The following is a 115,343-nucleotide window of genomic DNA, read 5'->3' as shown; positions in this document are numbered from 1 at the left end:
TGGGTGGATATAGCCGCCAGCCTCGCGTACAAGACAGAAGCCTGCCATGCAATCCCAGGCGTGCATATATGGTTCGTAATAGCCGACCAGCCTGCCAGCCGCGACATAGGCAATCATCAGCGCACCGGAACCGTTGCGGATGAACGTGCCGCCTGCTTCCAGCAGATTTTCAACTATCTTTGCCACTAGCTGCGGCGTTACATAATTATTTGCGCCGATGCCTGTCACCGCATTACGAATATTGCGTGACGGATCGAGCGCTAGCTTCCTGCCATTCAATGTCGCGCCTTGCCCTTTGGCAGCAGCATAAAGCTCATCGAAACACGGTGCCCGAATGACGCCCACCACCGGTTCACCGTCTTTCAAAACAGCGATGGAAACGCACCAGTTGGGCATACCATTGACGAAGGGACTGGTGCCGTCGATCGGATCGACCACCCATGTATAACCGGATGAACCGGCGTTCAGCCCATATTCCTCGCCCAGACACCCATCCTGCGGAAAGCTTTCAGATACGTGCGCGCGGATGAGTTGTTCCACATCGCGGTCGGCTATCGACACCACATCCTGCGGGCCGCGCTTGGTTTCGATGACCAGCGTTTCACGACGGTTGAAATAGTCGAATGCCTTCGCACCCGCCTCGCGCGCGATCTTTTTGGCAAAAGCCAACCGTATTTCAAGGTCCTGTTGGAAATGGGCAGTCATGATGATTTCCGGTGTGCTTATTGGTTGATGATGGCAAGGCCGCGTGTCTTGAACTGGATAGAAACATCTGTCTGCGGCGGCAAGGCCTGTTCGACCGCCGGATCGACGATGAACAGCTTGCCGTGTTCGGTCTCGATTTCATATTCGATATGATCGCCGAGATAGGCCGAATGCGCCACGCGGCCGGAAAACCCACCGCCCGTCCTAGGTTGCAGGGTAACGCCGTTGGGCCTGATCGCAAGTTGCGCCGGTCCGGGTCGGGCATTGCGTGTCGGTACGCGATGGGTAAGACCGGCGACGCGAATGACGGCCTCGCCGTCTTCAGAGCTCACCACTTCGCAGGGCACGACATTGGCTTCTCCCATGAAATCGGCAATGAACGCAGAAGCCGGAGCTTCGTAAAGGTCACGCGGGCTGCCCTTCTGGGCAATTTCCCCCTCCTTCATAACGATGATTGTGTCCGATACGGCCAGTGCCTCGTCCTGGTCGTGCGTCACATAGACGGCTGTGAAGCCAAGGCGTTGCTGCAACTCACGGATTTCCGTACGCACACGGCGGCGAAGGCGCGCATCGAGATTGGAAAGCGGTTCATCCAGAAGCAAAACCTGCGGCTCCAGCACGAGCGCGCGGGCCACCGCCACACGCTGCTGCTGTCCGCCAGATAGTTCCGCCGGAAGGCGGTGGCCCATCCCGCCAAGGCCTACGAGCTTCAGCCCTTCTTCGGCGCGCTCGCGCGCTTCGTTCTTCTTGAAGCCGGAGGATTCCAGCCCATAAGCCACATTGTCCAGCGATGTCATATGCGGAAAGAGCGCATAGGACTGAAAGACCATCGAGACGTCGCGCTCGTTGGCGGGCAGATTGGTCACATCCTTGCCGCCGATGAGAATGCGACCTGATGTCGGATGCTCCAGACCGGCCAGAAGCCGCAGCGTCGTGGTTTTGCCGCAACCGGAAGGCCCCAGCAGCGTAACCAGCGTACCGGGTTCCACCGTCAGGGACAAATCGGTCAGGGCCGTGAAATTGCCGAATTTCTTGGTTATGTTTTCGAAGGTTACGGAACCGGGACGGATAGCGGTCATGCGATTTTCTCCTGACGGGCTGGCGTAACGGACGCGACGCGATTTTCGCGCCGCAGCCTGCGTTCGCCTACGAGAAGCTGGAAACTGGTTATGACGACGACCATCACCACGATCAGCATGGAGGAATAGGCAATCGCCACGCCGAATTCGCCGTTCTCCACCAGCCCGACGATATAGGCGGTCGCCATATTGTATTGGGCTGAAACGAGAAAGATCACGGCGCTGATGGAAGTGATCGCACGCACAAAGGAATAGACAAGCGCGGCTGTGATGGCCGGTCGCAACAAAGGAAGGATAACCTTGCGAATAGTGCGGAAACTGCCCGCGCGCAGCGTGAGCGAGGCTTCGTCCAAACTACGGTCGAGCTGGCTCATCGCCGCAATGCCGCCGCGCACACCAACAGGCATGTTGCGGAATACAAAGCAGGCAATGAGGATCAGCGCCGTGCCGGTCATTTCCAGCGGAGGCAGATTGAAAGCCATGATGTAGCTGACGCCGATGACCGTGCCAGGAATGGCAAAACTCAGCATCAGCGCGAATTCAAACACGTTGCGCCCGACAAAACGCTGTCGCACGATCAGATAGGCCGTGAGCAAGCCGACAGCGGCGGTGAGCGGCGCGGACACGAGCGAAATTTCCATCGTCGTCCAGAACGAATTCCACGCAACGCCGGTCCATGCCAACCCGTCGTCCGTCGATACGACGGAGAAAGCGCGCGCGTAATGCTCCAACGTCAGCGTATTGTCGAGGCCCCACTGACGTACGAAACCTCCGACGAGGATCATCGCATAGACGACCACGGTGAAGATCATCCACGGAATAACAAGCATATAGGCGCCGATCCTCAACCCACGCGGCAGGCCCGCATGTATGCCGGAATCGCCCTTGCCAGTGACCGTGGCGAAATTCTTGCCCGACAGCCAGAACCGCTGGACGAGAAAGGCCGAGAGCGTGAAAAAGAGAAGCACGATTGCCAGAACCGCTGCGCGCGACGGGTCGTTCTGTGCGCCGACGACGGCGAAGAAAATCTCCGTTGAGAGAACGCCATGACTTCCGCCCAGCACCATCGGGTTACCGAAATCGGCCATGCTTTCAATAAAAGAGAGCAAAAAGGCATTGGCGAGGCCAGGAGCCATCAGTGGCAGAGAAACGCGCCTGAAGGTGCGCCAGCGGTCAGCTCGAAGTGTCTGCGAGGCTTCTTCCATCGAGGGGGAAACACCTTCGACAACGCCGATCAGAACGAGAAACGAGATCGGCGTGAAGGACAGAACCTGCGCGATCCAGATGCCGGTCAGGCCGTAGAGCCAGCGGCCCGGCTCAACACCGAGGATGTGGGAAATCTGCTCCGTCACCACGCCCGCGCGCCCAAATAAAAGTGTAAGCGCGAGACCTATCACGAAGGGCGGCGTGATGATGGGAAGAATGGTGAGAAGCCGCAAGCCTTTCTTGAAGGGAAAGCCGGTTCGGGTGGAGACAAGAGCGAAAGCAAGGCCCAGAACCGTGGACCCGATCGCCGTCATCAGCGCCAGCCAAAGCGTACGCCATGCAACGCCACAGCGCCCTTCCCCGACCACGCAGGCGAAGCTCCAGATGGAAGAGTCCTGAATGTTGCCGACGAAACCGTCCGGTTTGAACGAGCCGTCAAAGTCCTGTACCGAACCTGCAAACATGCTCAGTACCGGATAGAACACGAAGACACCGACGAGTGCCACCAAAAGCGTGATCGATGAAACGACAAAGGCGTCGCCCTTCATCACACCGCGCTCGGCAAGTGCGAAAGAGAAGATCAGGAGAAAGGATAGGCCCATGAAAACAGCGCCGGCACCAAAAGATGGCTGACCGTCGTCGAGCATCCCGAAAAGCTTTTCGATGATTGCCCAGTTCCAGCCGGAAAAGCCGATTGCCAATCCCTGCAACGCCAGAAAACCGACGCCAATCAGGCTTGCACCGATGAGAACGCCGCTTCGCTTTCCTGCGGGCAAGGCAAAGGGTGCAAAAGCGCAAATAAGCATAAGAACGGCGATTGCGCCAATCCATGGACGCCCGAACAGGAATGTCTGCAGAATGCCGGGCGCGGCAGCACCGTCGCTGAACAGTCTTTCAAGCCAACTGAAATGGAAAAATCCGTCTTCAATGCGGTACCAGGGCAACAAAACAAAGGCGATTAGCGCGATTGCCAGAACGGCATCCAGTCTACGGTTATGCTGTTTCATAAGTGCGTCCGCTTCCCCTATTTACCGGGTATTTCAGGGAAATAGATAGTGCATACCCGACCAAGTCGGGTTTGCACTATTCTGATCATCCCGCCGCCAACGGCGAGCGTTGATGTCACGATCAGTTGGCGGCCGCGCCAATTTCCTTATCCCAGCGTTCAAGCAATTTCTTACGCTTGGCTGGTTCGCCATAGGCCTTGAAATCGTAATCGATCAGCTTGATGTCTTCGAAGCGCGGAGACTCCTTGGGAACCTCGGCAGACTTATTGGAGGGAAGCTGGAAAGACTTGGCATCCTTCATATGCGACTGCACTTCAGCGGTCAGGGCCCAGTCATACCATTTCTTGGCGTTGTCGAGATTCTTGGCGCCCTTGATGATGGACATGGAGCCAATTTCATAGCCGGTTCCCTCACATGGCGCGACCGATTTGATCGGGAAACCTTCCGCCGTCATCGAAACCGCATCGTGCATGAAAACAATTCCAATGCCCGTTTCGCCGCGTGCAGCCGATTTCACCGGCGCGGACCCGGATTTGGTATATTGTGAGACATTGGCATTGAGCTTCTTCAGATATTCAAAGGCCTTGTCTTCCCCCATGATCTGAACAAGCGTCGCGAGCGCCGTATAGGCGGTACCGGACGAATTGGGATTGGCCATCTGGATCTCATCCTTATAGGACGCATCGAGCAGATCCGCCCAGCACTTGGGTTCCTTCAGTTTCTTTTTGGAAAGAATATCGGTGTTGTACCCCCAGCCGAGCGCACCTGCATAAACACCAACAGTACGGAAACCGGAACTTTCGGCCTGGTTTTTGGCCCAATCCTGCAACTGATCAAGCATTGGCGACTTGTATTCAAGCGTCAGCCCTTCGGCTGCGGCCTGAAGATGCGGATCACCTGTGCCCGCCCACCAGATATCGGTCTTCGGATTGCGCGCTTCGGCTCGAACCTTGGCATAGGTTTCGCCTGATGACAGACGCACCATGTTTACCTTGGTACCCGTGTCTTTCTCGAACATGTTCTTCATCTGCTCGCAAATCACCACATCCGCCGAGCAAATCAGATTGAGATTACCTGCAGCCTCGGCAGAAAATGCAAATGAAGACACGCCAGCGGCCAGCGCCGTTACCAGAATTACCGAACGCATTGTTTTCCCTCCCTTTATGCGGCGCCTCCACGCCGACGCCCTTACAGGCGCTTGCATAATGTTCGCCTTTTAGAACGGCGTGTCAATCAAGATGTAAATTTCATTCCGAATCTCAAGAAAATAATTCAATAATTCTGTTTTCTAGTGATGTGTGCGGCACAACAAACAAAGAAAAGGCGGCTTTCACGCCGCCTTTCTGTATTAATATCTGCCGAAGGATCAGCCGATTGCCATCAGGCTGGCATTACCACCTGCTGCGGTGGTGTTGATCGAGGTCGAAACTTCTTCCAGGAGCCAGTTGAGGCAATAGGCATCATCCTGTGCCAGTTCCGTCGAAGAGGCAGCCTGGGTGAGCACCAATGGCCCTGGCAGTGCCGCGATCTTCTGGTTGACCTCCAGTATCCGGGCACTGTCGCCTTCGATCAGCGCGCCTGCAAAAGGCGCATCCGTGGCCCAGTCCTTGCTCCAGTGAATGCGTAAGGCGACGTTGGCCGGCAAATCCTTGAGTCTCTCCTGAAGGGCGCAAGCCGCATCGATTACCGCCATATTGCCGGTGGCAAGAACTGCGGTAAGCTGGCGATAAAGACCGATCTCGGTCTGCGGAACAAGCAGGATGCGGCCCCGCGGATGAAGCGCATAGAGATTGCGCTCGCCGACCGGCCCGGAAAATTCGATCTCAAGGCCAAGCGCCGAAGCGCTGCCGGTTTCGCGCGCCGCCTGCGCCAGATCATTCTCGCCGCGATTGCCGAGCCACTTGGCAAAATCCTTGAGTGCCGCATCGGTATGAACCGAGCTGTGACGCGGCGGGATCGGCGCATTATCCACCAGACGCCCCAGATAAAGCGGGCCACCCGCCTTGGGGCCAGTACCGGACAGGCCGCGACCGCCGAAGGGCTGCACACCAACAACCGCACCGATGACATTGCGGTTGATATAGATGTTACCAACGCGAATACGCCCCGCGACATTGGCAATGGTTTCGTCAAGGCGCGTGTGCAGACCGAAGGTCAGGCCATAGCCGGTTGCATTAATATCGTCGATCAGGTGCTCCATGTCGTCGCGCTTGTAGCGCACTACATGCAGAACCGGACCAAACACCTCGCGCTTCAAATCGCTCAAGGATTCGATCTCGATGATCGTCGGTGCAACGAATGTGCCCTGATCCGTCTCAGCCCCCAGCGGAAGCTGCTCGACCTTGCGGCCAAGGCCGCGCATCGCGTCAATGTGCTTTTCGATAATGCCCTTGGCTTCATCGGTAATGACCGGGCCAATATCGACATTGAGTTTGTCGGTGCGACCGATGGAGAGTTCCTTCAACGCGCCCTTGAGCATGGTCAAAATACGATCGGCAACATCGTCCTGAAGGCAGAGCACACGCAGCGCCGAACAGCGCTGACCGGCGCTATCGAAAGCCGAGGCGATCACGTCGAAGACAACCTGTTCCGCCAAAGCCGACGAATCCACGATCATGGCGTTCTGGCCACCGGTTTCCGCGATGAGCGGGATTGGCTTGCCATTCGGCAACAGGCGCGTGGCAAGCTGCGCCTGAATAAGCCGCGCCACCTCTGTCGAGCCGGTGAACATCACGCCGCAGGTTTCAGGTGCGGCCACCAGCGCTGCGCCGATACGGCCATCACCCGGCAGAAGCTGCAATGCATCGGTGGGGATGCCCGCTTCATGCAGGATACGCACGCCCTGCGCCGCGATCAGCGGCGTTTCTTCGGCAGGCTTGGCCAGAACCGGATTACCCGCGACGAGGGCAGCAGCAATCTGGCCGGTGAAGATAGCCAGCGGGAAATTCCACGGGCTAATACAAACGACAGGCCCAAGCGGTTTATGGCCGACGCCCAGCGTGCGGCGAGTCTGCTCGGCATAATAACGCAGGAAATCAATCGCTTCGCGCACTTCGGCGATGGCGTTCGGCATGGATTTACCGGCTTCGCGCATCACGAGACCCAGCAATTGCGGCATGTCGCGCTGCATGATGTCGGCGGCACGTTCAAGAAAGGCGGCGCGTGTTACCGGCGCAAAGGCCGACCAGCTTGCGGTGGCTTTCTCCGCGATGGCCATCGCCCTGGCAACGTCTGCTGCGTCAATTTCGGTGACCGTACCGACAATATCGTCGCGGTCACCGGGGTTCAGAACAGGGCGGCTTGTGCCCTTGACCTTTTTGCCAGCGATCTGCGGTTCGGCCACCCATTCGCGGCTTGCCGTTTCCGCAAGGGTTTTGCTCAAAGCGTCAAGCGTCACTTCATTGGAAAGATCGAAGCCAGTGGAATTCCGGCGAGCGCCATAGAGACTTTCTGGGAGCGCAATCTGGTCGTGGCGCGCACCAACCACAGCCATGGAACGCACAACCTCGACCGGATCGGCCACCAGTTCATCGACGGAAACGCTTTCGTCTCCGATACGGTTGACGAAAGAGGAATTGGCGCCGTTTTCGAGAAGGCGGCGCACCAGATAGGCCAGCAGCGTTTCATGCGTGCCAACGGGCGCATAGATGCGCGCCGGACGGCCCAGCTTCGACGGACCAACCACTTCGTCATAAAGCGGTTCACCCATGCCGTGCAGGCATTGGAACTCGAACTTGCCGGTTTTGAAATCTTCTCCGGCCAGATGGTAGATGGTGGCAAGCGTCAGCGCATTATGCGTCGCAAATTGCGGGAAGACCGCATCGGTTGCGGCCAGAAGCTTGCGGGCGCATGCGATATAAGAAACATCGGTGTGAACCTTGCGCGTATAGACCGGAAAATCTTCCAGACCGTCCACCTGCGCACGCTTGATTTCGGCGTCCCAGTAAGCCCCCTTGACCAGACGCACCATAACGCGGCGCTTGTTGCGGCGCGCCATATCGATGATGAAATCGAGCACGAAGGGGCAGCGCTTGCCATAGGCCTGCACGACAAAGCCGATGCCTTCCCAATCCGCCAGATCGGGGTCTTCACAAAGGCTCTGCAACAGGTCGAGCGACAGTTCCAGACGGTCAGCTTCCTCAGCATCGATATTGAGGCCGATATTGTAAGACTTGGCGATTGCGGCCAGTGCCTTCACCTTGGGCAACAGCTCGCCCTTGACGCGTTCGCTCTGCGAGCGGACATAGCGCGGATGAAGCGCCGAAAGCTTGATCGAAATACCGGGACCATCATAAATCCCGCGACCGGCGGAAGCGCGACCGATGGCATGAATGGCCGTCTCGTAATCCTCGTAATAACGCTCTGCATCGGCTGCCGTCGTAGCTGCCTCGCCCAGCATATCGTAGGAATAGCGGAAGCCGCGCTCTTCCAGCGCTTTTGCCCGTTTCAGTGCTTCGTCAATGGTTTCGCCGGTGACGAACTGCTCGCCCATCATGCGCATCGCCATATCGACGCCGCGCCGGATGACCGGCTCGCCGCAGCGCGCGATCAGACGCGTCAGCGCCGCCGAAAGACCGTGATCATTGACCGTATTGGTGAGCTTGCCGGTGACGACAAGGCCCCATGTAGCGGCATTGACGAACAGCGAACGTCCGCCGCCCATATGGGATTTCCAGTCGCCGTGTGAAATCTTGTCACGGATCAGCGCGTCACGGGTCGCCATGTCCGGGATGCGCAAAAGGGCCTCGGCAAGGCACATCAGCGCCACGCCTTCCTGACTCGACAGTGAATATTCATGCACCAGACCTTCGACGCCGGTACCCTTGTGCTTGGCGCGTAGCGCCTCGATCAGACGGCGCGCCGTGGTGCGAATGGCCTTGCGCGTTTCTTCCGGCAAAGTCGCCTGCTCGACCAAAGCCGTAACGCACTCGGCTTCCGGGCGGCGATAGGCGGCGGTGATCGCCTGACGCAGCGCGCTCTGCTCGCGAATCGGCGGCGCGAAATTCTGAAAAACGGGAGCTTTGGAAACGGGAATATTGTCGGTCATGGTGCACTGCTCACAAAAAGGAAACGGCTCCAGATGTCACTCAGGATAACCCTTCTTTGATTTGGGTGCACATTATCATTGGTGGAAATTTCATTCTGCCTTCATTTCGGCTACAGAAAGGAAATCCGATCCTATTATTGGAACTATGGAAGGCTAATAGAATGAGAAAAATAGACTCTGTAGACGATCTGGATCAGTTCGATCGCCGCATTCTGGAAGTGATGAGCGAAGACGGGCGCATTCCCGTGACCGAACTGTCAAAAAAAGTCGGGCTTTCCAAAACGCCATGTCAGGCACGACTGAAACGACTTGTCGATGAAGGTTATATTCTGGGCTTTCGCGCGGCAATCGATCCGGAAAAACTGGGCCTCGACCATATTGCATTCACGACCGTCAAACTATCGGACACACGTGAAACGGCACTCAACGCCTTCAATACCGCCGTTCGCAAAATCCGCGAAGTCGAGGAGTGCCATATGATAGCAAGCTCCTTCGACTATCTTTTGAAAGTACGCACACACAACATCCGACGCTATCGCGAAGTGCTGGGCGAAAAGATTTCCAGCCTGCCCAATGTGGCGAGCACATCCACCTTCGTCGTGATGGAATCGGTCAAGGATAACCGGCCGGTGAGGGTCTATCCGGGCGCGCTGTGACTGCTCTTACAACGGTTCATCAGCCAGATAGCGTTCCAGCGCTTTGACTGTGCCTTCCTGCCATATGCGCAGAAGAGCAGACGAAAATGCCGCGACATAAGCGGGATTTGAAGCTAGTGCGCCAAAAATATCGTCCATGGCAAGCCAGGCCGCCGGGTTGTCTTTTGCAAGAGCGGCCTGCTTGGTGAGGCGATCCCATGACGGATCGTTCGGCTCGATCACTGTGCCGCTGTCAGTCGTACCGTAGCAGTAACGGCACCAGAAGGCCGACACCAGTGCAAGACCGGTGACGGATTTACCTTCGGCAACACGATCAACTGCTGTCGGCAGGATGAATTTCGGCTGACGGTTGGAACCGTCCAGACACAGGCGGCGAATGGTGTCGCCGATACGCGGATTGGCAAAACGTTTGTCAATCAGTATCCGATATTCGTCCAGGTTCGTGTCCGGCACCAGAGGCACTTCCGGGATAATCTCTTCCTGGGTAAGCTTTTCCAGATAGCGCCGGATCAACGGATGCTCCATCGCTTCGTGAACGAAGTGAATATCGAGTAATCCGCCCGGATAGGCGATAGCCGCATGACCACCGTTGAGGATGCGGATTTTCATCAATTCGTAAGCGGCCACCTGATCGGTAAAAGTAACGCCAACCTTTTCCAGCGCGGGTCGCCCGGTCGGGAAATTATCCTCCACCACCCATTGCCTGAAACCTTCGCAGAAAACCGGCCAACGATCTTCGACGCCAAAATCCTTCGCGGCGATCTCTCTTTCGCGTGCGCCAGTAGCGGGTGTGATGCGATCCACCATTGAATTCGGAAAGGCGACGTTAGCCGAAATCCAATCGGCAAAAACGGGGTCGCTCAACTTTGCAAGGCCCGTCACCGCGTCTTCCGTAACATGCCCGTTGCCGGGAATGTTGTCGCATGACATGACCGTGAAAGGCGCGACACCTGCCTCCCTGCGCAGTTTTAGTGCCAGGACAATCAAGCCGAAAACGGTTTTCGGTCTGTCGGAATGCGTCGCGTCCGCCACGATATCGGGATGAGCCGGATCGAAGGTCTGGCTTGCGGGATCGATATAATAGCCACCTTCCGTAATCGTCATCGAAACGATACGGGTATCGGGCGACGTGAGATAGGCCATCAAGGCCTCGCGTCCTTCATCCGTGGATATGGTCACATAATCGACCATGGAAGCGGTAATCCGCGCGCCGGCATAGTCGGCCTCCTGCTCGACGACAGTAGTAAGCCAGTCCTGCGCCTTCAACGTTTCACGCATCGCATCGTCGCTGACGCGTACGCCCGCCCCCACCAGCGCCCAGTCATGCCCCTCGCCGGTTGTGAACAATTCATCCAGATAAACGGCCTGATGCGCACGATGGAAATTGCCAACACCGAAATGCACGATACCCGGTCTCAGCCCTGCCGGGTCGTAACCGGGTCTGTGTACCTTGTCGAAGCTCTGGAGCGTTGCGCGCGACAGCTTTGTCATGACACTTTCCTTTAAAATCAATCAGCTACGAACTGAACTTTCATCGTCGCGGAATCACTGCCATGCTTGGTGAAGAATGGCAGCATCTCACTGAGCGGCAACCGGTGTGAAACGAGCCGCGCCATGTCGCCTCTGTCCTTTTTCAGTATTTCCAAAGCCTGTGGAATGTTGCGATTCAAAGAATGTGAACCGGCAATGCGTATCTGGCGGCGAAAAATTTCAAACGGAGCGACGGCAATTCGAGCATCTGGTGCGCAGACGCCGAACACCAGAACCGTGCCGCCATCCGCGGCAAAATCCACCATGCCCTCCACGACCGTCGCGATACCGGTAGCGTCGGCCACGAAGTCGAAACTGCGCCTGCTTTTTTCCAACGCGTCGGAACCGGACATGACAGGCTCCAACCCCAAACTTTCCACAAAGGCAAGGCGATGTTCATTGATATCGGCGACCGACACCTGCGCCACCCCTTGCGCCTTTAGTGACAAGGCCATCAGCAAACCTATGGGGCCAGCCCCGAAAACGAGAGCGTTCTCTGGACATCGCGACCCAGTTCCCAACCCCGCCGTATCCAGTCCATTCAACACACAGGCCAATGGTTCGGCGAGTGCGGCAACATCGAACGACAGATCACCTATCGGATGAACATGCGCCACATGAACGCGACTTTGCTCCGCGAAGCCTCCATTGTGGGTGACGCCATAGGCTTTCAGGTTGGAGCAGAGATTACTCAGGCCTTTCCGGCAAGCGCGGCAATGCCCGCAGGGAATATTGGGATCGACGGCAATTCGGTCTCCCGGTCTCACATTGGCCACGTCTTCCGCGACGGCCAATACGACGCCTGCATATTCATGTCCGGGCACAAGCGGAGAAGCACTGGAACCATAACGACCGTGCAACACGTCGATATCCGTGTGACATAGGCCGGACGCTCTGACATCGATCAGAACGTGACCAGGCTTCAGTTCCGGTTCCGGCAGGTCGGCCAGACTGGCTTTACCGTGACCAGTGAAATATATCGCTTTCATCGCCTTACCCGGGCTTGTTCAAGCCATCCAGTTGCCGCCATCCACGCCGAAAGTCTGGGCGAGGACATAATCGCTATCCGACGAAGCGAGGAACACGGCCATACCGGTGATATCTTCCGGTTTCGCAAAGCGGCCGATAGGCACCGACTTTGCCACCGCAGCTTTTTTCTCGCCCGGCTTCAGGCCTTCCCACTTGGCAAAATTCGCGTCTACCACATCCCAATGTTCGCCATCGACCACTCCGGGGGCGATGGCATTTACATTGATCCCGTGTTTCACCAGCGCAAGTGCCGCGGATTGCGTCGCGGAGATGATCGCCGCCTTGGAGGCGCAATAAAGTGTCACCAGTGCCTCGCCGCGACGGCCCGCCTGACTGGCCATATTGATGATCTTCCCGCCACGTCCGCGCTTAATCATGACATTGGAGACGGCCTTCATCATGAAGAGAGGCCCTTTTAAATTGATGCCCAGCACTCGCTCATAGCTGTCTTCGGTAAGTTCATTGATCGGCGCCATGTCGAAGATCGCGGCATTGTTAACCAGAATATCGATGCCGCCATACTCCGCGTCGATTTCCGCGACCACTTTGTCGATTGCGCCAAGATCGGTCACATCCAGTCGAACGGCGTGGGCCGAATCCCCTATGGCACGTGCGGCTTCCTCGGCCCGCTCGATATTGATATCGGCGATGATGACCTTCGCGCCTTCACGCGCATAGGCTTCGGCGAAGCCAAGCCCGATGCCGCGCGCCGCGCCGGTGATAAGGGCAACCTTGTCTTTCAGTCTCATGGGGAACTCCGGATGTAAGTCTACACTCAAAAGTGCGTTTCTATTCTGCCAGAAGCAATGGATGCCGCTCATAACGTTCCAGAGCTTTACCGTCCGGCATGAACAAATGTGCATCCGCCGGATCGAATCCAAGCTTCGCCGGCTGATGCGCACGGGCAACGCTGTTTCCCCCCGCTTCCGCAACGATCAAGCCGTTCGCGCCGTCGTGCTGCACGTAGAGATAGGTCTCGCCACCCAACCGCTCGACAACCATGATCTCACCGTCAAGAATGCCGTCGGCAGCAGGATGCAGATGTTCAGGGCGTATACCGAGAACCAGAGGCGCGGAGGCACTCACGCCATCGCTTTTCACTGGTACCTTGACAGAACGGCCATTGGCGAGTTCCACCGTCACGCCATCCGCATCCGTTGCACTTACTTTCACATCTATGAAATTCATGGTCGGCGAGCCGATGAAACCGGCAACGAACCGATTAACCGGATGATGATAAAGTTCCAGAGGCGACCCTACCTGCTCTACCCGCCCATCGCGCAGCACGACGATTTTGTGGGCCAGCGTCATCGCCTCCACCTGGTCGTGCGTAACATAGATCATAGTCGCATTCAGCCTGTCATGCAGGCGCGCAAGTTCGATGCGCATCTGCACCCGCAACGCCGCATCGAGGTTCGAAAGCGGTTCGTCGAACAGGAAAATCTTCGGCTCGCGGACCATCGCGCGCCCGATGGCGACACGCTGGCGCTGCCCACCTGAAAGCTGGCGCGGCTTGCGATCGAGAAGCTGGTCAAGTTGCAGCGTTTTCGCCACTTCCCCCACCTTGCGATCGCGTTCGGCCTTTGCCACGCCTGCCAGTTTGAGCGCGAAACCCATATTGTCGCGCACATTCATATGCGGATAAAGCGCATAGGTCTGGAATACCATGGCAAGGCCGCGCTCATCCGGCGGTGTGTCGTTAACACGCTCACCGTCTATGGAAAGATCCCCACTGGTAATTTCCTCAAGCCCCGCAATCATGCGCAGAAGCGTCGATTTTCCAGAACCGGACGGCCCCACGAAAACCACGAATTCGCGGTCCGCTATGTCGAGATCGACCCCTTTTATGACGTCAACAGGGCCGAAGGATTTGGTGGCGTTCTTCAGTGAAAGTGTGGCCATTTTATTTCCTTTATTTCACGGCGCCGAAGGTGAGACCGCGCACCAGTTGGCGCTGCGTGACCCATCCGAAGACGAGGATTGGCGCGATGGCGAGTGTCGAAGCCGCCGACAGCTTTGCCCAGAACAGACCTTCCGGAGAGGAAAAGGACGCAATGAAAGCGGTGAGCGGCCCGGCCTGCGAAGCTGTCAGGTTGAGGCTCCAGAACGCCTCATTCCAGCACAGGATGATGGAGAGAAGCGCGGTGGACGCGATGCCGGGAAGGCTGAGCGGTAAAAGCAGATAGCGTATCTGCTGGCTCACTTTCGCGCCGTCCATGCGGCTTGCCTCCAGAATTTCGCCTGGAACTTCCTTGAAGAAGGAATAGAGCATCCACACTACAATCGGCAGGTTGGACAGGGTGAAGATAATGATGAGGCCGGTGCGCGTATCGAGAAGCCCACTGTCACGCGACAGAAGATAGATCGGCACCAGAACCCCGACGGCCGGTAGCATCTTGGTGGACAGCATCCAAAGAAGCAGATCCTTTGTGCGCTTGCCCGGGAAAAACGCCGCCGCATAGGCCGCAGGCACAGCAACGATGAGCGAAAGTATCGTCGCACCAAGACTTTCCACTACGCTGTTCATCGCATAGCGAAAATAATCCGCGCGCTGGTTTACCACGGCAAAATTTTCAAGCGTCGGCTCGAAAAAGAGCTTCGGCGGCGCAACCGCGTCGATCTCCGTCTTGAAGGATGCAAGCAGCATCCAGAAAATCGGAAAGAACATTGCGAGCGCCACAATCCATCCGATGATGCCGGCGGAGACCGTGGCCCTGTCGATCTTGTGTTTTACAGCCATCGGTCAGCCTCCTAATTGTCCAGATTACGCGCAACGGTCCGGATCAGGAACGCGGCCACGATATTGGCGAGGATAATGGCAATGACGCCGGCAGCCGATGCGCCGCCGATATCCCACTGCAGCAGCGCCTTCAGATAGATGAAATAGGTGAGCGTCGTGGTAGCGATGCCCGGTCCGCCCGAGGTAGTAACGAGAATTTCCGCAAACACCGACAGCAGGAAAATTGTCTCGATCATGATGACGACGGAGATCGGACGCAACAGATGCGGCAGAACGATATAGAAGAACATGACGGGTCCCTTGGCCCCGTCGAGCCGCGCCGCTTCCATCTGCTCCCGGTCAAGCGACTGCATGGCAGTCATGAGAATGAGCGTTGCGAAAGGCACCCACTGCCAGGACACTATGATGATGACCGAAGCCATCGGGAACTGTGCGAACCAGTCAACGACCGGCAAGCCGAAACTTCGGGAAATGAAGGCAAAAAGCCCATTCACCGGATGCATCAGGAGGTTTTTCCAGATCAGCGCCGAAACCGTCGGCATGACGAAGAACGGCGCTATCACCAGCAATCGGGCAATGTTCTTGCCCCAGAAATCCTGATCGAAAATGACGGCGAAGAGAACGCCCACAACGACCGAGATGGCCAATACCGACATGACGAGTATCAGCGTCTTGACAATTGCCGACCACAGCGTCGGATCGGACAGTAAGAAGGAATAGTTCGAGAAACCGGCAAAACCGGTGATGAAAGGATTGATGAGATTATAGTACTGGAACGAGAACCAGATCGTCATCGCCAGCGGAACGATCATCCACAACAGAAGCAGGATGACCGCCGGAGCGAGCAGTGGTCCGGTGCGGACACTGCGCCGTGATCGGGCGGCGAAACGCGATTTCGTGCCTGTGGCCAATGCCTGATTTGCTGGCATAGCGAACCTTTCCTCCCCTTTCATCTGGCTAGCTGCAAGGAAACAAGCCTGCCGCCCTCAATGAAGAGGAAGGCGGCAGGTCTGCATTTGCTGCTATTTGATGTAACCGGCCTGCGTCATGATCTGCTCGACCTGACGCTGCGTGCCATCCAGCGCCGCGTCCACGCTTTGCTGACCGGCAACAGCCGATGAGATCGCCTGCCCAACGAGCGTGCCTATAGCCTGAAACTCTGGAATGGCCACGAACTGGATACCGGTATAGGGAACCGGATCCTTGGTCGGCTTGGTCGGATCTGCGGATTCGATCGCCTTCAGCACCGTGCCCGCGAAGGGGGCGGCCTTCTTGTATTCCTCATTGGCATAGGTTGACTGGCGCGTACCCGGAGGCACGGCAACCCAACCTTCAGACTTGCCGACGAGTTCGACATATTGTTTCGAAGTCGCCCACTTGAGGAACGATTTTGCAGCTTCCACCTTCTTGCTCGAAGCCGGAATCGCAAGATTCCATGACCAAGCCCATGAAGAACCGTTCGGCGTCACCTCCACGGGAGCCTTGGTGAAAGCAACCTTGTCGGCAACCTGGCTTTGCTTCGGGTCGTAAATGCGTCCAGCTGCCGACGTTGCATCAACCCACATCGCGCAATGACCAGTAGAGAACAAAGCCTGATTTTCGTTGAAGCCATTCGAGGTAATTCCGGGGGGGCCAGCTTCCTTCATCAGATCAACGTAAAAATTGATGGCCTTTTTCCATTCCGGCGAATTGATCTGCGGCTTCCAGTTTTCGTCGAACCAGCGCCCGCCGAACGTGTTCACCAGAGTACCGAGATAAGCCATATTTTCGCCCCAACCCGGCTTACCGCGCAGGCAGAGACCATATTGCTCCTTCGATTTGTCGGTGAGTTTGGTGGCAAACTCCTTGATCTCGGCATAGGTCGGCGCATCGGGCATCTTCAGTCCCGCGGCATCGAACAGGTCCTTGCGGTAAAGCGTGAACGAACTCTCGGCATAGAATGGCACTGCATAGAGCTTGCCGTCGACCGTGAGACCGGCGCGCACCGGTTTGATGAGATCGTCGTAACCGTAATCGTCACCAAGATCGTCAACCGGAAGAAGCCATCCGGCTTTGCCCCAGATCGGCGTTTCATAGCCCCCGATAGTCAAGATGTCGAACTGGCCGCTCTTGGTGGCAATGTCGGTGGTGACACGCTGCCGCAACACGTTTTCTTCAAGCACCACCCAGTTGATCTTGTTGCCGGTTTCCTTTTCCCATTCCGGCGACAGTTTTTGCATGATGATCATGTCACCATTATTGACCGTGGCGATGGTGAGCTCCTCGGCCCACGCAACTCCGGTCGTAAACGCGATACTCGCAGCAGAAGCTACCAGCCCCGCAACATACGATTTGGTCCGCATCTCGCCTCCTCCTTTACGAATGCATAGCAAAATTCTTACATATGTAAACTTTATGGCGCGAGCCATCGTGGCTTGTCAAGCGCAGTCTTCAATTTTGCGTTGCGAGGCAGGATAACTGTCTCATGGCTGTATTCCCAGATCAGCGCAGTGCGCCCTGTCTTTTCATCACAACTCGCAACACCGGCCGAACCAAGTCGCGAAATGATGATTCAGCACGTCAGAAATACAGACACCTCCGCCCTGCAATTTCAGTTTTTTGTTGTTTTAACATATTTGACTTTTCACTGCATCATTCCCGATGAACACATTTGTTTGCTTGACGTTCCGTACGGGCTTTGTCAGTTTGACTGCACTTCATCCGGACGGAAATGGATAGATGACGCCGGAGAAAAGCCTTGAAATCATTGACGAAGGGCAGCCATTGACAACCGGCGTCCAAGTCGATCTACGCGTCCCGACATAATTGAAGGCTTCAGCAGAACAGAGGTTGCGGCCATGAAAAGCCTGCGACAGCAGACGGACAGGACATAAAGACGTGCGCAAGACGATACGCACCATGGAGGAGTTTTCGGAACTGGTCGGACTATCCCGTCCTACGGTTTCGAAATATTTCAACGATCCATCATCTGTCCGCCCCCGGACCCGCGAACTCATTGAGGCTGCAGTCAAACAATCAGGGTTTCGCCCCAATCTTTTCGCGGTGAACCTAAATCGTCGGCGCACGACAATTCTTGGCATCATCATTCCAAACCAGCTAGACCATTTCTACATGGCCATGACACGGCGGCTGCAATCGCTCGCCGAGCAACGCGGTTTTCTTGCCGTCGTGCTATCGTCCGACGGCAAACCGGAGCTTGAAAAGCAAGCTATTGAAACCTTGCGCTCCTTCAATGTGGCTGGCGCGATCATCGCGCCCTTGGGCGAGCAGTCTCAGCATTCGATGCTGGCCCATCTCGCCGACGATATACCTATTGTCTACGTGGACTCTCCACTGAACAACACGTCTCCTTTTGTCGGTACCGACAATATCAGGTCCTTTCACCTGATCGTTGATTATCTGTGCCGCTCGGGCAGCGAACCATGTTATTTTTCCATGCCCATGGTCAACAACAACGCAATCAAGCGGCAGGAAGCCTATTGTCAGGCAATGGACAAGCTCGGGTTTGAACCGCGCATCGTGGACCTTGAGCCAAGCAGAAGCTGGGATTTTGAGCAATACGCCTTTGAACAGACGGCGCGAATCCTGCGTGAGAAGGGACGCTTGCCGTCCAGCACCGTTCTATGCTCCAACGACAGAATTGCCTTTGGCGTTACAGCGGCACTCTGGCAAGCGGGATTGAAAATCGGCAGGCTCAAGGATTGTGACGTGCGCGTCGCGGGACACGATAACAATCCGCTTTCCGAATATACCTGTCCGCCGCTTACCACCGTGGCGCAGGATTATAACGAGATCGGTCGGCTGGCGATCGAACTTCTCTTTCGAACGCTCGGCGAAACGACAGATGACCGGCTGGAACTGCCCGAAAACCAACGCATCTTGCTCAATGCGGAAATCAAGCTACGCATGAGCGCGTGACCCGGCGCCCCAAACGGGTCATCTGGAAGCTAAACCCACTTCCAAAGAAAATGGCGGATTGCTCCGCCATCTTTAAATTCCGTCCAGTTTGAGCGGATTGCAGCTCTAATTGAGGCCAAGCGTGCCGCGCAGTGTGGACAAATCTTCCGCCAGTGTCGTCACGGGGCCGGCAAGCGCCTTACGGTCGTCATCCGACAGCTTGTCATAGGATTCGTATCCCTCGCCCTTCTTGTACTTCGCGAGGATATCGTCGACAGTCTTGAAGTTGACTTCAACCTTTTTCACGAGATCGGAATTCTCCTTTTCGAGCAAAGGCTTGAAAAGTTCGACGATTTTCTGGGCACCGTCGACATTGGCCTTGAAATCCCAAAGGTCAGTATGGCTGTAGCGGTCCTCCTCACCGGAAATCTTGGTTGCAGCCACTTCTTCGAGCAGGGCCGCAGCACCACCGACCACTTTTTCGGGCGGGACAGTCAGGTCTTTTACGCGCTTTTGCAGTTCCAGCACATCGGCGTAGAGCCTGTCGGCAACCGAAGCCAGCCCGTCGGTCGTATTCTGGGCGAACAAGCCATACTCGATGCGATGGAAGCCCGTGAAATCTTCCGATTTCTCACCGTTCTCATGATCGTCGGCACGACTGTCGATGGAGGCATCGAGATCGGCAAAAAGTTCGGCAATCGGCTCGATCTTTTCATAGGATACGCGGGTTGACGGATAAAGCTCCCTGGCTTTTTCCAGTTCGCCTGCTTTGACCGCATCGGTGAAGGCCTTGGTATCCTTTACGAGAATATCAAGATTGTCCTGCACATAGATCTTGTAGTCAGCAATCGGCTGAACCAGGTCCAGCGGCGAAACTTCAGCTCTGGCGGCACCTAAGCTGAGCGCGAGAGCAACGGCACATGCCGATGCAAGCAATGGCAGACGATATTTCATGTTTAACCTCTCCACAGAAAGCGCATTCCGAGAAACGCGCACCAAGTCAAAATCCTGACATCACCGTCATCCGCGGGCACTCTGGGGACCACTCGCCACCAGCAATGCACGCGCATAATGATCCTTTTCATCCCGCACACCCGGCAGCGTGAAGAAGTAACCGCCGCCGATCGGCTTGAGATATTCTTCAAGCGGCTCGCCGTTCAGCCGGTTCTGGACAGTAATGAATCCCTTCTCCAGATCGGCCTGATAGGCGATGAAGAGAAGCCCCATGTCGAGTTGCCCCGATTTGCTGACGCCATTGGAATAGTTGAATGGCCGACGCAAAATGAGATGTTCCCTGGCGCTTGCATCGCGCGGATTAGCCAGGCGAATATGCGAATCCAGCGGGGTAACCTTCCCGTCGGCATCTTTCGCGTAATCAGGAACGTCGGTCTCGGTTTTGCCATCAAACGGAGCACCGCTATCCTTGCGCCTGCCGAAAATGGCTTCCTGCTCCTGCAACGGCGTGCGGTCCCAGCGCTCGACGAAATTCCGAATGATGCGCACGGCCATGTAGCTGCCGTTAAGCGCCCATTCCGGCTCTTCATTTGCTTCCGTCACCCAGACGACCTGCTGCATGAGTGCCTCGTCAGTCGAATCCGGATTGGCGGAGCCGTCCCGGAAGCCGAGGAAGTTCCGTGCGCTTTCCTTCGCCTTGGGAGAATGCGGCGGCTGCACCGGCACCGAGCCTTCCTGCTTCCAGCGGACCATCAGGAGGTCGGGCATGTTCTTCATGATGTCGCGCAGTGCGTGAATATTCGTGTCTGGCGTATTCGAACAGAACTGAACAACAAGATCGCCGTGGCAGATGTCCTTCTGCAGCGCGTCGTTCGGAAAGCCAGTCATGCGTTGCAGAAGTTTCGGCTTCATTGGCTTCAGCCCGAAACGATCATCGAATAGTGAGGCGCCGAGAGCCACTGTAATGGTGAGATTGTCGGGCGTGACGACAGGCCCGAGAATACCGGAATCGGATGGTGGGAATTTCGGATCGAGTTGCGGCGGTTCACCGCCCCTCATCAAAAATGCTGCGCGCTCGGTCAAAAGCTTGAACATGCGCTCCAGTTCTGCGCGATCACGCGCCAGGACGTCGAACGAAGCAACCAGACCTGCGGCCGGTCGCGGCGTGACAATGCCCGGCTGATATCTGCCGTAGAACGACCGGCTCTCATGCATTTTGCCGCTTTCAGGGGCGTTGGTCACGCTATCTGACGAGAGCGCCTGAGCCGACTGCGGCGCCAGAACACCCGCGACCGCGCCAGCGACGCCCGTCGCTCCCGCTCCAAGCAGCAAGGCCCTGCGCCCGGCTGAAACGGTCTCTCTGGATGAAGTATCTTTGTTGCTGAAAAATTTTCTGGTCATCATTCCACCCCTAACTGGTCGCGGAGTTTCGAAAACTGTGTGGCGAGCGCGGTCACACCATCTCTGATCTTTGCCTTTTCGTCCGAGGACAGCGTGTCATATGTTCGGTAGTGATTGCCCTCGGCATCGGTAGCGAGAAGCCTAGCGATGGAAGCTGCATCCCTGTCGACATTATCGAACGCCTTGGCGTCAGCTTTGACAACGACGGGACGCAGAACATCGGCGGTCTTTCCGGCACCATCGAGAAGCCCCGACAAAGCCTCCAGATCGGTATGGGCATAGCGGTCTTCGCCATTATCGCCTGCCACAGACGCAAAACGATTCAATGCGGATGCAGTACCGGCCATCATACGATCCGGCGAAATCCGCAAGCTGCGAATACGTTTCTTCAGGGCGCTCGCATCCTGCTCCAGTTTCCGCACTACGGGAGCGAGCCCATCGACCGACTTCTGCTCAAAAAGACCATATTCGATCCGATGCAAGCCGCCGAAAGCCGGATCCTGTTCACGCTTTTCAAAGTAATCAGCCCGCGCATTGATGGCCGTATCAAGATCGGAGAAGGCTTCGGAAACCGGAGCAATGCGTGCATAGGCAGCCCGCGCCGGGCCATATGCAGCCTGTGCGGCAGCGAGATCGCCACCCGCAACAGCCGTCGAGAGATCACCCACGACCTTCTGAAAAGCAACAACCTCCACGCCGAGATAAATCTGGTACTCGGCCAGCGCTCCGATGAATGCAGTCAGCGGCAACTTACCCTTTTCTGCTTCGCTTACGGCGGACGGCGTTACAGTAAGCTTGCCGCGCGGATTGGACAGGAGCCCACAGGTGATCTGGTATTCACCCGGCGCGAGCTTTGCCGTGATCATCTGCCTGAAACCGGGCGCGATATTCTCACGCTCTTCCAGCACCATCACGCCATCGAGAATTTCCCATTCTACCGTGCGGTCGGACTGATTGACGATCTCGAAAACCGAGCGCCCTGCCGGAACAGTGAGCTCATTCGGCTCGCAGTTCCTGGCGTTGATAGCCACCCGTATCTTGCCATCGGCATTTGCATGACGCGCCTTATCCGACACTCTCGATGCATAATAAAATGCAGCACCTGCCGCCAGAAGCAACAATACGGCCAGAGCCAGTCCAACCTGGACCAGATTGCGCGAAAACGGTTCTGCGGACTTCGAGTTGGTCATGAAAATCTCGTTTACTGAATACTTGTCTTGATCCGGGCGGCAGTCGTCGAGTTCCCCCCCGGCATCAAAAACAGGACGAGCGCGGGAATGAGGAACGCCAGATAGGCAACCACTTCGCTAATCGTCGGTGTGGCGATGTAGCCGAAAATTCCAGCCAGAATGGAACCGAGCGCACTATCGAGCGGAAGAACGCTGCTGGCATCGAAGGCGACTGCCTGAAAGCGGTTCCAGAGCCCGGCTTCGTGCAGCGCCATAACGGAATTGGCGAGGATACCGGCCGCGATTATCAGGATGAAAATACCAGTCCAGCGGAAGAAACGGCGAAGATTGAGCCTCAACCCGCCCTTGTATATGCCGTATCCGACTGCCGCTGCCAGCAACACACCAAGAAGCGCCCCGAGTGGCGCTGCCCCGCCTTCGCTCTGCTGAAAAGCGGCAAGCAGAAAGAACACCGACTCCAGCCCTTCCCGCGCCACCGCGAAAAAAACCATAAGGATCAGACCCAACCCCTGATAGGTCGATGTTTCAAAAGCCGCATCGATGGATTGATGCAGTTCCACCTTGATGGATCTTGCCGCCCTACGCATCCAGAACACCATAGAGGTCAGGACGACAACGGCGATCAGACCGATAATAGCTTCGAAGAGCTCCTGCGCTTTTTGCGGAAATTCCGCGCTGAGCAACTGCAAGATAGCGCCGACAGTCAATGACATTGCCAGCGCCAGAAGAATGCCTATCCACACGACGGGCATCCAGGCGCTGCGACCTGTCTGATGCAAATAGCTCGCAATGATGCCAACGATCAGGGCCGCTTCCACACCTTCGCGGAACATGATGAGAAAAGGTACGAGCATACAAACTTGTCCAATAACCGGGGAAACAGACCTGGCTCCTGGTCGTTTCCCTTCAAATTCGGCACAAAGCCTTCATCAATTGGTCATCTTTTATATCCGCGCTGCCTTCACTGCAAGTTAAATGAAGTTGACAATCGCAGGAATGTTTTAGAATTATTCTAATAATTTCATAGCATTAGTGTACCCGCTCATCGCCGCGTCGCACATCCGCCGTTATGAGCGAGCTATCAATTGGAAATGATTTAGTTTCTTTCTTCCTGAATACACCGAACTCTGTCTGGGGTTATACGGCTGAATTGACACATGAAAGGCGCCTCAGTTTTCTCGGCTTATGGATCGCGACGGGAAAATTCAAAATTTTCCGAAATGGTCAAAAATAAATGTGTTTTGGGGGTTGAAGAATAGGGCAAGCTGATCCATATCACAGTTACTTACCGCTGTGCCTCCTCCCATTGCGCGCGGTAAGTGTTCCCCTCTGGAGGTTTGCCCCAAGTGGCACCTTCATAACTTGGCCGGGCTTTTCAGTCCGGCTTTTTTTTGCCTGAAATCAGGTTCCCCTCCAGATCACAACCTCGTTCGCGCAAAGAAAAAGCGCCACGTTTCCGCAGCGCTTTCCATTCACATCATGTAGGCCGCTTATCAGCCATAGGCAGCAACTGGCGGGCAGGTGCAGATAAGGTTTCTGTCGCCACCGACATTGTCCACGCGGCTGACCGGTGGCCAATATTTCGCTGTCGGGTCGAAATCGCCATTGATGGCGCTTGCCGGGAAGACTGCTTCTTCACGCGTGTAAGGATGCGTCCAATCGCTGGCAAGCGTATCAGCAACCGTATGTGGCGCATTGGCCAGCGGATTGTCGTCGGCAGGCCAGACGCCATCGGCAACCTTCTTCGCCTCGCCCGCAATGGCCAGCATTGCATCGCAAAGACGATCGATTTCCGACTTCGGTTCGGACTCGGTCGGCTCGATCATCAAGGTACCGGCAACCGGCCACGACATGGTAGGCGCATGGAAGCCATAGTCGATCAGGCGCTTGGCCACATCGTCCACGGTGATGCCCGCACTGTCTTTCAGAACGCGCGTATCCACGATGCACTCATGCGCCACGCGCTCATGCGCGCCGGTGAACAGGATCGGATAGGCGTCCTTCAGGCGGTGCGCGATATAATTGGCATTGAGGATCGCTGCCTCAGTCGCCTGCTTCAGGCCAGCACCACCCATCATGCGGATATACATCCACGTAATGACCAGAATGGATGCGCTGCCGAACTCCGCTGCCGCAACGGCGTGTTTCGAACCTGCTTCCACATGCCCCGGAAGATAAGGCACCAGATGCTTGGCCACGCCGATCGGACCGACGCCCGGTCCGCCGCCGCCATGTGGAATGCAGAAGGTCTTGTGCAGGTTCATGTGGCAGACATCGGCGCCGATGTCGCACGGACGCGCAAGGCCAACCAGCGCATTGAGGTTCGCACCGTCGAAATAGACCTGACCGCCATTCTCATGCACGATTTCGCAGAAGGTCTTGATGCCTTCCTCGAACACGCCATAGGTGGACGGATAGGTAATCATGAAGGCGGCAAGATTATCGCGATGCTTCTCGGCCTTGGCCTTGAGATCGTCGAGATCGATGTCTCCATCCGGGCGGCAATTGACCACGACCACGCTCATGCCAGCCATCGAGGCGCTGGCCGGATTGGTGCCATGCGCGGAAGACGGGATGAGGCAGATGTTGCGATGTCCCTCGCCGCGTGCCTGATGATAATGGCGGATGGCCAGAAGACCGGCATATTCGCCCTGGCTACCGGCATTTGGCTGCAAAGACACGCCCGCAAAACCGGTGACTTCGCAAAGCCAGCCCGCCAGATCCGAGGTCATCTTCGCATAGCCCTGCACCTGTTCTGAAGGTGCGAAGGGATGCAGATTGGCAACCGTGTTCCAGCTCACCGGCATCATTTCAGCAGCCGCATTCAGCTTCATCGTGCAGGAGCCAAGCGGGATCATCGCGCGATCAAGCGCCAGATCCTTGTCGGCCAGACGACGCAGGAAGCGCATCATCTCGGTTTCGGAACGGTGGCTATGGAAGACTTCCTGCGTCAGAAAACCTTCGCCGCGCCCCTTTCCGGGAACGAGAAGCTTGTCGCCATCCACCGGCTTTGCGCCAAACAGAACGGCCAATGCCGCCAGATCGTCTTCCGTGGAGGTTTCGTCAAAATTGACGCCAACCGTATCCGCATCGATGATGCGGATCAGGCGACCGCCCTTGTCGGCTTCCGCAGCGATTTTCGCGGCCTTGCCTGCAACCTTAATCGTGACCGTATCAAACAGGCTTTCACCTGCAAATTCGATCCCGGCAGCTTTCAGACCAGCGGCAAAACGGGCGGCAAGCGTGGCAATACGCGTGGCAATCGCCTGCAAGCCGGAAGGTCCATGCCAGATCGCGTAAGCCACAGCCATATTGGCCAAAAGCGCCTGCGCGGTGCAGATATTCGAGGTCGCCTTGTCGCGGCGGATATGCTGCTCGCGTGTCTGGAGCGCTAAGCGATAGGCGGCACGGCCATGCGCATCCAGCGACTGACCGATGATGCGGCCCGGAATGATACGGGTTAGCGGTTCGGAAACGGCAAGATAAGCGGCATGCGGGCCACCAAAGCCCATCGGCACGCCATAGCGCTGCATGGAGCCAACGGCCATATCTGCGCCCCATTTCGCAGGCGCTTCCATGACAGTCAACGCCAGCGGATCGGCAACGGCGATCACCAGAGCGCCCTTGGCCTTGGCATCGGCGATGACCTTGGCAAAGTCGCCATAGACGCCGCGCGTATCCGGCCACGGCACAATGATTGCCGCCGTGGCGTCATCGACATCGCTACCGGTTTCAATCTGCCAGCCCTGCGGTTCGGCGCGGGTGTTGATCACATCGACCGTCTGTGGATGCAGATCGCCTGCCAGCAGCACGCGGCTGCGCTTGTCGCGGTGATGGCGAACGGCAACACCGATGGCTTCGGCCACGGCGGTCGCTTCATCAAGCAGCGAAGCGCAGGCAACCGGCAAGCCGGTCAGTTCAGCCACGAGGGTCTGGAAATGGAACAGAAGTTCCAGACGACCCTGACTGATTTCCGACTGATACGGCGTATAGGCCGTGTACCATGCCGGATTTTCAAACATATTGCGCTGGATAACCGGCGGCACATGCGTGCCGTGATAGCCCGCGCCGATGAAGCTCTTCTTCACCACATTGCGGCCCATGATCTCGCCAAGCTCGGCAAGGGCTTCTGCCTCGCCAAGCGGAGCGGGCAGATCAAGCGCGCGGTTGAGCCGGATCGAGGCCGGGACTGCCTGAGTGATAAGAGTTTCCATGGACGGAAGACCGAGCGCGGCCAGCATGGCGCGCTCGTCTTCCAGCCTTGGCCCGATATGACGGGTAACAAAAGGAAGAGCAGTCATTTCTTATCCTACCAGCTTGTCGTAACCAGCCTTGTCGAGAAGACCGGCAAGCTGACCCTCGTCGGAAAGCTTCAGCTTGAACAGCCAGCCAGCGCCTTCGGCGGCCTGATTGACCAGCGACGGATCGGAAGCGGTGGCGTCATTGACTTCAACCACTTCGCCATCAATCGGCGCATAGACGTCGGAAGCGGCCTTGACCGACTCCACAACCACGACGCCCTCGCCCTTGGAAACGGTGCGACCTACTTCTGGCAGCTCGACGAAAACGAGATCGCCCAACTGTTCCTGCGCGTGGATGGTGATGCCGACGGTGGCGACGCCACCTTCGACGCTGATCCATTCATGATCTTCGGTGAACAGGATATTGGCCATGGAAATCATCCTTTGCGATAGCGATGCGGTGTGAAGGGAAGTGCTGAGACGTCAACGGGAACCTTGTTGCCGCGAATCTCTGCGAAAATACGGGTGCCGGGGATAGCGAGGCTTGCCTCGACATAGCCCATGGCGACCGGGAAACCGGCAGATGGACCAAAACCACCCGAAGTGACGGTGCCGACCTGACGGCCGCTTTCATCGAAAAGATCGCCACCGCGCACCGGCTGGCGACCTTCCGGCTTCAGGCCGACGCGCTTTGCAGCCGCACCCTTGGCGAGAGCGTCCAGCACGGCCTTGGCGCCATTGAAGGCTGCCTTTTCGCGCACCGATTTGGTGATTGCCCATGTCAGACCTGCCGAAACCGGATCGGTTTCCGGCGTGATGTCATTACCATGCAGGCAAAGGCCGGCCTCAAGGCGCAGACTATCGCGCGCGGCAAGGCCAATCCATTCGACGCGCTCGTCAGCAAGCAGCTTTGCCGCCAGTTCGCGAGCCTCATCGGCAGGCAGGCCGACTTCAAAACCGTCTTCGCCGGTATAGCCCGAACGGGTCATGAACCAACCGGCTTTCGGCTCAAAGCCGCTCATGAAGGAGAGTTCCGCAGCCGCAGGCAAACCGGCATCCTTGATGACGGCTTCAGCTTCCGGGCCCTGAATGGCCAGAAATACGCGGTCGAGCGGATCGACTTTAACTTTCCTGCCCTCGGCAGCTTCATAAAGATGCTCGACATCGGCATCCGCATTGCCCGCATTGGCGACAACCATGAAACGGTCTTCGCCAAGCCGCGTGACGATCAGGTCGTCAAGAATGCCGCCCTTATCATTGAGGAAGAAGGTATATTTCGACTGTCCCGTTTTGAGAGAAGCGGGATCGAGCGGGCACGTGGTCGCCAGCATGTCGGCTGCTTCTGCGCCCGAAACTTCGATCAGCTTCATGTGGGAAATGTCGAAAAGGCCCACATGGTCACGCGTATGAAGATGTTCCTTCATCACGCCCAGCGGATAGGTGATCGGCATGTTCCAGCCGGCAAAGCCGCCGAAACGCGCGCCAGCCTGTTCATGCATGTCCTGCAAAGGCAGGGTCTTCAAATGTGCGGTATCGCCCATAACAACTCCAGAGTCGCACGTATGCCCCCGCAAAATGCGGTTGCTTCGCGCCCCTCTGTCTCAGGCCTGAGAGACTCGCATAGCCGTTAAGCTATACTTACACCTTCGGCGCAGGGTTTCCCCCGACTTTCCAGAGTCGCCTTATCCATCTGCGGTTCCTTGTACCTGAGAGATTTCGGGCGATTTCCCCTTCGGCGGCCTTAACGGCTCTCTCCCGCAGACAGACAGTGCAAAAACGCTCACGCAACGCGACGCTTCTGCACCCGACGCAACTCCCTTAACTCAATCCGGCCCGAGAGTCATGCGGAATTGTTGCCTCAAACCGACGATTCCGCGGACTTATGCGACAAAATCAAACCCCATAGCGGTCGAACTTATATTCTTCTGTCGATGTGTGTCCTTACATGAACAAAAGACCGCCTTTCGGCGTATCCGTTCCAGGAACGAGCGTACGCTATGTCGTTCTTGCAAAAGAGATTCGCCGGAACACCGATTTTAAAGAGTGCTTAACCGATCAGCCGCTGAAACTGCCTGAATTGAGGCCATTTCCCCACTCGGACAGAGGATTATGATCGCATCATGACCGAGCAGCGAAAAAGGCGTGAAACTGACAGGCTTTAACGCATTGCAGCTATGCAAATCTGTCTCTCCAATTCGAAATGCTTACGACCTATATGCCGTTTGCAACAAAGAGATAAGATTTACTAGGTGAGAGAAATGAACCTGATCCGCTCGTACAACAACTGGCGCCGTTACCGCAACACCGTGAACGAACTGAGCCGCCTGAGCCCACGCGAACTGAACGACCTCGGAATTCTGCCTTCGGAAATCCCGTTCGTCGCACGCAAGGCCGCCGCTCGCTAATAGCGCCTCCGGAAGGCATCGGCCTTCTTCAAGGATCGTGAGCCTCATAAACCGCGCGGTCCCACAGTTTTCGGAATATCACCGAGGTGTTTTCTCCTCCTCCCATTTCCTCGGTGATTCAAGGCCGGATATCCTCCTCCCAGTCCGGTCTTCCCCATAAACACCCGTCGCTTCCTCCCGCGACGGGTGTTTTCGTGTGGGAACTACCGCGCCGCGATCACCTTGATACCCTGGCTATTGGCCGCAAAAGGCACCGCCATGTCCCGCGGTCGCAGACGTTTCATAACAGTTAGCGTCAATCCTCAGTATTTAGGCGCAGTCGCGATCAATTCTTTAAGACGCGGCGCCCCCGCCGCAATATCCTCTTCGCTTGGGCTGATGTTTGCTGCAAGCAGACGTCGGGCGATCATATGGTCCGCCGGACGGTTAATGGAATCGACCGCCACCAGCCTGTCACCCTTGAAATGGAAAACCGAGAAAGCATTGCCGTCCGGATTGCCCGAAAGGATATGTCGGTCCGCATCGAAGGAAATACCGGCAGTCTGAAGCTTCATATCGCCCTGATCGGACCAGAACCAGGCGACCTCCTGATAAGGGGCGCCCCGCCCGACGATGGTGCGCGCCACATGTTTTGCCTGATCGGTAGCGTTCTGCACCGATTCCAGTCGCACGCGACAACCGGCATGAAAGTGATCGTAGCTCACGCAATCGCCAATGGCATAGACGCGATCAGCGGATGTTCTCAAACACTCGTCAACGACGATGCCGTTATCGACCTCAAGCCCGGCTTGCATCGCAAGTTCCACATTCGGCACGGCCCCCGTACCAATCACCACCATATCGGCAGGAAATGCGGTTCCATCCGTCGTCTTCACACTCGCTACGCGACCGTTTTCACCTTCAATGGCGCGCACGCCGAGCCCCGTCAGAAGCGTAATACCGACAGCGCGGCTGCGGCTCTCTACATGGCTGGAAATATGCGTCGCGACCGAGCGGCCCAGAACGCGCGGGGCTGCCTCGATCAGAACCGTCTTCTTGCCAAGCGCGATAGCGCTATGTGCCATTTCAAGACCGATGAAGCCTCCCCCGACAATCACGACATCCTGCACGTCCGGCATCAGGGTGGCGATACGACGCGCATCTTCCATGCGTCTCAGCGTGACGACGCCTTCAAGTCCGATGCCCGGCAGGTCGGGGATACGCGCCCGCGCGCCCGTCGCGAAGATCAAGTCCGACCATCGCAGCACACGACCGTCATCCAGCGTCACCGTGCGGTCGGCAATCGAAACCGCATCCACACGGGTACCAAAAAGCAACTCGATATTGCTGTCGCGATAGCTCGCTTCTGGACGCAGGACCAGGCCGCCCGCTTCCGGCGCCTTGAGATAAGACTTGGAGAGCGGGGGCTTATGATAGGGGATATCCGTCTCATCGTTGATAAGAACGATTTCGCCTGCATAGCCTTCCTGGCGAAGGCTGATCGCGGCCTGCGAACCGGCGTGACCGGCCCCGATGATAATGCATCTGTTGTCCATAGGACCTCCGAAATTTCCGCACATCATAAACGCGTCGCTGCCCGCCGCGTGGCCTATCGGTCACGGATTCACATCTTAATTGCATGCAATTCTGATATTTTTAAATTTAGTTGGACCGATCGGTCAGATTGTCCCTTCTCTTTCAGACACATATCTGGGCTGTCACGCAGCACTATGTCGACTTCGAAGCGCAAGTCCGCAGCATGATGGAACTGAACAAGGACGAACCGTTCGATCTGGATCGGATCGAAAGAAAGTTTCAGCGCTGTTTTTGCCCGCCTGCGGGCTGGAATAATCAGCGCAGCCCTTCAAGCTCCGCGATACGCGCAGCACTATCTTTTTCGAGCATACGCGTCATTTCGCGAATGATCGTTTCCGCGAGCACGAAAAGCGCTGCCGACGAATCCCACGCAGATGGTACAGTGGTACGTCCGGCGAGCACATGACGCGCAACACGGGCAATGGGCGACAGCCACTGATCTGTGACGAGAACCACTTCCACACCCCGCGCCCGCGCTTTCTCTGCCAACATCAAAAGACTGTCCTGATAGCGGCGAATGTCGAAGACGACGAGCACGTCGCGCTTGCCCATGTCCAGAAGACGGTCGCGCCAGGCGCTTTCCTGACCGCCGAGATGAAACACGTGCGGACGAATGACCGTCATATGCGCCGCCATATATTGCGCGATTGAATCGGTAAAACGCCCGCCGATGAGATAAACGTCTCCCTTCGCATTGCCGAGGGCTGCTACGACCTGCTGCAATTGCTTTTCGCCCAGATGACGGAAGCTTTCCCGTATATTTTCCATCGTGTGTTCAACCGCTGGATAGACCGCTTCCGTGCCTGCTCCCGGCTGTTCGTTGCGATTGTGCGGCGACTGAAGCTGCGCCGCCAGTTCGTCCTGCAGACGGGCCTGAAAATCCGGGTAATTCAGGAAGCCGAGGCGATTGACGAAGCGCAGGATCGTAGGCGAACTGACTCCAGCCTGCACTGAAAACTCCGCCACCGTCTTCAGACCCAACATCGGATAATTAACGATCAGCGTCTGTGCCGCCCTTCGCTCACCCGCGGGCATCGTATCGATCCGCTCATTGATCAGTTCTGCAACGCTTGCGTTCACCGATGCTGTTTTTTCCATTCAATGGCTCTTTTTGAATTCAGGCGAATTTGCGTTTGACAAATAATCATAGGGCGTATCAAATAATCCGCAATAGCGCATAAACCGAAAAAACGTAACATAAGTTACAGCGCGGGGAACGAACAGAATGACGAACGAGCGAGCATGTCGCACAGCTTCGTGCGAACCTGTTTCTGTTTTCAATGCGGATGGGATGAGTCCTTATCTGCTCGTTTGCGAGCACGCATCCAATTTTATCCCCGAGCGTTTTAATGCATTGGGCCTCGGTGTCGAAGCATTGAAGGCGCATATCGCCTGGGATCCAGGTGCAATCGACGTCGCACGACACCTTGCATTGTCGCTCGGTGCACCGCTGGTCGAAAGCGGTCTTTCGCGGCTGTTAATCGACTGCAACCGCCCGCTTGATGCACCCGATCTCATTCCCGAGATCAGCGAGACCACTATCGTTCCGGGAAATCATAATCTGACGACAACGGAACGCACGGCGCGGATCGATCTTTCGCATCGTCCTTTTCATACACGCGTCGAAGAGATCATCGCGGCTCGCGCTGCACGCGGTCTGCCCTCATGGGTCGTGACGATCCACTCTTTCACGCCCGTTTATCGCGGCGTAGCCCGCCCCTGGCAAATCGGCATCATCCATGACGAGGATGACCGGATTGCAAATCCTCTGATTGCTGAGCTGCAAAGGGACGCAAATCTCAATGTCGGCCTTAATGAGCCCTATTCGCCGGCAGACCGCGTCTATTACACGCTGGAACGACACGCCCGCCCGCGAAACGCACCATGTGTAATGGTGGAGATCCGTAATGACGAAATCGCCAGTTCCCAGACACAGATCGCTTGGGCGGAAAGGCTTGCAAACATATTGAAGCATGTCGCGCAAACACTCGCGAACACGGAACAGAAAGCCTGAAGGAGCCGGAAAATGCCGAAACCGATCAGACTATTCGTCAAGTATGTTGATGCACTGAATTATTATGTCGGCCGTTTCGCGATGTATCTCTTCTTCGTGCTTGGCGCCGGTCTGCTCTATTCGACGTTTTCGCGCGTGATCCTGGGCGCGCCGGTCAATTGGGTACTGGAAATGTCGCAGTTTCTGCTCTCGGCCTATTATCTGCTGGGTGGGGCCTACGCAATGCAGCAGGGCGCGCATGTGCGCATGGATCTGTTCTTCGACCGTCTCCCTCCGCGCCGGAAGATGATCACCGATATGATCACGATCCTTTTCATCATCTTCTACCTAGGTGTGATGGTTGCTGGCGGCATCTCCTCAACCGGGTATGCCCTCACCTACGGCCAGAAGAATTACACAGCCTGGGCGCCACTCCTCTGGCCAATCAAACTCATAATGACCCTCGGCATTTTTCTCCTGCTGCTGCAATGTGTCTCGAATTTCCTCAAGGACTGGGCATCGTTACGCGGAAAACCGATCGATACGATAGCGGGACCGGCGATTGAGGAGGGACACCACATATGAGTTCGGAACTCATCACCCTCTTCATGTTCGCCACCATGATGGTATTGCTCATGACTGGGCAGCGTGTCTTTGGCGTCATCGGCTTTGTCGGCTCGCTTGCGGCTATTCTTTTGTGGGGCAAAGGCTCTTTCGAGATGCCCTACAATGCCACCTTCGCGGTGCTGAACTGGTATCCGCTCATTACTGTGCCGTTCTTCGTCTTCATGGGCTACATGCTGTCGGAATCCGGCATCGCCAGCAATCTCTACCGCATGTTTCACGTCTGGTTCGGCGGCATTCGCGGGGGGCTGGCGCTTGGGACCATCGGCCTGATGGTGCTCATCTCATGCATGAACGGGCTGAGCGTCGCGGGCATGGCTATCGGCGCCACCGTTGCCCTGCCGGAACTCCTGAAGCGGGGCTACAGCAAGGTCATGGTAACAGGCGTCATTCAGGCGGGCAGTTCGCTCGGCATCCTGATCCCGCCCAGCGTGGTACTGGTTCTCTACGCCATGATCGCCCGCCAGCCGGTATTGCAGCTCTGGCTGGCAGGCATTGGCCCCGGTCTTCTGATGGCCGCACTCTTTGCCATTTATATCTATATTCGCTGCCGTATGCGCCCGGAACTCGGACCCGCGCTGCCGCAGGAGGAACTGGACAGCATTACCTGGCATGACCGCCTTGTCGCGCTACGCGCAGGTATCCTGCCGCTTGTAGTGTTCGGCTTGATGATGGGACTGTTTCTGACCGGTGTCACAAGTCTCGTGGAAAGCTCCGCCGTCGGTGCGCTCCTAGCGACCCTGGCCGCCCTTTTCACAGGAAGGCTATCAAAACAGGTCTGGGAAACATCGACACGCAACAGCCTCACAGTCACCTGCATGTTCCTCTGGATCATTCTGGCTGCGCTGTGCTTTTCGTCCGTCTATGACGGTCTTGGAGCGGTCAAGGCGATCGAAAACATCCTGCTTGGCACGTTCGACCTGTCTCCGTGGTCAATCCTGATATTGATGTTGCTCTCTTTCATCGTGCTTGGAATGTTCCTCGACGATACGGCCATGCTGGTCATAGTCGCACCGCTATATATTCCGCTGGTGAAGAGCCTTGGTTTCAACGCGATCTGGTTCGGCATCCTCTACACCATCACCTGCCAGCTCGCATATATAACGCCGCCCTTCGGCTATAACCTCTTCATGATGCGGGCACTTGCGCCCAAAGACATCACGATGTTCGATATCTATCGCTCCATTATACCTTTCTTCTTTCTCATGGTGCTGACCATCATCATATTGATGATCTTTCCCCAGATCGCGATGTGGCTGCCCAACTGGTACACTGGGCGATGACGGAACTTGCAGTTGACTGCGCATAAACCGGTGACAAGAGCCAGACACGGCCGGGCCGGAACAAATAAAGGGTGAACTCAAACAAGAGTGGGAGAATGAGCATGAGTGAGAATAGCAAGCTTAACAAACGCGATTTTCTCAAGAAAGCCGGACTGACGACAGTTGGCGCGCTTGGCGCCAGCACGCTCGCGACGCCTTATGTCAGAGCACAAAGTCCGATCAAATGGCGTCTACAGACCTATGCTGGTCCGGCACTTGCCGAGCATGTCATCAAGCCATCTATCGACGCTTTCAACAAAGCCGCCAATGGCGACATGGTCATCGAGCTTTATACGTCCGACCAGCTCGTGCCACAGGGCGAACTTTTCCGTGCCGTGCAGGCCGGAACCATCGACGCCGCGCAAAGCGACGACGACTCCATGGCCTCGCCGGTGGACGTGGCTGTCTTCGGAGCCTATTTTCCCTTCGCGTCGCGCTACAGCCTGGACGTGCCGGCGTTGTTCAACTGGTATGGGCTGAACGAAATATGGGAGGAAGCCTATAAGGAAATCCCGGGCGTCACATGGCTCAGCGCCGGATCGTGGGACCCATGTAATTTCGTGACCACGAAACCGATCCGCAGCGTGAAGGATCTACAGGGCCTGCGCGTCTTCACCTTCCCGACCGGCGGTCGCTTCCTGACCAAGTTCGGCGTCGTCCCTGTGACGCTGCCCTGGGAAGACATTGAAGTCGCCATCCAGACCGGCGAGCTTGACGGCGTTGCCTGGTGCGGTGCGACCGAAGCCTATACGGTCGGTTGGGCAGACATCAACAAATACTACCTCACCAACAATATCAACGGTGCCTGGGCCGGTTCCTATTTTGCCAATACGGAGAAATGGGAAGCTGTCCCCGATCATCTGAAAACCCTGTTCAAGCTGGCCATGGATTCCTCGCATTACTATCGCCAGCACTGGTACTGGTGGGGCGAGGCGCATTACCGCACGACTGGCGGCAAGCTGGAACTGACCACCATCCCCGAATCCGAATGGAAGCAGATCGAAGAAGCGGCCGAACAGTTCTGGGACGAAATCGCCACCAAGAGCGAGCGGAACGCCAAAGTGGTCGAAATTCTCAAAAAGTACCAGAAGACCATGCGCGATGCCGGCGCACCTTATCGTTATACCTGACTTGTGCCTGACAATGGAGGTATCGCGCATTCGCGCGGTACCTCTCACTTCATCCCGTGAGGAGCAAAGCATTCAATGGCCGGACAATTAACATTCGATGCATTAAAGAAGGCGGTCGCGGAAGGCGAAATAGACACCGTTCTCGCATGTTTCGTGGACATGCAGGGACGCCTGATCGGCAAACGCTTCTACGGACAGTTTTTCGTGGAGTCCGGTTACGACGAGACCCACGGCTGCAATTATCTTCTCGCCGACGACATCGATATGGAGCCGGTTCCGGGCTATGAAGCGGCGGGCTGGGACAAGGGCTATGGCGATTTTGTCATCAAGCCGGACCTTTCTACCCTGCGTCTCGCCCCGTGGCTGGAAAAGACAGCCCTTGTCCTTTGCGATGTGCTTGGTCATCACGATCATCTCGACCTGACACACTCGCCGCGCGCAATCCTGAAAAAGCAGATCGCGCGCCTGCATGAGCGCGGCTATCGCGCTTATTTCGCCTCCGAACTCGAATTCTACCTCTTTGACGAGACCTACAAGACCGCTCGCGCCAAACGCTGGCAGGACATGGAAACGGCATCGCCCTATGTACAGGATTACGTCATCCATCTGACGACCAAGGAAGAGCCAGTCCTGCGCGCCATGCGCAATCAGCTTGCCGCGGCGGGCATTCCGGTTGAAAACTCCAAGGGCGAATGGGGGCCGGGACAGGAAGAGCTGAACGTACGTTATGCCGAAGCTCTCGAAATGGCCGACCGCCATGTCGTCATGAAGAATGCAATGAAGGAAATTGCCGAAGCGCACGGCAAGTGCATCACCTTCATGGCGAAACATGACTACTGCAAGGCCGGCAGTTCCAGCCATGTGCACAATTCGATCTGGAGCGCGGATGGCAAGGAGCCGCTGTTCTTCGATCCGAAAGCGCCGTACACGATGACGCCGCTGATGCGCTCATGGGTGGCGGGCCAGCTTAAATATGCGGCCGACTACACCTATTTCCTCGCGCCTTACATCAACTCCTACAAACGCTTCCAGGCAGGCACATTCGCGCCCACCAAGATCATGTGGAGCCAGGACAACCGCACGGCAGGCTTCCGCCTTTGCGGTGAAGGCACGAAAGGCATCCGCATCGAATGCCGTATCGGCGGTGCGGATCTCAATCCCTATCTCGCCTTCGCCGCGCTGATCGCGTCCGGACTGAAGGGGATAGACGAGCAGTTGGAACTGGAAGAACCTTTCGTCGGAGATGCCTATAGTGCCGTGAAGCTCAAGGAAATTCCCTACACGCTGCGAGAGGCAGCGCAATCTCTCAGGAATTCCGATTTCCTGAAGGAGGCATTCGGCGAGGCGGTGATCAGTCACTATGTCCATACCGCCCATTGGGAACAGATCGAATATGATCGGCGCGTAACCGATTGGGAGCTGCATCGCGGTTTCGAACGCTACTAACCGCAGCACAATCCGTAAGAAATGACGAAATGACAGGTTTCAGAGGAAATTACCGATGAGCGGCGCGGCCAAGATCATCTCTCCGATAGACGGTTCGGTTTATGCCGAGCGTTCCTTTTTAAACGAGGCAGCAATCGCCTCGACCGTTGCAACCGCACGAGAAGCCCAATCAGACTGGGCGCGGCTGAACATTGCCGAACGCACACGCTATTGCCGTGCGGCGCTTGATGCACTGACAGCAATGCAGGACGAAATCGTGCCTGAAATTGCCTGGCAAATGGGACGTCCGGTTCGCTATGGCGGTGAAAACGGTGGCGTACAGGAACGCGGCCAATATATGATCGACATCGCCGAAGAGGCACTCAAACCTTATGTTCCTGCGCAGAAGGACGGCTTTCGCCGCTATGTGAAACATCTCCCGCTAGGCGTGGTGATGGTGATCGCACCATGGAATTATCCCTATCTCACTGCCGTCAACACGATCATTCCGGCCCTGATGGCGGGCAATAGCGTCATCCTGAAACATGCAACGCAGACGCTTCTGGCAGGCGAACGCTTTGCTAAAGCGTTCGAGAAAGCCGGACTGCCGAAGGGTGTTTTCCAGAATGTCGTTCTGGATCATGCCTCCACGGAAAAACTGCTCGCCTCCGGTACGATAGACCATGTGAACTTCACCGGCTCGGTCGGTGGCGGACGCGCCATCGAAAAGGCCGCTGCCGGAACCTTCATGACGCTGGGGCTGGAACTGGGCGGCAAGGACCCGGCCTATGTCTTGCCTGATGTCAATCTGGATCATGCCGTCGCCAATCTGGTGGACGGCGCCTTCTTCAATTCTGGCCAGTGCTGCTGCGGTATTGAACGCATCTACGTCCACGAAGCCGTTTATGACCGCTTCGTCGACGGTTTCATCGAACTTACAAGGCAATATGTCGTCGGCAATCCGCTGGATAACTCGACCACGCTCGGGCCGATGGCGCAGGCCCGTTTTGCCGATCTGATCCGCGAACAGAAGGCGGAAGCCCTGCGCAAGGGTGCGAAAGCGCATGTAAATATGAAGGTCGATCAAGATATAGCCGGTTCGCCCTACATCGCGCCGGAAGTGCTCACCGATGTCGACCACCAGATGAGCGTCATGCGCGAAGAGAGCTTCGGCCCCATTGTCGGCATCATGAGGGTACGTAACGATGAAGAGGCGCTGGCGCTGATGAATGACAGTATTTACGGCCTTACTGCCTCGCTCTGGACCGCCGATACAGATCATGCCGCCGCACTTGGCGACCGTATCGAAACGGGCACGGTGTTCATGAACCGTTGCGACTATCTCGACCCCGCGCTCGTCTGGACCGGTGTCAAGGAAACCGGTAAGGGCGCGGCCCTTTCCCCTATCGGCTATGGCAACCTCACGCGACCGAAATCCTTCCACCTACGTGAAAAAATCTGATCCGCGCTGCATTTCTGGAAAGCAATAGACATGACTACTTTGACTGCCAAATGGAATTTCCCCACCACGGTCCTGTTCGGACCCGGCCGTATCAAGGAACTGCCTGCTGTTCTCAAAGCCGCAGGCATTCAGAATCCGCTCTTCGTGACTGACCCCGGTCTGGCAAAGCTTCCCGTTGTCGCCTCCACGCTTGCAATCTTGAATGAAGCAGGCGTCAAGTACGCGGTCTTTTCCGATGTGAAGCCCAATCCCGTAGAGAGCAACCTTTATGCCGGCGTCAAGGTATTCAAGGATGGCGGTCATGACGGTGTCATCGCCTTCGGCGGCGGTTCGGCGCTAGACCTCGGCAAGCTGATTGCCTTTCAGGCAGGGCAGACACGTCCCATATGGGATTTCGAGGACATCGGCGACTGGTGGACCCGCGCGGACAGCGCCGCCATTGCACCGATCATCGCCGTTCCAACCACGGCGGGGACCGGCTCGGAAGTCGGTCGCGCAGGGGTTCTGACCAATGAAACGACGCACACCAAGAAGGTCATCTTTCACCCGAAAATGCTGCCTGTCACGGTCATCGCCGATCCAGAACTTTCAACCGGCATGCCGCCTTTCATCACTGCGGGCACGGGCATGGATGCGCTGGCGCATTGTCTCGAAGCCTATTGCGCGCCCGGCTTTCATCCTATGGCCGACGGCATCGCCGTGGAAGGCATCCGTCTCGTCTTCGAAAACCTGCCCAAAGCCTATGCCGATGGACAGAATATCGAAGCGCGCGCCAACATGATGGCTGCGGCAGCGATGGGCGCAACCGCCTTTCAAAAAGGCCTTGGCGCGATCCATTCCCTTTCCCATCCGATCGGCGCTCTTTACGACACCCATCACGGCATGACCAATGCGGTCTTCATGCCTTATGTGCTACACCAGAACCGCGTTGCAATCGAAAGGCGGATCGAGCGGCTTGCCGATTATCTCGGCATAAAGGGTGGGTTCAACGGATTCGTGGAAGCGGTGATGAAACTACGCGCCGAACTCGGTGTTCCCGACACACTGCCTGAGTTCATCAAGGGGCTTGATATGGACGACACCCGCAAGGAACTGATTGCCGAAATGGCAATCATTGATCCAACAGCAGGAGGAAATCCGGTTGAATTGACAAAAGAACGCGCCTTGAAGTTGCTAAACGCTGCAATCGAAGGTAAGGTCTGATATATAACATTCAACCTAGCACAGGTAAGCATCGTACCACCGCTGGCGGGGGCGATGCATCGGGGAACGGGTTCTTGGGGAGGAGCCCGTTCCCTTTCTTTTTTGACATTCCTTTTCACAACACCGCCGAACTTGTTCGACAATCCCAAAAATGCGGGAACAAATCGATATTTCAATCGTTTATCTTGATCGTTTCGGACGGAGGATTGAACGTGAACATCTTCAAGCAAACTTGCGCCGGCGCGCTAGCGGTGATCTTTGGGGCTACGTCCGTAGCGCCGACAATGGCGGCTCCTATGAATCTGGAGCGCCCCATGATCAATCAAAACGTGGAACAGATACGCGACAACCGTCGTCCCCCACGTCATTATCGCGGGCATCGACCAAACCGATCCGGTTACTGGAACGGCCATCGCGGCTACCGGCACTATCGCCGTGGCTATCGTCGCCATAACGACGGCTGGTGGTATCCCCTTGCCGCTTTCGGCGCGGGCGCCATCATTGGTGGCGCTATCAGCCAACCGCGCCCGATCTATCGCGCGCCACGAATGTCGAACGCGCATGTACGCTGGTGCTATAACCGCTACAGATCTTATCGCGCTTCGGATAATACGTTCCAGCCCTATAACGGGCCGCGAAGGCAGTGCTACTCGCCATATTACCGCTAAGAAAAAAGCGCCCTTCCGGGCGCTTTTTAAAATCCAAGCCGTTTATTCGGCCAGCCATTCCTTGATGCGGTCCGGGTGGTCGGCGATATACTTATCGACGGCCTTTTCGTAGGAGGTTTCCTGCGCATCGAACATCGCAGCCTCGAGCTCACTGATAGGAAGGCTCATCTTCGTCAGCAGCGAAGCCACCTTCGGGTTTTCTTCCTTGAAACCCTTCCGCGCAATGGCGTCGATATGCTCGGCACCGCCGAGAGCGCCCTCGGGATCGGCAATATAGCGAAGCTTGTACTTGCCGAACATCCAGTGCGGGCTCCACGAGGTTGCAACAAACCAGCCGTCAGAACGCGTCGCGCGATCAACTGTGGTCAGCATTGCCGCCTCGCTCGAAATGTTGAGCTTGTAATCAAGGCCGTATTTCTTGATAGCTTCCTGTGACAGCCGCGTCAGGCCTGCGCCCGGATCGATGCCCTGAATCTCACCTTTCAGTTTCTCCTGAACTTCCGGCTTTTTCAGGTCTTCGATTGAGCTGATCTCGCTTTCCGGTATGTAAGCCGGGACGATCCAGCCCAGCTTGGCGCCTTCATAAAGCGGTCCGAGGTCATCGACCTTGCCTTCCACGCGCTTGTAGTAATCGGCGTGCGTTGCAGGCAACCAGGCCATCATCATCGCATCGATGTCACCACGGCTCACTCCCTGATAAAGGGGCGCCACATCTGTCTGAACCAGTTCGACCTTCTGGCCAAGATTATCCTCAATCAACTTCTTGGCGAGTTTGGTGACAAATTCAGCATCCGACCATGGAGCCCAGCCGATTTTCACGGGCTTGCTGTCTTGCGCGAAGGCTGCGCCTATAGTCATGGTTCCCGCCACAACTGCCGCCAGACCGAATTTGGTTAGATTGCCTAACATAGCTGCTCCTTTTCGATTGGTTTCAGTTCCCGTTATTGTTTTTCTTCATGCTTCCTGTTTGCGAAAGGATGAGGCGGACTGGTCGTCCGCCGCCTTTCTCATCGATATCAGCCTCTTGAAGAAGCCGGTGCTGCTGCCCGGCGTTTTCTGGCCAAAGCTCTGGGTAATGCGGTCCAGAATGACCGCCAGAATGACGACCGCCAGACCTCCTTCAAAACCGAGACCCACATTGAGGCGCTGAATACCCGTCAGAACCGTATTACCGAGGCCGCCTGCTCCGATCATGGACGCGATGACCACCATCGAAAGCGACAGCATGATCGTCTGGTTGATACCGGCCATGATCGAAGGCATGGCGTTTGGAAGTTGCACTTTGAACAGAAGCTGCCGCGACGTGCAGCCGAAGGCCAATCCCGCCTCAACAAACTCTCCGTCAACCTGCCGGATACCGAGATTGGTGAGACGAACCACCGGCGGCATGGCGAAGATGACAGTAGCTATTGTTCCTGGCACCGCGCCGAGACCGAAGAACATTGCTGCCGGAATGAGATAGACGAATGCAGGCATCGTCTGCATGAGATCGAGCACCGGCCGCACGATCGAGGCGACCGCATCGCTGCGAGCCATGGCGATACCGAGCGGAATACCGATCACAACGGCGATAACCGTCGATGCCAACACCAGAGAAAGGCTTTCCATCGTGCCGTTCCACAAATCCATGTGGATGATGAGAGCCAGCGCCAGCAGCGTGAAAACCGCAAACTTCCAACTCACGCGCCAAAGTGCGAGCAGTGTGAGGATCGCGACCCCCGCAACAGGCGGGACGGCGATGAGCGCGTTCTGGATACCGTCGGTAACAAAGCCGATAGCGGTGGCGATCATATCGAGCGCAGGCGTGAAGTGGTCCAGAATATAATTGACCACAATATCCGCCCATCCGCCGACACTGAAATTCAAACCCATGTTTTACCGTCCATTTCCGTAATGCTTCTGGATTGGACCAATTCTGCCTTGACCGAGCAAAAGTCCGTCGGTGCGCGAGTTCAACCTGCGCGACCGAGCGTTTCGAGCAAGGCCGACTTGCTAATGGCCCCGACATAGCGGTTCTGCCGGTCGGTCACCGGAACCGGCCAAGGACTTTCCGCGACTTGTGTCAGCAAGCCGGACAGAGGCGCCTCCGCTTCGATTGCCGTCACACCGTCGAGTTCGCCCACTCCATTCGCCAACACGTCGCGGCTGATCATGCCGCGATAGGTACGGTCGGCGTCGATAACCACGCCGAAGGTTTTGCCGCTGGCATCGAAGAGTTCCAAAGCCGTTGCCATTTGTTCGGGCTCAAAAATAATCAGTTCGTCTTCCCGGGCCACATCGAGGGCCTTGAAGACACGTGAAACGTCGACATTGCGGAAGAAGGACCGGACATAATCATTCGCGGGAGCCGAGACAATTTCATTCGGTGTCCCCACCTGTACGACCTTGCCGTGCTGCATGATGCAGATGCGGTCGCCGATGCGCATGGCTTCGTCCAGATCGTGACTAACGAAAATGATCGTCCGGCTGTGCTCAGCCTGAAGACGCTTCAACTCATCCTGCATTTCGGTGCGGATCAGAGGATCGAGCGCAGAAAAGGCCTCGTCCATCAGGAGAATGGTGGGCTCGCTCGCCAATGCGCGCGCCAGGCCGACGCGCTGTTTCATGCCTCCGGAAAGCTGATCCGGCATACTGTTGGCATAGGGTTCGAGCCCTACCGCAGCGAGAGCTTTTAGCGCTTTCTGATGTCGCTCGGCCTCCCCCATCCCGGCCACTTCAAGACCGAAGGAGGCATTATTCAGGACCGAGCGATTGGGCAACAGCGCGAAGGACTGGAACACCATGCTCATGTCGCGACGGCGAAGATCGATCAACTCGCGCTGTGTCATTTCAACGATGTCGCGGCCGTCCACTTCAATCGAACCGGCCGTCGGCTCAATCAAACGGTTGAGTAGGCGCAGAAGCGTTGACTTCCCCGAACCGGAGAGACCCATGATAACGAATACTTCGCCTTCATAGATATCGAAGGTCGCGTCATCGACACCGATAGTTGCACCGAATTCACTGTGAATCTGGGATTTTGATTTACCTGCGTGCAATTCCTGCATTGCACGTTCCGGATCATCGCCAAAGACTTTATAAACGCCTTTTAAGCTTATTTTCGTCTCAGCTGGCGACTTCATACTTTCATCCTTGTATAAAATACCATGCATTAAGCTTAACCCCGCTGCTCCGGCGGACTTAATCTCCTTTATTACCTCATTAGAACTTCATTCCAATGAAAATAGCCCGCGCACGATCTTCGATCCGCGAGCGATCCGCATGGAATGTTTGACGATAGATTGCCTGATTCTATATAGGTCATTTCCGGACATGTCCACCCACAGCCGTGAATTCATCTGAGTGCTTCGTCTGGCAACCGTCCCCTTGCGTGATTTTTTTGAAGGGTTGCGCGACGAATTTCGAAGGCTCGTCAACACCGCTCAAAGCATGAAACGAGTGACCGCCCTGAAAGCAATAGTAGTCCTCTTTCACATAATTGCAGGAACGGCGTGCGACAAATATGCCATCACCTGCGACACTGCGAAAAACAGTATAAATCGAGAGAAAATGGGATATAATTGCAGAAAAACAGTATGATTATACTGTCGTTTTAGATCATATAATCTATACATAAAAAACGGCACGGTCAGTCCAGACGTGCCGCCGAACGCTCGCTTCGCCTGTCTTTTTCAACGATAAGCCATATAGCCGACGAAGCCCGTGATTTTCCAACGGGCATCATCACGGCGACAGAAATAAAGCGTCTGCCAGTTAAGTCGATCTTCAGTTCCATCCTTCCGTGCGATGGTGCCGTCGAACTTCTTTCGCGCAAGAGCAACATCGCTGGTAATATCGATCACGCTCAGATTCGTGGCGCGGAGTATGCCATCGGCCAATGGCTCGGCATATTCAATCGCGGCACTTTCCGCCGCCTGCCGCAGCCATTCCTCACGATAACAGGCAAGCGTTGGAAAACCGGCGTCCCAATTGTCGGGATCGCGATCATTATGGGCATGAATGCCAAGAAAGCGGGCTTCATCAAAGTCGCCAGCAACCATGGACCAGTCCTGCGATACAAAAGCCTCTATATCGCGACGGACAAGCATATCCCATATCTGCTCGCGATCCTTGTCGCCAGCGAACGGGTTGACTGCGTTCTTCATGCTCTCCTCCTGATTATCTCAGTTTTCCGCGCGCGGCGACCGGCAGGATATCGATAACATCCTCACCTGAAATGAGATGAACCTCGTCAAAGAGATTGGACACGACGCAGACATGGTCGGGAATGACACGTACGCGATCTCCGACTTTCAGGTCGGCGACGTCGCCGGTCAGCTTTCCGTGTTCCTCGCTCAAGCTGGTGACACGAGCCTCCGGGCACCCCATGAGTTCGCCAAAATCTTTCAGTCCCAGCGTGTCGCTGGAAAGAGACTTGGAACCGGCATCAACGATCGCGCGCGCTGGTGTCGGGTGGCTGGCGACCGTTGAAAGTACTGTGAATGCACAATCATCGACAGTCGCGGCTCCGGTCGAAACCTGGTAACGGTCGAAATAGATATAGGTGCCCGGACGATACTCGGTGACAACACTTTTCGTCGGTTCCCGCCACATATCCGGAGATCCCCCGCTCGAAATGGTCTCGCACTGAAGATCGTTTGCGGCAAGCAGTTCACGTGCCGAATAAAGCCACTGTTCAGCCTCGTCCGCTTTACCGGCCGCGGGATAAGTCATCAGCCCGCCGAAGCGAAGTCCGGCGCTTCGATCGATGATACGTGCCAGTTCCAGTGCCTCATTCGGCGTCTGCACGCCGCAGCGCCCCATGCCCGTGTCACATTCGACAAGCACTTTCAGCGGTCGATTTTCGTCGTTGAACCGTGCCGCCAACCCCGCAAGCGTCGTCGCATTGTCCACCGTCACCGATAGCGTGATGCGCTGATGCAGCGCATACAGGCGGTTGAGTTTTTCCCGCCCCAGAATATTGTAAGGCAGAAAGATATCAGTCAGCCCCGCATCGGCCATCACCTCCGCTTCGCCGAGCTTCTGGCAGGTAATGCCCGTTGCGCCCGCCTCCATCTGCATTCTGGCGAACAATGGCAGCTTGTGCGTCTTGATGTGTGGCGAAGCTTCATGCCCACGGCATCCGCAAGGGCCTGCGCCTTTGCGATATTCGCCTTCACCCGTCGACATCGATGAGAATGGCTGGTGTATCCACATCGTGGATGGTGTTCAGTCTGGTCATGCGGTCAGTCTCCCAGCGGCAGGCGCGGATCGTCTATAGTTAGCGTATTAAGGCTATGCTTGATGCGACGCAGGCTTTCCAGCACCTTCGGTCCCCGCGCCTCGGCAGTAGCCATGGCGATCATGTCGAGAATGGCAAGCAGCGCGAAACGCGACGAAGTCGGCTTGTAGATATTGCCGTCTTCATTAGCCTGATACGGGATGAGTACGTCAGCCGCCTTGGCGAGATCTGAACCGGCAGGCGTAATCGCCACCGTCTCCGCACCATATTGCCGCGCGACCAGCACAGCTTCCACCACCGATCGGGCAAAGCCGGAAACGGAGAAGGCAATCACCGTCGTCTCATGTGTCGTGACCGCCGCGTACATGCGTTGCAACTGGCCGTCCACCTGCGCATTGACGGGAATGCCGAGCCGAAACAAACGGTTCTGCATTTCCGTTGCCAGCAAGGATGATATACCCCCCGAGCCAAGGCAAAGCACCGGCCCGCCTGCCGCAAGGCGCTCTGCGACCTTCATCAACACCGCCATGTCGAGGCCATCGCCAGCGCGCTGGATAGCGGTAATGGCAGCGTCTGCCACCGCCGTCGCGATACGGCCTTCACGAACCTCGCGCCTCGGCACTTCCGCCGTCAGATATTGCCCGCCAATAGCCAGCGCCTGTGCAAGAAAAAACTTGAAATCGCGCACGCCATCGCAACCGAGCGCCCGGCAGAAGCGTGTCACTGTCGGTTCGCTGACCCCGGCCCGCGTCGCTATATCCGAGATCGCCGCCTTCGACGCATAATCGGGATTGGCCAGTACCAGAGCAGCCAGTCGCCGGTCGGATTTCGATCCATCCTGCGCGATGACATGCAACCGTGTAATGATGTCGGCAACCTTGCTCATGGGAAGATCAAAGCGGCAGGCCGCTATCCTTGTCGAAGAGATGAATTTGTTCGCTGTTAGCCGTTACAGGAACTCGCTCGCCCGGCGCAAGACTTATGCGTTCACGAAACACCGCGCGCACGGGCTGCCCCGCTATACGGCCATAAACATGGGTTTCCGGGCCGGTCGGCTCTATCACTTCGACAGTCAACACCACCCCCTCACCCTCCGGCGCGATCATGAAATTTTCGGGCCTTATGCCCGCTTCCGCCTGCCCCGCATCGGCGTTCCCGGTAGCAACGGCAATCTCTCCACCATCATCGGTGCGGAACATTCCACCCGATACGATCCCCGGAATGAAGCTCATCGACGGCGAGCCAATGAAACCCGCCACAAATTTGTTTGCCGGGCGGTCATAAAGGTCGAGCGGCGCACCGATCTGCTGGATCGTGCCCTGATTCATCACCACGATCCGGTCCGCCATGGTCATGGCCTCAATCTGGTCGTGCGTAACGTAAATCACCGTGGTTTTCAGTCGCTGATGCAGCGCCTTGATCTCGGTACGCATCTGGACTCGCAATTGTGCATCGAGATTGGAAAGCGGTTCATCGAACAGGAATACCGATGGTTCGCGTACGATAGCGCGGCCCATCGCGACGCGCTGGCGCTGCCCGCCCGAAAGCTGGCGCGGATAGCGGTCGAGATAGGAATGAAGATTGAGTATGGACGCCGCGCTATCCACTTTGGCTGCGGTATCGACTGCCTTTTCACCACGGATGCGCGGCCCGAAACCGATATTTTCACGCGCCGTCATATGCGGAAACAACGCATAAGACTGAAACACCATTGCGATATTACGCTTTTGCGGCGGCAAATCGTTGGCGCGCTCTCCGCCGATGAGGAGATCGCCGCCGGAAATGGGTTCAAGCCCGGCGACCATACGCAAAAGCGTAGATTTCCCGCAGCCGGAAGGTCCAACCAATACGAGAAATTCCCCACTTCGAATGTCGAGAGCGATCCGGTCGAGTACGGTGAGTTGGCCGAATGTCTTGCTGATACCGCGCAGCGAAACGTCCTTCATCGGCTCAGTTTCCTCCAAGAATATCTTCGATGAACGGGCGGCTGCCAGCCGTCAACCCGGCATCCACCGGCAGGATGGCGCCAGTAATGCCCGAGGCCCGTTCGGACGCCAGAAAGGCCACCGCTTCCGCCACCTCGCCGATATTCACGATACGCCCGAGCGGATAAAACCGTTGCAGACGGTCGAGCACGCTCGCATCCTGTGCAATGCGATGATCCCATGCGGGTGTGCGTATCGAACCGGGGCAGACGACATTGGCGCGAACCCCCTGCCGACCGAATTCCACTGCGATACCACGCGCAAATGCGTCGATGCCTGCCTTGGCGGCTGCATAGGCCGGATTGCCAAAATGCAGGAGGCTATTGACCGAGGAAACGAAGACGAAGACCCCATGGCCGCGCGATGCCATCGCCTGCGCCATGATAGTAGAGAAACCCGCAACAGCGGTAAGATTGAGGTCGATTTCGGTTTCAATCTTGCCCTGGTCGAGTCCCTCGAAAGTCTCGGCACGCGTCCATCCGGCATTGTTGATCACGATGTCCGGCACACCGTCCGAAGCGATGATTTTCTGTGCGGCAGTTTCCAGCGCATCACGATCAAGCAGATCGAAGGCATGGCGGCTATGGAAATCCGACGCGGTCATTTGATCAACCGACATATCGCAGCCGATCACGCGACCGCCACGGGCCGAGAACAACGCCGCGAGCGCACTGCCCACGCCGCCTCCGGCGCCCGTTATCAGAACGGATTTTCCGGCAAACTCACCTGGTTGCTCCACGCTGTTCCCCTCTTGTGCGGCAGCCTTCCGCACTTGTTTATTCGCCTCAGCGTAAAGGTCAAAATGTAAGTTTACAACAAAACTTTTTATTTAAAAGAGACAAAAGAGCCTACAATGTAGGAAAATAACAAAAATAAACTGTCTTTGCGTCGATGCGAGGCAAACAAGGGAACGAAAATATGTCTATCATCAAACGGGAACTGGGTAGAAATTGGACGGCCGGCCTTCTGGCCGGATTAAGCATTCTGGCTCTGTCATCGACGGCGGATGCCGGCGAAGTACGCATGACCGTTGCGGAGTACAGCTCCAAAACCGGCCCTTATTTCGAGGAAGTTAAGAAGGCTTTCGAAGCCGACAATCCCGGGATCACGCTCAACTTCGAGATTGTTCCATGGGACGTACTCTTGCAGAAATTGACGACCGATATTTCGGCTGGCACCAATGCCGACCTGTCGATCATCGGCACACGCTGGCTGATCGACTTCGTCCAGCAGGGCATCGCTGAACCGCTGGATGCCTACATGAACGACGAGTTCAAGGGCCGTTTTATCGAGACATTCCTGTCGCCTTCCGTCCTTGAAGGCAAGACCTATGGCCTGCCGATCGCCGCTTCTGCACGCGCCATGTATTACAACAAGGATCTGCTGGCGAAAGCCGGCGTCGAAAATCCGCCTGCGACCTGGGACGAACTGAAGGCGGCTGCGGCCAAGATCAAGGCGCTTGGCGGCGAGAATTATGGCTTCGGCCTTCAGGGTAAGGAAATCGAGACCGACGTCTATTACTATTATGCCATGTGGTCCTACGGAACCGAAATCCTGAACAAGGACGGCACATCGGGACTGAGCACGCCGGGCGCGCTGGAAGCGACCAAACTCTACAAATCGATGATAGATGAAGGGCTAACCCAGCCCGGCATCACCTCCTACGCCCGCGAAGACGTGCAAAACCTCTTCAAGCAGGGCAAGGTCGGAATGATGATCACTGCGCCCTTTCTGTCGAATCAGATCAAGGAAGAAGCGCCTGACCTCAAATATGGCGTCGCGGCCATTCCTGCCGGCCCCACAGGCGCGCGCGGCACCTATGGCGTGACCGATTCCGTCATCATGTTCCAGAACTCCAGAAACAAAGAGGAGGCCTGGAAGGTACTCGACTTCCTGTTCCAGACCGAATGGCGCGCCAGATTCACGCAAGGCGAGGGCTTCCTGCCGGTCAACAAGGAAGAAGCGAAGATGGATTACTATGTCAATAATACCGATCTCGCTGCCTTTACCGCGCTTCTGCCGGATGCCCGCTTCGCGCCGGTAATCCCCGGATGGGAAGAAATTGCCGACATCACGTCCAACGCCATGCAGAGCATCTATCTTGGCAAGAGTGAGCCTGATGCCGTCCTGAAGGATGCTGCCGCCAAGGCGGATGCGATCCTGAAAAAGTAATTCTCCCCGCCTGCCCGGCAGCGTCCCCCACGCCGCCGGGCCTTTTCCTTCCGAGACTGTAAATCACCGATGCAAAGCCGCACCCTGCCCTATCTTCTGATCCTGCCAAGTCTGCTTCTGGCCACAGTGGTGATCTTTTGGCCCGTGGTGCATCTCGTCGAAATTGCCAGCCATGACGTCAACCGTTTCGGCCAGTTGCGGGATTTCAGCGGTAGCGAAAATTTCGCTGCTCTTTTCGCAACATCCGATTTCCTCAACGCCCTCTTGCGGACGGCCGTATGGACAGTTGCCGTAGTTGGCGGCGCAATGGTCGTCTCAATCCCGGTCGCCATCACCCTCAACATGGACTTTTACGGCCGCTCGGTCGCGCGGGTCATCGTCATGCTGCCTTGGGCCGTCTCGCTCACAATGACAGCCATCGTCTGGCGCTGGGCACTCAACGGCGAAAGCGGAATGCTCAATTCGGCACTGCGCGGTCTCGGCATCATCGACAGCAATATCCAATGGCTGGCGAGTGCGGCAACGGCCTTTCCGATGCAGATACTTGTCGGTATTCTGGTCACGGTGCCTTTCACGACAACAATCTTTCTCGGCGACCTGTCATCCATTCCCGATGATCTTTATGAAGCATCGTCGCTGGAAGGCGCCAGCCTGTGGCAGCAATTTCACGAGATCACATTCCCGCTTCTGAAGCCCTTCGTGAACATCGCCATCGTGCTCAACACGATCTATGTCTTCAATTCCTTTCCCATCATCTGGGTGATGACGCAAGGTGGACCGGCCAATTCCACCGACATTCTGGTGACACATCTCTACAAGCTCGCTTTCAGGCTTGGAAAGCTGGGCGAAGCTTCCGCCGTATCGTTGATCATGCTGGCGATCCTGCTTGTGTTCACTGCAATCTATATCCGCCTTGCCATGCGGGGAGAGCGCACATGACCGGATCGAAAGCCAAACGTACGATCGTCGCATGGGCGGTTCTATCGCCCCTCATCGTACTGACGCTGTTTCCCTTCGCGGTGATGTTTCTCACAGCGGTAAAGCCGGCACAGGAAGTTTTGTCGCCGCACTGGTGGCCGAGCAGCTTCCACTGGCGGAATTTTTCCGAAATGTGGGTGGCGACCAATTTCGGCCAGGCGCTTCTGAATTCAATCTACGTATCAGTGATAGCCTCGGGCGCCATCGTGGTTTCCGTTCCCGCTGCCTACGCCATGTCGCGCTTCCGTTTTGCGGGCTACGGTGCGTTTCGACAATTTCTGCTTGTCTCGCAGATGATATCGCCCATCGTCCTCGTGCTGGGTCTGTTTCGGCTGCTAGCTGCTTATGGACTGATTGAAAGCGTGTCGGCGGTCGGTGCCGTCTACATGGCATTCAACATCGCCTTCACCGTGTGGATGCTACAAAGTTATTTCGACACCATTCCGCGCGACCTTGAAGAAGCATCATGGATGGAAGGCGCAGGCCGGGGCAAGACACTGGTCAAAGTATTCCTGCCGCTCTGCCTGCCTGCGATTGCCGTCACGGCGATCTTCACCTTCATCAATGCATGGAACGAATTCGTCGTGGCGTTAACCATGCTGCGCAGGCAGGAAAGTTACACGCTGCCGATCCAGGTCTTCTCGCTGGTGGCCGGGCGCTACACGGTCGAATGGCACTATGTCATGGCAGCGACACTTGTTGCCACGCTACCGGTCGCAATCCTCTTCATCTGGCTCCAACGCTATCTCATTAAGGGGCTGGCCCTTGGAGCCGTCAAATAACCGGAGAAAATCATGTCCACAAAACAGGTCTTTGGCGCATCTCATGTGCCTCTTTCCCCCGCTGTTCGCGCAGGAGATACCGTTTATATTTCGGGTCAGGTGCCGGTCGGTCCTGACGGCCGCGTCGTCGACGGCGGCATCGAAGCCCAGACGAGACAGGTACTCGAAAACGTCAAGACCGCACTGGCATTGGCCGGAGCCAGTATCGACGACGTCGTCAAGACGACTGTCTGGCTGGAGGATGCGCGTGATTTCGGCCGCATGAATGCCGTCTACGCCACCTATTTTGCCAAGGAGCCGCCAGCGCGTACGACCGTCGAATCCCGACTGATGATCGACATCAAGATCGAAGTCGAAGCCATCGCCTACGCACCGCTGAAATAAACACCCGTTCCCGCAGGCCATTTCCATGCGTATTTTTACCGCGTCGTTCGCGACCGAAACAAATACCTTCTCGCCAGTGCCGACCGACCGGGTTTCTTTCGAGATGGCTTTTTATGCAGCACCGGGCAAACACCCGAAAACGCCGACGCTTTGCTCGTCGCCCATCGTGGCCTTGCGCAAGCGCGCGGCTACGGAAGAATTGACTGTCATCGAAGGAACCGCCACCTGGGCCGAGCCTGGAGGATTGTTGCAGCGGCAGGCCTATGAGGAATTGCGCGACGAAATCCTCGATCAACTGAAGGCAGCGATGCCTGTCAACGCCGTTATACTGGGCCTGCACGGGGCGATGGTCGCGCAAGGTTATGACGATTGCGAGGGCAATCTTCTGGAACGCGTACGGACCATTGTCGGACCGGATGTTCTGATCGCAGGCGAGTTCGACCCGCATAGCCACCTGACACCGAAACGCGTCGAAAATATCGATATTTTCGCTTCTTTCCTCGAATTTCCCCACACGGATTTTTACGAGCGCGGCGAACATATCGTCGATCTGACGCTTGATGCCTTGAAAGGGCGGATAAAGCCGGTCATATCGACCTTCGACTGTAGGATGATCGGCGTCTTCCCGACAAGCAAGGAGCCCATGCGCTCCTTCATCGACCGCATCAAGGCGATGCACGGGCAAGACGGAATTCTTTCGATTTCCGTTATTCATGGCTTCATGGCCGCGGACGTTCCGGAGCTGGGGACCCGAATCCTCGTCGTCACCGATAACGACCCCAAAAGGGGGGCATCTCTTGCGGAAAAGCTCGGGCGCGAATTGATCGATATGCGCGAGCAGACCCTGATGACCATGCTCGATACAGATCAGGGGATAGACCGGGCGCTTGCCGCCCACGCAGCCAATCCGGAAAAACCCGCTGTCATCGCCGATGTCTGGGACAACCCCGGCGGAGGTGTTGCCGGTGATGGCACCTATGTCCTGCGGCGTCTGATCGAACGCGGCATCGACAATGTCGGCGTTGCCACGATCTGGGACCCCATCGCCGTGACTTTCTGTCATGCGGCAGGCGAAGGCGCGGTGATCGATCTTCGCTTCGGCGGAAAGTCCGGCCCGCTTGGCGGAGCTCCCATAGATGCCCGCGTTACGGTCATGCAGACGACCTTGGAAGGTTGGCAGAGTTTCGGTCCGAGCCGCGTGACGCTTGGTCCATCGGCAGTCATCCGCATCGAGGGGACCGACACCGACATAATTCTGAATACCAACCGCACCCAAACCTTCGAGCCGGACATATTCTCGAATGTCGGTATCGATCCGATGAAGAAGGATATATTGTTGGTCAAATCCACCAATCACTTCCATGCGGGCTTTGTGCCCATCGCCGCCGAAATCGTCTATGTCGCGGCGGCGAGTTCCTATCCAAGCAACCCGCGTGTGACCGATTATCGCAAGCTCGTTCGGCCCATCTGGCCGCGCGTCGAGAACCCTTGGAAATAGGGCATTTCCGGCAAGAATGCGAATATGGTGAAAGCAAAAGGGCGCGGAATGGAACCGCGCTCCTTTCATTCATCAATAAGCCAAAAAAGTGGAAACGATCGGCACATAGGTCACGATCAGCAGGAAGGCGAAAAGGGCCATATACATGCTGAACGCCTGTTTGGTGAAATTGCTCACCTGAACCTTGGCGATGTTACAGACCATCAGCATCACGGTGCCGACCGGTGGCGTCAATGTACCGATGGACAAATTGACGATAGTGATGATCCCGAAATGAACCGGGTCAATCCCGAGTACTTTTACCGTGGGCATAAGGAGTGGCACCAGAACAATCATCAATGCAGTGCCTTCGATCAGCATTCCCAGAACTAGCAAAATGACATTGATTGCCAGCAGGAACACATAAGGATTATCCGTGAAGGAGGATACCAACTGCATCAGAGACTGCCCCGCCTGCTCCAGCGAAAATACCCAGGCCAGCGCCGACGACGCCATGATGACCAGCATCACCGAAGCGGTCGATTTTGCCGTTTCGATCAGTGAATCCACGACATGGGAAACCCGCATCTCGCGATAAATGACGAAGCCAATGATCAGAACCAGTGTAACCGCGACCGCACCGGCTTCCGTCGGTGTGAAGACATTGAGCCGGATACCGCCGAGAATAGCGATGATGAGCACCAGCGCAGGCCATGCGGATGAAAGCGTGGAGCGGACTTCGGCCCCTGTCAGCTTGTGATCGCGACTGGCCTTGTATCCGCGCCGCACCGAGGTCGTATAGGCCGCGAACATCAGGATTGCCGCGCCAAGCAGCCCCGGAACGATACCGGCCATGAACATCTTGCCGATGGAGACGTCGGCAATCAGACCATAGATGATGAGCGCGATGCCGGGAGGAATAATCGGAGTGACGAGCGATCCGGCGGCAGTCACCGCACAGGAAAAGGCCCGGTCATAACCGCGTTTTTCCATTTCCGGCACCAGCATACGGGTCAACATGGCACTGTCGGCAAGGTTCGACGCACTGACGCCGCCCATCAGCATCGAAACCATGATATTGGTAAGCGCCATACCTCCGCGCAGACGACCGACAAGCAGATCGGCAACCTTGATCATGCGTTCAGCGATACCGGTATGGGACATGACCGTCCCCAGCATGATGAAGAAGGGAATAGCCAGAAGAGACGTGTTCTGCGCCGGACCGATGAAACGCTGCACCGCAATGGCGATTGGCATCGGGTTGAAGAACACGAAATAGGTGAAGACCGCCACAAGAATACCGACATAGAGGCGCATGTTCAGCGCAATCAATGCCAGCATAATGAGGATAACGATTGTAAGATTCATGCCTTGGCTCCGGCAAAAGCAGCGCGCAAGGTCTTGTAAGCGCCGGCAAACAGGTAGAGAGCGATGATTACGAAGCCGATCGGCACGGCAATGTCGATCCAGAAGTAAGATACACGCAGAACGCTCGTTATCTTTATCTTCGCGGCAATGGCGAGTTTGTATCCCGCATAGGAAACGTAAAGCAGAAAAAGGCCCGACAGGGCCGAAACAAAGGCGTTCACAACTGCGCGCGCCTTTTCCGGCAGAAGGTCGACGAGCATCGGAATGGCAAGGTGCTGATTGCTACGTTCGGCTGCAATACTGCCCAGCATGACGATCCAAACCATCAATAGACCGGCAATCTCCTCGGTCCACTGCAAAGGCTGGTTCAGCCAGTAACGCATGACAACGGCAATATTGAACACGACAAGCAATATGAACAGCGGAGCTGCAGCCAGCCAGTCGGTCAGTTTTTCCAGAAATTTCATCGGAAGCGGCCTAGACAAGTGACCGTGCCTCAAAACGGGTTGCGGCACGGTCATTCATGATGACGATTATCAGTTCAGTTCAGCCTGAATCTTTTCATAAAGGCCCGGCGACCATTCGGGGAACTGGGTGTAGACTTTCTCGGCCAAAGCCTTGAAAGGCGCGCGATCGACTTCGATCACTTCCACGCCAGCTTCCTTCATCTTCGCGATCATTTCATTGTCTTTTTCGATCGTCAGCTTCTGACTGTAAAGGCCGGCATCGTAAGCCGTTTCGTGAATGAGCTTGAGCTGTTCTTCCGGAAGTGTGGAGAAGAAGGCTTCGCCGCCGACGATCAGCGCCACATTGGTCAGATAACCGACTTTGCTCAGATACTTGGCTTCTTCCTGAAACTTCTGGCCATAGAGCACTGAAATCGGATTCTCGACGCCGTCAATCACGCCCTGAGCCAGCGCGGGGAATGTTTCACCCAGCGGCATCGGGGTCGGCGTCGCGCCCATGGCCTCGAACGTCTTGATCTGCATGATGTTGTTCGGCACTCGGATCTTCATACCCTTGAGGTCTTCAGGCGTGCGGATCGGCTTCTTGGAGATGATCTGACGAATGCCGTAAAGATAGTTCGGCATCACGATGTGAATGCCCTTCGCCTTCAGCTCTTCCGACTTCTGCCTGAACCACGGTCCGTCATAGACCTTGAAAAGTTTCGCCGGATCGTCGCTCAGGAACGGGCCATAGAGCACGCCGAGGTCAGGATCGTACTCGGCCAGGAAGCCGACGTCCGAAATAGTGACAACATTGAGGCCCATCATGGCCTGCTCCGTCACGTCCTTCTTGGAACCCAGCTGAGAGCTTGGAAAGAGCTCCAGCGTGATTTCGCCATTCGAACGCTTGGCAAGATCATCTTTCCAGTGATGCATGACCTCATCGAAAGGTTCGCCCGGATTGTTCTCATAGGCAACCTTGATGGATACATTGGCTGCAAGAGTTGCCGCGCTGCCGGCAAGCAACATGCCCGCCGCTATCATACCGGTAACGATTCTTTTCATTTTATTCCTCCCTTTGGGATATTAATGGCCGTGGGCCGGTTTCCTGCGCAGCGCAAACCCGTCCCCGGGGGTACGCCATGCGTCAATTTTAGTTTCTTTCGATGATGATCTTCAGGACGTTGCGGTCGCTGTCCCAATAGGGCAATGCGGCTTCGGCTTCCTCGAAAGGAAACACCCGGGAGATCAGCCCGTCGGCCTCGCTTCCGAGCTTTTCCAGATGCGTGATGACGGCCTCGAAATCGGCAAGCGTCGCATTGCGCGAGCCCATGATGTCGAGTTCCTTCAGGTTGAAGAACTGCGTCTGATAGGTAACCGGGGCCTTGGAATAACCGACATAGACCACGCGTCCGGCAAAACCGGCCAGATCGATCGCCTGCGTGAAGGTAATCGGCAGTCCAACCGCCTCGAAAGCAATGTCCACGCCGTCATCGCCGGTCAGTTTCATCACCTTCGCCACCACGTCGTCACCGCTTGGCAGGGCATGGGCTGCACCGAACTGCATGGCGAGTTCACGCTTTTCCGCGCTTGGATCGATGGCGATCACCTTGGCTCCACGCGCCACCGCGCCGATCAGCACACCCATGCCGATCATGCCGCAGCCAAGCACCGCCACCGTGTCGCCAGCCTCGACGCGACCGCGCGCCACCGCATGGAAGCCGACCGAGAGCGGCTCGACCAACGCCAGATGACGCGGTTCCAGCGTATCGTTGAGGATCAGCTTTTCGGCGGGCAGGACGATCTGGTCGGCCAGACCGCCATTCTGCTGCACGCCAAGCGTCTTGTTATAACGGCATGCATTGAGCCGTCCCTTACGGCAGGACGAGCATTCGCCGCAATTTGTATAGGGCAGCACAATCACCCGCTTGCCCTTGGCAAAGGCGGGATCGACGCCAACCGCTGCCTCCATGATCTCACCGCCAATTTCATGGCCCGGAATACGCGGCAGTTGCACCAGCGGGTTCAACCCCTTGAAGGTGTTCAGGTCACTGCCGCACAGGCCGATATGACGCACCCGCACCCGGACATGGCCTGGCAGCAGGGGAGCCTCATTGATTTCGGCAAAGCGGGTCACGTTTTCGCTCTCGATGCGCAGAGCTTTTACCATCATATATTCCAATCAATACAAACTATTAGAAGGATCAGGTGACAGCGCCGACTTGCCATGGCACGAATTCATTGTCGCCATAGTCGTAGATTTCGCTCAGCGTCTTTTCGCCGGATGCGGCTGCGATAATGTGCTCGAAAATGCGTGTGCCCGCTTGCTCGATTGTCTCGTCGCCGGTGACGATGCCGCCGCAGTTGATGTCCATGTCTTCCTTCATGTGCTCGTACATTTCGGAATTCGTGGCGATCTTGATGCAGGGCGACGGCTTGAAGCCGGAAACGGAACCGCGCCCCGTCGTAAAACAGATGACATTGCAGCCGCCTGCCACCTGTCCGGTCACGGCAACCGGATCGTAACCCGGCGTATCCATGAAGACGAAGCCCGACTCGGTGACGGTTTCGGCAAATTCATAGACCGCCTTGAGTGGCATGGAACCGCCCTTGGCAACCGCACCCAGCGACTTTTCCAGGATGGTGGTCAGGCCGCCAAGCTTGTTGCCATGCGAGGGATTGTTGTTGAGTTCGTCGCCATTGCGCGCCGTATAGTCGCGCCACCAGTCAATGCGCTGCAACAGTTTTTCCGCTACCGCCGGCGTCACGGCGCGCCGCGTCAGAAGGTGCTCCGCGCCATAGATTTCCGGTGTTTCAGCCAGAACCGTCGTACCACCATTGCGCACGATCAGATCGGACGCGTAGCCCAGCGCCGGATTGGCCGAAATGCCGGAATAACCATCCGAGCCGCCGCATTCGAGCGCCACTTTCAGCTTCGACAAGGGCTGTTTCGTGCGCTTGGCCTCATTGATCAGCGGCAGCATTTCCTTGATCTCGGCAATCGCATGATCAATCGTCTTGCGGGTGCCGCCGTGTTGCTGGATCGTCATGGTGCGCAGGCGTGAGCCTTCCTCCATGCGATAATGTTCAAGGATCGGTGCAATCTGGTTGGTTTCGCAGCCAAGGCCGATCAGCAGTATGCCGCCGAAATTCGGATGCTTGGCATAGCCCTGAATGGTGCGGGTCAACAGCCGATAGCCTTCCGACTTGGTGTTGAGCGCGCAACCGCTGCCATGGGTCAGCGCGACAACGCCATCCACATTGTCGAACCCGTCCAGACCACCCATGCGATTGAAATAATCGGCAATATAGCGCGACACCGTGGCCGAACAATTCACCGAGGAAATGACGCCGATATAGTTGCGCGTACCGACACCGCCCGCACCACGATCATAGCCCATGAAATGGCGACGTTCCGCCTCCGGCACCATGCCACGTTCTTCAATATCGATGGAGAACTGGTGCTCATGCTCGGAAGGCAGCATAGCGAGATTTTGCAGATGCACATGCTCGCCCAGCGCAATATCCTTCGTAGCAATGCCGATGACCTGACCGTATTTCAGGACTTCCTTGCCTTCGGGAATATCGCGGATGGCAACCTTGTGGCCACGCCCAATCAGTTCGCGGGCGTTGATATCGTTTAGCCCAATCGGATCGCCAGCACGAACCGAGACGCGCGCCACGGCGACATCATCCGATGGATGCAGCAGGATGACCGGCGCAGCCACAGCGGCAACGGAATCATTCATGGTTCTTACCTTACTCTCAAATCCTTCCTCCGACATCTCAGTCGCGAGGTTCATGATCCATCCAGCGTTGCTTGGACCGCTCCAGATGCGTTCGCATCGCTGCCTGCGCCCGAAGCGGATCCCTCGCTTCCAGCGCCGCATAAACCATTTCGTGCTCGGCCAGCGCCAAGGCCCACGTATCGCCGTCTTCAAAGCGGGTACGAATTTGCGACGTCAGAGGGCTGTGCCGCTCGTCGAACAAATCCCGAATGACCCGCACAAGCACGGAATTGCCCGACTGCTCAGCAACAAGCAGATGAAACTGCCTGTCAAGTTCGATAGCCTTATTACCGGAATCGACAATCTCCCGCATCTGGTCGAGCGTAGCGCGCAGTTCCGTCAATGCCTCTGGCGTCATGCGCGCGCAGGCCATCACGACTACGCTGCCCTCGATCAATTCGCGGGCCTGCATGATCTCCAGCGGGCTTTCACCAAAGGACACGGCCTGCTCCACCGCCCGCCTTTCGGTTTCCGCGCTGACATAGACGCCCGAACCCATGCGAACTTCAACACTGCCGGCTATCTCCAGCGCAATCAGCGCCTCACGTAGCGACGGGCGCGACACGCCCAACTGATGGGCGAGTTCACGCTCGGCCGGAAGTCTGCTTCCGACCGGAAACTCTCCACCCTCGATCAATCCTCTGATCCGGTCAGCAATCTGCTGGTAAAGCCTGCGAGGCTCAGCTGTCGCCGCAAAATCGTTCATCGTCACTCCCAAATTGGCCTTACCATATTGCCAAGATCGATGAATATCAATCGTCAAATCGCTCATCCTCGGCTTAGTTTTGCACATTGGCTTGACCAATTTAACTTCAGTGGATTATCTGACCCGACCATTTGGGAGCACTCCATGCACGAAAAACCAGCGATCCTTCAATTCGGCACCAGCCGTTTTCTACTTGCCCACGCCGATTTCTTCGTTTCGGAAGCGCTCGCCAGAAGTGAAGCCGTCGGCACCATTGCCGTGGTGCAGACGACATCCAACCCGCAAAGTGCGGCACGCATTAAGGCGCTGAATGAGAGCAAAACCTATCCGGTCGTGATCCGCGGCCTGATCGATGGTAAGCCTTCCGAGATCGAGTATCAGTCCGTGAGCGTTTCCGCGGCCTTTTCCGCCCATCACCACTGGGCGGCGATCCTCGATCTCGGCACGTCCGTCAATGTTATCCTCTCCAATACCGGTGACAAGGGCTATGAGCTGGATCCTGACGACAACAGTTCGCTGCTTGCCACTCCGGAAGTACTGCCGAAAAGCTTTCCGGCCAAGCTGATCGTGCTTCTGCATCATCGCTGGCAGACGAACCCGGAAGCACCACTATCCGTCTTCCCCTGCGAACTGATTTCACGAAATGGCGACAGGTTGCGGTCGATCTTGCTTACCATGGCCGATGACTGGAAACTGCCTGACGGCTTTATTCAGTGGCTTGAAACACAATGCGTTTTTGCCAACAGTCTCGTTGATCGCATCGTTTCAGAACCTCTTGAACCAGCAGGAGCTATTGCCGAACCCTATGCCCTATGGGCTATCGAAAAAGCGGACGGTTTGACGCTCCCCTGTACCCATGGCGACATTATCGTGACCGACGATCTTGCACGCTATGAACGGTTGAAACTTTATCTGCTCAATCTTGGTCATAGCTTCATCGCCGAACAATGGCTCAAGAGCAACCGACCGAAAGACGAAATCGTGCTGGAAGCCATGCAGGATGAAACGATTCGCAACGAACTGGAAAAGGTTTGGCGCGAGGAAGTGTTGCCGGTTTTTGCGGCAGAGGGGTTTGGTGCGGAAGCCGAAACCTATCTCGCATCGGTGCGAGACCGTTTTCTCAATCCGTTCCTGAAGCACCGCATCGCGGATATTGCTTCCAACCATGAAGAAAAGAAGCAGCGGCGGTTTGCGCCAGTGATTGCCCGCGCTGAAGAACTCGGACTGCGTCTGGCGCAGCACCGCCTGAAAGCGGCTCTCGCCTGACAAGAAGCCGTAAAAAATAAGGCGGCTTTTCTCTACAGAAAAGCCGCCACCTAAAATATTACATAATCAAGCCCAGAACCCGGATTTGCCACACGCTCCCACCCGGCTGAGACCTCGAGCGGAACGCGCCAATAATGCCTTGCTATTCAAAAACGAACCGCCATTTCCTGACGATTCACACAACCGGACCATGAACGACGGAACAGACCATAAAAAACGATTTCTTCTGTCGTTCTGCGCATCTCCTGCACATATCTAACGACATGCCAAAAGAGATCACGCGCCGAATGCGCAGGGCCACCCTATAAACAAACTGTCAATGCAATGGAAACAGTTTGTCAACAAAATCGGTCACAATACCGTGAAAAACCATACTAAAGTCTATAGTTTATAAAACTTAGCCCATCATTACTTGCGTAGTATATTAGATACTACTTCGCCATACCCTCCTTATCTCCGATGTACGGTTAGGCCGTGCGGGACAGATTGGCCGCAATCTGTCCGGGCACACGATAGCGGATGTGACAGCCGTGAATGCCCTGATGCTCCACATCGACCTCGACGCCGAACACGGTACGAACAAGATCGGGGTTCAGTACATCTCGCGATGGCCCAAGCGCCACCAGATTGCCCTGGTCCATGACAGCGATGCGGTCACAGAACATGGCCGCATGATTCAGGTCATGCAGAGCCGCCACGACTGTCAGTTTCTGACGCCTGACAAGATCAAGAAGCCCGATCTGGTGCCCTATATCGAGGTGGTTGGTCGGTTCATCCAGAAGCAGTATCTGCGGTTCCTGCGCCAGAGCGCGCGCTATATGCAGGCGCTGCCGCTCGCCACCGGAAAGCGTGTGCCATTGGCGGTTGGCCAGATGCGCCATGTCGACATCGGCGAGTGCCCGATCGACAATCGCATCGTCCTTCACCGACCATGGCGACAGCGCCCCAAGATAGGGGGTACGCCCCAGCGCGACGGCTTGCCGCGCGGTGATGCGCTCACCTGTTCCGGCCTGTTGTTCGACCAGCGCCAGTTTCCGGGCTATTTCACGTCGACTGAACCGACCGATAGGCGTTCCACACAGGCTGACCTCGCCGATACGGCAGCGGCGAACACCGGAAAGCAATGACAGGAAACTCGTTTTGCCCGAGCCGTTCGGACCGATAATGCCGAGAAACTCGCCCTCATGCACGTCCAATGAGAGGTTGCGCAGGATTTCGATACTGCCCGCCAACCAGCCGACATTGCGCGCCGACAGGATCATGACGCCGCCCTCCCCTTTCCCAGCAGCAGGGCGAAGGCAGGAGCGCCGAACAATGCCGTAATGACCCCGATTGGCAAAACCTGACCGGGAACGATGATACGCGACAGGATGTCGGCAACTATCATGAAAATCGCACCGATTAGTGCGGCGGCGGGCAACAGCTTGCCATGACGGACCCCGACAACCATCCGCGCGGCATGGGGAATGACGAGGCCGACGAAGCCAACAGAGCCGACAATGGAAACCATCACTGCCGTCATCAGCGCACAGACACCGATCAGCACCGCATGGGCGCGGCGCACGGCAATGCCAAGCGAAGCGGCGGATTCTGTTCCGAAGGTAAAGGCATCGAGCGCGCGAGCATACCAGAGACAGACGGCAAGGCCGATCAGGCAAGCAGGCAAAGCCAGCGCCACATCCGGCCAGCGTACGCCGGAAAGATTGCCGAGAAGCCAGAACATGATCCCGCGTGCCTGCTCCGCATTTGCGGCCTTGGTGACGATGAACGATGTCAGCGCGTTGAAGAGCTGAGAACCTGCGATGCCTGCAAGGATGATCGCGCTGTTGTCGCGGCCGGCCCGCAATGCCAGCAGGGAAACCAGCGCGAAAGCGACTATGGCTCCGATGAATGCGCCGAACGACAGCGAAACCAGGCTTGCCCCTATGCCCAGAACGGCGACAGCCACGGCCCCGGTCGAAGCTCCGGCGGAAATGCCCAGAATGTACGGATCGGCCAGCGAATTTCGCAGCAGCGACTGGAGAATGACGCCAGACAAGGCCAGAGCCGCGCCGCAACAGGCAGCTATGACCGCGCGGCTGAGCCGATAGCTCCATACGATACCTTCATCGATTGGCTCCACCGTATATCCGGCATTCCACAGCCGGTTGGCGACAGTCTTGGCAACCACGTCGAGGGGTATGGCCGTTTCGCCAATGGCTGCGCCAAGCCACAACGCACAGAACAGAAGAAGAAGCGAAAAGAACAGCAGAAGCGTGCCGGAGCGTACATCTCCCCTCTTTCTGGTGCTCGCCAAAAACTTGAGCGCCGTCACTTGCCAAGTTCCGATGCAGCGATATCGGCGGCAAGCGTTTCGACGCCCTCTATCACCCGAAGCGACGTGCTCATCGACTGCGCGTCCATGTCGAATACGTGCCCGTCCTGGACCGCAGGCATAAGCTTGGTCACCGCATCGTTTTCCAGAAACCGATGTTTCACGGCAATGTCGTCAGCCGGGTAGCGGCGGCGATCGAGCTTGGCCGCGATGATCATTGACGGACCGGATTTCGCAATCGTTTCCCAACCCACCATCGGCCATTCCTCTTCGCTGTCGATCACATTCTTGATGCCCAGTGCTGAAAGAATATAGGCTGGAGCGCCAAACCTGCCCGCAACATAGGGATCGGCGTCGACTTGCGTACTGGAGAACCAGACCACGGCCGAAAGCTTGCCGCCGGTGGAAGCGATTTTCCCGCGAGCCGCCGCTTCTCGCGCCTTCAGCTCCGCGACCAGCCTTTCGCCGCGATCCTGCACATTGAAGATTTCAGCAAGTTCGGTGATCTCCCGATAGACAATGTCCATCGTGAAAGCTGCCGTGCGAATACCATCACCGCCGCCGGAATTATCCTTGCCTACACAATCAGATGGCGACGTATAGGCAGGAACGCCCAGTTCCTCAAACTGTTCAGGTCTGGCCACGATTCCCACCGGGCCGACATGCCACTGAAAATCAGCCGTCACGATATCAGGCTTTTGCGCCAGTACGCTCTCAAAACTCGGATCATTGTCCGCAAGCCGTTTCACCTTTGCGTTCACATCCTCGAAGCCCTTGAGGACCGGGCCAAACCAGACCGCCGTCCCCACTACCCTGTCGCCGAGCCCGAGACTGTAGAGTATCTCGGCGCTGCTCTGGCCAACCGCGACCGCACGGTTCGGTGCATGTGTGAATGTAACCTCGCGGCCACAATTTCTGAGCGTTAGTGGATATTGTGTTTCTGCAGCCTGAGCCGCGAAACCGCTTGCAAAAAGAGCAACTGCACAAAAGACGGCACGAAACGGCGTCCTGCCTAAGTTTTTCATCGAAATCCCCGAAAAGAAGAGAGAACACGCTGTCAGATGGCGGATACGATCCGGCTCAGAAAACGGACATGCCAATCCGGGGACAAAGCCAGATTACAGGCCGGATCACTACGGCCACAATCGTGCAATGACGGTATTGGGAAGCGCCTTGCGACGCGGAGATCTGTCATAACCGACTCCTGTTCCGGGCATCCCCGCCCGTGACAATGGACAACACTCGACGGCAGGTCTCCTGGCTCGCGAACATCTGCGATTCATCTGCCTTCCCGCGCTTCTTCGGCGCAGTGGCATGACGCTTGGAGCGTCACGAAGATGAACGGCAATCCGCTTACAGTTGCGGGGGCAGCCACGGTCTTGGCCCCTTGTTGGGTCGTCCTCACCGTGTTCCCTATTAATCCCCTTCACTCTCGGTCGGGGAACCGTCGTTATACTATTACGTCGCCATTTCGCAGCCGTCAAGCGCATCTGGCCGTGCTGTTTTCGCCCTGCTATTTTCAGGCGCGTCGAAAGTAGCGAATCCAAATTCTGACTAAACTGTCCTCGCATACGCTGGCTTATTGAATTTGTTTTCGCTAATCTCCATGTAATACGCTCCCGCTAGAGGAGCGGGATTTGGGGAAATCCGCCGGACGGCGGCATGATTCCATTGGGAGGACACATGCGTAGATTTATTATAGCCCTGACGTCGATAGCGGCGTTGGGTATGGTTGGCACTGCTTCCGCGGAAGACTACAAAGTGTTGGCGCCAGCGGCCCCAGGCGGCGGCTGGGACCAGACGGCACGTACAATGCAGAGCGTGCTTCAGGACGAAAAGATTTCCGGCAGCGTTCAGGTCATCAACGTTCCCGGTGCCGGTGGCACCATCGGCCTTGCACAGTTCGTCAACCAGAACAAGGGCGACCCAAGTCAGCTCATCGTCGGCGGATATGTCATGGTCGGCGCAATCCTGACCAACAAGTCGCCCGTTACTCTGGAGCAGATCACACCGATCGCCCGCCTCACCGGTGAATATGAAGCCATCGTCGTGCCTGCTTCTTCCGATATTCAAAACCTTGGCGATCTCGCGGCCAAGCTGAAGGCCGATCCCGGTTCAGTTTCATGGGGCGGCGGCTCCGCCGGCGGCACGGATCACATCACCGCTGGCCTTTTCGCCAAGGCTTCGGGTGTTGATCCGACCAAGGTCAATTACATCGCCTTCTCCGGCGGAGGCGAAGCGCTCGCCGCCATTCTCGGCAATCAGGTGACTGTCGGCATTTCCGGCTATGGCGAGTTCGAAGCCCAGATCAAGGCCGGCACATTGCGCGTCATTGGGATTTCGAGCGACGAGCCTGTCGAAGGTATCGACGCACCAACCTTCAAGGAAGGCGGCGTGGACGTATCGATCCAGAACTGGCGTATGGTGAGTGCAGCTCCCGGCATCTCGGCCGAGCAGGAAGCTGCCATCAATGCCGATATCGAAAAAATGGTGAAATCGGAATCCTGGCAGAAGGCGCTGAAGGACAAGGGCTGGGCGGATACCTATCTGGCAGGCCCCGCGTTCAAAGAGCAACTCGCCAAGGACATCACCGCGACTGAAGCCATCCTCAAGGAAATCGGCCTCGTCAAATGACAGTTTCAGAACGTCAGGAAGAGCGCCGCCCCGAAAGGGCGGCGCCAGATTTCGCCGCTCTTGTCATCGCTTTCGTTCTTGCCGTCGTAGCCATTGCCATCACCTGGTCGACAACCTACGGCAACGATGTGAGCAGCTACTCGCCCGTTGGCCCCAAAACCGTTCCCTATGTCATAGCCGCCGGATTGTTCGGCCTCGCCATTTGGACCGTTATTGAGGCGCTTCGCGGCGACTTTCCCAAGCGGGAGCATCAGGAAATCGCCCCCATGGCCTGGATCATCGGTGGTCTGGCGATCCAGATGCTGACGATGAAGACTGTCGGCTTTTCGCTGGCAACCGGCCTGCTTTTCGCGGCGACCGCGCGCGGCTTCGGCTACCGCAAATTCTGGATCAGCGTACCCGTGGGCATCGTCTTCGCTTTCGCGATCTGGTTCGTCTTCGCTCGTGGCCTCCAGCTATCACTGCCGTCCGGCTGGCTTGAACAATTCGTTTAAAGACGGAGCGCCTTCATGGATACTGTCGCACTTCTCGCCCACGGACTTCTGGTGGCGCTGGAACCGTCAAACCTTCTTTACGCCCTGATCGGCGTCACGCTCGGCACCGCCGTCGGCGTTCTGCCCGGTATTGGCCCCGCGCTGACCGTGGCGCTTCTCCTGCCCGTTACCTACAAGCTGGATCCATCCGGCTCGCTGATCATGTTCGCAGGCATTTATTATGGCGGCATGTATGGCGGATCGACAACTTCGATCCTGCTCAACACGCCGGGCGAAAGCGCCTCCATCGTCACGGCACTTGAAGGCAACAAGATGGCTCGCGCCGGGCGCGGCGGCCCTGCCCTTGCAACGGCCGCCATCGGTTCCTTCATCGCGGGCCTCATCGCCACGCTGGCGCTTGCCTTCGTGGCGCCATGGGTCGTAAAATTCGCATTGTCCTTCGGACCATCCGAATATTTCGCCCTGATGCTCCTGGCTTTCATGACCGTTTCCGCAGCCTTCGGCGATTCCACGCTTCGCGGTCTGACATCCCTTTTTATTGGTCTGGCGCTCGGCCTGATAGGTATTGATCAGCTCACCGGACAAGCCCGACTGGTCATGGGAACGCCGAACCTGCTCGACGGAATCAATGTGACCACGCTCGCGGTTGCACTCTTCGCGATCGGAGAAACGCTTGCGGTCGTGTCGAAAAAGCTTGGCCCGGAAGACGACGTCATTGCGGTCAAAGGCTCTGTCTGGATGACGAAGAATGACTGGAAACGCTCGTGGATGCCCTGGCTGCGCGGCACCGCGATCGGCTTTCCCATCGGCGCCATGCCTGCGGGCGGCGCTGACGTCTCGAGTTTCCTCTCCTATTCGGCGGAACGGCAGTTCTCGAAGCATCCTGAAGAATTCGGCAATGGCGCTATAGAAGGCGTCGCCGGGCCGGAAGCCGCCAATAACGCGTCGGCAGCCGGTACGCTCGTACCGCTTTTGACGCTCGGACTGCCAACGACTGCAACAGCAGCTATCATGCTGGCGGGTTTTCAGCAGTTTGGCCTGCAGCCCGGCCCCCTTCTCTTCGTGACCAACGCCACGCTGGTTTGGGGTCTTGTGGCGAGCCTTCTTGTCGCCAACATGATGCTTCTGGTCTTGAACCTGCCTCTGATCGGCCTCTGGGTTAAAATGCTCACTATCCCGCGCCACTGGCTCTATGCAGGCATTCTCGTATTTGCGACGCTCGGAACTATCGGCGCAAACGCATCGACGTCGATGCTATTCGGCCTACCGGTTTCGTTCGAACTCGGCCTGCTTCTGGCATTCGGTGTGCTGGGCTATGTGCTTCGGCGTTTCTCTTACCCCATTGCGCCGGTTGTCGTCGGGCTGATCCTTGGCCCGATGGCCGAGAAAAGCCTGCGCCAGGCATTGCAGATCAGTCAGGGCAATCCGACCGCCCTTGTCCACTCCTGGGTATCGATCGTCCTGATCGCCCTGGCAATCGCCGCAGTTGTCGTCCCCATGATCCTGCGTCAGCGCGGGAAAGGCGAACTGCTGAGCCAGATGGCAACAGACGAGGACTAAAACACAAAAGCCCGGAGGAAACTCCGGGCTCCATTACTCAGATACGCTTACGCCTACTTGATCTGCTTATCCCCTGATGCGACGGAACTGTTCAACGTCGATACCAAGCGTCTCGAGGTCCCGAGCGGCAGGCACCCGGTGATTGCGCACGGCAGCCGAAACACGAATGGCACTGCCGAATTGCGCGAATGCACGACCGAAACTGTTATTAAAGCGGGCAAACATTTTCATCTCCATCCGGACACGTCCTCGGTCCGTGCCCTTAAAATGGGAGCAGTCGGCCTTGTTTAGAAGGCCGACATTTGCATGCCAGCCATGCGGATTCCGCATGTTCCGTATTCCTCCCTTGATCGCGATCAATGCCCTTGGTCGGGTGACTTGCGAAGCTTGTGCCAGCTATTGCAACGGCCCTAAAGCGTATCGCATTCAATCATACTCAGGTGACACGCTTTAAGTTTTTGTTTTGACGCATGTCTTTATCCCGAAACCGGTTCCCACTTTCGGGAGACATGCTCTAAGGAAGGAAATACGGAATGTCGAATACACCTCATACCCTCGGAGAAGAATTTCCCGGCCAACTCGATGCAATTCATATATTGAAGGCAGAGGACCCGAAATTTGCCTGCGTTCTTGAGGAATATGATTCCGTCAATGATCGCATTCATCGGGCAGAGACGAAGATCGCGCCAGTCAGCCAGGAAGAAGAAACCAATCTGCGCAGGCAGCGCCTGGCTCTCAAAGACCATATTGCCGAGATGCTCGCAGCGGCCTGATCAGTCACCAGCGTTTTCCAGCAAAAATCCGAGATGCATCAGCGAATATCCTATAAAAAGTGCGTGTTTCAGCGACGGACTGAGCGGTAATTCCTGACGCTGAAACGGGGAGGATTACCTTGGGAACAGCCAATTCGGGATCGCTTCTTCCTGATGTGATCCTGTTCTGGCTACCCAAAGTATACCCTATCGATCGCCACTTTCCTTTATATCCAAAAACAACTTCGCAGCGTCCAGTATCTGTTCCCGAACATCAGACCGAGCGTCGGCATTGAACTTCGATAACTTCAGATGCCCACCTGATTTAACCATTTCCTTCGGCGTTACGCCAAACCGCTCACGAAACATCCGGTTGAGCGCTGTCGGTGACTCAAAACCGCTTTCATGCGCCATCTGCTTTGCTGTGACGCCTCGATACCGGTTCTCCGCCATGACACGAAGAACATAATCCAGACGCTTGTCCTTGATGTATTTTGATATACCATTCTCGGAGTCGAATAGCCGATAAAGATGTGCTCGCGATATATTGAAATGGGATTGAATATAAGAAACGTTCAATTCTCTATTTTGTATATTTTTTTCTATAAAGCTGACGATGGATGACTTGATTCCATTGCTATGAATTACAGTGTCTGAAATGTCGGAAACCTCGGTTCCGTTGACGGCGGATGAAAGCAGAAAGATGAGTGCGTTCTTGGCATAGTCAGCTTCTTCATCTGTCAATTCCGGGCCTACTTCCAGGATTCCCCGCATAAAGCCGGCGATCAGGCGGGAAGATGCAGCCTGCCCCGGCAACACCAGTCCATGAATATTTTTCCAATGTACAGCTTTGTCCAAATCCTGTCTCGGGACCACCACCGTGATCCGATGCCCCGGATTGACGTTGCTCTGCACGACACGCCCCAGATCGATAATAAGGATGTCTCCGGGGGAAGCTTTTGAAACCACCCCGCTAAAATCTCCTGAAATCTCGCCCTCAGTGATAATCTGAATAAGATATGAATCCAGCCCCCCGGAACTGATCAAGAGCCGATCCCGCTGGTAACGTTGGGCGTTGGACCTGATCTCGCCGATCGCCAGATTTGCCAGAGGAAATGTTGTTATATCGCCCTCAAGCGTTATCGGAGTGTCTCGCTCAAAAGACAAAACATGATACACGGGCCCAATGAGAGTCCGCCAGAACTCGGTCCTTTCCGCGGGAAGCACGTGGGATGTGGATAGGTGAGACTTTTTCATTACGATTAAGAAAATAACAGTACGCCAATCAGGCCAATCTAATTAATATAACTATTTTTTGGGACAGTTCAAATATTCATGAAACCTTGCGGTGAACATTCAGGAAAATCCGCTGATTTCAGGAACTTTGACCATTCCGCGAAAATTTGAAACAGAAAAATATTCCACTAAATGAAAATTTCATAAAAATGCTATCCAATAGCGCCCTTTCCTGAAATGAAAATCTGGAACATCGTATGGAAAGTTCCGGCCAGTCGAGTGGCTTTCCAATTGAGGATGCGGCATAGGCTTGACCGGCGTCCAGTCGGCGGAGATTGACAGGGGCGCGAAAACCGGGGAGCCCGGCCACCACAGTTCCGCATCCCGAATTCCGGTGAGGTGGAGCGCTGTCACTTCCGCTCGACTACACGAGATGTATGAAACCCATAGAGTTCCGACATCGGTGCTATCCTGCACGTTGAAGCCCAAAGGCGCGCTCCATATCCGCCCGGCTTACAGTGGCGCCGAATAGCGGTGTGCCGGTCTCGAACGAACGGCTGAAAGCCAGCGGTCCGGCATCGACAGGATCGAAACCGATACGGTCGATAAAGCAAGCCACCTCGCGACGTGCCTCCGCGTCGTTCCCGGCTACAGCCAGCGCACGACGCTCGGGATCACCTGCCGGACGGGCTTCCTCATCGATTTCATGATAGCCCATATGATTAAAGCTTCGCACCAGCCGTGCGCCGGACAAAAAATCCTGCACAACCATGCTGCTTGAGCGCCCACCTTCAAATTCGGCAATCGTTCCGTCGGTCGGAGCCCAGTAATTCATGGCATCGACAACGATCTTGCCAGCCAGCAATTCCGGTGAAAGGCTTCGATACTTGGAAAGCGGCAAAGCAAGCACTATGATGTCAGCAGTAGCGATTACATTGCGTGCGGTGCTGGCCTTCGCGCCCGGAACCATGATTTCCAGCACCAGTGCTATATCTTCCGGCGCTTTGGAGGTCGCCACTCGCACCTCATAGCCCGCCGTTACCGCACGACGGGCTATAGCAGTGCCAACGCGGCCCGCGCCTAATATACCGATGGTCCGAACCTGAGATGTTGGCATATTTGGTTTGCTCCTATCTACTTTCCAGAGCCCAGTTCCGCATCGACCAGAGGTTTTACCCTGGTGCCCAACAGTTCTATCGAGCGCAGGAATGCCTTGTGTGGCATTTGTCCAACGTCCATCTGGAAGAATTGCCGCATATGACCGATGTGGCGGTGCAACTCGATGATACGTTCTGCGATTTCCTCCGGGCTACCCGCAAAAAGCGCTCCCGCACCGCTCGCTTCCCGATCATAATGAGAACGGGGAGGTGGCGCGAAACCGCGTATCCTACCAAGCTGTTCCATGACGGCATGCCAGTGGGTCCAGAAGAATTCTTTGGCTTCAGCGGCATTCTCGTCGACAAAACCCGGCGTGGCGACCGAGACTTTCACCTTCTCCGGTGCTATGTCCGCTTGAGCGGCAGCGCGCCGATAAAGATCGGCCAGTGGCGCAAAGCGTGAAGCCTGACCACCAATGATGGCATAGGAAATCGGTAGGCCGAGCAGGCCGGCACGAACTGACGAGTGCGGATTACCGCCGGTCGCAAGCCAGACTGGCAACGAACCGTTGTCGGGGCGCGGCACAACAAGCGCGTCGTTCAGCGCCGGACGAAACTTACCCTGCCAGATAACTTTTTCGCTATCATTGATTTTCAGAAGCAGATCAAGTTTTTCAGCATAAAGCTCATCATAATTGTTGAGATCATGCCCGAAAAGAGGAAAGGATTCCGTGGAGGAGCCTCTACCCGCCGTAATTTCAGCGCGACCATTCGACAGCGCGTCCACCGTTGCAAACTGTTGAAAAACACGTACCGGATCGTCAGTACTCAACACGGTTACGGCGCTGCCAAGTTTAATGTTCTTCGTGGTCGATGCTGCAGCGCCCAGAACGACGGTCGCGGCCGACGCTGGCATTTCACGCGTATGATGTTCACCGATACCGAAGTAATCGAGTCCAACTTCGTCGGCGAGTTGGATCGCTTCAAGCAAATTGCGCATCGCATCCGCCGTAGAGCCAAGTTCTCCCGTTTCTGCATTTTTCTGCACATCACCGAAACTATATACACCCAGTTCCATACTGCTCTCCTTTGGGCGCTCATCGATGCGTGATGCCCGAAAGTATCCAATCGTAACTGAGTGTAATATTGGTACCGCTTTTAATCGCGCAAGAAGGCACGTTTTTGAAACCCGGTATCTTCGAAGTACCCATGGCGCATGAGCCACCGGGAGGAAAAGATAGCGACATGGAAGGTTTTCAACGCATCGTTATGGCCTTCTCGGGCACCAATCTCAGGGCCGGGTATAACCGTCGTATCGGTAATAATCAGACCTGGATATTGAAAAGCCTTGAGCCATTTGGCATCATGCTCACCGACATTCCAGAAGGCTTCGGCTTTGGTGGCTGACCACTTTTGCCTACTGAAGATTAAAGTGATATCGGGCTGAAACGAAATGCAAGACTGCGCCTGATTCAGGTCCTCAAGGACGGCACCATTTCGGCAAACGAAGCGTCGCAATGGTTGCTCTTTCGTGAAGTTCTGATTCTTCATGTATCTGTTCGTTAGAACGCCGATCTGATTCAGCCAGATCGGTGTTCTGACATCTCTTTGACCCGGTTCGGATAATAGCTTCCCGATTTTTTATCAAATAACGCGTACCGATTAATGCAGTGTATCTTGAATCAACAAAGCCCCTTCCACCAAATTAATAGGTCCTGACCCTAAGCCCTTTATGAGACTGTAAAAACTCGATATACACTATGATTATTCATCTCAAAATTGTCCCGCCTCTACACATCCATCGGACATTCCACCAATGCGGATTGCATTTTACGCACCCCTGAAATCTCCTGATCACCCGGTACCGTCAGGAGATCGGACAATGGGATCATTGCTCATGCGAGCAATAGAGATGTCGGGGAACGAAATTGAGATCATTTCTCATTTCAGATCTTTCCATCGCCAACAAAATGATTTTCTTAGTCTAATAAAAGATGCAAAAATTGAAAAGAAAACAATAATAGAGAAATTTAAGAATGGTTTTCTTCCTGACGCATGGTTCTCATATCACGTATATTATAAATCGCCCGACCTGATAGGACCATCCATTTGCCGTTATCTTAATATACCTTACATAACAGCAGAATCCAGCTATGCTGCTAGCCGAGATCGTTCGGGCTGGGATGCGGAGCAGCGCCGGGTGAAGATTGCGATCCGTATGGCGCAACTCAATATTCACTTCACCCAAAGAGATTTGGCTGGTTTGCGATCGGTCGCACCTGAAGCTCACTATGCGGCATTACCTCCCTTCATAGATGCTGGAATCTATTGGCGTACGCCTGCTTTCAATCCAACGCGCCTCGTGACGACGGCTATGATGAGGAAAGGTGACAAGTTAGCCAGTTATCGGATGCTTGCGGACGCTTTATCTCAGATCAACAATAGAGACTGGACGCTTTCCATAATTGGAGACGGCCCCGAAAGGCCCGGTATCGAGGCGCTATTTTCACACTTTCCGGAAAAAAGGATTGATTGGCTCGGGCAAAAAAACAAAGAGGAAATCGCTGAAATCCTGAGTGAGGGCGGTCTCTATGTCTGGCCGGGAAACGGAGAAGCCTATGGCATGGCTTATCTTGAAGCCCAGGCGGCTGGACTCCCGGTGATTGCTCAAAGGACCGCAGGAGTTCCTGAAGTCGTGATCAACGGCAGGACTGGCCTGCTAACGCCGGAAGGAAACACAATTGCGTATGCCGATGCGATCAAGTACCTGCTGGACAACCCTGGTGAGGCATCCAGGCTTGGTCGGGCGGCTCGCTGTTTTGTGCATAGCGAACGTTCTCTTGAGGAGACAGCGAAGAGAATGCATGGCTTTTTAAGCACGCTGAAAAGACCGCCCCGATGAAGCAAACTATCCTTGCCCCCTTGCTGGCGGAGATGGAGCGTTGGGCGCATAATGGGCGTGTCGCTCGGTTTTGGCTACGCGATGACGATGCGGTGGATCCAACGCCCGCACTCGACCGGCTAATCAACCTTTCTGACCGTTATCGTGTGCCGGTTGCCCTTGCCGTCATACCGGAGTCAACGGGCCAAGAGCTGGCACTACATCTCTCCGGCAAAAATCTTGTCACGGTCGCCGTCCACGGATGGTCGCATGAAAGCCATGCTGCACCAGGTCGAAAGAAGCAGGAGCTTGGGCCGGAAAGGCCGCTTGCGACGGTTCTCCGTCAATTGGAAACAGGGCTTTCCAAACTGGAAACACTCTATGGCCGACAACTTTCGCCAGTTCTGGTTCCGCCCTGGAACCGGATCGATCAGGATATCCGCGTTGAGTTGAGGAAATCAGGCTTCCGCGCGCTTTCGGTTTTCGGCACAGCCAAAACCGAGCCGGGCGAAATCCCGTGCATCAATACCCATGTCGATCTTATGGACTGGCACGGAACACGTGGTTGCCGTCCGCACGGCGATCTGGTGGCCGATATAGTCACCCAGATGAAACAGCGCTTCGACAACGATGACGAGCCGATCGGCATTCTGGCACACCATCTCGTGCATGATGATGCGGCGTGGGCTTTCCTGAACGCATTGTTCGAGATCACCACAACAAAACCGGGAATTGCCTGGAAGAATTTACCCGACCTTCTGTCTTGAGGTTCAGACAATCACAACCTGACGGTCGCGCGCTGCGAAAGCCGCGGAAAACAGTTCCCGTGTTGCTCGCTCGCATTCGTCCAGCGCGTCGTCCGTGCGGGTGGGGGCGTGATGAAACAGCGCAAAACGCTTCACGCCCGCAGCCTTTGCAAGCCGCGCTCCGTGACGCCAGGTCGAATGACCAAAGCCGAAGCAGCGTTTCATTTCGTCGTCGGTATAGGTGCAGTCATAGACCATCAGATCGCAATTTTCGATCAACGCCAGCACATTGGGATCAAGCTGATCCCCGGCGTGTTCCGTATCATAGACGAGTGCCACCGATTTTCCCGCCCACTCGATACGATAGCCGATGCAACCGCCGGGGTGGTTCAGACTGCCCGTGCGGATCGTCACGCCATTGCACGGGGTAAGCTTGTCACCTGTCTGAAAATCCTGAAATTCGACCGCGGCTTTCCAGATAGCCGGTGCGATGGGAAAAAACGGCGGTCGCATGAACTGATTGAGCAGTTCCCGGGTCGTCATCTGGCTATGCAGATGACCGGACCAGAATTTCACCCGCGCCGCAGGATTATAGACCGGCACGAAGTAAGGCAGTCCCATGATATGATCATAGTGGGAATGCGTGAAAAACAGATCGTAGTGCGACACGCCCTCTGCAGCCATCGCCTCCCCAGCTTCCCGAATTCCCGAACCGGCATCGAAGATCAGCCTGTGCTCACCGCATTGCAATTCTATACATGGCGTATTTCCGCCATAGCGCTCAAATTCGGGGCCTGAGACTGGAATACTGCCACGTGTTCCCCAGAACCTGACCCTTATTTCATCATCCGTCATCGCATTTGCCACCCAATACCACCCAAGCATACATTCAATCTGTTGGCAGGCGATAGCAATCTGTTTTTTAAACTTTATGACATCTATTATTCATTGCCGACCGGAACAGGAATCTCCCCTTCATGTCCCTTGCAGATTTACCGACCATTGCCGTCATCGCCGACGCACATTTCCACGACCTTTATGGCGACTACGATTTCAAGGGAATTGAAACCAAAAACGGCGTCATGACTGCGCGGCGGCTTACAGATACGGTTCGCTCGACACGCGTTTTCAATGAAAGCTATCAAGCGCTGCGTGCTGCGCTCGACGACATTGCCCGGCGGCAGATCAGGCATGTTGTCCTTCTGGGCGATTATTCCGACGACGGCCAGATCGCGACACTTGCCGCGCTTCAACGCCTGCTCGATTCCTATCGGCACGCTTACGGGATGGTTTTCACGGCAGTTCCCGGCAATCACGATATTTTCGGCCCTGCCGGACGCCATCATGGCAAGCGCCTGCTGAACGCTGACGGCAGCTACACTTTCGTCGCGAGCAGCGCGGAATTCATCGATCATGAGGCGAATGGATTTGTTCTCACGCCCAAAATGTATTGCAAGGGCTACCCCGAAGGCTTGCAGGCCATAACCGGCCTCGGTTTCTTTCACCGAGATGGCGACCTTTATTGGGAAACGCCTTTCGGAACAGACGATGCACCGGAGCACCGGCTTTATAATGTAACATCACCGGACGGTCGCAATCGCTATAGCCTCATGGATGCTTCCTATCTGGTGGAGCCCGCCCCCGGCCTCTGGCTGCTCATGCTCGACGTCAATGTCTTCGCGCCGCGCAATGGCAACTTCGCAGGGGGCGAAGCGCAGGCTTTCGTGGACAGCACCAATGCCGGATGGAACGCTGTAATCGAGCACAAGCATTTCCTGTTTCAATGGATGCAGGACGTGGCCCGACGCGCATGCGAAGGCGGCAAATGCCTGCTTACCTTTTCGCACTATCCGACCATCGACATGCTGAACGGCACGACTGCGGACGAGTTTTCGCTCATCGGCCCAACCGGGGCCGTAAAAAGGACCCCTGCCCCGGCAACGGCGCAAACCATTGCGAATACTGGAATTGGCGTTCATTTCAGCGGTCATCTGCATATCAACGACACGGCGCAGGCGGTATCCGGTCGGGACTGGCTGATCAATGTCGGTGTGCCGTCGCTCGTGGCCTTTCCGCCCGCCTTCAAGATTGTCAAAACAGATGGCAACAGTATCGAGATCGAAACGGCCATGCTCGATGGGCTTGCCCGGGACGCTCATCTCGACGCACAATACCGGACGGAACTGGCGCTTACCCGCAAGGACGTCGGCACCATTCTCGATACGCCGGACTACGGTTCGTTTTTGTCCGAGCATGTGCAACAGCTTGTCATTCACCGCTATCTGCGCAAGGAATGGCCCAAAGATCTGGCCGCTATCGCCAAAGTTCTGACACTTGCCGACCTGGTGTTTCTGGTCAATCAGCCTTCATCCATGGATATGGACGAGGCGACCGGCATATTCACAATGACGCCAAAAGGTCACTGTTCCGAAGACGAAATCCGAATATTCTGCGCCGAACATACCCTGCACGGCGAAACGCTTCAGGCTGTTTCGTTTCTGGAACTTCTGGGCGACTGGTACCGCCTGCGCAAGGCAAGCGAGTTGGCGTTCGGGTGGATATGTCCGCATCGGTTGCGCATCTACCAGACATTCATCGCGCTTTTTGCGTCGAGAACCGACAAGCTGGGTAGCCTCCACGAAAAAATCGGTATCCTGTTGCGCATGATGGGGGCTTACATGGGCGGGTTGCCTTCACGCAACTTCCGGATCGACCTTGGAGATGGTTCGATCCAGCCGCTCTAACCATTTTTTTAGCGCCGACTGCGCTCTTGCGTCAGTTCCGCCGTTGTATGACTCAGTCTGCTGGCCAGAACCCGCATGATCTCGATTGTTATTTCGGGATAATCGGTCAGGAGTTTTAGAAAATGCTCCTTGCTGATACGCAAAGCCTCAAGTGCTGTGGAAGCCGTGACCGTTGCGGTGCGCGATATATCGCAGAGAATGCCTATCTCTCCGACGATTGAATCATGCTTCGCTTCCGCGACCTTGATCGATCCTTCCGGCGTATCGACAAGAATATCGGCATTGCCCGACAGAATGACATAGGCTGCGTCTGCACTATCACCCTGATGAAACAGCGACTGGTTGGCCTTGTAACTGACACGGTCGGAGGTAAAAGCCAGGAGTTTCAGCTTAGCCGGTGACACACCGGCAAAGAGCGGAATCCGACGCAACATCTCCACTTCGTCTTTCAGAAGCATGGACTCACCTTTTCTTCCCCTGCCTTCCTTCCATCCCGCGAAAAACTGCTGGACAGGCTCATTGTGCTACCAGTTCCCTGAACACGCCACCCTCTTTAAGCAACGTCTCGTAAGTGCCATCCTGAACCAGATGACCGCTCTCGAATACGATAACGCGATCAAAATTGCTGGCGAGAGGAAAATTGCTCAAAGTCCATATTATAGCGGGAGTGTGTCCTTCCTTATGAAGGTTTTGCATAATATTCTCCGCGATCTGAATCTGTATCCGCTGATCCAGCGCTGGCAGCGGGCGATTGAAGATCACATAATCGGCACGCTTGAGCAAAGCGCGCGCGACATTGATCTTCTGGCGCTGAACGCTTGTCAGTCGTTTTCCGCCCGAACCGACATCGAAATCGAGTCCTATCGCAAGGATCGCTTCCGATTGGCCCAAAGCTTCGAAAAGGTCGATGACGATCGCCCGTATACGTTCCAACGCATCTGCCTGACCGTAACTCACTTTACCGAAAAGAAGATTGTCGAGCAGGCTCGCGCTGGAAATGAACTTGTCCGGATGATAGGTCTCGATCACGGCCTGCAACTCGGACGGCAAATCCCGTACAATCTGCTTTCTCGCCCTGACAATCTTGGCCTTCAGGACATCGGTCAGCAAACCGAAACGATGGCGCGGCTCGAGGTAGGCAAAGCTCAAACGGGTAATACTGACCCAATCGTCCGGTGAAACGCCTCCGACCTCGACACCCTGCAATTTCTGGATAAGCAGTTGGTAGTCCGGAATATCCTCCGGACGCATGAAGGTAAGCTGTTGAAAGAAGGGATGGTCTTCCGGCAGATCCCGGAAAAGCTCAATCGCATTCTCTGCGATTTCCAGTCCCATCCGATAAAGATCCGCATAGAGATCGTTTTCGATCAGTATCTTTTTAAAGAATGGGTGCGCGGCCAGTTGCCGGATCGTCATCGATGAACGATCGAGCACACCGAAAAGCAGATTTTCACCGACAGTCGCCTGCAGATTGTATGTATCCGGTTCGAAAGGAACAACAAGATCGGCAAGGCTTTCTTGATCGAGCCTGTCACGCAAGGCCTGCCGGAATTCCACGATATGATCGCCAAGCGCTGGATGCGCAATCGTATCGACCTGCGACCTCAGCGCCATGTCGATGATATCGTGCTTGATCATCACAGCCTCGAGTACGGGACGCACGACCGTGCTGAGCTCCGCCGCGCCCGATATTCCCATCGACGCATAATCGACCCAATCGCTGTTCAGGTCGAAAGCCGGATTCTTTGCTCTCTTTGCTTCCTGAATCTGCCAGCGGCGCTCGACGGCCGCAGCGCCTTCATACCGAACCTCGGTCAGCGGTGCGTGCTTGAGACCATAGAGCAGGTTGTCGCGTAGCGACCCGCTGAAGAAATAGGCATCCGACGACGCATAGGCGATGCGACGGCCGGTGACGGATTCCGGCAAGGAAAGAATATCATGCCCGTCGATGGTAAGTCGTCCGGTATCGGGCCAGACTAGCCGCGCGAGAAGTTCCGCGAAAACTTCGGTGCCGCTGCCCGCCGACCCGATCACGGCAACGGTCTCGGTCGGACGGATTTCTATGTTGAGGGGTTCCAGCAGGCGTCCGCCGCTGTCATCCAGAACCGTTACATTGGCGGCGACGAACGACTGATTGAGCGGCGGAATCCTTTTGTACTCGACCGCATGGATTTTCGGATCGATCAGATTGTCGACGTTGAACTGCTCGACGACCTGCGCATATTTGACCTGCACGTCCTGCCGTGATTGATCCCAATCGATCAGTTCTTTCAAGGGACCGGGAAGGTCCTTGTAGGCATTGATCACGGCCACAAGCTGGCCGATATCGAGGCGGCCATGCAGCGCAAACATCCCGCCGAGCATATAGAAAAGAAACGGCGTGACCTGCGCCAGAAAGTTATTGATGAACTTGACCAGAAATTTCCACTGATAAAGATCATAACGGATAGTGAAGATGCGCCCAAGCCGATCAGCGATATCGGCGCGCTCGAAATTGGACGTATCGTTGCCATGAATGGCGCCGATACCATCGACGATCTCGCCCACGCGGCCTGAGAGCTGGCGGGCCGTGAGCTGGCGCTGGCGTCCCAGTTCGAGCAATCGCTTGCGCATTCTGGGGATGATAATGCCCTGCGCCGCAACGATGACGGCTGCGATCATGCCAAGCCAGAAACTCTGCATCAAGATGAAAATCAGCGCTGTCAGCGCCTGACCACCCAGCAAGGCGGGCTGAACGAATGCATCGCCGGTGAAACCGCCCAACGGTTCCACCTCGTCCTTGATCATCGTCGCGATTTCCGCCGAGCGGACCCGCTTGAAATGAAAGGGCGGAAAACGGAGAACCCGGTCGATCAACTCGAAACGGATGCGCCGCAGCATACGTTCGCCGAGGCGGCCCTTATAGGTATTGATATAGAGCTTGAAGAGGCCGTTGATGATGACCAGCAGAAGGAAAACCAGACTGAGCCCCACCAGCATCTGAATGCGGTTGAGCTGCAAACCGCCAAAAAACACTACCTCTCCGAAATAAGGAAAGTCGTAGGCGATGCGCATGAAGGTCTGCGTCGCGCCCGGCGTCTCGAATCCTCCACCCTGTATGGGCCCGTTGATGATCTGCTTGGGCAGATCGAATGACAGGAAATACGGAATCATCGACAGGGCGACGATCATAAGAATCCATGCCTGCTGGAGACGTGTCGAGGACCAGATATAGCGGGCAAGGCTTTTTTCCATGGGCACCACACTGGCACTTCCAGCAAAAAGGGGAACCGGTTTGCTCAGAAAGTGCTGCAAGAACGAACTAGTGGATTGAATTTGACGTTTGAATCCCGACGGAATGAGATGCTGTTTCAAACGTCAAATTCGAGAAATCCACTAGATACATAAAGTTGCTAATGGTCTTTTCGATTCCCACATTTGCTCGGCGCCTGCATCAGAGGGATGCAAATGTCGGAACTAGACCACTAGAACGGCTACAGGCTTCTGTTTGACAGAAATCCGCTTCTTTTATTCAACAGACTACATTCTTCTTTCGTATATGCGATTAATGAAAAGCACTCTATCTTTTTGTTTGTGCCGATGAAATTGTTCTCTCCGCCCCATCTTCCTCAGAACAAGAATGCATTTTTCTCACTATCTATAGCTGGAAGCATCATGCCAGCCATGCGGCCTGTTCCGCTGACACCACATAGACCCGGAGCGGACCTGATCTTCCGCGAATGGAAATATCCTCCGCTTCCAGCCCCTCGACTTTCGTGTTCGCGCCAACTGCGACCGGTTCCGAAAAGACGATTGCCGCATCCCGCGCTTTGGCGATATTTTCCAGCCGACTGGCAACGTTTACGGTATCGCCGACTGCCGTCAGCCCCTTCACCTTGTCGTAACCCATGGTCCCCACGATGGCGGGGCCGGTATGAATACCGATAGCGACCCGCAACGGTAGTGAAAGTTCATCGGCCATTTCCTCATTGAGGCGCTCTATCTCCCGCACGATCTGGACCGCCGCGGCAAGGGCATTCCGGCAGCTATCCTCACTCGATTCACGCAGTCCGAACAGGGCCATGGCACCGTCGCCGATAAATTTGTCCAGCCTGCCATCGGCCAACTGAACAGCCTGCCCGACAACAGCGAAATAACGGTTCAGGAGAAAAACGACATCGTAAGGCAACTTGGTTTCCGCCAGCTGCGTGAAACTGCGCAGATCGCAAAACAGCACTGTAATGTCCCGCTCTTGTCCGGCAACCGTCAATTGCGCCGCTCCATCAGCAGCAACATCCGGGTCCGGCATAATCAGCGGCACTACGCTGACATCCTTTTCCGGGCGCAACTGGCAACCGAGGCGGACATCGCGGTCGGCACCAATGCGAAACAGCGTTTCTTCTTCAATGGAACCAGGTGCCGGCAATTCGTCACCTCCCTTGATCACTCTGACACGGCAGGTGGAACAACGGCCTTTACCGCCACATATCGAGTAATGTGGAATTCCGGCAGACCGACTGGCTTCAAGAATGCTGAACCCGCGGGGAACAGTTACGATTTCACCGTTTGGGTAGGTTATCCTGATCTGGTTCGCCCACTCCCGCCAGCTGCGCAAGGCGCGAAAGGTCAACAAAAGCGCAATAGCGCCGCCGAATGTGCCATAAAGGGCCAATCTGATCTGAAACTGGCTTACTGGATCGATAGCCCGCGAAAGTCGTGCGTTCTCCCCGCCCGACAGGGAAGCTGCCTCGACGGGAATAGTGGCAAGGGACCGCCCGGAATTTGCAAATCCGAGCAGTGCAAGAACGGGCAGCAGGATGGCGATACTCAGCAGAAGCGGTGCAGCACGCTGAAACCACCTTCTCGGACGAAGCCAGAAATAGATGCCTATGCATCCATGTGTCCACGCAACAACAAGGGCTATGGTCTGCTTTACGCCGTTGAATGGAGAAGCGACCCACAGCGTATAAACAATATTTCGATAGGTATCGTTATAGCCCACCAGTTCATGTCGGAGACGGGTGCCGATCACGTGTTCCATGATCAGGAGCGGGATCAACAGACCGAGCAGAATTTGCATCATTTCGCCAAACGGCAGCTTCAGCGAGCGCCGATTATAGAGCGAACGCAGCACAAGACTCAGGTGTACTAGTATCGCACCATAGAGAAGCGTCGTTCCAATCGGATTACGCCATAGCAGCAGAAAGAGCAGTCGGCCCTTTTCAGCAGCATTCAACGAAATCAGATTCAGCGCATGATTGCTCATGTGCAACACAAGGAACGTTACCATCACAAGCCCGGAAGCCAATCGAGCTTTTCGCAACAGACGTTCGGATGGAACGCGGATTTTGGACGGTGCTGTCATTCAGGCTTTGACCGGTTTCTGGCAAGCTGCATATGTCGGCGGCAATCTTAGGCGGACGCGCGTAAAAGCAAAAGCTTAAAGCGTTCCCTGCATCCGCCCAGGTGCAGCGTGTTCTATGGATCATTGGTCGAGTGGATTACCGGATCGAGCGAAGATAACTGGCGGTTTTACGCGCGCCGTCGAGGTCGAGCGCCGCAGCAGACGGTGACGGACTCTCAAGCATCGCTGCAACCGCATTGCTCAGCACATGAGCATTAAGGCAATCCTCGGAAATGGCCACAGCAAGCCCCATTTCCTCAAGCCGTTGCGCCCTCACCGCCTGTTCCGTTTCTCCGCCTTGCGTGAATGGTACCAGAATTGCTTTGCATCCCGCCTGTAGCAGATCGCAGACCGTGTTGTACCCGGCTTGCGATACCGAAACCTTGGCCCCTCGCAAAAGCGACGGAAAATCCTTGCGAAAACGCACCACCTCCACATTAGATGGGCTATCTTGCAGAAGCTTCTGGAAATCGGCTTCCGGCAGATTGGGACCGGCGATGACGCACCAACTGCGCTCTATATGCTGTCGGGCAGCGCCAATCGCGGCGTTCACCAATGCCGCCCCCACCGCTCCGCCACCTGCGGAGACGACAATATCGAATTTTTCCGGGCTGGCGGGCGCGGGCGGAGCCGCAACCAGACCCGTATGGACGATGCGGTCGGCAATCTCGTCCGCCAGCGGAAAGCTATCGGACAAAGACACGAAATTCTCGTCGCCGTGAACCAGAACATGGTCGAAGTGAGCCTTGACCAGTGCAACCGTTTCCTCATTGCGGCCCGGTTTCGTCCTCTGCTGGACGATATCACGCACGGACGTGATGAGCTTCGGGCGCGGCGTGGAGTTTTCAATGGCCTCGATCAGCGGAATAAGCTCAAACCGCATTTGCCGCCGCCCGAACGGAAAGGCTTCGATAATGACCATATCCGGCTTCAGCCGGTGAAATATCTCCAGAAGCCTGTCCCGACGCTGCGCCAGAAAAGCTTCGTCCGCAGGCCGACCGTCCGCATCGGCAAGGCCGGAGAAACCGGCGTTGTTTGCTACGAGCGGAGGCAGCGCAATTGCCGGAATGCCATCCGCCGGAAACCCCGGAACCGGAAGCCCGCCTGTTACCACGGTCACGTCGAAACCGTCGTCCTTCATCGCCGACGCGATGCGGCTTGCCCGCGCGATGTGCCCTATCCCCAGAAGGTGCTGGACATAAAACAAGACCTTCGGACCCGGTTTTGCAGGGCTGCCGCTCATGTCTTCGTCCATTCCCGCTCGAAAAGTTCCGTTAGCTGGTGAATGCTGGCGTGATGATCGAAATGATGACGAACGCGATGTTCCGCCGCCTCGCCCAACCGATGGCGTAATTGCGGGTCTCCGGCGAGCTTCTCAAGCGCGGCGGCAAGCGCTTCCGGATCTTCGGACGGCACCAGAAACCCGTTTTCGCCGTCGCTCAACAGCTCCGGGACGCCGGAAATATTGGTCGAAACACAAACGAGGTTCTGGCTCGATGCTTCAACAATCACATTCGGCAGCCCATCGCGGTCGCCATCGGCCGTGATCCGGCATGCCAGCGCGAAAATATCCGATTGACGGTAATGCTCCAGCACCTCTTCCTGTGCCAGCGCGCCTTTCCACGCGATCCGGTCGGCCAGACCGAGGGATTCCGCGAGCGGCTTCAGATGGGCAAGCTGGTCGCCGCCGCCGATATGCGTGAAGTGCCAGTGGATATCGGAAGGCAATAGCGCCAGCGCATGCAAAAGCACATCATAGCCCTTCTTGGGCACGGCTCGACCGACGCTGAGGATACGCAGCGGATCGCTGGCGTCGGCGCCATCCCTTGATGAGCGCGGCGCCTCGAAGCGGCCAAAACGGTCGAGATCGAGCCCGTGATAGCTCAGATGCACAGCGTCCTTGCGCGGGGTCAGGCCGCGCATATGCTCATAGCCGGCGCGCGTGCAGGTGACACTCCAGCGCGTGGCTCCAAGTTTTTCCGCCAGTTCCCAGTCCGGCGAAGTCCAGATATCCTTGGCGTGTGCGGAACACGTCCATGGCACGCCGGTCAGAAGGCTTGCATAGGCTGTCACCGAGGCCGGTGTGTGGATGAAATGCGCATGCAGCCATTCGCCCCGGTCCGGCCATTCATGGGCAAGCACCATGGCCTGCCCCAGCCGCCGCACACGGTTGGGCGTAATATCCCGCCGCAGATCCTTCAGGAACTGGCGCATGAGCCGGTGAAAACCGGGTCTGCGCCATGCGGCCCACATTCCGCGCAAAACCCGCAACGGCTCTTCATAAAGATATTCCGGCAGATAGACGACGCGGGCCTTGATCTCGTCATGGATCGGGTGCCGCTTCTTGTCGGTCGGACGGCGCATCGAAATGAGTGTCAGGTCGAAACCCGCACGCTCCAGCCCCAGAAGTTCCTGTGCGATGAAGGTTTCCGAAAGACGCGGATAGCCCTTCAGCACGACAAGCAGTTTTCGACGAACGGGCATGGCTGCCAAACTATTTTGCTGCAATGAGGGTCTCCGGGACAGCTCCCGACTGCCGTTCGCTCTCATCCAGCCATTCTCCGACGATCTGGGAAATATGAGGCAACCCCTCCAGGCGCATATCGCTGTTGCTTGCCGACGGCGGCAACCGGTCAGGCAGGCGTTGCAGAACTTCCGCCAGTCGTTGCGGATCGTCAGCTTCCTCGGGAAGCAGCATTTCTATGAGATTGAGTTCCGCAGCGCGGCGGGCGCGGATAAGCTGTTCTTCCCGAGGCTCGACGCGCGGAACGATCAGCGCCGGTTTGTCGAACGATAATATCTCGCAATAGGTGTTGTAGCCGCCCATCGCGACCACCGCCTTTGCGCCTGCGATCAGGTCTTCCATGCGATTATCGAACTCGATCACCTCGAGATAAGGGATATTCTGTGCGCTTTTGCGCAATTTTGTCCGTTCCTTTGCAGGCATATAGGGACCCAGAACGATGAATGCGCGAGCCTTAAGTTCCGGCACTTTCTGGTAGGCGTTGATGACATTGCGCACCAGATCGGCGCCATCCCCGCCACCGCCGGTCGTGACAAGGATATAATCTCCATCCGGGACATGCGGCAACGATGCCTTGTCGTGCGCAAGGCTGCGCTGGAGAAAACCGACAAAATTCATCTTGCGGCGCAGGGTCTCCGGCACATCCAGCTCAACGAGCGGATCGTAGAAATCCGGCGGTCCATAAACCCATACGTTGTCGTAGTACCGGTCGATTTTCTCGATGATGTTGTTCTTCTTCCACTCCGCTTCCAGAAGATGTGGAGCATCCATCACCTCGCGCAGGCCAAGAATGAGCTTGGTGCCCCGGCTCTTGAGATAAGACAGCGTTTCTTCCACTTCGCCCTTCAGCCCCATCGGCTCCTTGTCGACGATGAAGATATCTGGCTGGAAGGTCTCTGCCGTATGGCGAATAATCGACTGGCGCATCTTGAGCGTGTCGCAGAGGTCGATATGGCTGGCCAGCGACGTATATTCACCATTGCGCAGCTTGATGACACTCGGCACTTTCACGAAATCGACACGGGCGCGGTAATCGAAAGCGCCCGCAATCGTGGCGCCCGATATGATCAGGATATTCAGCCCGCGATAATCCTCGACCAGCGCATGAGCGATGGTTCTGCAACGCCTTAAATGCCCCAGCCCGAACGTATCGTGGCTGTACATAAGGATACGCGCATCCTCAAAACGGCGCATCAATGTTCAAACCTTTCCGGTACAGGACACGCTTGCAGCTCGTTTAAGATGAAACGTCCAGAGTTGATGAAAACGGTAATGCTGAAACAATGCACGCGGTGTAGCCTCATAATCCAAGTTATCTGTAAGGATCCGCTGCATCGCGCAATCCATCTCCCAAAAAGTTGAAGGCGAGAATGACTAGAATGACGGGAACCATGGGCAGCAGCAACCAGGGATAGAACGCGATGACACTTACGTTACGGGCCTCAGTTAAAAGGATTCCCCAGCTCGTTACAGGAGGTCTAAGCCCTAACCCTAAAAAACTCAACGCTGTTTCCCCAAGAATCATTCCGGGGATCGATATGGTTGCCGCCGCGATCAGGTGCGACATGAAACCGGGCACAAGGTGTCGGCCGATAATGCGCCGGCTGCTTGCCCCCATGAGTTGAGCAGCCAGAACGTAGTCTTCTTCACGCAGCGCAAGTATCTTCGAGCGAACGGCACGCGCAAGCCCGGTCCAGTCGAGCATACCCAGAATGATGGTGATGCCGAAATAGATCAGGATCGGACTCCATGACACCGGCATCACCGCTGAAAGGGCCATCCACAGCGGCAGGCTCGGCAAGGCCTGCAGAACCTCGATGATCCGCTGGACGATCAGATCGAACCAGCCGCCGCGATAACCCGCAATGCCGCCGATGATAATGCCGAGCGCGAAACTGATGGCGACGCCCAACAGGCCAATGGTCAGTGAAATCCGGGCGCCATAGATGATCCGGGACAGCACATCTCGACCAAGACGGTCTGTGCCAAGAAGAAACATTTGCCCGCCCGGAGCGGGGCAGACAAGATGAAGGTTGCCGCTGAAAAGCCCCCAGAAGCGATAATTGTCGCCCCGGCAGAAAAAGCGCAGCGGCTGCACATCCGATCGGTTTTCGCTATAGACGCGCCGCAACGTGTCCATATTGAGGGTCATTTCGCGGCCATAGACAAACGGTCCGACGAAGTTTCCCTCATGAAACAGGTGAACCCTTTGCGGAGGGGCATGGATGAATTCGACATTCCGCGCGTGCAGATCGTAAGGCGCAAGAAACTCCGCGATGACGATAGCGCCATAGAGCAGGATCAGGAAAATACCGGATGCGAGCGCAAGCCTGTGACGCCTGAATTTCCACCACATCAGCTGACGCTGCGACGCGAGATGAATTTTCGCCTGCGCATCCGTCATCTTCTCGACGGAATAAGGATCGAACGGCGCATCCGAGACGAAATGGGGAAGCGGCGCGCCCGGCGGCGGAAGCATGGCGCTCATTTTCTATGCCCCCCTTGCAACCGGATACGCGGGTCCAGAACCGCCAGCGCGATGTCGGATATGAGCATTCCGATGACTGTCAGAAACGCGAGAAACATCAGGAAAGACCCGGCCAGATACATATCCTGACTTTGCAGTGCCTTGATCAGCATTGGCCCGGTGGTTTCCAGCGACAGCACGATCGCAGTGATTTCGGCGCCCGATATGATGGTCGGCAATATGGAGCCGATGTCGGCCACGAAGAAATTGAGCGCCATACGAAGCGGATATTTCACCAGAGCGCGGAATGGATGCAGTCCCTTGGCCCGTGCCGTCATGACATATTGCTTCTGCAATTCGTCCAGAAGATTGGCGCGCAGTCGCCGGATCATGCCGGCGGTTCCAGCCGTTCCGACAATGAGCACCGGAATCCATAAATGTTCGAGGATGGATTTTGCCTTTGCCCAGCTCATGGGTTCCGCAATATATTTCAAGTCCATCAGGTGACCGATGGAAGTCCCGAACCAGATATTGGCGAAATACATGAGGATGAGCGCCAGCATGAAGTTCGGAATGGCAATACCGAGCAGGCCGAACAGAGAGAAGCCGTAATCGCCCCAGCTATACTGATGCGTTGCCGAATACATGCCGATCGGAAAGGCGATCAGCCAGGTCAGAATGATGGTACAGAACGAGACGAGGATAGTGAGCCACAGCCTGTCCCCGACCACTTCGCTGACCGGCAACTGGTACTCGAACGAATATCCGAAATCCCCATGCAGCATCCCGCCCAGCCAGTAGAAATAGCGCACGACCGGCGGCTTGTCGAAACCGTACTGACGGCGCATTTCCTCGATCTCCTGAAGATTTGCCGTCTCGCCTTGTGCCTGAAGCTCGGCAATCTGGCTTTCGAAGAAATTTCCCGGAGGCAGTTCGATGATTGTGAAAATGAGCGCCGAAATAATCAGCAGGGTCGGGATCATGGCGGCGATGCGCCAGAGGATGTAGCGCAGCATTTCAGCGCCCCCCTTCCGAGCCTGATCCAAAAGTCGCTATGCCGGTCTGCAAATCGTGATTTTCTGCGCTCCGGTGCTCATGTACATTAAGTACATTGCGCTCCGTTACTCGAAAATCGTCATTTTCGCCACGGCCTTCCGCTTTTTGATTCAAGCTCTCCGGCGTGTCGTCCAGCCAGAACGCATCGGGCATATAGACGCCTAGAAAACAGGTCGGGTTGAAGCCGTACAATCCCTTTTTCGGTATGTTGCGTAAATAGGATGTATGCACGATCGGTTGCGGCGTGCCATTGACCAGCCCGATCGAAAACACCTGATCGGTGAAGATGGAAAGCATCTTGTGCCATATCTCGGTCCGCTCGCTCATATGCGCGGAAGACCGCCACTGCTTCTGCAATGTGCAAAGCTCAACCGCTTCAGGCAGATCAGGCGCTTTGCCCTTTACTCCAAGCGACAGTTGATACATCCCCCAGAGTGGCCATTGTAGCTGATCGTCGGCAGTCGGGGCGAGTTGGGCAGGATTCATGTCTGCGGTGGCAACGCCGTTCTCAAGGCCAAACCAGATGGACATCATGATCCGTCCGCCCATGGCGCGGGACCGGAAAATGTCACGCTGGCTGGTGCGGGTGAACAGCGCTATGCCGATCTTGCGCCAATGATCGGTGACCAATTCCAGCACGTCAGTGTCGAGTGTACTTTCGCCTGCCGATTCAATCGTGATCTCCGCAAGCCGACCATCCGGTAAGATGCGAATGCCGTTCGCGTCACGCTTTTGCAGGCCTGCCTCATCGAGCAGCGTATTGGCCTGATCGGGGTCGTATTGGATCCAGGCATTGGCGTATTCAGGCCTATAAAGCGGGCTTTCCGGCAGCAACGTATCGGCGCTCGGCGTGCCCAGCCCATAGAAAACCGCCATGTTGATTTCGTGCCGGTCGATGCCAAGCGAAAGAGCTCGCCGGACACGAACGTCCCTGAAAAGATTGCGCCATACATCGTCCGCGCAGTTGAGATTGGGAAGGATGGCTAGGCGCGATCCACGTATCATTTTCCATAAATTGACTTTTATCGGATAACGCTTCTCGGCATCCTTCAGGAAGGCATAGTCCGTAAAATCGATATTCGTTGCCTGAAGATCGCTTTCTCCGGCACCGGCCTTGGCCGGAATGATGGAGGATGAGCTGACATTGAGTATGACCCGGTCGATATAGGGCAGTTGCCGCCCATTTTCGTCGATGCGATGGAAATAGGGATTGCGCTCGAAAACGAATTGCTCGGCAGGCGGCGCTGTCGTGTTGAGCCACGGATCGAGAACCGGCAGTTCGGGATTCTCCGGTCGATACTGGCGCGCAATTTTTGTGTGAAGCTCGGTCCATTTCTTGGCGCGATAGCGCTTCATGAGCGACGAGAGGCGGAATGCATCCTGATATTTTTGATGGAACTGGCGCAGATAATGGAACGGGCCCACAAGGACAATGGGCTGTGCGGCCGCCAGACTTGGCAAAAAATCCGGGTTCGGCGATTGCCAGCTATAACGAACGGTCCGCTCATCGATCAGTTCGAATTCCGGCAACCTGCCATCGATGCGCAGTTCAAGCGCACCTCCGCCGGGCGTCAGGTCCGGGTCGAGAATGACGTCATTCCACCAATAGGCGAAATCCATGGCAGTAAACGGTTGCCCATCCGACCAACGATGCCCTGCCCGCAAATGAAAGGTAAAAATCCGATCGTCCTGCGATTCCCAGGATTCCAGAATATCGGGCTGCAATTCAAGCCGTTCATTATAGCCCACCAGACGCGCATAACCGTTGATGGTCATGTAGCGTATATCTTTCTGGCTGCCGATGATCGTGCGCAACTCCCCGCCATAACGGCCCGGCTGACGTCCCATGTCTCTCATACGAACGACGCGTGGCTGCATGGGAATCCGTTGGCCAATCGGCGGCAGGCTGCGGGCGATAAGCTGCTCATCGAGAAAATCCGGCTCAAGCTTCCAGTCTGCGAGGGCAGGCAGCGGGAGAAGAGAAGCGGCCATGCCGCCCAGCAAGGTTCTGCGGGTAATCAATTTCTCAACTCCCCAATCGCCGCATCGCGGCTTGCCAGAACCAGATGGCCGTTACCAAGGTCGACCGATGTCAGATCGCCCTCTTCGCCAGAGAAACGCCCGCCCCAGCGCCGCCGGTCCGATGCTCCGCTTGCATTCAGGGCGTCGAAATCCAGCGGCCGGTCGAGGTCCGGGAACGGTATGGCGGCGAGAAGGGCCTGCGTATAGGGATGAACCGGTTTGCGCAGAATGATTTCGCTCGGCGCCATCTCGACGATCCGCCCACCACACATGACCGCGATCCGGTCAGCCATGTAATCGACGACCGCCAGATTGTGGGAAATGAAGAGGTAGGTGAGACCGAGTTCTTTCTGAAGGTCCTTCAAAAGATTGAGAATCTGGGCCTGAACCGAAACGTCGAGCGCGGAAACCGGTTCATCGCAGACAACCAGCCTTGGCCCCAGCGCAAGCGCGCGCGCGATACCAATCCGCTGGCGCTGACCGCCGGAGAAACTGTGCGGATAACGGCTAAGATAGCGCTCATCGAGGCCGATTGCCTGCATCAGCGCCCGTACTTTCTTTTGACAATAAGCTTTGTCGCCGCGCCTGTGAATTTCAAGCGGCTCGCTCAAAATGCTGCCGATGGTCATACGCGGCGAAAGCGATGAGACGGGATCCTGAAATATCATCTGGATTCTGGTGCGCAGATCCATCAACTGCGCGCCCTCCGCAGCGAGCACATCGACCGGCCCATCTCCGTCATCGAAGATGACCGAACCCTGATCGGGCGTGACGGCGCGCATCAGAATTTTGCTGACGGTGGTTTTTCCCGAGCCGCTTTCGCCAACGAGGCCCAGACATTCCCCGCGCCTTATATCGAAACTGACATCATCGACGGCCCGAACAGAAGCCGCCTTGCCATCACCGAACAGTCCTGCCTTGCGGGTGGTATATGTTTTGGTGAGATTGCGCACGGACAGCAATATTTCCGGCGTATCACCACTCGGCGCCTTCTTCTTCCAGAGCGTTTCGGTGTGAACCGGAACCTCGCGCAGGGCTTTCAAACGCTCGCCGGGGCGCATGTCGAAATGCGGAACGGCAGCCATAAGCCCTTTCAGATAGGGGTGCCGCGGATTGCGGAAAATATCCTCCACCGGACCGGCTTCCAGAATCCGCCCGTGGTAAATGACCACCACTTCATTGGCCAGATTGGCGACCACGCCAAGATCATGCGTGATCAACAGCATCGCCATGTTGAGCTTATGCTGCAAATCGCGAAGCAATTCGAGAATTTGCGCCTGAATCGTCACATCCAGCGCCGTCGTCGGCTCATCGGCGATCAGAAGCGCTGGGCGACAGATCAGCGCCATGGCGATCATGGCGCGCTGGCGCATCCCCCCCGAAAGCTCGAAGGGATACATGTCGAATGTCCGCGACGGATTGGAGAAACCGACCAGCCCCAGCATCTCCTCCGTACGGGCGCGCCGCTCGGCCTTTGTCAGATTCGCATGAATAGCCAGCACTTCGCTGATCTGGTTGCCTACCGTGTGGAGCGGCGATAGCGACGTCATCGGCTCCTGAAATATCTTGGCGATACGACTGCCGCGCAGGGCGCGAATTTCAGGCCCGTCATCCACCAGCTTGAGAATATCCGTCGTCTCGCCATTGACCGGATCGGTAAACAGAACTTTCCCGTCGGCATGGCCGTTGCGAGGCAGAATTCCCATGATCGACTGGCTGATGACCGATTTACCGGAGCCGGATTCTCCAACAAGCGCCGTCACCTTGCCGGGCAGAATACGCAGATTGGCGTCTTTGACGACGCTCCATTTATTGCCCAGCATGGAAAAGGAAATGCCCAGACCTTCGACGCGTAACAGATCCCTACCCGACTTCATGCGAAATTACCGCTCCCCAAAAGCACCTTTCGCCACCACGAATTGAGCCTAGCGCGCCGTCAGCGGCGTGTCCAGAGCGGCCCGCGATCTGATCAGAACACCGGACAGAATTGTGCATCCATCACGTCTTCGCAGCGGGGCGAACGACGAAAATGATCGTAGTACAGCGTCCAGTCCGTCTTGTCGGCAGCCCGGTAAGGCCCGAACTTGAAATACTGGTTTGCGCCCAGACCCGGATCGTTATGACCGATATGGCCCTTCACCGTGACAATCCATTTGTTGTTGGCGAATATCTCGATATGTCCCGACCCGTCAGGACCGGGCTTCGTATAGATCGCAAAGTCGATCCAGCCCGACTCCGGCGACGGCAGCTTGTTACCGCGATCAATGACGGTCATCGCGGTCGTTCGACTGCTGAAGCGCGGATCGTCCTGCGCGGTCCAGTCGGCCTGTGCCGCGACCAGAGCACGCATCTGGTTGACATTCGGGCGGAACCAGACGGGCGTGGTTTGAGTTTCCAAGGGCTGGGCGCTTGCTTCGACGGGCATGACATAATTGGTTTCAACCGTCGCAAAAAGCTTGCCATTGTTTAGCCGGAGCGCCAGAAACGGGCTGAAATCGCCCTTGGCGCCCGGCTCGATCTCACGTTTCCACTGCGCAATAAGGTAACGGTGGTCAACACTGGGAATAGGATCGGCGAACCGAACTGCGAACCCGTACCAGATTCCCTGATTGTAAGGCACGCGCTGATCGGTTTTCTCCCAGATTTCAGCACGTTCGCTACAGTTTTTCCGGGCTTCCGGGCAAAGGGGTTTAACACTGAGTTTCAGCGCCCCGTTCCCCTTGAAGGTTACATCCGATTGAAACTCGACGCTACCCGCGCTTTGCTCGAAATTACGGCGATAATAAAGACCGCCAGAGGGAGAAAAGTCGGAGCCTTCGAAATCATCGACACGAGGGGTATTCCAGGATTCCATTGCCACCGCCGCTGGGATAGGAATGAACAGGAGCGCGGTCAGACAGATGATGACACGCTTCATTTTGAGGGGGTCTCCGGTGCGTTTTGGGCAGTCTGTGAACCCCCGTCGCGATACAGCAGCATGATCTGCTCCGCTTCGGAAAACCTGCCCGTGTCAATGCCGTTCGATATCTCGTCCGCATTGCAACACGTCAGAGATTTCGGACGCATGACCGTTACTTTCTGTCCTACGCCGCGCAGTTTTTCATCTCCCAGCTTCACCCAGTCCCCACCGCTATAGTTCACGAAATTTCCGCTGGCGATAATTTCCGACGAATATCGCTTCGTCAAGGCTTGCAAACGCTGCGCCTCGTTGACGGCCGAACCGAAAGCCGAAAAAGTCAACCGGTCTCGCAGACCAACATTTCCGAACATTACATTGCCGACATGCAGTCCGACACCGTAGCGAATGGCGGGCTTTCCGTCCTGCCGGCGCTCCTTGTTGAGAGCAGCCATATTAGCCTGCGCCTGCGCCAAGGCCGACAATGCAGCCTGGCAAGCGATAACCGAAGGCTCACGATGGCGACCACATGGATAAACAGCCAGAAAGCCATCGCCGATAAAGCTTAGAATCTCCCCGCCATTCCGATTGAACGGAGCGGCCAGAGCATCGAAGAACTGATTGAGCGTGTCGATATAGACCTGCCGCCCCTCTTTCTCGGCCAAAGCGGTTGACTGGCGCATATCTCCCATGACGAGCGCCGCTCGTATGGTTTCGCCATCGCCGCGCTTGATCTGGCCGTTCAGAACGCGCCGACCGGCATCGCCGCCCAGATAAGTGGTCAACATGCTGTCCGTGAGCTTGCCGAGTACCGCTATCTTCGCTGCAACCGCCAACTGGCTTTGCAGCTTTAAAAGATAGGCAATCATCTCGTCATCGAAACCCGAGCGGCAGTCCGTCGCCCACGACCCCATCATGCCTTGCATGGAATGGGCGCCGAACGGCTGGATAAATGCCAGATAATCGGTCATTCCCTGTTGTTTCAGGTCTGTGAAGACCGGAAATTCATCGACAGAATCCGGCGTGAAGCGGCGGCGAAGATGGTCAAGCTTGTTGGAAAGCAGATAGTAATACGGACTTGCGAGAAAACGTTCCGGCTCGTCGCCCTGCCTGTGCCTGTATCCTTCGATGGTCAGGCCCTGCGCGCGACGCCATGTAAAGCCGACGGCATCATAAAGAGGATGCAACATCGAGAATGTCATATGCGCCCGTGCGACCGGAAGGCCTGCGGCGGCAAGGCGCTCGCAGAAACCCAGAAGTATCGTCTGTAGCGTTTCTCCCGCCATCGATGACCGCGTCAGCCATTCGGCGGCCTTGTCGAGAAGAACGGCAGATACACGGTGTTCAGATACGTGGGATTCGATCTTGCGCATAACCTCAACCTATCTGGACCATTTCAAGTACAAGCACGAAGTGATTTGCGTGAAAATGGCAGAAAACAACAATGAAGTGAAGCGAGCAAAGGTATATAGCTGATCGCAGCATCTACGATAGAGGCAGATGTGAGAGCCTGCATTCGGCTACAGCCAACAGCCCGATGGCAAGCATTCTTGACAGGCTCAGGCAAACGAGCCATCTAGGGTCAAAATCCTGGTCGGATTTGGGCCCTAGTGGTCTGATTCCGACGTTTGCATCTCATTCGCATCCGATGCGAGGCAAATATTGGACACTAGAGAATCACTATAACTATATGATTCCATTGGATTTTGCATCGCATCACTAACGTCAGGACCGGTTTAAAAAGGATGCCGGCTGCTCTATTCTCGATACCTATTCATCCTCAGGAAAGATACCTCCGTTGACCGTCTTACAAGCCAGTTTCCACGATCTTGAGCGTCGTATCACCGAGCGGACGGCGCATGTTGGAGTTATCGGCCTGGGTTATGTAGGCCTGCCGCTTGCCATCACGGTAGCCAATCAGGGTTTTCGCGTAACGGGCTTCGACATTGATCCTGACAAAATCACCGCGCTGAATGCATACCAGTCCTATATTGAAGCGGTCTCAGATGAAGCATTAACGGCCGTCAGTAAACCTGGCCGTTTTACATCGACAACCAGTTTTACGCAGATCGAACGCTGCGATATAGTTATTATCTGCGTACCGACCCCACTGACAAAACATCGTGATCCGGACCTTTCGTTTGTGGAGAACACAAGTCGAGCCATCGCTGCAAAGTTGCGTCCCGGGCAACTGATCGTGTTGGAATCGACCACATACCCCGGCACGACGAACGATGTCGTACGCCCCATACTGGAGGAGACAGGGCTGAAATCCGGACGTGATTTCTTTCTCGGCTTTTCCCCTGAACGCGAAGACCCTGGCAACCGTCATTTCGAGACTTCAACTATTCCAAAAGTTGTTTCAGGTGACGGAGAAGAAGCACAGCAGTTGATGGCCGCATTTTATGGCGCCGTCGTAAAAACAGTAGTTCCGGTATCTTCCAACGCCACCGCTGAAGCGGTGAAGCTTACCGAGAACATCTTCCGCGCCGTCAATATTGCTTTGGTGAACGAACTCAAAATCCTGTATACAGCGATGGGGATCGATATATGGGAGGTGATCGAAGCGGCCAAAACCAAACCTTTCGGTTATATGCCATTTTATCCGGGCCCCGGTCTCGGAGGACATTGTATCCCGATCGACCCTTTCTATCTCACATGGAAGTCGCGGGAATTTGAGCTTCCTACGCGATTTATAGAACTAGCGGGGGAGATTAACTCTGCCATGCCCCGTTATGTGGTCAGCCGTCTGGCCGAGGCGCTGGATATACAGTCCGGCAAGGCTCTGAGCCGTTCACGGATACTTATCCTCGGCCTTGCTTATAAAAAGAACATTCCAGACATTCGCGAAAGCCCGTCTCTGCGCCTGATTGAGCTGATCGAGGAACGTGGCGCGCAAACGGATTATCACGACCCCTTCGTTCCAGAGATCCCGCCAACGCGTCAGTTCCGTCCATTATTGGGCAAAAAATCGGTTTCTCTTTCGGTGGAGCAGTTGAAACAATACGACGCAGTGCTCGTCGCGACCGATCACGATGCGGTCGATTATCAACTCATCGTTGCCGAGAGCGCTCTGATTGTGGATACGAGAAACAAACTCAGTAAACTGGGATATACCGGCCCCAATATCGTGGCGGCATGACCCGCCGAGAACGATGGCGCGAGACCGGACAGCCGGAAACAGGGCTGTTGATCCGTGTCATGGAATTGGCATAGTGTCAGGACACTCCTGGACAGAGCGCGGGATGATCAATCACCCAAAGCCATGAACCGTCAGTCTGATGGCGTGCAACTTCGACTGTGACGGTGCCATCACGCAGGCGAGCGGAAGTGATTGCAAGCTCTCCACTCCGTAAGACTTGAGCTTGCGTCCCCCGCTCTATTTTCGGTTGCGCAGCGAGGAAACTCCGAAATGCCTCGCCAATGGCGTTTTTGCCCACAGCGACATTGCCGTCGGGCAAAGACATAACCGCATTCTCCTCATAGAGTGCAGCGATCCTATCCACGTCCCCGGTAACCAATCGCTCGACCAGGAGCCGAGGCAAGTCTTCGGGCCTTTTCGCGACTTCTGCCATTGAAACCTCCGCACGTTTTTTTCGGAGGCTTCAGATTAACATCACGCGCACCAAATCATGTCAGGTGTGATCCATTGTTGGTATTGGCACGCCGTAAATCCGTCACGCTGTCCGCATTTTCCAATGCATCGGGCCACCCCGCCAACGCGGGAAGCCATAGCCATGGATTTCCACCAGATCGATGTCGCTCGGCTGTCTGGCAATGCCCTCGGCCAGAATGGCCTCGCCTTCCGCCGCCATCTCGCCGACGAGACGTTCGCCGATCTGTTCCAGTGTCAATTCCGATGCGCCAGCAACCTGTGATGACAGCAGTTCACTGACGGCGACAGATGGCTGCGGCGTGCGGTTGCCCGGCGTGTAATCATACCAGCCGCCGCCCGTCTTCTGGCCTTTTCGCCCGGCGCGAACCAGAATATCGCCAAGCTGTTCAGGCACGTTCTGCCCGGCAGCACGCGCGCCTTCGCGTTGCAGGAAGGCAATGTCCAGCCCGCCCAGATCCTGTGCCTCGAACGGCCCCATGGCAAATCCGAATTTGCGCATGGCGGCATCCACATCGGCAATTGCCACGCCCTGGCGCAGCAAGGCTTCAGCTGACGCACGATAACGCTTCAAAATACGATTGCCGATAAAGCCCTCACAGATACCGGCCTCGACCGGGATCTTGCCCAGCTGACGCGCCAGCGCAAAGCCGGTGGCAACGGTTTCGGGCGCGGTTTCCGGTGTCGGTACGATTTCCAGAAGACGCATGATATTGGCGGGGCTGAAGAAATGCAGCCCGATGAAGCGCGACGGGTTCTCGACGCCTTCCGCGATCAGGCGCGGATCGAGATAGGATGTGTTGGTGGCAAGGATTGCGTCCTTGCGGCAGGCCGCGCCAAGACGTTTGAACACATCGCGCTTGACGCCGATTTCCTCGAAGACCGCCTCGATGACGAGATCGACATCGGCAAGGCTGTCATAATTGGTGGAGCCGGTAACCCCAGCCATACGGTCGGCTGCGGCGGCTTCCGTCAGCTTGCCGCGCTTCACGCCGCCAGCGAAAATGCCTTCGATATTGGCGAGACCGCGCGCCAAAGCTTCGTCGTCACGCTCGATCAGAATGACCGGCAGACCGGCATCGCGGAGTGCTGCGGCAATGCCCGCGCCCATCGTGCCGCCGCCGACCACGGCGGTTGAACGCAGCGGCGGGGTTTCGACGTCTTTGTAGAGTGCCGGGCGCGGCGCGGCGCGTTCGGCAAAGAAGACCGCACGCAATGCGGCAGCCTGATCCGATGCGCGCAATTCGAGAAAAGTCTCGCGTTCAAAAGCCATGGCGGTGGCGAAATCGCTTTCGCTCGCCTTGCGCAGGCAGGCAAGCGCGCGCAGCGGTGCAGCCTCGCCCTTGGCGCGTTTGGCAACATCGGTTTCAAGCTTCTGCCATTCTCCGGCGTCGAGCGTTTCCACGGAACGCTCGGATGCACGGGCGGGAAGCGGCGCTTTGACGGCATCGCGCGCAAAGCTGACCGCATCGGCCACCAGATCGTCGCCGGTAATCGCGTCGATCAGGCCCAGTTCCAGTGCCTTTGGCGCACGTACCGGTTTGCCGGTCGTCACCAGATCGACTGCATTGGCAATGCCGACAAGACGCGGCGTGCGCACCGTGCCGCTCGCGCCGGGCACGATGCCGAGCGTGACTTCCGGCAGGCCGAGCGATGCGTTTTTGACGGCAACGCGGAAGCGGCACCCCATGGCCACTTCAAGCCCGCCGCCAAGCGCCGATCCATGAATGGCAGCGACCCATGGCTTGGTCGCCGCTTCGATGCGGCTCACCAGATCCGGCAGGTGCGGCGGCAAGGGCGGCTTGGAAAACTCCGACACATCGGCCCCGGCGATAAAGGTGCGGCCCGCGCAGGCAAGCACCACCGCATCGACATCCGACCGGGCGTCGAGCGTTTCAACTGCATTCCATAATGCCTCACGCAATGCATGGCTCAAGGCATTGACCGGTGGATTATCGACCGTAACAACAGCGATATTTGCCTGATATTCAATCGTGAGGAGGCTCATTTTAAATTCCCAGATAGGCTTCGCGGATGCGGGGGTCGGCAATCAGCGCCTCCGCGGTTGCAGTCATGATAATACGGCCCGTTTCCATTACATATCCACGATCTGCAATTTTCAGCGCCGCATAGGCATTCTGTTCGACGAGCAGGACGGTCACCCCGACGGTCTTGAGACCTTTCACTACGTCAAGAATCTGCTGCACCAGAATTGGCGCCAGCCCCATGGATGGCTCATCCAGCAACAGGCAGGACGGACGCCCCATCAGCGCGCGCGCAATGGCCAGCATCTGCTGCTGTCCGCCGGAAAGACCGCCAGCGGCCAGATTGCGCTTTTCCTTGAGGATCGGGAACATCTGGAAGGCGTCTTCCATGTCCTTTTCGACACGCTCGTCGGTGAAAAGAAACGCGCCGAGACGCAGATTTTCCTCCACCGTCAGATTGGTAAAAATCTGGCGACCTTCCGGGGATTGTGCAAGACCGTGTTTCAGCCGCTTATAGGCGGGAACGCCGATCAGGCTTTCGCCGCGAAAATAGATCGTGCCGCCAGTGACCGGCTGAATGCCGGAAAGGCAACGCAGCAAGGTGGTCTTGCCGGCACCGTTTGCGCCAACGACGGCAATGACTTCGCCGGAGGCAACATGCAGATCGATGCCGTGCAGCACCTCGATGCGTCCATAATGCGAGCGCAGACCTTCAACCGTTAGCATTCGCACCTCCATCAGTTCCCAGATAGGCGGCAATCACAGCCGGATCGCGGCTGACATGCGCCGGATCGCCCTCGGCAATCTTGCGACCGTGATCGAGAACGACAATGTGGTTGGAAATGCGCATGACCATTTTCATGTCATGCTCGACAAGCAGGATCGCCACGCCCGATGCGGCCACTTCGGCGATCAGGTGATCGATCTCCTCGGTTTCAACCGCGTTGCAGCCCGCCGCCGGTTCGTCCAGCAACAGGACCTTTGGCGAAAGCGCCAGAGCGCGGGCGATTTCAAGCCGCTTCAGCGCGCCATAGGAAAGCGTACCCGCTTCCCGCTCGGCAACGCGATCCAGACCGACGCGTTTGAGAAGTTCCAGCGCGCCTGATGCCGCATCCTGCGCGCGCTTGCGCGACGAAGGCAGGCTGAGAAGATCGGCCAGAATCGGGCCTTTTTCCTTCAGGTGATAGCCGGTGATGGCGTTTTCCAGAACGGTCATGTTCTGGAAAATTTGCAGGTTCTGGAACGTGCGCGACATGCCGCGCCGCGCCAGAAGATGCGGCGAGATTGCCGTCACGTCCTCGCCGTTGAGCAGAACCTTGCCGTCCGACGGCTTGTAAACGCCGGAAATCATGTTGAACAACGTCGTCTTGCCAGCCCCATTGGGGCCGATGACCGAGACGATCTCGCCTTCGTTGACCTTGAAGCCGACATCGCCGACAGCCTGCAATCCCCCGAAGCGGATACTCAGGCCCTGAACATCCAAAAGGCTCATTCTCCCCTCCCCCGGATACGCTTTGCAATGGACGGCAGAAGACCGTCGCGCATGAAGATCATCACCAGCATCATGATGAGACCGAGCACCATCTGCTCGTATTCGGCAAAGACGGTGAGAACCTGCGGCAGCAGGGTCAGGATCGTGGCGCCCAATATGCCGCCCAGAACCGAGGCCGCGCCGCCCAGAACCGCCATGGTCACCATTTCGATGGAGTGCATGAAGCCGGCAATATCGGGCGTGACGAACTTGTTCTGCAAGGCCAAAAGCGAACCGGAAACCGAAGCGAATATGGCCGAAATGACAAAGGCAGTGAGCTTTTGCCTGGCGACGTCGATGCCGACCGTCGAGGCGGCAATTTCGGAACTGTGCAAGGCGCGCAAGGCGCGACCCGTCGGGCTATGTTGCAGATTGAGCGCGATCCATGCGCCGATCAGCAGCGCCAGACCACAGAACGCATACCAGAATTCGCCATTGGTGAGATTCAGGCCCCAGTCTTTCAGCACGGCCCGCAAGCCCAGATCTGGCACCTCAATGCCGTCCGGGCCACGGGTGATTTCGCGCTCATTGCCGAGCACCATGGAAATCAGGATACCGAAGCCAAGGCTTGCAACGCCGAGATAATAGCCCTTCAAACGCAGGATCGGACGCCCGACAAGAAAGGCCATGACGCCCGAAAGCGCTGCGCCGACCACCACCGCGAGCGCGGGGTGGATGCCCATATGAATCGGCGCGAGCGCGCAGGCATAGGCCCCGATACCGGCGAAACCGGCATGACCGAGACTGATCTGACCGGCAAAGCCTGTCAGGATGACGATGCCGAGGACGGCAAGGCTGTTGATGAAAATGACGGTTCCGACGCGGAAATAATAGCCCGACGGAAACAGAACCGGTGCGATGGCTATGATGAGCGCCAGCGCCAGAAGTGTCGCTGTTTTGGCAGAAATCTTCATGATCATACCCGTTCCGTGCGCTTGATCCCGAAGATGCCCTGCGGCATGGCGAAAAGGACCACGAGGATCACCACGAAGGCGGCTGCGTCCTTGTATTGCGAGCTGAGATAACCGGCGGTCAGCGCTTCAAAGAGACCGAGCAGAATGCCGCCGACCAGTGCGCCGATGGGGTTGCCCATGCCGCCAAGCATTGCGGCGGCAAAACCCTTGAGCGCCATGCCGATACCGATATCGTAGCTGGTCAGCGTAATCGGCGTGATGAGAATACCCGCCAGAGCGCCAATCGCCGCCGACAGGGCGAAGGACATGGTCATCACCCAATTGGTGTTGATGCCGACAAGCTGCGCGGCAAGGCGATTATTCGCGGTGGCAAGCACGGCGCGGCCCGTCAATGTGCGGGTGAAAAACAGCCACAGCGCGATAAACACCGCAATACCGCCGAAGATTACCCAGACGCTCTGCGGCAGGATGGTTGCACCCAGAATATGGATCGGATCATCGCCGGAAAAGGCCGGGAACCGATGCAGCTGCTTGCCGAAAATCAGCTGGGCCGCACCGCGAATGAAAATCGATGCACCGATCGTGATGATGATCAGCGAAACAACCGGGGCGCCGCGAGCAGGCTCGATAGCGAGCTTGTTCAGCAGCACCCCGACCCCCGCAGTCAACACGATGGCGATCAGGCAGGCCAGCGGCAAGGGCAGTCCCGCCGCGTAGGTGAAGACGGTGATCATCCCGCCGAGCATGACGAATTCGCCCTGTGCGAAGTTCACAACGTCGGACGCGTTGTAGATGATCGTAAAACCAAGAGCGAGCAGCGCGTAAACCGCGCCAACCGTCACTCCCGAAAGAATGAATTGCATGAGTTCAGGCATGATGCCGGCTCCCGGTGAGCTTTATATGTCTTGCTTGAGTGCCGCTTCCACACGAAATGGAAGCTCCGCCGCCACGCGTGCGGCGAGCTATGGCTGCCCAAAGGCAGCCATAGGATTTACTCAGCAATCGTCCACTTGCCGTCCTTGATCTCCAGCATCCGGAAGGCGCTGAGATCGAGGCCGAGATGATCGTCCGCCTTCATGGTCACGACGCCCGTGGTGCCGACAAGACCGGAGGTCTGTTCAATGGCATCGCGGATCGCGGCAGGCTCAGCCGAACCGGCGCGCTTGAGGGAATCAACCAGAATATTGAAGGCATCATGGGCATAACCGCCAAAGGTCGAGACGGAAGAATTAGTCTTCTTTTCGAAATCGGCCTTATAGGCAGTGACGACCGCCTTCTGCGCATCGTCGTCCTTCAGGAGGTCGGCGATGATAAGCGCGGTGCCCGGCAAACGCACGCCTTCGGCAGCCTTTGCACCGGCAAGCTTGATGAAGCCGTCAGAGGCAACGCCATGCGACTGGTAAAGCGGCAACTCGATGCCCAGCTGCGAATAATTGCGGGTGACGATGGACGGTCCCTGACCGAAACCCGGATTGAGAATGGCCTGCACGCCAGCCGCGCCGCGCAGATTAGTGAGCTGCGGGGTCATGTCCGCGTCCTGCGGGCCATAGGTTTCGTCGGCAACGATTTCGATGCCGTAATCGCCGACAACCTTCTTGCATTGCGCTTCCATCGACGCGCCGAAGCCGTCCGTGCCGGAGATCATGCCGATCTTGGCGATGCCCTTCTTCTTCATGTCTTCGAAGATTTTCTGGCAGGCCATGCGGTCGGTATGCGGGGTCTTGAAGACGAATTTGCGGACCGGGTTGATGATTTCGATAGCGCCAGCCAGCGAGATGAACGGCACTTCCGCATCTTCGGCGACAGGAATCACCGACATGGTGGTGCCGGTGGTGGTGCCACCGATGATGACGACCGCTTCATCATCTTCGATGAGACGAGTTGCGAAAGTGCGCGCCTTGTTCGGATCGCCGCCATCGTCATAGAGAACGAGCTTGACCTTTTCGCCATTGATGCCGCCCGCTTCATTGAGCTTCTCGGCCAGCATTTCGAGCGTCTTGGCTTCAGGATCGCCAAGATATGAAGCCGGACCTGTGGCCGAAACGGTCGCGCCGATAATGATGTCGGCTTTCGCGGCGGCGGTCATGCCAAGGGCCATGATGGCAGCCATGGCTGTCATTGTAACGTGTTTCATGTTTCTCCTCCCGAGAGTGTTTAAGGTCAGTTTTTCGTTGGTCTGCGCCACATCACGCGTCGGAAACGATTGGCGACAAATGCCGTATCCGTCAGGCTTGCATTGCCTGCCGGGTTTCCTCCGGTGACGTGGAAATCGCTGAATGCGGCGGACTGATTGACAAAAATATTGCCCGTCAGGTTGATCGACAGATTGACCGCCGCCTTTGCAAAGGCATCTATGGCCTTGCCGATGCGCTGTTCATCCAGATCGTAAAGGGCCGCCGTGATCGCACCCTTGCGGGCCGAGACGCCGGACGCCTTTTCAATGCCTTCGTCCGCGTCGCGCACGGCCACAATGAAAACAACCGGGCCAAACCACTCATTTTCAAAAGCAGCGTCAGATGCGCTATCGACGGCAACGATCAGCGGCGATGCTGTGCGCGCACCTTCAAGGGCAGTGCTGTCACGCACGACGCGGCCGATCTGGCGCGCCTTTTCGACACGTTCGAGCGTGGCCGGATTGGCGACAGCACCGCAAACGCCGAGTGCGCGGTTGGGGTCTGAAAGCAAACGATCGATGGCCCCGGCAATCCCGGCAGCAACATCGTCAAACGACTTGTGCCCCTGATCGGTTTCGATGCCCTGTGCGGGCACGTAAATATTCTGCGGCGCGGTGCACATCTGGCCCGAATAGAGCGCCAGCGAGAAAGCCAGATTGGCGCACATGCCGTTGAAATCGTCGGTCGCGGCAATGGTGACCGTGTTGACGCCAGCCTCTTCCGTATAGACGTCTGCCTGAGGTGCATTGGCGCGCACCCATTCGCCAAAGGCGCTGGAGCCGGTATAGTCGATGATCTTCATCGCCTCATGCATGACCAGTTCCCGCGTAATTTCCTTACCCGACTCATCGACGCCGAGAAGAATCACATCGGCAGGCAGGCCAGCTTCAACCAGCACTTCACGCGCCACGCGCACGGTCAGCGCCAGCGGCAAAATAGCGTTCGGATGCGGCTTGACGATCACCGGATTGCCGGTGGCAAGGCTGGCAAAAAGCCCCGGGAAACTGTTCCATGTCGGGAAAGTCTGGCAACCGATAACCAGCGACAGCCCACGCGGTACAATCGTCCAGTGCTTTTCCAGCCGGATCGGCGCGTCCTTGCCCTGCGGCTTTTCCCAGATGGCATGAGCGGCAAAGCGGGTCATTTCGCAATAAGCGGCGACAATAGCTTCCATTGCGCGATCCTGCGCATGCGGGCCGCCCGCCTGAAACGCCATCGGAAAGGCCTGACCCGTTGTATGCATCACGGCATGGCCGAACAGGAAGCTCATGGCATTCAGACGCGAGATGATTTCAACGCAAATACCGACGCGTGCTTCGGGCGAAAGCTTGGCCCAAACAGGCGCGGCAGCTTCCGCCGCCGCAATCAGCTCCGCCGCTGGCGCTGCGGGATAGGTGATGGCAAGCGTCTTGCCCCAAGGCGAAATTTCCGCGCCGAGACGCGCCGTTTCCGGATGGCCCGGAAGATCGAAAGCCTGGCCCACAAGCGCGTCGAACGCAGCTTCGCCGTCGGCCTTGGCACTTTCACCATAAAACTTGCCGCTTGGGATTTCCTGATAAGGCGTCCAGTATCCACGCGAAAAAAGAGCCGCCGTTGCAGCTTCAATCAATCCACGATGGCGCTCAAAAAACTCTGTCATCAAAAATCCTCCACTATTGTTTAATATTGACCGGCCGGTCGGTTTATGCAACAAAAACTTTCATGAGCGCTACAAATTGTGCAGCGCGGGAGGAATGAATGACCCAGTCAGAAACCGTTCTTGTAACGCTGGCCGACGGCGTGCTTCAGCTCGTCTTGAATCGACCCGACAAGCTGAACGCCTTTAACGAGGAAATGCATCTGGCGCTGCGCGCTGGCTTTGAACGCGCCCATGCCGACAGCGCGGTCCGCGCCGTGCTGCTGACGGGTTCCGGTCGCGGTTTCTGCGCCGGTCAGGATCTTGGCGATCGCGATCCGCGCAAGGGCGGCCCTGTCCCGGACCTCGGACACACGCTTGAAACCTTCTACAATCCGACGCTGCGTCTGATCCGCTCGCTCGACAAGCCGATCATCTGCGCGGTCAACGGTGTTGCCGCAGGCGCGGGCGCCAATATTGCGTTTGCCTGCGATATCGTCTTCGCAGCGCGCTCGGCGAAATTCATTCAGGCTTTTGCCAAGATCGGCCTTGTGCCGGATGCCGGCGGAAGCTGGCAGCTTGCCCGCATTCTGGGCGAGCCGCGCGCCAAGGCGCTGGCGCTCACCGCAGAGCCGGTCATGGCCGAACAGGCAGCCGACTGGGGCTTGATCTGGAAAGCCGTTGACGACGACAAGCTCATGGAAACCGCAGGCGCGCTTGCTGCCTCGCTTGGCCGCGGGCCGACACGCGGTCTGGGCCTGACCAAGAAGCTCATTCAGGCCGCAGCCACCAACAGCCTCGACAGCCAACTCGACATGGAACGCGATTGCCAGCGTGAAGCAGGCCGCACCAGCGACTATGCCGAAGGCGTAACCGCATTTCTTGAAAAGCGCGCCGCGCAGTTCAAGGGAGAATGAGCATGGACCAGAGCCTTACCCCGCAGCAGATTGCTGAAAAGTCGGCGGAAGCCATGTGGAAAGACGATCATGCCAGTCAGGGACTTGGCATGAAGATCGAGGCCGTTTCACCCGGCTGCGCCACGCTCTCCATGGAAATCACGCAGGCCATGTCCAACGGTCATGGCAATTGCCACGGCGGCTATATTTTCACGCTTGCAGACAGCGCCTTCGCGTTTGCCTGCAACAGCCACAATGAGCTGGTCGTCGCCCAGCACTGCTCCATCACCTATATCGCGCCGGGCCGTCTCGGCGACCGCCTGACGGCGGAAGCACGCGAGACGTCGAAGCGAGGCCGTTCGGGCATCTACGATATTCGCATCACCAATCAGAAAGGCGACCATATCGCGGAATTCCGCGGTCATTCGCGCACACTTTCTGGAACACATTTTTAAGAAGCCTGAGCGCTTCAGATTGAATTATTCGGAGGAAAACATGGAAAATCTGGCACCGCGCGAAGGCGATCTTGAACCGATCGAAACGGCTTCACGGGACGAAATTTCCGCGCTGCAACTCCAGCGCATGAAATGGTCGCTGAAGCATTCTTATGAAAATTCGGCTTTTTACCGCAAGCGCTTCGACGACAAGGGCGTGCACCCGGACGATCTTAAAGACCTTTCGGATCTTGCCAAATTTCCGTTCACCTACAAGACCGACCTGCGCGACACCTATCCGTTCGGCATGTTCGCCGTGCCGCGTGAACAGCTTGTGCGTATCCACGGCTCGTCCGGCACGACCGGCAAGCCAACCGTCGTCGGCTATACCAAGAACGACATCAGCACCTGGGCCGATCTGATTGCGCGCTCCATTCGCGCATCGGGCGGACGCGCTGGCGATATTGCGCACATCGCTTACGGCTATGGCCTCTTCACCGGCGGTCTTGGCGCGCATTACGGTGCCGAACGTCTTGGCTGTACGGTTGTCCCGATGTCGGGCGGCATGACCGAGCGTCAGGTCAGCCTCATTCAGGACTTCAAGCCACGCATCATCATGGTCACGCCGTCCTATATGCTGTCCATTCTCGATGAGTTCCGTCGTCAGGGCATCGACCCGCGCGAAAGCTCGCTTGCCGTTGGCATTTTTGGCGCGGAGCCATGGACCAATGCCATGCGGCTTGAGATCGAGGAAGCCTTCGACATGCATGCCGTCGATATTTACGGCCTGTCGGAAATCATGGGCCCCGGCGTTGCCAATGAATGCGTGGAAACCAAGGACGGCCTGCATTTCTGGGAAGACCATTTCTACCCGGAAATCATCGATCCGGTTACCGGCGAAGTGCTGCCGGACGGTCAGATGGGCGAACTGGTCATCACCACGCTCACCAAGGAAGGCCTGCCGATGGTGCGCTACCGCACCCGCGACCTGACCCGCCTTCTGCCGGGCACGGCGCGTTCGATGCGCCGCATCGAAAAGATCACCGGCCGCAGCGACGACATGATCATCCTGCGCGGTGTCAACGTGTTCCCGACCCAGATCGAAGAGCAGATCCTGAAATGCTCGGGCCTCGCGCCGCATTTCTATATCGAACTCAACCGCTCTGGCCGCATGGACAATATGTGCGTTCACGTCGAAGCGACTGCCGCAGCCGCAGAAGAACGTGCACGCGATTATTCGTCCAAGGAACTGGCGCATCACATCAAGAGCATCGTCGGCGTTTCGACCAAGATCGTCGTGCACGATCCGAACACGATTGTCCGCTCGGAAGGTAAAGCCAAGCGCGTTGTTGATAACCGCCCGAAGAGCTAAACAGTTTTTCTCCAGATCAAGGGAAGGGCGACTTACGAAAGCACAGACAGGTTCCGGCATATTTGCAGATGCCGAAACGCCACTGTATAGCTTCGGTTGAACGGCGGCAGTAGACAATACTGCTGCCTGTTCAACGCTTCCGACATAGAAAGGCAGAAAAATGGCTCGAACACGGGCGGCGGATTTTGAAGAAAAGCAGCACAGCATATTGATGAGTGCTGCGGCTGTTTTCGCCGAACAGGGGCTCGAAAAGGCGTCTATGTCGCAGATTGCGGCGCAGCTCAGCGTATCCAAGGCTTTGCTCTACCACTATTACCCAAGCAAAGACGCGCTGATTTTCGCCATCATCAACGACCATCTCACGGAACTGGACAGCGCCGTTGCCGCCGCTGACGACGCCAGCCTTGCACCGCAGGAGCGCCTGCGCCAGATGGTGGGTGCGGTTCTGGAAAGTTATCGGGGCGCAGACAATCAGCATAAGTTGCAGTTGAACGCCACGCCCGCATTGAATGATGAGCAGCGTTCGGCCCTGACCGTCATCGAACGCCGGATCGTCCGGCGTTTTTCGACCGTTCTGCACGAAATCAGCCCCAAGCTGGATCGCCCCGAACGGCCGCTGCTCATGCCCGTGACCATGTCGCTGTTCGGCATGATGAACTGGGTCTATCTCTGGTTCAAGGATGGTGGCACGATCACCCGCGACGATTATGCGGACGTGGCCACGACACTCATTCTGGAAGGCATAAAGGCCGTCCGGTAGGCGCTTTTTTACAGTCGGAAAATAATAATCCCGCCAACCTATGACTGGTTGGCGGGATTTTTGTTGAGGAAAGAAGCTTACGCTTCTTCCCATGTTTTCGCCACCATGGTCAGCACATCATATTGTGCCACCAGAGCGCCATTCTGGTTGGTGACCTGACAATCCCAGGCAACCTCGCCATGCTCCGACGTGGGGCGCGGATTGATGGCCTTGCAGGTCAGGCGAACCTGCAACGTGTCGCCGAAATAAACCGGCGTCAGGAAGCGCAGATTATCGACACCGTAATTGGCCAGAACCGGACCGGGCGCCGCGTCGACAAACAGACCTGCCGCAAAGGACACGATCAGGTAGCCATGCGCCACGCGATCATCGAAGAACGGATTGGCCTTGGCCGCAGCGCTGTCCATATGGGCATAGAACGTATCGCCGGTGAAATGGGCGAAATGTTCGACATCTTCCTTCGTCACGGTGCGGCTGGCGGTCACGATCTGGTCGCCGATCTTCAGTTCGGCCAGCGACTTGCGGAACGGATGGCCTTCGTGACGTACCGGCGCGCCTTCGATCCAGCGGCCTGCAACGGCGGACAAAAGCTCAGGAGCGCCCTGAACGGCGGTGCGCTGCATATAGTGCATGACACCACGCATACCGCCCATTTCTTCACCGCCGCCTGCACGACCGGGGCCGCCATGGACGAGGCCTGCCAGAGGCGAACCGTGGCCCGTCGATGACTTGGCGGAAGTACGGTTGCCGATCAGGATACGGCCATGCCACGGTGCAATGCCGTAAACGGTTTCGCGGGCGATATCGGCATCATTGGTGAAGACCGAAGCGACGAGCGAACCCTTGCCGCGCGCGGCAAGCTGCACGGCGTCATCGATGCTGTCGTAAGGCATGACGGTCGCAACCGGGCCGAAGGCCTCGACGTCGTGAACGGCTTTCGCGTCGAAAGGCTTGTCGCAATAGAGCACGACCGGATTGAGGAACGCGCCCTTTTCCGCATCGCCGCTGACCACATCGACCTTATCCGGGTTGCCGATGACGATTTCGGCGTCGCCCTGCAAGTCGCGGATGCGCGCGCGCACTTCCTCGCGCTGGTCGAGGCTGGCGAGCGCACCCATGGTGACGCCCTCTTCGCCCGCAATGCCAAGCGCGACCTTGCCAAGACGCGTCTTCAGCGCATCGATAACCGCTTCGGTGCGGTCGCGCGGAACCATGACGCGGCGGATCGCGGTGCATTTCTGCCCCGCTTTCGAGGCGATTTCGCGGGCCACTTCCCGGACGAAAAGATCGAATTCCGGCGTACCCGGTTCGGCATCGGCACCGAGGATCGATGCGTTGAGGCTGTCGGCTTCCATGTTGAAGCGGACGGAATTGGCAGTAACGGCCGGGTGCGTCTTGAGCTTGCGGCCGGTTGCGGCAGAGCCCGTGAAGGTCACCACATCCTGCGCGGTGACATGATCGAGAAGATCGCCGACCGAACCGCAGATCAACTGCAACGCACCTTCCGGCAGGATGTTCAGTTCGATGATGCGTCGCACCATCAGTTCCGTCAGATAGGCGGTCTGGCTGGCCGGCTTCACAATGCAGGGAACGCCCGCGATCAGCGTCGGCGCGATCTTTTCAAGCATGCCCCAGATGGGGAAGTTGAATGCATTGATGTGAACGGCAGCGCCTAGCAACGGCGTATAGATATGCTGGCCGGAAAATGTATTGTCACGCGACAATGGCTCGACATCGCCGTCCAGCAGAACGGCGCGGTTCGGCAATTCACGGCGCGCCTTGGACGAGAAGGACAGCATCGTGCCGATGCCGCCCTCGATATCCACCCAGCTGTCAGGACGCGTTGCGCCGGTGCGGAAGCTTTCGGCGTAAAACTCTTCCTTCATGCCCATCAACGCCTGACCGAGCGTCTTCAGCATTCCGGCGCGCTCGTGGAAGCTGAGCGCGCGCAGTTTTGCACCCCCAACCCTGCGGCTGTAGTCCAGAACTTCGGCAAAATCGATGCCGCTGGAATCGATCACGGCCACGGTTTCACCGGTCGAGGCATCCAGAAGCGGCTGGCCGTCTTTAGCGCCTGCAACCCACCGCCCGAAGACATGGCTTTCAAGGCGGCGCGTCTGGGTGCGAACAGAGACGTTCATTGACAATTCCTTTTGAGAGCGCATCCCGAAAAGCATGAAACGAGTTTCGGGATGCGCGTAGAAACAGATATTTAGAGCGCCGATCTGATAAAATCAGATCGAAACGCGCCCTAAGCGGGGGAAGATCCAGACACCGGGCCGATCATTGGTCTGGCATTCAAAGTTTCAGGCTTTTGAGCAGGTCCGCGACCAGCGCCTCCCATTCTTCAAGCTGCTGTTCGTTGGGAACATGGCGAAGCCCGAATTTCGCCAGCGTATCGTAGCGCGTTGAGCCTGCGACGCCGAAGGTCGCCGCCACACGCGGCTTCCAATAGGCAATGGCGTTTTCGATCTTGGCGCGATTGGCTTCGTCTGCGGCAAGGCGTGTCAGTCCCTCCACTCCAAGCTCGGTGTGACGTGCTTCACGCGGGGCGACCTCGCGGAAAACCTCGGCAAGCGGCGTATAGGAAATGCGGCTCATTTCGCCCATTTTCACGCCTGTTGCCAGCCCCTGCAAAACATTCATCACCACAGAATCGACCCAGTTGACGATCGGGTAATGGAACACGGAAAGGCGCATGTCCGAGCCCTGACGGGTGCTACCCAGATCGGCCTCGCGCTCAACCCGTGCCGACCAGTCGTGCTGGGCCTGATAGCGATTGACGTCCGTGCCGAACGTCGCCATGACCAGAAGCACACGTTCGGCATGATCGGCCTTTTCCAGCGTGATGCGGCTTGCCGCAATACGCTCCTTGATGCCGGGCGCGAAATTGATCGAATCCGCGAAGCCTGCGGATGCCGCAAGCTCGCTATCGACGAATGAAGACATCAGTCGCATCAGTTCGCCGCGATAACGGGCGGGAACATTGTCGGGCGAGGTCAGGACGCCGCCTTTGGCGAGATAGTCTTCCATATTCATTGTCTCGGACATGGCTACCTCCCATTTTCCGATTGCGACCGGCAGCGTTACTCGTCGTAGCTCACGACCACGCGTTCGCTGAGCGGATGGGCCTGACAGCTGAGCACATAGCCCGCACGGACCTCATAATCTTCCAGCGCGTGGTTGACGGCCATTTCGACTTCGCCTTCCAGCACCTTGCAGCGGCAGGTCGAGCAGATGCCGGCCTTGCATGAATAAGGCGCATCGATATTGGCTTCGAGGGCGGCGTCCAGAATGCTCTGGCCGTCCTTGGCCATCGCGATCGACCGGCTGGACCCGTCGAGCGTGATCGTTGCGCTGACGGTATTGGAACCGGTTGCCGCGTCTGTCGTCGCGCTTGTCACGGGCGCTTTGCGGCGCACAGGCTGGCTTGCGGCAAAAAGCTCGAACTTGATCTGCGTTTCATCGAAGCCATGCTCGCGCAGCGAAGACGAGATGGTAAGCATCATTTCTTCGGGACCGCAGATGAACACGGTGTCGATGGATTTCGGGTCAAGCCAGTTGGTGAACAGCGCCGCGATCTTTTCCGCGTCGATGCGACCGGTGAACAGATCGATCTCCTGCGTATCGGCCTTCAGGATATGAATGACCGAGAACCGTCCGAGATAGGTGTTCTTCAGATCTTCGAGCTGCTCGCGGAACATGATCGAGGAAATCTGGCGGTTGGCGTAAACCAGCGTGAACTTCGACTTCGGCTCGCGGGCCAGCGTCGTCTTGATGATCGACAGAACCGGCGTAATGCCCGAACCGGCAGCGAAGCCCAGATAATGCTTTTCGGCTTCGGGCTGGAGTTCCGTATAGAAACGGCCCATCGGCGCCATGGCGTCGATCTGGTCGCCGGGAGCAAGGTTTTCGTTTGCCCAGCCGGAGAAAAGGCCGTCCTTGACGCGCTTGATGCCGACGCGCAACACGCCGTCATCCTTGCCGGCGCAGATCGAATAGGAACGACGCACTTCTTCTCCGTCGAACGCGCGACGGAAGGTCAGATACTGTCCCTGAATGAAATCGAACTGCGCGCGGTCTTCTTCACGCGGCGCAAGTGTGACGACAACTGCGTCACGCGTGTCATGCTCGACTTCTGTGACGGTAAGAGGGAAAAAACGTGCCATTGGCAACCTCCGCATCCTCAGATGCACTTGAAATAGTCAAAGGGTTCCAGACAGTCCAAACAACGGTAATTTGCCTTGCAGGGCGTCGAGCCGAACTGACTGACTTTCTCAGTATTCGTGCTGTTGCAACGCGGGCATGCAACGACAAGCGGCGCGTTGCTGCCGAGACGCTGCGCCCGGGCCGAAAGTCGCGCATCGGCCGCGGTGCCATCCACCGGCGGCGTGATGCCGAAGGCTTTCAGCTTTTCGCGGGCTTCCGGCGTAATCCAGTCGGTCGTCCATGCGGGCGAGAGCTGACGCTCCAGCCTCAGCTTTCCGATCCCGCGATCCCGCAACGCCGTCTCGATGTCGAGATTGATGATCGACGTTGCAGGGCAGCCGGAATAGGTCGGCGTGACGGTCACAACCAGTGTATCGTCGTCCCAGGCGACATCCCGGATGATACCGAGATCCGTCAGGCTGATGACTGGAATTTCCGGGTCCGGCACTTCAGACAGCCATTCCCAGACCTTCTGTGTTTCGGGCCGGTGTGCTTGCGTCATGGCGTTACCACGTGCAACCGGGATAAGCGCGTTGCAGGAACTGCATATCGGCGAGAATGAAGCCCAGATGTTCGGAATGAACGCCGCGCTTGCCGCCCTTGTGCTGGAACTTGCCTTCCGGGGCCTTGAGGGTTGCTTCAGCCAGAACCGAGGCGACGCTTGCCTCCCAGCGCTGCTTCAGCGTAGCCGGCAAAGGCGCGATGCCCGCAGCGGCAACCGCTTCGTCCACCGCATCTTCCTGAAACAACTCGCCCGTATAAGGCCAGAGGCTGTTCAATGCGGCCTGAATGCGGTTGCGGCTTTCTTCCGTGCCATCGCCCAGACGGATGACCAGATCGGAAGAACGCTCAAAGTGATAGGCAACTTCCTTGGCAGCCTTCGCCGCAATATCGGCAACCCGCTTGTCCGAGGAGGACTTGAGGCTGTCGAGCAGTTCGACATGATAGGCGTCGAACAGGAACTGGCGCATCAGCGTGAAGGCGAAATCGCCATTCGGGCGTTCGACCAGAAGCGCGTTGCGGAATTCATGCGCATCGCGCAGATAAGCGAGGTTATCGGCCGTGCGGCCCTTGCCTTCCACTTCGCCGGCAAGACCGAGCCAGAGCTGTGTCTGGCCGATCAGGTCGAGCGCCATGTTGGCAAGCGCAATGTCTTCTTCAAGTGCTGGCGAATGTCCGCACCATTCCGAGCAGCGATGGCCGAGGACGAGGCAATTGTCGCCCACCCTGAGCAGCCAGTCAAAAAGATCAGCGTTCGACATTACATGTGCCCCACTTCTTCAGGAATGTCGAAAAAGGTCGGGTGACGATAAACCTTGGCGTTGGACGGCTCGAACAGCGGGCCCTTGTCGGCAGGCGCGGTCGCTGTGATATCGTTCGACTTCACAACCCAGATCGACACGCCTTCGTTGCGGCGCGTATAGACATCGCGGGCATGGTGGATCGCCATTTGCGCGTCCGGCGCATGAAGGCTGCCGACGTGGCGGTGGTTAAGGCCGTGCTGGCCGCGAATAAAAACTTCCCAAAGTGGCCATTCGTTGGACATGCTGTCCTCCCAGATTATTTTGAATTACTCGGCAGCTTCTTTAAAACCGGCGCGGCGCGCTTCGGCCTTGCGGGCATGAGCCATCAGTCCGTCGCGGAACCATGCGCCGTCGTCCCAGGCATTTTTACGCGCTGCCAGACGTTCCTCATTGCATGGACCGTTACCGGCGATGACGTCGAAGAATTCCGACCAGTCCGGATCGGAGAAATCGTAACCGCCCTTTTCCTCGTTCCACTTCAGCTTCGGATCCGGGATCGAAAGCCCCAGATATTTTGCCTGCGGAACGGTCTGATCGACAAACTTCTGGCGCAGTTCATCATTGGTGTTGATCTTGATCTTCCACGCCATCGACTGCGCCGAATGGACGGAATCCTTGTCGGACGGACCGAACATCATCAGCGACGGATACCAGAAGCGGTTGAGCGC

The 115,343-nt window shown here is 56.6% G+C and carries 98 protein-coding genes, 4 pseudogenes and 2 riboswitches (2 of these 104 running past the window's edge); of the genes and pseudogenes, 31 read left to right on the top strand and 71 right to left on the bottom strand.

The window, feature by feature from the left end; translation table 11 throughout:
* The 5 genes from FHS76_RS03370 to putA all read right to left on the bottom strand — a co-directional run.
* Positions 1-705, bottom strand: partial view of an inositol monophosphatase family protein gene (locus tag FHS76_RS03370; protein WP_183648072.1) — the 5' portion only. Its footprint begins 96 nt before the window's first position; only the first 705 of its 801 coding nucleotides appear in the window; its start codon is at positions 703-705; its stop codon lies beyond the left edge, outside the window.
* Positions 706-722: 17 nt separating this feature from the next.
* On the bottom strand, positions 723-1,784 hold the full coding sequence (locus FHS76_RS03365; protein ID WP_183648069.1) for an ABC transporter ATP-binding protein: 1,062 nt from the start codon (positions 1,782-1,784) through the stop codon (positions 723-725).
* Positions 1,781-3,997 carry an ABC transporter permease gene (locus FHS76_RS03360; RefSeq protein ID WP_183648066.1) on the bottom strand — a complete coding sequence of 739 codons (2,217 nt, stop codon included), beginning with the start codon at positions 3,995-3,997 and terminating at the stop codon, positions 1,781-1,783. The genes FHS76_RS03365 and FHS76_RS03360 overlap by 4 nt, the downstream gene beginning before the upstream one ends.
* A gap of 121 nt (positions 3,998-4,118) precedes the next feature.
* Positions 4,119-5,144, bottom strand: coding sequence for an ABC transporter substrate-binding protein (locus FHS76_RS03355; RefSeq protein WP_183648062.1), 1,026 nt, complete (start codon positions 5,142-5,144; stop codon positions 4,119-4,121).
* Between the two features lie 219 nt (positions 5,145-5,363).
* Complete coding sequence (gene putA, locus FHS76_RS03350) at positions 5,364-9,044, bottom strand: trifunctional transcriptional regulator/proline dehydrogenase/L-glutamate gamma-semialdehyde dehydrogenase (protein WP_183648059.1); 3,681 nt, start codon at positions 9,042-9,044, stop codon at positions 5,364-5,366.
* Positions 9,045-9,205: 161 nt separating this feature from the next.
* Between putA and FHS76_RS03345 the strand changes: the two genes are divergently transcribed.
* Positions 9,206-9,700 carry an Lrp/AsnC family transcriptional regulator gene (locus FHS76_RS03345; protein ID WP_183648057.1) on the top strand — a complete coding sequence of 165 codons (495 nt, stop codon included), beginning with the start codon at positions 9,206-9,208 and terminating at the stop codon, positions 9,698-9,700.
* A gap of 6 nt (positions 9,701-9,706) precedes the next feature.
* On the opposite strand, the gene FHS76_RS03340 is transcribed toward FHS76_RS03345, so the two are convergent.
* The 7 genes from FHS76_RS03340 to FHS76_RS03310 all read right to left on the bottom strand — a co-directional run bounded on the left by FHS76_RS03340 (position 9,707) and on the right by FHS76_RS03310 (position 17,341).
* The gene (locus FHS76_RS03340; RefSeq protein WP_183648055.1) at positions 9,707-11,191 is read right to left on the bottom strand and encodes a mannitol dehydrogenase family protein; all 1,485 of its coding nucleotides are present in this window, start codon (positions 11,189-11,191) and stop codon (positions 9,707-9,709) included.
* A 17-nt stretch (positions 11,192-11,208) separates the two neighbouring features.
* Positions 11,209-12,219 carry a zinc-dependent alcohol dehydrogenase family protein gene (locus tag FHS76_RS03335; protein ID WP_183648053.1) on the bottom strand — a complete coding sequence of 337 codons (1,011 nt, stop codon included), beginning with the start codon at positions 12,217-12,219 and terminating at the stop codon, positions 11,209-11,211.
* 18 nt (positions 12,220-12,237) lie between these two features.
* Complete coding sequence (locus FHS76_RS03330; protein ID WP_183648051.1) at positions 12,238-13,008, bottom strand: L-iditol 2-dehydrogenase; 771 nt, start codon at positions 13,006-13,008, stop codon at positions 12,238-12,240.
* A 40-nt stretch (positions 13,009-13,048) separates the two neighbouring features.
* Positions 13,049-14,161, bottom strand: coding sequence for an ABC transporter ATP-binding protein (locus FHS76_RS03325; protein WP_183648049.1), 1,113 nt, complete (start codon positions 14,159-14,161; stop codon positions 13,049-13,051).
* Positions 14,162-14,171: 10 nt separating this feature from the next.
* Entirely contained in the window at positions 14,172-14,999 is an 828-nt protein-coding gene (locus FHS76_RS03320; RefSeq protein WP_183648046.1) for a carbohydrate ABC transporter permease, read from the bottom strand.
* An 11-nt stretch (positions 15,000-15,010) separates the two neighbouring features.
* Entirely contained in the window at positions 15,011-15,928 is a 918-nt protein-coding gene (locus FHS76_RS03315) for a carbohydrate ABC transporter permease (protein WP_183648043.1), read from the bottom strand.
* Positions 15,929-16,021: 93 nt separating this feature from the next.
* The gene (locus tag FHS76_RS03310; RefSeq protein WP_183648040.1) at positions 16,022-17,341 is read right to left on the bottom strand and encodes an ABC transporter substrate-binding protein; all 1,320 of its coding nucleotides are present in this window, start codon (positions 17,339-17,341) and stop codon (positions 16,022-16,024) included.
* A 556-nt stretch (positions 17,342-17,897) separates the two neighbouring features.
* Between FHS76_RS03310 and FHS76_RS03305 the strand changes: the two genes are divergently transcribed.
* A complete protein-coding gene (locus tag FHS76_RS03305) occupies positions 17,898-18,917 on the top strand; it encodes a LacI family DNA-binding transcriptional regulator (RefSeq protein WP_183648437.1) in 1,020 nt (339 codons plus the stop codon).
* Positions 18,918-19,022: 105 nt separating this feature from the next.
* On the opposite strand, the gene efeO (FHS76_RS03300) is transcribed toward FHS76_RS03305, so the two are convergent.
* The 7 genes from efeO (FHS76_RS03300) to gcvT all read right to left on the bottom strand — a co-directional run bounded on the left by efeO (FHS76_RS03300) (position 19,023) and on the right by gcvT (position 28,223).
* Positions 19,023-19,850, bottom strand: coding sequence for an iron uptake system protein EfeO (gene efeO / locus FHS76_RS03300; RefSeq protein ID WP_183648037.1), 828 nt, complete (start codon positions 19,848-19,850; stop codon positions 19,023-19,025).
* 66 nt (positions 19,851-19,916) lie between these two features.
* Positions 19,917-21,251 carry an iron uptake transporter deferrochelatase/peroxidase subunit gene (efeB, locus tag FHS76_RS03295; protein ID WP_183648034.1) on the bottom strand — a complete coding sequence of 445 codons (1,335 nt, stop codon included), beginning with the start codon at positions 21,249-21,251 and terminating at the stop codon, positions 19,917-19,919.
* Positions 21,251-22,441 (bottom strand): iron uptake system protein EfeO, encoded by a 1,191-nt coding sequence (gene efeO / locus FHS76_RS03290; RefSeq protein ID WP_183648030.1) that lies wholly within the window; start codon positions 22,439-22,441, stop codon positions 21,251-21,253. Before efeO (FHS76_RS03290) ends, efeB begins: the two co-directional genes overlap by 1 nt.
* An 11-nt stretch (positions 22,442-22,452) precedes the next feature.
* Positions 22,453-23,295 (bottom strand): iron uptake transporter permease EfeU, encoded by an 843-nt coding sequence (efeU, locus tag FHS76_RS03285; protein WP_183648027.1) that lies wholly within the window; start codon positions 23,293-23,295, stop codon positions 22,453-22,455.
* 639 nt (positions 23,296-23,934) lie between these two features.
* A complete protein-coding gene (gene gcvP, locus FHS76_RS03280) occupies positions 23,935-26,742 on the bottom strand; it encodes an aminomethyl-transferring glycine dehydrogenase (RefSeq protein WP_183648024.1) in 2,808 nt (935 codons plus the stop codon).
* Positions 26,743-26,745: 3 nt separating this feature from the next.
* Positions 26,746-27,114 carry a glycine cleavage system protein GcvH gene (gene gcvH / locus FHS76_RS03275; RefSeq protein ID WP_183648020.1) on the bottom strand — a complete coding sequence of 123 codons (369 nt, stop codon included), beginning with the start codon at positions 27,112-27,114 and terminating at the stop codon, positions 26,746-26,748.
* A 5-nt stretch (positions 27,115-27,119) separates the two neighbouring features.
* Positions 27,120-28,223, bottom strand: coding sequence for a glycine cleavage system aminomethyltransferase GcvT (gcvT, locus tag FHS76_RS03270; protein ID WP_183648017.1), 1,104 nt, complete (start codon positions 28,221-28,223; stop codon positions 27,120-27,122).
* Positions 28,224-28,365: 142 nt separating this feature from the next.
* A riboswitch (glycine riboswitch) is annotated at positions 28,366-28,450 on the bottom strand.
* A 490-nt stretch (positions 28,451-28,940) separates the two neighbouring features.
* Between gcvT and FHS76_RS03265 the strand changes: the two genes are divergently transcribed.
* Positions 28,941-29,087 (top strand): DUF1127 domain-containing protein, encoded by a 147-nt coding sequence (locus FHS76_RS03265; RefSeq protein WP_002965914.1) that lies wholly within the window; start codon positions 28,941-28,943, stop codon positions 29,085-29,087.
* A gap of 302 nt (positions 29,088-29,389) precedes the next feature.
* On the opposite strand, the gene FHS76_RS03260 is transcribed toward FHS76_RS03265, so the two are convergent.
* Positions 29,390-30,622: an NAD(P)/FAD-dependent oxidoreductase gene (locus FHS76_RS03260; RefSeq protein ID WP_183648014.1), complete on the bottom strand. Its 1,233-nt coding sequence runs from the start codon at positions 30,620-30,622 to the stop codon at positions 29,390-29,392.
* A gap of 110 nt (positions 30,623-30,732) precedes the next feature.
* On the opposite strand from FHS76_RS03260, the pseudogene FHS76_RS22500 reads away from it, so the two are divergent.
* Positions 30,733-30,828, top strand: a pseudogene (locus FHS76_RS22500) (TetR family transcriptional regulator C-terminal domain-containing protein); the annotation flags it as partial.
* Positions 30,829-30,917: 89 nt separating this feature from the next.
* On the opposite strand, the gene FHS76_RS03250 reads toward FHS76_RS22500, so the two are convergent.
* Entirely contained in the window at positions 30,918-31,760 is an 843-nt protein-coding gene (locus tag FHS76_RS03250) for a MurR/RpiR family transcriptional regulator (protein ID WP_183648009.1), read from the bottom strand.
* A gap of 127 nt (positions 31,761-31,887) precedes the next feature.
* Between FHS76_RS03250 and FHS76_RS03245 the strand changes: the two genes are divergently transcribed.
* The 8 genes from FHS76_RS03245 (at position 31,888) to FHS76_RS03210 (ending at position 40,489) form a co-directional block, all read left to right on the top strand.
* The gene (locus tag FHS76_RS03245) at positions 31,888-32,676 is read left to right on the top strand and encodes an N-formylglutamate amidohydrolase (protein ID WP_183648006.1); all 789 of its coding nucleotides are present in this window, start codon (positions 31,888-31,890) and stop codon (positions 32,674-32,676) included.
* Between the two features lie 12 nt (positions 32,677-32,688).
* Complete coding sequence (locus tag FHS76_RS03240) at positions 32,689-33,240, top strand: TRAP transporter small permease subunit (RefSeq protein WP_183648003.1); 552 nt, start codon at positions 32,689-32,691, stop codon at positions 33,238-33,240.
* Complete coding sequence (locus FHS76_RS03235; RefSeq protein ID WP_183648001.1) at positions 33,237-34,562, top strand: TRAP transporter large permease; 1,326 nt, start codon at positions 33,237-33,239, stop codon at positions 34,560-34,562. The genes FHS76_RS03240 and FHS76_RS03235 overlap by 4 nt, the downstream gene beginning before the upstream one ends.
* A 101-nt stretch (positions 34,563-34,663) precedes the next feature.
* Positions 34,664-35,731 carry a TRAP transporter substrate-binding protein gene (locus FHS76_RS03230; RefSeq protein ID WP_183647998.1) on the top strand — a complete coding sequence of 356 codons (1,068 nt, stop codon included), beginning with the start codon at positions 34,664-34,666 and terminating at the stop codon, positions 35,729-35,731.
* 75 nt (positions 35,732-35,806) lie between these two features.
* Positions 35,807-37,177, top strand: a complete 1,371-nt coding sequence (locus FHS76_RS03225; RefSeq protein WP_183647994.1) for a glutamine synthetase family protein — start codon at positions 35,807-35,809, stop codon at positions 37,175-37,177.
* Between the two features lie 55 nt (positions 37,178-37,232).
* Positions 37,233-38,618, top strand: coding sequence for an aldehyde dehydrogenase family protein (locus tag FHS76_RS03220; RefSeq protein WP_183647991.1), 1,386 nt, complete (start codon positions 37,233-37,235; stop codon positions 38,616-38,618).
* 30 nt (positions 38,619-38,648) lie between these two features.
* Entirely contained in the window at positions 38,649-39,821 is a 1,173-nt protein-coding gene (locus FHS76_RS03215; protein WP_183647989.1) for an iron-containing alcohol dehydrogenase, read from the top strand.
* Positions 39,822-40,033: 212 nt separating this feature from the next.
* Entirely contained in the window at positions 40,034-40,489 is a 456-nt protein-coding gene (locus FHS76_RS03210; protein WP_183647986.1) for a BA14K family protein, read from the top strand.
* A gap of 42 nt (positions 40,490-40,531) precedes the next feature.
* On the opposite strand, the gene FHS76_RS03205 is transcribed toward FHS76_RS03210, so the two are convergent.
* From FHS76_RS03205 to FHS76_RS03170, 8 genes and pseudogenes are all read right to left on the bottom strand, one after another.
* The gene (locus tag FHS76_RS03205; protein ID WP_183647983.1) at positions 40,532-41,398 is read right to left on the bottom strand and encodes a glycine betaine ABC transporter substrate-binding protein; all 867 of its coding nucleotides are present in this window, start codon (positions 41,396-41,398) and stop codon (positions 40,532-40,534) included.
* A 45-nt stretch (positions 41,399-41,443) separates the two neighbouring features.
* Entirely contained in the window at positions 41,444-42,361 is a 918-nt protein-coding gene (locus tag FHS76_RS03200; RefSeq protein ID WP_183647980.1) for an ABC transporter permease, read from the bottom strand.
* 80 nt (positions 42,362-42,441) lie between these two features.
* The gene (gene proV, locus FHS76_RS03195) at positions 42,442-43,611 is read right to left on the bottom strand and encodes a glycine betaine/L-proline ABC transporter ATP-binding protein ProV (RefSeq protein ID WP_183647977.1); all 1,170 of its coding nucleotides are present in this window, start codon (positions 43,609-43,611) and stop codon (positions 42,442-42,444) included.
* Between the two features lie 549 nt (positions 43,612-44,160).
* Positions 44,161-44,634 carry a hypothetical protein gene (locus tag FHS76_RS03190; protein ID WP_183647974.1) on the bottom strand — a complete coding sequence of 158 codons (474 nt, stop codon included), beginning with the start codon at positions 44,632-44,634 and terminating at the stop codon, positions 44,161-44,163.
* Positions 44,635-44,647: 13 nt separating this feature from the next.
* Positions 44,648-45,710 (bottom strand): annotated as a pseudogene (locus FHS76_RS03185) (D-TA family PLP-dependent enzyme).
* A gap of 4 nt (positions 45,711-45,714) precedes the next feature.
* Complete coding sequence (locus FHS76_RS03180; protein ID WP_183647971.1) at positions 45,715-46,596, bottom strand: MurR/RpiR family transcriptional regulator; 882 nt, start codon at positions 46,594-46,596, stop codon at positions 45,715-45,717.
* A 7-nt stretch (positions 46,597-46,603) separates the two neighbouring features.
* Positions 46,604-47,656, bottom strand: coding sequence for an ABC transporter ATP-binding protein (locus FHS76_RS03175; protein ID WP_183647968.1), 1,053 nt, complete (start codon positions 47,654-47,656; stop codon positions 46,604-46,606).
* 4 nt (positions 47,657-47,660) lie between these two features.
* On the bottom strand, positions 47,661-48,434 hold the full coding sequence (locus FHS76_RS03170) for an SDR family oxidoreductase (protein WP_183647965.1): 774 nt from the start codon (positions 48,432-48,434) through the stop codon (positions 47,661-47,663).
* 179 nt (positions 48,435-48,613) lie between these two features.
* On the opposite strand from FHS76_RS03170, the gene FHS76_RS03165 reads away from it, so the two are divergent.
* The 5 genes from FHS76_RS03165 (at position 48,614) to FHS76_RS03145 (ending at position 53,509) form a co-directional block, all read left to right on the top strand.
* Positions 48,614-49,867, top strand: a complete 1,254-nt coding sequence (locus tag FHS76_RS03165) for an ABC transporter substrate-binding protein (protein WP_183647963.1) — start codon at positions 48,614-48,616, stop codon at positions 49,865-49,867.
* Positions 49,868-49,936: 69 nt separating this feature from the next.
* Positions 49,937-50,806 (top strand): carbohydrate ABC transporter permease, encoded by an 870-nt coding sequence (locus FHS76_RS03160; protein ID WP_183647961.1) that lies wholly within the window; start codon positions 49,937-49,939, stop codon positions 50,804-50,806.
* On the top strand, positions 50,803-51,627 hold the full coding sequence (locus FHS76_RS03155; protein WP_183647959.1) for a carbohydrate ABC transporter permease: 825 nt from the start codon (positions 50,803-50,805) through the stop codon (positions 51,625-51,627). Before FHS76_RS03160 ends, FHS76_RS03155 begins: the two co-directional genes overlap by 4 nt.
* Before the next feature lie 12 nt (positions 51,628-51,639).
* Positions 51,640-52,011, top strand: coding sequence for a RidA family protein (locus FHS76_RS03150; RefSeq protein WP_183647957.1), 372 nt, complete (start codon positions 51,640-51,642; stop codon positions 52,009-52,011).
* Between the two features lie 25 nt (positions 52,012-52,036).
* Positions 52,037-53,509, top strand: a complete 1,473-nt coding sequence (locus FHS76_RS03145; RefSeq protein ID WP_183647955.1) for a M81 family metallopeptidase — start codon at positions 52,037-52,039, stop codon at positions 53,507-53,509.
* Between the two features lie 72 nt (positions 53,510-53,581).
* Here FHS76_RS03145 and FHS76_RS03140 read toward each other — a convergent pair whose 3' ends face one another.
* The 6 genes from FHS76_RS03140 to FHS76_RS03115 form a co-directional block, all read right to left on the bottom strand.
* A complete protein-coding gene (locus FHS76_RS03140; protein WP_183647951.1) occupies positions 53,582-54,856 on the bottom strand; it encodes a TRAP transporter large permease in 1,275 nt (424 codons plus the stop codon).
* Positions 54,853-55,323 (bottom strand): TRAP transporter small permease, encoded by a 471-nt coding sequence (locus tag FHS76_RS03135; RefSeq protein WP_183647947.1) that lies wholly within the window; start codon positions 55,321-55,323, stop codon positions 54,853-54,855. Before FHS76_RS03135 ends, FHS76_RS03140 begins: the two co-directional genes overlap by 4 nt.
* Positions 55,324-55,392: 69 nt before the next feature.
* Positions 55,393-56,367: a C4-dicarboxylate TRAP transporter substrate-binding protein gene (locus tag FHS76_RS03130; RefSeq protein WP_183647946.1), complete on the bottom strand. Its 975-nt coding sequence runs from the start codon at positions 56,365-56,367 to the stop codon at positions 55,393-55,395.
* Positions 56,368-56,455: 88 nt separating this feature from the next.
* Positions 56,456-57,472, bottom strand: a complete 1,017-nt coding sequence (locus FHS76_RS03125) for a zinc-binding alcohol dehydrogenase family protein (RefSeq protein WP_183647943.1) — start codon at positions 57,470-57,472, stop codon at positions 56,456-56,458.
* A 34-nt stretch (positions 57,473-57,506) separates the two neighbouring features.
* Positions 57,507-59,051: a UxaA family hydrolase gene (locus tag FHS76_RS03120; RefSeq protein ID WP_183647940.1), complete on the bottom strand. Its 1,545-nt coding sequence runs from the start codon at positions 59,049-59,051 to the stop codon at positions 57,507-57,509.
* 37 nt (positions 59,052-59,088) lie between these two features.
* Entirely contained in the window at positions 59,089-59,796 is a 708-nt protein-coding gene (locus tag FHS76_RS03115) for a FadR/GntR family transcriptional regulator (protein WP_183647939.1), read from the bottom strand.
* A gap of 144 nt (positions 59,797-59,940) precedes the next feature.
* Between FHS76_RS03115 and FHS76_RS03110 the strand changes: the two genes are divergently transcribed.
* Positions 59,941-61,062: a mannitol dehydrogenase family protein gene (locus FHS76_RS03110; protein WP_183647936.1), complete on the top strand. Its 1,122-nt coding sequence runs from the start codon at positions 59,941-59,943 to the stop codon at positions 61,060-61,062.
* Between the two features lie 467 nt (positions 61,063-61,529).
* On the opposite strand, the gene FHS76_RS03105 is transcribed toward FHS76_RS03110, so the two are convergent.
* The 3 genes from FHS76_RS03105 to FHS76_RS03095 are packed head-to-tail and all read right to left on the bottom strand — an operon-like array spanning position 61,530 to position 64,401.
* A complete protein-coding gene (locus FHS76_RS03105; RefSeq protein WP_183647933.1) occupies positions 61,530-62,324 on the bottom strand; it encodes an ABC transporter ATP-binding protein in 795 nt (264 codons plus the stop codon).
* Complete coding sequence (locus FHS76_RS03100) at positions 62,321-63,358, bottom strand: FecCD family ABC transporter permease (protein ID WP_235992560.1); 1,038 nt, start codon at positions 63,356-63,358, stop codon at positions 62,321-62,323. Before FHS76_RS03100 ends, FHS76_RS03105 begins: the two co-directional genes overlap by 4 nt.
* A gap of 14 nt (positions 63,359-63,372) precedes the next feature.
* Positions 63,373-64,401 carry an ABC transporter substrate-binding protein gene (locus FHS76_RS03095; RefSeq protein ID WP_183647931.1) on the bottom strand — a complete coding sequence of 343 codons (1,029 nt, stop codon included), beginning with the start codon at positions 64,399-64,401 and terminating at the stop codon, positions 63,373-63,375.
* A gap of 205 nt (positions 64,402-64,606) precedes the next feature.
* Positions 64,607-64,840: riboswitch (cobalamin riboswitch) on the bottom strand.
* A 219-nt stretch (positions 64,841-65,059) separates the two neighbouring features.
* Here FHS76_RS03095 and FHS76_RS03090 point away from each other — a divergent pair.
* The 3 genes from FHS76_RS03090 to FHS76_RS03080 are packed head-to-tail and all read left to right on the top strand — an operon-like array spanning position 65,060 to position 68,064.
* Positions 65,060-66,010, top strand: coding sequence for a Bug family tripartite tricarboxylate transporter substrate binding protein (locus FHS76_RS03090; protein WP_183647928.1), 951 nt, complete (start codon positions 65,060-65,062; stop codon positions 66,008-66,010).
* On the top strand, positions 66,007-66,504 hold the full coding sequence (locus FHS76_RS03085; RefSeq protein ID WP_183647925.1) for a tripartite tricarboxylate transporter TctB family protein: 498 nt from the start codon (positions 66,007-66,009) through the stop codon (positions 66,502-66,504). The genes FHS76_RS03090 and FHS76_RS03085 overlap by 4 nt, the downstream gene beginning before the upstream one ends.
* Before the next feature lie 15 nt (positions 66,505-66,519).
* Positions 66,520-68,064, top strand: coding sequence for a tripartite tricarboxylate transporter permease (locus tag FHS76_RS03080; protein ID WP_183647922.1), 1,545 nt, complete (start codon positions 66,520-66,522; stop codon positions 68,062-68,064).
* 66 nt (positions 68,065-68,130) lie between these two features.
* Here FHS76_RS03080 and FHS76_RS03075 read toward each other — a convergent pair whose 3' ends face one another.
* Positions 68,131-68,289 carry a hypothetical protein gene (locus tag FHS76_RS03075; RefSeq protein WP_183648454.1) on the bottom strand — a complete coding sequence of 53 codons (159 nt, stop codon included), beginning with the start codon at positions 68,287-68,289 and terminating at the stop codon, positions 68,131-68,133.
* 308 nt (positions 68,290-68,597) lie between these two features.
* On the opposite strand from FHS76_RS03075, the gene FHS76_RS03070 reads away from it, so the two are divergent.
* Complete coding sequence (locus FHS76_RS03070) at positions 68,598-68,837, top strand: YdcH family protein (protein ID WP_183647919.1); 240 nt, start codon at positions 68,598-68,600, stop codon at positions 68,835-68,837.
* 186 nt (positions 68,838-69,023) lie between these two features.
* On the opposite strand, the gene FHS76_RS03065 is transcribed toward FHS76_RS03070, so the two are convergent.
* From FHS76_RS03065 to FHS76_RS03050, 4 genes are all read right to left on the bottom strand, one after another.
* On the bottom strand, positions 69,024-70,073 hold the full coding sequence (locus FHS76_RS03065; RefSeq protein ID WP_235992548.1) for a helix-turn-helix domain-containing protein: 1,050 nt from the start codon (positions 70,071-70,073) through the stop codon (positions 69,024-69,026).
* Between the two features lie 445 nt (positions 70,074-70,518).
* Positions 70,519-71,169: an NADPH-dependent F420 reductase gene (locus FHS76_RS03060; RefSeq protein WP_183647914.1), complete on the bottom strand. Its 651-nt coding sequence runs from the start codon at positions 71,167-71,169 to the stop codon at positions 70,519-70,521.
* 17 nt (positions 71,170-71,186) lie between these two features.
* Positions 71,187-72,227, bottom strand: a complete 1,041-nt coding sequence (locus FHS76_RS03055; protein WP_183647911.1) for an LLM class flavin-dependent oxidoreductase — start codon at positions 72,225-72,227, stop codon at positions 71,187-71,189.
* Positions 72,228-72,307: 80 nt separating this feature from the next.
* Positions 72,308-72,700 (bottom strand): hypothetical protein, encoded by a 393-nt coding sequence (locus FHS76_RS03050; protein ID WP_183647908.1) that lies wholly within the window; start codon positions 72,698-72,700, stop codon positions 72,308-72,310.
* 265 nt (positions 72,701-72,965) lie between these two features.
* Between FHS76_RS03050 and FHS76_RS03045 the strand changes: the two genes are divergently transcribed.
* Both FHS76_RS03045 and FHS76_RS03040 read left to right on the top strand, forming a co-directional pair.
* On the top strand, positions 72,966-74,051 hold the full coding sequence (locus FHS76_RS03045) for a glycosyltransferase family 4 protein (RefSeq protein ID WP_183647905.1): 1,086 nt from the start codon (positions 72,966-72,968) through the stop codon (positions 74,049-74,051).
* Complete coding sequence (locus FHS76_RS03040; protein ID WP_183647902.1) at positions 74,048-74,797, top strand: polysaccharide deacetylase family protein; 750 nt, start codon at positions 74,048-74,050, stop codon at positions 74,795-74,797. Before FHS76_RS03045 ends, FHS76_RS03040 begins: the two co-directional genes overlap by 4 nt.
* A gap of 3 nt (positions 74,798-74,800) precedes the next feature.
* Here the strand turns inward: FHS76_RS03040 and FHS76_RS03035 are convergent, their stop codons facing one another.
* Positions 74,801-75,631, bottom strand: coding sequence for an MBL fold metallo-hydrolase (locus tag FHS76_RS03035; protein WP_183647900.1), 831 nt, complete (start codon positions 75,629-75,631; stop codon positions 74,801-74,803).
* 122 nt (positions 75,632-75,753) lie between these two features.
* Between FHS76_RS03035 and FHS76_RS03030 the strand changes: the two genes are divergently transcribed.
* Positions 75,754-77,520: a metallophosphoesterase family protein gene (locus FHS76_RS03030; protein ID WP_183647896.1), complete on the top strand. Its 1,767-nt coding sequence runs from the start codon at positions 75,754-75,756 to the stop codon at positions 77,518-77,520.
* Between the two features lie 8 nt (positions 77,521-77,528).
* Here FHS76_RS03030 and FHS76_RS03025 read toward each other — a convergent pair whose 3' ends face one another.
* From FHS76_RS03025 to FHS76_RS02990, 8 genes are all read right to left on the bottom strand, one after another.
* Positions 77,529-77,978, bottom strand: a complete 450-nt coding sequence (locus FHS76_RS03025) for a cyclic nucleotide-binding domain-containing protein (RefSeq protein ID WP_183647893.1) — start codon at positions 77,976-77,978, stop codon at positions 77,529-77,531.
* A gap of 58 nt (positions 77,979-78,036) precedes the next feature.
* A complete protein-coding gene (locus tag FHS76_RS03020; protein ID WP_183647891.1) occupies positions 78,037-80,754 on the bottom strand; it encodes an ABC transporter ATP-binding protein in 2,718 nt (905 codons plus the stop codon).
* Between the two features lie 418 nt (positions 80,755-81,172).
* Entirely contained in the window at positions 81,173-82,864 is a 1,692-nt protein-coding gene (locus FHS76_RS03015) for an adenylate/guanylate cyclase domain-containing protein (RefSeq protein WP_235992547.1), read from the bottom strand.
* Between the two features lie 136 nt (positions 82,865-83,000).
* Positions 83,001-84,146, bottom strand: coding sequence for a glycosyltransferase family protein (locus FHS76_RS03010; protein WP_183647887.1), 1,146 nt, complete (start codon positions 84,144-84,146; stop codon positions 83,001-83,003).
* Positions 84,143-85,387, bottom strand: a complete 1,245-nt coding sequence (locus FHS76_RS03005) for a glycosyltransferase (RefSeq protein ID WP_183648431.1) — start codon at positions 85,385-85,387, stop codon at positions 84,143-84,145. The genes FHS76_RS03010 and FHS76_RS03005 overlap by 4 nt, the downstream gene beginning before the upstream one ends.
* Before the next feature lie 10 nt (positions 85,388-85,397).
* Positions 85,398-86,624, bottom strand: a complete 1,227-nt coding sequence (locus FHS76_RS03000; protein WP_183647885.1) for a glycosyltransferase family protein — start codon at positions 86,622-86,624, stop codon at positions 85,398-85,400.
* A gap of 115 nt (positions 86,625-86,739) precedes the next feature.
* Positions 86,740-87,915 (bottom strand): ABC transporter permease, encoded by a 1,176-nt coding sequence (locus FHS76_RS02995; RefSeq protein ID WP_183647883.1) that lies wholly within the window; start codon positions 87,913-87,915, stop codon positions 86,740-86,742.
* Positions 87,912-88,910 (bottom strand): ABC transporter permease, encoded by a 999-nt coding sequence (locus tag FHS76_RS02990; protein WP_183647881.1) that lies wholly within the window; start codon positions 88,908-88,910, stop codon positions 87,912-87,914. Before FHS76_RS02990 ends, FHS76_RS02995 begins: the two co-directional genes overlap by 4 nt.
* 52 nt (positions 88,911-88,962) lie before the next feature.
* Between FHS76_RS02990 and FHS76_RS22855 the strand changes: the two are divergent.
* Positions 88,963-89,076: pseudogene (locus FHS76_RS22855) on the top strand (flagellar basal body P-ring protein FlgI); the annotation flags it as partial.
* A 9-nt stretch (positions 89,077-89,085) separates the two neighbouring features.
* Here the strand turns inward: FHS76_RS22855 and FHS76_RS02985 are convergent.
* From FHS76_RS02985 to FHS76_RS02970, 4 genes and pseudogenes are all read right to left on the bottom strand, one after another.
* A pseudogene (locus FHS76_RS02985) lies at positions 89,086-90,972 on the bottom strand (ABC transporter substrate-binding protein); the annotation flags it as partial.
* Positions 90,969-92,849 (bottom strand): ABC transporter ATP-binding protein, encoded by a 1,881-nt coding sequence (locus tag FHS76_RS02980; protein ID WP_183647875.1) that lies wholly within the window; start codon positions 92,847-92,849, stop codon positions 90,969-90,971. The pseudogene FHS76_RS02985 and the gene FHS76_RS02980, both read right to left, overlap by 4 nt.
* Positions 92,850-92,941: 92 nt before the next feature.
* Positions 92,942-93,889, bottom strand: coding sequence for a polysaccharide lyase (locus FHS76_RS02975; RefSeq protein WP_183647872.1), 948 nt, complete (start codon positions 93,887-93,889; stop codon positions 92,942-92,944).
* Positions 93,886-95,241, bottom strand: a complete 1,356-nt coding sequence (locus FHS76_RS02970) for an adenylate/guanylate cyclase domain-containing protein (protein WP_183647870.1) — start codon at positions 95,239-95,241, stop codon at positions 93,886-93,888. Before FHS76_RS02970 ends, FHS76_RS02975 begins: the two co-directional genes overlap by 4 nt.
* Before the next feature lie 425 nt (positions 95,242-95,666).
* On the opposite strand from FHS76_RS02970, the gene FHS76_RS02965 reads away from it, so the two are divergent.
* Positions 95,667-97,010 carry a nucleotide sugar dehydrogenase gene (locus FHS76_RS02965; protein ID WP_183647866.1) on the top strand — a complete coding sequence of 448 codons (1,344 nt, stop codon included), beginning with the start codon at positions 95,667-95,669 and terminating at the stop codon, positions 97,008-97,010.
* Between the two features lie 76 nt (positions 97,011-97,086).
* On the opposite strand, the gene FHS76_RS02960 is transcribed toward FHS76_RS02965, so the two are convergent.
* The 8 genes from FHS76_RS02960 to paaN all read right to left on the bottom strand — a co-directional run bounded on the left by FHS76_RS02960 (position 97,087) and on the right by paaN (position 105,724).
* The gene (locus FHS76_RS02960; RefSeq protein WP_183647863.1) at positions 97,087-97,443 is read right to left on the bottom strand and encodes a YybH family protein; all 357 of its coding nucleotides are present in this window, start codon (positions 97,441-97,443) and stop codon (positions 97,087-97,089) included.
* Between the two features lie 102 nt (positions 97,444-97,545).
* Positions 97,546-99,489: a 3-hydroxyacyl-CoA dehydrogenase NAD-binding domain-containing protein gene (locus FHS76_RS02955; RefSeq protein WP_183647860.1), complete on the bottom strand. Its 1,944-nt coding sequence runs from the start codon at positions 99,487-99,489 to the stop codon at positions 97,546-97,548.
* Position 99,490: 1 nt separating this feature from the next.
* The gene (locus FHS76_RS02950; RefSeq protein WP_183647858.1) at positions 99,491-100,192 is read right to left on the bottom strand and encodes an ABC transporter ATP-binding protein; all 702 of its coding nucleotides are present in this window, start codon (positions 100,190-100,192) and stop codon (positions 99,491-99,493) included.
* Positions 100,179-100,958 (bottom strand): ABC transporter ATP-binding protein, encoded by a 780-nt coding sequence (locus tag FHS76_RS02945; RefSeq protein ID WP_183647854.1) that lies wholly within the window; start codon positions 100,956-100,958, stop codon positions 100,179-100,181. Before FHS76_RS02945 ends, FHS76_RS02950 begins: the two co-directional genes overlap by 14 nt.
* A complete protein-coding gene (locus FHS76_RS02940; protein ID WP_183647852.1) occupies positions 100,955-101,911 on the bottom strand; it encodes a branched-chain amino acid ABC transporter permease in 957 nt (318 codons plus the stop codon). The genes FHS76_RS02945 and FHS76_RS02940 overlap by 4 nt, the downstream gene beginning before the upstream one ends.
* 2 nt (positions 101,912-101,913) lie before the next feature.
* Positions 101,914-102,786, bottom strand: a complete 873-nt coding sequence (locus tag FHS76_RS02935; protein WP_183647849.1) for a branched-chain amino acid ABC transporter permease — start codon at positions 102,784-102,786, stop codon at positions 101,914-101,916.
* 116 nt (positions 102,787-102,902) lie between these two features.
* On the bottom strand, positions 102,903-104,045 hold the full coding sequence (locus FHS76_RS02930; protein ID WP_183647847.1) for an ABC transporter substrate-binding protein: 1,143 nt from the start codon (positions 104,043-104,045) through the stop codon (positions 102,903-102,905).
* Between the two features lie 26 nt (positions 104,046-104,071).
* Complete coding sequence (gene paaN, locus FHS76_RS02925) at positions 104,072-105,724, bottom strand: phenylacetic acid degradation protein PaaN (RefSeq protein ID WP_183647844.1); 1,653 nt, start codon at positions 105,722-105,724, stop codon at positions 104,072-104,074.
* A gap of 98 nt (positions 105,725-105,822) precedes the next feature.
* On the opposite strand from paaN, the gene paaG reads away from it, so the two are divergent.
* From paaG to FHS76_RS02905, 4 genes are all read left to right on the top strand, one after another.
* A complete protein-coding gene (gene paaG / locus FHS76_RS02920) occupies positions 105,823-106,617 on the top strand; it encodes a 2-(1,2-epoxy-1,2-dihydrophenyl)acetyl-CoA isomerase PaaG (protein WP_183647843.1) in 795 nt (264 codons plus the stop codon).
* Positions 106,618-106,619: 2 nt separating this feature from the next.
* Positions 106,620-107,051, top strand: a complete 432-nt coding sequence (gene paaI, locus FHS76_RS02915; protein ID WP_183647840.1) for a hydroxyphenylacetyl-CoA thioesterase PaaI — start codon at positions 106,620-106,622, stop codon at positions 107,049-107,051.
* Positions 107,052-107,091: 40 nt separating this feature from the next.
* Positions 107,092-108,402, top strand: coding sequence for a phenylacetate--CoA ligase PaaK (gene paaK / locus FHS76_RS02910; protein WP_183647837.1), 1,311 nt, complete (start codon positions 107,092-107,094; stop codon positions 108,400-108,402).
* A gap of 160 nt (positions 108,403-108,562) precedes the next feature.
* On the top strand, positions 108,563-109,162 hold the full coding sequence (locus FHS76_RS02905; protein ID WP_183647836.1) for a TetR/AcrR family transcriptional regulator: 600 nt from the start codon (positions 108,563-108,565) through the stop codon (positions 109,160-109,162).
* A gap of 77 nt (positions 109,163-109,239) precedes the next feature.
* On the opposite strand, the gene paaZ is transcribed toward FHS76_RS02905, so the two are convergent.
* From paaZ to paaA, 7 genes are all read right to left on the bottom strand, one after another.
* A complete protein-coding gene (gene paaZ, locus FHS76_RS02900) occupies positions 109,240-111,303 on the bottom strand; it encodes a phenylacetic acid degradation bifunctional protein PaaZ (RefSeq protein ID WP_183647833.1) in 2,064 nt (687 codons plus the stop codon).
* A gap of 157 nt (positions 111,304-111,460) precedes the next feature.
* Positions 111,461-112,213, bottom strand: coding sequence for a Phenylacetic acid catabolic protein (locus FHS76_RS02895; RefSeq protein WP_183647830.1), 753 nt, complete (start codon positions 112,211-112,213; stop codon positions 111,461-111,463).
* Positions 112,214-112,248: 35 nt separating this feature from the next.
* Entirely contained in the window at positions 112,249-113,331 is a 1,083-nt protein-coding gene (paaE, locus tag FHS76_RS02890) for a 1,2-phenylacetyl-CoA epoxidase subunit PaaE (protein WP_183647827.1), read from the bottom strand.
* A gap of 17 nt (positions 113,332-113,348) precedes the next feature.
* On the bottom strand, positions 113,349-113,873 hold the full coding sequence (paaD, locus tag FHS76_RS02885) for a 1,2-phenylacetyl-CoA epoxidase subunit PaaD (RefSeq protein WP_183647823.1): 525 nt from the start codon (positions 113,871-113,873) through the stop codon (positions 113,349-113,351).
* Positions 113,874-113,877: 4 nt separating this feature from the next.
* On the bottom strand, positions 113,878-114,633 hold the full coding sequence (gene paaC, locus FHS76_RS02880; protein WP_183647819.1) for a 1,2-phenylacetyl-CoA epoxidase subunit PaaC: 756 nt from the start codon (positions 114,631-114,633) through the stop codon (positions 113,878-113,880).
* Positions 114,633-114,917 (bottom strand): 1,2-phenylacetyl-CoA epoxidase subunit PaaB, encoded by a 285-nt coding sequence (gene paaB, locus FHS76_RS02875; protein WP_183647816.1) that lies wholly within the window; start codon positions 114,915-114,917, stop codon positions 114,633-114,635. The genes paaC and paaB overlap by 1 nt, the downstream gene beginning before the upstream one ends.
* A 24-nt stretch (positions 114,918-114,941) precedes the next feature.
* Positions 114,942-115,343, bottom strand: the 3' portion of a protein-coding gene (gene paaA / locus FHS76_RS02870; RefSeq protein WP_183647813.1) for a 1,2-phenylacetyl-CoA epoxidase subunit PaaA. Its footprint extends 597 nt past the window's final position; the window shows 402 of its 999 coding nt (coding positions 598-999); its start codon lies beyond the right edge, outside the window; its stop codon occupies positions 114,942-114,944.

Origin of the sequence: Brucella daejeonensis (assembly GCF_014199265.1) — a bacterium.
Taxonomy (GTDB): Bacteria; Pseudomonadota; Alphaproteobacteria; order Rhizobiales; family Rhizobiaceae; genus Brucella; species Brucella daejeonensis.
Note: the sequence above shows the minus strand (reverse complement) of the source record. Positions and strands in the feature narration are given on the sequence as shown.

Bases quoted from the DNA above. Each gene is read 5' to 3' on its own strand.
- FHS76_RS03050 (WP_183647908.1), bottom strand. From the start codon at position 72,700: ATGAAGAATCAGAACTTCACGAAAGAGCAACCATTGCGACGCTTCGTT.
- FHS76_RS03130 (WP_183647946.1), bottom strand. From the start codon at position 56,367: ATGAAAAGAATCGTTACCGGTATGATAGCGGCGGGCATGTTGCTTGCC.
- FHS76_RS03205 (WP_183647983.1), bottom strand. From the start codon at position 41,398: ATGTTAGGCAATCTAACCAAATTCGGTCTGGCGGCAGTTGTGGCGGGA.
- FHS76_RS03260 (WP_183648014.1), bottom strand. From the start codon at position 30,622: ATGGACAACAGATGCATTATCATCGGGGCCGGTCACGCCGGTTCGCAG.
- paaI (WP_183647840.1), top strand. From the start codon at position 106,620: ATGGACCAGAGCCTTACCCCGCAGCAGATTGCTGAAAAGTCGGCGGAA.
- FHS76_RS03135 (WP_183647947.1), bottom strand. From the start codon at position 55,323: ATGAAATTTCTGGAAAAACTGACCGACTGGCTGGCTGCAGCTCCGCTG.
- FHS76_RS03340 (WP_183648055.1), bottom strand. From the start codon at position 11,191: ATGACAAAGCTGTCGCGCGCAACGCTCCAGAGCTTCGACAAGGTACAC.
- FHS76_RS03310 (WP_183648040.1), bottom strand. From the start codon at position 17,341: ATGCGGACCAAATCGTATGTTGCGGGGCTGGTAGCTTCTGCTGCGAGT.
- FHS76_RS03005 (WP_183648431.1), bottom strand. From the start codon at position 85,387: ATGCCCGTTCGTCGAAAACTGCTTGTCGTGCTGAAGGGCTATCCGCGT.
- FHS76_RS03240 (WP_183648003.1), top strand. From the start codon at position 32,689: ATGCCGAAACCGATCAGACTATTCGTCAAGTATGTTGATGCACTGAAT.
- FHS76_RS03055 (WP_183647911.1), bottom strand. From the start codon at position 72,227: ATGGAACTGGGTGTATATAGTTTCGGTGATGTGCAGAAAAATGCAGAA.
- FHS76_RS03250 (WP_183648009.1), bottom strand. From the start codon at position 31,760: ATGGAAAAAACAGCATCGGTGAACGCAAGCGTTGCAGAACTGATCAAT.
- FHS76_RS03235 (WP_183648001.1), top strand. From the start codon at position 33,237: ATGAGTTCGGAACTCATCACCCTCTTCATGTTCGCCACCATGATGGTA.
- paaN (WP_183647844.1), bottom strand. From the start codon at position 105,724: ATGACAGAGTTTTTTGAGCGCCATCGTGGATTGATTGAAGCTGCAACG.
- FHS76_RS02970 (WP_183647870.1), bottom strand. From the start codon at position 95,241: ATGCGCAAGATCGAATCCCACGTATCTGAACACCGTGTATCTGCCGTT.
- FHS76_RS03020 (WP_183647891.1), bottom strand. From the start codon at position 80,754: ATGGAAAAAAGCCTTGCCCGCTATATCTGGTCCTCGACACGTCTCCAG.
- FHS76_RS03365 (WP_183648069.1), bottom strand. From the start codon at position 1,784: ATGACCGCTATCCGTCCCGGTTCCGTAACCTTCGAAAACATAACCAAG.
- FHS76_RS03065 (WP_235992548.1), bottom strand. From the start codon at position 70,073: ATGAAAAAGTCTCACCTATCCACATCCCACGTGCTTCCCGCGGAAAGG.
- FHS76_RS03090 (WP_183647928.1), top strand. From the start codon at position 65,060: ATGCGTAGATTTATTATAGCCCTGACGTCGATAGCGGCGTTGGGTATG.
- FHS76_RS03200 (WP_183647980.1), bottom strand. From the start codon at position 42,361: ATGGGTTTGAATTTCAGTGTCGGCGGATGGGCGGATATTGTGGTCAAT.
- FHS76_RS03110 (WP_183647936.1), top strand. From the start codon at position 59,941: ATGCACGAAAAACCAGCGATCCTTCAATTCGGCACCAGCCGTTTTCTA.
- paaC (WP_183647819.1), bottom strand. From the start codon at position 114,633: ATGTCGAACGCTGATCTTTTTGACTGGCTGCTCAGGGTGGGCGACAAT.
- FHS76_RS03030 (WP_183647896.1), top strand. From the start codon at position 75,754: ATGTCCCTTGCAGATTTACCGACCATTGCCGTCATCGCCGACGCACAT.
- FHS76_RS02980 (WP_183647875.1), bottom strand. From the start codon at position 92,849: ATGAAGTCGGGTAGGGATCTGTTACGCGTCGAAGGTCTGGGCATTTCC.
- gcvT (WP_183648017.1), bottom strand. From the start codon at position 28,223: ATGGGCGATACCGCACATTTGAAGACCCTGCCTTTGCAGGACATGCAT.
- paaE (WP_183647827.1), bottom strand. From the start codon at position 113,331: ATGGCACGTTTTTTCCCTCTTACCGTCACAGAAGTCGAGCATGACACG.
- FHS76_RS02940 (WP_183647852.1), bottom strand. From the start codon at position 101,911: ATGAAGATTTCTGCCAAAACAGCGACACTTCTGGCGCTGGCGCTCATC.
- FHS76_RS02930 (WP_183647847.1), bottom strand. From the start codon at position 104,045: ATGAAACACGTTACAATGACAGCCATGGCTGCCATCATGGCCCTTGGC.
- FHS76_RS03025 (WP_183647893.1), bottom strand. From the start codon at position 77,978: ATGCTTCTGAAAGACGAAGTGGAGATGTTGCGTCGGATTCCGCTCTTT.
- FHS76_RS03095 (WP_183647931.1), bottom strand. From the start codon at position 64,401: ATGAAAAACTTAGGCAGGACGCCGTTTCGTGCCGTCTTTTGTGCAGTT.
- FHS76_RS02935 (WP_183647849.1), bottom strand. From the start codon at position 102,786: ATGCCTGAACTCATGCAATTCATTCTTTCGGGAGTGACGGTTGGCGCG.
- FHS76_RS03330 (WP_183648051.1), bottom strand. From the start codon at position 13,008: ATGAGACTGAAAGACAAGGTTGCCCTTATCACCGGCGCGGCGCGCGGC.
- FHS76_RS03150 (WP_183647957.1), top strand. From the start codon at position 51,640: ATGTCCACAAAACAGGTCTTTGGCGCATCTCATGTGCCTCTTTCCCCC.
- FHS76_RS03060 (WP_183647914.1), bottom strand. From the start codon at position 71,169: ATGCCAACATCTCAGGTTCGGACCATCGGTATATTAGGCGCGGGCCGC.
- paaZ (WP_183647833.1), bottom strand. From the start codon at position 111,303: ATGAACGTCTCTGTTCGCACCCAGACGCGCCGCCTTGAAAGCCATGTC.
- FHS76_RS02955 (WP_183647860.1), bottom strand. From the start codon at position 99,489: ATGAGCCTCCTCACGATTGAATATCAGGCAAATATCGCTGTTGTTACG.
- FHS76_RS03355 (WP_183648062.1), bottom strand. From the start codon at position 5,144: ATGCGTTCGGTAATTCTGGTAACGGCGCTGGCCGCTGGCGTGTCTTCA.
- efeU (WP_183648027.1), bottom strand. From the start codon at position 23,295: ATGCTCGTACCTTTTCTCATCATGTTCCGCGAAGGTGTGGAAGCGGCC.
- FHS76_RS03140 (WP_183647951.1), bottom strand. From the start codon at position 54,856: ATGAATCTTACAATCGTTATCCTCATTATGCTGGCATTGATTGCGCTG.
- FHS76_RS03075 (WP_183648454.1), bottom strand. From the start codon at position 68,289: ATGTTTGCCCGCTTTAATAACAGTTTCGGTCGTGCATTCGCGCAATTC.
- FHS76_RS03315 (WP_183648043.1), bottom strand. From the start codon at position 15,928: ATGCCAGCAAATCAGGCATTGGCCACAGGCACGAAATCGCGTTTCGCC.
- paaG (WP_183647843.1), top strand. From the start codon at position 105,823: ATGACCCAGTCAGAAACCGTTCTTGTAACGCTGGCCGACGGCGTGCTT.
- FHS76_RS03225 (WP_183647994.1), top strand. From the start codon at position 35,807: ATGGCCGGACAATTAACATTCGATGCATTAAAGAAGGCGGTCGCGGAA.
- FHS76_RS03325 (WP_183648049.1), bottom strand. From the start codon at position 14,161: ATGGCCACACTTTCACTGAAGAACGCCACCAAATCCTTCGGCCCTGTT.
- FHS76_RS02990 (WP_183647881.1), bottom strand. From the start codon at position 88,910: ATGCTGCGCTACATCCTCTGGCGCATCGCCGCCATGATCCCGACCCTG.
- FHS76_RS03010 (WP_183647887.1), bottom strand. From the start codon at position 84,146: ATGAGCGGCAGCCCTGCAAAACCGGGTCCGAAGGTCTTGTTTTATGTC.
- gcvH (WP_183648020.1), bottom strand. From the start codon at position 27,114: ATGGCCAATATCCTGTTCACCGAAGATCATGAATGGATCAGCGTCGAA.
- FHS76_RS02905 (WP_183647836.1), top strand. From the start codon at position 108,563: ATGGCTCGAACACGGGCGGCGGATTTTGAAGAAAAGCAGCACAGCATA.
- FHS76_RS03160 (WP_183647961.1), top strand. From the start codon at position 49,937: ATGCAAAGCCGCACCCTGCCCTATCTTCTGATCCTGCCAAGTCTGCTT.
- FHS76_RS03105 (WP_183647933.1), bottom strand. From the start codon at position 62,324: ATGATCCTGTCGGCGCGCAATGTCGGCTGGTTGGCGGGCAGTATCGAA.
- FHS76_RS02895 (WP_183647830.1), bottom strand. From the start codon at position 112,213: ATGTCCGAGACAATGAATATGGAAGACTATCTCGCCAAAGGCGGCGTC.
- FHS76_RS03180 (WP_183647971.1), bottom strand. From the start codon at position 46,596: ATGAGCAAGGTTGCCGACATCATTACACGGTTGCATGTCATCGCGCAG.
- FHS76_RS03175 (WP_183647968.1), bottom strand. From the start codon at position 47,656: ATGAAGGACGTTTCGCTGCGCGGTATCAGCAAGACATTCGGCCAACTC.
- FHS76_RS03085 (WP_183647925.1), top strand. From the start codon at position 66,007: ATGACAGTTTCAGAACGTCAGGAAGAGCGCCGCCCCGAAAGGGCGGCG.
- putA (WP_183648059.1), bottom strand. From the start codon at position 9,044: ATGACCGACAATATTCCCGTTTCCAAAGCTCCCGTTTTTCAGAATTTC.
- FHS76_RS03035 (WP_183647900.1), bottom strand. From the start codon at position 75,631: ATGACGGATGATGAAATAAGGGTCAGGTTCTGGGGAACACGTGGCAGT.
- FHS76_RS03305 (WP_183648437.1), top strand. From the start codon at position 17,898: ATGGAGGAGTTTTCGGAACTGGTCGGACTATCCCGTCCTACGGTTTCG.
- FHS76_RS03145 (WP_183647955.1), top strand. From the start codon at position 52,037: ATGCGTATTTTTACCGCGTCGTTCGCGACCGAAACAAATACCTTCTCG.
- FHS76_RS03120 (WP_183647940.1), bottom strand. From the start codon at position 59,051: ATGAATGATTCCGTTGCCGCTGTGGCTGCGCCGGTCATCCTGCTGCAT.
- FHS76_RS03190 (WP_183647974.1), bottom strand. From the start codon at position 44,634: ATGAAGAACGCAGTCAACCCGTTCGCTGGCGACAAGGATCGCGAGCAG.
- FHS76_RS03345 (WP_183648057.1), top strand. From the start codon at position 9,206: ATGAGAAAAATAGACTCTGTAGACGATCTGGATCAGTTCGATCGCCGC.
- FHS76_RS02960 (WP_183647863.1), bottom strand. From the start codon at position 97,443: ATGGCAGAAGTCGCGAAAAGGCCCGAAGACTTGCCTCGGCTCCTGGTC.
- FHS76_RS03230 (WP_183647998.1), top strand. From the start codon at position 34,664: ATGAGTGAGAATAGCAAGCTTAACAAACGCGATTTTCTCAAGAAAGCC.
- FHS76_RS03320 (WP_183648046.1), bottom strand. From the start codon at position 14,999: ATGGCTGTAAAACACAAGATCGACAGGGCCACGGTCTCCGCCGGCATC.
- FHS76_RS03015 (WP_235992547.1), bottom strand. From the start codon at position 82,864: ATGACAGCACCGTCCAAAATCCGCGTTCCATCCGAACGTCTGTTGCGA.
- FHS76_RS03360 (WP_183648066.1), bottom strand. From the start codon at position 3,997: ATGAAACAGCATAACCGTAGACTGGATGCCGTTCTGGCAATCGCGCTA.
- FHS76_RS03165 (WP_183647963.1), top strand. From the start codon at position 48,614: ATGTCTATCATCAAACGGGAACTGGGTAGAAATTGGACGGCCGGCCTT.
- gcvP (WP_183648024.1), bottom strand. From the start codon at position 26,742: ATGACTGCTCTTCCTTTTGTTACCCGTCATATCGGGCCAAGGCTGGAA.
- FHS76_RS03265 (WP_002965914.1), top strand. From the start codon at position 28,941: ATGAACCTGATCCGCTCGTACAACAACTGGCGCCGTTACCGCAACACC.
- FHS76_RS03040 (WP_183647902.1), top strand. From the start codon at position 74,048: ATGAAGCAAACTATCCTTGCCCCCTTGCTGGCGGAGATGGAGCGTTGG.
- FHS76_RS03115 (WP_183647939.1), bottom strand. From the start codon at position 59,796: ATGAACGATTTTGCGGCGACAGCTGAGCCTCGCAGGCTTTACCAGCAG.
- FHS76_RS02975 (WP_183647872.1), bottom strand. From the start codon at position 93,889: ATGAAGCGTGTCATCATCTGTCTGACCGCGCTCCTGTTCATTCCTATC.
- FHS76_RS03220 (WP_183647991.1), top strand. From the start codon at position 37,233: ATGAGCGGCGCGGCCAAGATCATCTCTCCGATAGACGGTTCGGTTTAT.
- efeO (WP_183648030.1), bottom strand. From the start codon at position 22,441: ATGACCAACTCGAAGTCCGCAGAACCGTTTTCGCGCAATCTGGTCCAG.
- efeB (WP_183648034.1), bottom strand. From the start codon at position 21,251: ATGACCAGAAAATTTTTCAGCAACAAAGATACTTCATCCAGAGAGACC.
- FHS76_RS03155 (WP_183647959.1), top strand. From the start codon at position 50,803: ATGACCGGATCGAAAGCCAAACGTACGATCGTCGCATGGGCGGTTCTA.
- efeO (WP_183648037.1), bottom strand. From the start codon at position 19,850: ATGAAATATCGTCTGCCATTGCTTGCATCGGCATGTGCCGTTGCTCTC.
- FHS76_RS03070 (WP_183647919.1), top strand. From the start codon at position 68,598: ATGTCGAATACACCTCATACCCTCGGAGAAGAATTTCCCGGCCAACTC.
- FHS76_RS03080 (WP_183647922.1), top strand. From the start codon at position 66,520: ATGGATACTGTCGCACTTCTCGCCCACGGACTTCTGGTGGCGCTGGAA.
- proV (WP_183647977.1), bottom strand. From the start codon at position 43,611: ATGAAGTCGCCAGCTGAGACGAAAATAAGCTTAAAAGGCGTTTATAAA.
- FHS76_RS03335 (WP_183648053.1), bottom strand. From the start codon at position 12,219: ATGAAAGCGATATATTTCACTGGTCACGGTAAAGCCAGTCTGGCCGAC.
- FHS76_RS02995 (WP_183647883.1), bottom strand. From the start codon at position 87,915: ATGAGCGCCATGCTTCCGCCGCCGGGCGCGCCGCTTCCCCATTTCGTC.
- paaD (WP_183647823.1), bottom strand. From the start codon at position 113,873: ATGACGCAAGCACACCGGCCCGAAACACAGAAGGTCTGGGAATGGCTG.
- FHS76_RS02945 (WP_183647854.1), bottom strand. From the start codon at position 100,958: ATGAGCCTTTTGGATGTTCAGGGCCTGAGTATCCGCTTCGGGGGATTG.
- FHS76_RS03045 (WP_183647905.1), top strand. From the start codon at position 72,966: ATGCGGATTGCATTTTACGCACCCCTGAAATCTCCTGATCACCCGGTA.
- FHS76_RS02950 (WP_183647858.1), bottom strand. From the start codon at position 100,192: ATGCTAACGGTTGAAGGTCTGCGCTCGCATTATGGACGCATCGAGGTG.
- paaB (WP_183647816.1), bottom strand. From the start codon at position 114,917: ATGTCCAACGAATGGCCACTTTGGGAAGTTTTTATTCGCGGCCAGCAC.
- paaK (WP_183647837.1), top strand. From the start codon at position 107,092: ATGGAAAATCTGGCACCGCGCGAAGGCGATCTTGAACCGATCGAAACG.
- FHS76_RS03245 (WP_183648006.1), top strand. From the start codon at position 31,888: ATGACGAACGAGCGAGCATGTCGCACAGCTTCGTGCGAACCTGTTTCT.
- FHS76_RS03125 (WP_183647943.1), bottom strand. From the start codon at position 57,472: ATGGTAAAAGCTCTGCGCATCGAGAGCGAAAACGTGACCCGCTTTGCC.
- FHS76_RS03215 (WP_183647989.1), top strand. From the start codon at position 38,649: ATGACTACTTTGACTGCCAAATGGAATTTCCCCACCACGGTCCTGTTC.